This window comes from Streptomyces sp. NPDC041784 (assembly GCF_055591025.1).
In genome coordinates this window covers 114,411-227,210 of sequence record NZ_JBVJAB010000015.1, presented here as the reverse complement: position 1 = coordinate 227,210, position 112,800 = coordinate 114,411, and the positions used below count along the sequence as shown (strand labels likewise).

Annotated in this window: 106 protein-coding genes, 5 tRNA genes and 1 pseudogene (2 of these 112 running past the window's edge); 78 read left to right on the top strand and 34 right to left on the bottom strand. The window is 71.0% G+C overall.

Annotation, left to right across the window (positions count from 1 at the left end; all coding sequences use genetic code 11):
* From ACZ6D7_RS30040 to cimA, 6 genes are all read left to right on the top strand, one after another.
* Positions 1-599, top strand: partial view of a branched-chain amino acid aminotransferase gene (locus tag ACZ6D7_RS30040; RefSeq protein WP_469497349.1) — the 3' portion only. 490 nt of this gene lie to the left of the window's left edge; 599 of the gene's 1,089 nt are visible here — the last part of the coding sequence; its start codon lies off the left edge, out of view; it ends in the stop codon at positions 597-599.
* 204 nt (positions 600-803) lie between these two features.
* Complete coding sequence (ureA, locus tag ACZ6D7_RS30035) at positions 804-1,484, top strand: urease subunit gamma (protein WP_469497347.1); 681 nt, start codon at positions 804-806, stop codon at positions 1,482-1,484.
* On the top strand, positions 1,481-3,154 hold the full coding sequence (locus ACZ6D7_RS30030) for an urease subunit alpha (RefSeq protein WP_469497346.1): 1,674 nt from the start codon (positions 1,481-1,483) through the stop codon (positions 3,152-3,154). Before ureA ends, ACZ6D7_RS30030 begins: the two co-directional genes overlap by 4 nt.
* A gap of 26 nt (positions 3,155-3,180) precedes the next feature.
* Positions 3,181-4,218 (top strand): agmatine deiminase family protein, encoded by a 1,038-nt coding sequence (locus tag ACZ6D7_RS30025; protein WP_469497344.1) that lies wholly within the window; start codon positions 3,181-3,183, stop codon positions 4,216-4,218.
* A 12-nt stretch (positions 4,219-4,230) separates the two neighbouring features.
* A complete protein-coding gene (locus tag ACZ6D7_RS30020; protein ID WP_469497342.1) occupies positions 4,231-4,827 on the top strand; it encodes a TetR/AcrR family transcriptional regulator in 597 nt (198 codons plus the stop codon).
* Positions 4,828-5,110: 283 nt separating this feature from the next.
* Positions 5,111-6,724, top strand: a complete 1,614-nt coding sequence (cimA, locus tag ACZ6D7_RS30015) for a citramalate synthase (protein ID WP_469497338.1) — start codon at positions 5,111-5,113, stop codon at positions 6,722-6,724.
* Positions 6,725-6,734: 10 nt separating this feature from the next.
* On the opposite strand, the gene ACZ6D7_RS30010 is transcribed toward cimA, so the two are convergent.
* The gene (locus ACZ6D7_RS30010) at positions 6,735-7,337 is read right to left on the bottom strand and encodes a GPP34 family phosphoprotein (protein WP_469497335.1); all 603 of its coding nucleotides are present in this window, start codon (positions 7,335-7,337) and stop codon (positions 6,735-6,737) included.
* 57 nt (positions 7,338-7,394) lie between these two features.
* Positions 7,395-9,272: a lectin gene (locus ACZ6D7_RS30005; protein WP_469497332.1), complete on the bottom strand. Its 1,878-nt coding sequence runs from the start codon at positions 9,270-9,272 to the stop codon at positions 7,395-7,397.
* 133 nt (positions 9,273-9,405) lie between these two features.
* Here ACZ6D7_RS30005 and ACZ6D7_RS30000 point away from each other — a divergent pair, with 133 nt between their 5' ends.
* A complete protein-coding gene (locus ACZ6D7_RS30000; protein ID WP_469497329.1) occupies positions 9,406-12,435 on the top strand; it encodes a glycoside hydrolase family 3 protein in 3,030 nt (1,009 codons plus the stop codon).
* 85 nt (positions 12,436-12,520) lie between these two features.
* Positions 12,521-13,879, top strand: coding sequence for a hypothetical protein (locus tag ACZ6D7_RS29995; RefSeq protein ID WP_469497327.1), 1,359 nt, complete (start codon positions 12,521-12,523; stop codon positions 13,877-13,879).
* A 108-nt stretch (positions 13,880-13,987) separates the two neighbouring features.
* Here the strand turns inward: ACZ6D7_RS29995 and ACZ6D7_RS29990 are convergent, their stop codons facing one another.
* Complete coding sequence (locus tag ACZ6D7_RS29990; protein ID WP_469497324.1) at positions 13,988-14,770, bottom strand: serine protease; 783 nt, start codon at positions 14,768-14,770, stop codon at positions 13,988-13,990.
* A gap of 207 nt (positions 14,771-14,977) precedes the next feature.
* The gene (locus tag ACZ6D7_RS29985; protein ID WP_469497321.1) at positions 14,978-15,226 is read right to left on the bottom strand and encodes a hypothetical protein; all 249 of its coding nucleotides are present in this window, start codon (positions 15,224-15,226) and stop codon (positions 14,978-14,980) included.
* Positions 15,227-15,430: 204 nt separating this feature from the next.
* On the opposite strand from ACZ6D7_RS29985, the gene ACZ6D7_RS29980 reads away from it, so the two are divergent.
* Positions 15,431-16,012, top strand: coding sequence for a YdeI/OmpD-associated family protein (locus ACZ6D7_RS29980; protein WP_469497318.1), 582 nt, complete (start codon positions 15,431-15,433; stop codon positions 16,010-16,012).
* A gap of 52 nt (positions 16,013-16,064) precedes the next feature.
* Here the strand turns inward: ACZ6D7_RS29980 and ACZ6D7_RS29975 are convergent, their stop codons facing one another.
* On the bottom strand, positions 16,065-16,703 hold the full coding sequence (locus tag ACZ6D7_RS29975) for a hypothetical protein (RefSeq protein WP_469497315.1): 639 nt from the start codon (positions 16,701-16,703) through the stop codon (positions 16,065-16,067).
* 102 nt (positions 16,704-16,805) lie between these two features.
* Entirely contained in the window at positions 16,806-17,411 is a 606-nt protein-coding gene (locus ACZ6D7_RS29970) for a YceI family protein (protein WP_469497312.1), read from the bottom strand.
* 389 nt (positions 17,412-17,800) lie between these two features.
* Between ACZ6D7_RS29970 and ACZ6D7_RS29965 the strand changes: the two genes are divergently transcribed.
* Positions 17,801-19,393 carry an acyl-CoA carboxylase subunit beta gene (locus ACZ6D7_RS29965; protein ID WP_469497308.1) on the top strand — a complete coding sequence of 531 codons (1,593 nt, stop codon included), beginning with the start codon at positions 17,801-17,803 and terminating at the stop codon, positions 19,391-19,393.
* A 57-nt stretch (positions 19,394-19,450) separates the two neighbouring features.
* A complete protein-coding gene (locus ACZ6D7_RS29960) occupies positions 19,451-19,645 on the top strand; it encodes an acyl-CoA carboxylase subunit epsilon (protein ID WP_469497305.1) in 195 nt (64 codons plus the stop codon).
* A gap of 166 nt (positions 19,646-19,811) precedes the next feature.
* Here ACZ6D7_RS29960 and ACZ6D7_RS29955 read toward each other — a convergent pair whose 3' ends face one another.
* The 8 genes from ACZ6D7_RS29955 to ACZ6D7_RS29920 all read right to left on the bottom strand — a co-directional run bounded on the left by ACZ6D7_RS29955 (position 19,812) and on the right by ACZ6D7_RS29920 (position 30,376).
* Complete coding sequence (locus ACZ6D7_RS29955; protein ID WP_071369867.1) at positions 19,812-20,393, bottom strand: GTP-binding protein; 582 nt, start codon at positions 20,391-20,393, stop codon at positions 19,812-19,814.
* The gene (locus ACZ6D7_RS29950; RefSeq protein ID WP_469497302.1) at positions 20,374-20,961 is read right to left on the bottom strand and encodes a DUF742 domain-containing protein; all 588 of its coding nucleotides are present in this window, start codon (positions 20,959-20,961) and stop codon (positions 20,374-20,376) included. The genes ACZ6D7_RS29955 and ACZ6D7_RS29950 overlap by 20 nt, the downstream gene beginning before the upstream one ends.
* A gap of 95 nt (positions 20,962-21,056) precedes the next feature.
* On the bottom strand, positions 21,057-21,470 hold the full coding sequence (locus ACZ6D7_RS29945; RefSeq protein ID WP_007384910.1) for a roadblock/LC7 domain-containing protein: 414 nt from the start codon (positions 21,468-21,470) through the stop codon (positions 21,057-21,059).
* A 10-nt stretch (positions 21,471-21,480) separates the two neighbouring features.
* Positions 21,481-24,759 (bottom strand): nitrate- and nitrite sensing domain-containing protein, encoded by a 3,279-nt coding sequence (locus ACZ6D7_RS29940; protein WP_469497297.1) that lies wholly within the window; start codon positions 24,757-24,759, stop codon positions 21,481-21,483.
* A gap of 376 nt (positions 24,760-25,135) precedes the next feature.
* Complete coding sequence (locus ACZ6D7_RS29935) at positions 25,136-25,711, bottom strand: GTP-binding protein (protein ID WP_054239771.1); 576 nt, start codon at positions 25,709-25,711, stop codon at positions 25,136-25,138.
* On the bottom strand, positions 25,692-26,090 hold the full coding sequence (locus ACZ6D7_RS29930) for a DUF742 domain-containing protein (protein ID WP_009190816.1): 399 nt from the start codon (positions 26,088-26,090) through the stop codon (positions 25,692-25,694). The genes ACZ6D7_RS29935 and ACZ6D7_RS29930 overlap by 20 nt, the downstream gene beginning before the upstream one ends.
* 113 nt (positions 26,091-26,203) lie before the next feature.
* On the bottom strand, positions 26,204-26,617 hold the full coding sequence (locus ACZ6D7_RS29925; RefSeq protein ID WP_003973453.1) for a roadblock/LC7 domain-containing protein: 414 nt from the start codon (positions 26,615-26,617) through the stop codon (positions 26,204-26,206).
* 9 nt (positions 26,618-26,626) lie between these two features.
* A complete protein-coding gene (locus ACZ6D7_RS29920) occupies positions 26,627-30,376 on the bottom strand; it encodes a nitrate- and nitrite sensing domain-containing protein (protein WP_469497292.1) in 3,750 nt (1,249 codons plus the stop codon).
* Between the two features lie 603 nt (positions 30,377-30,979).
* Between ACZ6D7_RS29920 and ACZ6D7_RS29915 the strand changes: the two genes are divergently transcribed.
* The 3 genes from ACZ6D7_RS29915 (at position 30,980) to gltX (ending at position 33,631) form a co-directional block, all read left to right on the top strand.
* A complete protein-coding gene (locus ACZ6D7_RS29915; protein ID WP_469497289.1) occupies positions 30,980-31,168 on the top strand; it encodes a hypothetical protein in 189 nt (62 codons plus the stop codon).
* Between the two features lie 200 nt (positions 31,169-31,368).
* A complete protein-coding gene (locus ACZ6D7_RS29910; RefSeq protein WP_469497286.1) occupies positions 31,369-32,154 on the top strand; it encodes a fumarylacetoacetate hydrolase family protein in 786 nt (261 codons plus the stop codon).
* A complete protein-coding gene (gltX, locus tag ACZ6D7_RS29905; RefSeq protein ID WP_469497283.1) occupies positions 32,147-33,631 on the top strand; it encodes a glutamate--tRNA ligase in 1,485 nt (494 codons plus the stop codon). The genes ACZ6D7_RS29910 and gltX overlap by 8 nt, the downstream gene beginning before the upstream one ends.
* A 60-nt stretch (positions 33,632-33,691) precedes the next feature.
* Here the strand turns inward: gltX and ACZ6D7_RS29900 are convergent, their stop codons facing one another.
* Positions 33,692-33,976 carry a hypothetical protein gene (locus ACZ6D7_RS29900; protein ID WP_469497280.1) on the bottom strand — a complete coding sequence of 95 codons (285 nt, stop codon included), beginning with the start codon at positions 33,974-33,976 and terminating at the stop codon, positions 33,692-33,694.
* Positions 33,977-34,013: 37 nt separating this feature from the next.
* Between ACZ6D7_RS29900 and ACZ6D7_RS29895 the strand changes: the two genes are divergently transcribed.
* From ACZ6D7_RS29895 to ACZ6D7_RS29870, 6 genes are all read left to right on the top strand, one after another.
* Positions 34,014-34,745, top strand: a complete 732-nt coding sequence (locus tag ACZ6D7_RS29895; RefSeq protein ID WP_469497277.1) for an HAD family hydrolase — start codon at positions 34,014-34,016, stop codon at positions 34,743-34,745.
* 91 nt (positions 34,746-34,836) lie between these two features.
* Positions 34,837-34,908 (top strand) — tRNA-Gln (locus ACZ6D7_RS29890).
* A gap of 39 nt (positions 34,909-34,947) precedes the next feature.
* Positions 34,948-35,020 (top strand) — tRNA-Glu (locus tag ACZ6D7_RS29885).
* Between the two features lie 29 nt (positions 35,021-35,049).
* Positions 35,050-35,122 (top strand) — tRNA-Glu (locus ACZ6D7_RS29880).
* A gap of 19 nt (positions 35,123-35,141) precedes the next feature.
* Positions 35,142-35,213: transfer RNA gene (locus ACZ6D7_RS29875), tRNA-Gln, on the top strand.
* 28 nt (positions 35,214-35,241) lie between these two features.
* Positions 35,242-35,314 (top strand) — tRNA-Glu (locus tag ACZ6D7_RS29870).
* Positions 35,315-35,384: 70 nt separating this feature from the next.
* Here ACZ6D7_RS29870 and ACZ6D7_RS29865 read toward each other — a convergent pair.
* Positions 35,385-36,029 carry a MerR family transcriptional regulator gene (locus ACZ6D7_RS29865; RefSeq protein ID WP_469497274.1) on the bottom strand — a complete coding sequence of 215 codons (645 nt, stop codon included), beginning with the start codon at positions 36,027-36,029 and terminating at the stop codon, positions 35,385-35,387.
* Between the two features lie 38 nt (positions 36,030-36,067).
* Between ACZ6D7_RS29865 and ACZ6D7_RS29860 the strand changes: the two genes are divergently transcribed.
* A complete protein-coding gene (locus ACZ6D7_RS29860) occupies positions 36,068-36,583 on the top strand; it encodes a DUF4188 domain-containing protein (RefSeq protein ID WP_469497271.1) in 516 nt (171 codons plus the stop codon).
* A 56-nt stretch (positions 36,584-36,639) separates the two neighbouring features.
* Here the strand turns inward: ACZ6D7_RS29860 and ndgR are convergent, their stop codons facing one another.
* On the bottom strand, positions 36,640-37,356 hold the full coding sequence (ndgR, locus tag ACZ6D7_RS29855; protein ID WP_010984119.1) for an IclR family transcriptional regulator NdgR: 717 nt from the start codon (positions 37,354-37,356) through the stop codon (positions 36,640-36,642).
* Between the two features lie 189 nt (positions 37,357-37,545).
* On the opposite strand from ndgR, the gene leuC reads away from it, so the two are divergent.
* The 4 genes from leuC (at position 37,546) to ACZ6D7_RS29835 (ending at position 40,857) form a co-directional block, all read left to right on the top strand.
* Positions 37,546-38,973 carry a 3-isopropylmalate dehydratase large subunit gene (gene leuC / locus ACZ6D7_RS29850; RefSeq protein ID WP_469497268.1) on the top strand — a complete coding sequence of 476 codons (1,428 nt, stop codon included), beginning with the start codon at positions 37,546-37,548 and terminating at the stop codon, positions 38,971-38,973.
* Between the two features lie 6 nt (positions 38,974-38,979).
* Positions 38,980-39,573, top strand: coding sequence for a 3-isopropylmalate dehydratase small subunit (gene leuD / locus ACZ6D7_RS29845; protein ID WP_469497265.1), 594 nt, complete (start codon positions 38,980-38,982; stop codon positions 39,571-39,573).
* Positions 39,574-39,835: 262 nt separating this feature from the next.
* Complete coding sequence (locus ACZ6D7_RS29840) at positions 39,836-40,066, top strand: SCO5555 family protein (protein WP_469497261.1); 231 nt, start codon at positions 39,836-39,838, stop codon at positions 40,064-40,066.
* Between the two features lie 137 nt (positions 40,067-40,203).
* Entirely contained in the window at positions 40,204-40,857 is a 654-nt protein-coding gene (locus tag ACZ6D7_RS29835; protein WP_469497258.1) for an HU family DNA-binding protein, read from the top strand.
* A 122-nt stretch (positions 40,858-40,979) separates the two neighbouring features.
* Here ACZ6D7_RS29835 and ACZ6D7_RS29830 read toward each other — a convergent pair whose 3' ends face one another.
* Both ACZ6D7_RS29830 and cofC read right to left on the bottom strand, forming a co-directional pair.
* On the bottom strand, positions 40,980-41,186 hold the full coding sequence (locus ACZ6D7_RS29830; protein WP_469497256.1) for a hypothetical protein: 207 nt from the start codon (positions 41,184-41,186) through the stop codon (positions 40,980-40,982).
* Positions 41,187-41,195: 9 nt separating this feature from the next.
* Positions 41,196-41,834 (bottom strand): 2-phospho-L-lactate guanylyltransferase, encoded by a 639-nt coding sequence (gene cofC, locus ACZ6D7_RS29825; protein WP_469497253.1) that lies wholly within the window; start codon positions 41,832-41,834, stop codon positions 41,196-41,198.
* Positions 41,835-41,990: 156 nt separating this feature from the next.
* On the opposite strand from cofC, the gene ACZ6D7_RS29820 reads away from it, so the two are divergent.
* The 3 genes from ACZ6D7_RS29820 (at position 41,991) to ACZ6D7_RS29810 (ending at position 45,052) form a co-directional block, all read left to right on the top strand.
* The gene (locus ACZ6D7_RS29820; protein ID WP_469497250.1) at positions 41,991-42,785 is read left to right on the top strand and encodes a lysophospholipid acyltransferase family protein; all 795 of its coding nucleotides are present in this window, start codon (positions 41,991-41,993) and stop codon (positions 42,783-42,785) included.
* Positions 42,782-43,792, top strand: a complete 1,011-nt coding sequence (locus ACZ6D7_RS29815; protein ID WP_469497247.1) for an NAD(P)H-dependent glycerol-3-phosphate dehydrogenase — start codon at positions 42,782-42,784, stop codon at positions 43,790-43,792. Before ACZ6D7_RS29820 ends, ACZ6D7_RS29815 begins: the two co-directional genes overlap by 4 nt.
* Before the next feature lie 102 nt (positions 43,793-43,894).
* Positions 43,895-45,052: a D-alanine--D-alanine ligase family protein gene (locus ACZ6D7_RS29810; RefSeq protein ID WP_469497244.1), complete on the top strand. Its 1,158-nt coding sequence runs from the start codon at positions 43,895-43,897 to the stop codon at positions 45,050-45,052.
* Between the two features lie 33 nt (positions 45,053-45,085).
* Here ACZ6D7_RS29810 and ACZ6D7_RS29805 read toward each other — a convergent pair whose 3' ends face one another.
* Both ACZ6D7_RS29805 and ACZ6D7_RS29800 read right to left on the bottom strand, forming a co-directional pair.
* Positions 45,086-45,568: a DUF3515 domain-containing protein gene (locus ACZ6D7_RS29805; protein ID WP_469497242.1), complete on the bottom strand. Its 483-nt coding sequence runs from the start codon at positions 45,566-45,568 to the stop codon at positions 45,086-45,088.
* Positions 45,569-45,588: 20 nt separating this feature from the next.
* Positions 45,589-45,822, bottom strand: coding sequence for an Lrp/AsnC family transcriptional regulator (locus ACZ6D7_RS29800; RefSeq protein WP_079659261.1), 234 nt, complete (start codon positions 45,820-45,822; stop codon positions 45,589-45,591).
* Positions 45,823-46,030: 208 nt separating this feature from the next.
* Here ACZ6D7_RS29800 and ACZ6D7_RS29795 point away from each other — a divergent pair, with 208 nt between their 5' ends.
* Both ACZ6D7_RS29795 and thiD read left to right on the top strand, forming a co-directional pair.
* Entirely contained in the window at positions 46,031-46,999 is a 969-nt protein-coding gene (locus ACZ6D7_RS29795; protein WP_469497239.1) for a thiamine-phosphate kinase, read from the top strand.
* A gap of 4 nt (positions 47,000-47,003) precedes the next feature.
* Positions 47,004-47,804 (top strand): bifunctional hydroxymethylpyrimidine kinase/phosphomethylpyrimidine kinase, encoded by an 801-nt coding sequence (gene thiD / locus ACZ6D7_RS29790; RefSeq protein WP_469497236.1) that lies wholly within the window; start codon positions 47,004-47,006, stop codon positions 47,802-47,804.
* 176 nt (positions 47,805-47,980) lie between these two features.
* Here thiD and rpmB read toward each other — a convergent pair whose 3' ends face one another.
* Positions 47,981-48,166 carry a 50S ribosomal protein L28 gene (gene rpmB / locus ACZ6D7_RS29785; RefSeq protein WP_004924906.1) on the bottom strand — a complete coding sequence of 62 codons (186 nt, stop codon included), beginning with the start codon at positions 48,164-48,166 and terminating at the stop codon, positions 47,981-47,983.
* A 260-nt stretch (positions 48,167-48,426) separates the two neighbouring features.
* Between rpmB and ACZ6D7_RS29780 the strand changes: the two genes are divergently transcribed.
* Complete coding sequence (locus tag ACZ6D7_RS29780) at positions 48,427-50,199, top strand: DAK2 domain-containing protein (RefSeq protein WP_469497233.1); 1,773 nt, start codon at positions 48,427-48,429, stop codon at positions 50,197-50,199.
* 59 nt (positions 50,200-50,258) lie between these two features.
* Here the strand turns inward: ACZ6D7_RS29780 and ACZ6D7_RS29775 are convergent, their stop codons facing one another.
* Positions 50,259-53,261: a tetratricopeptide repeat protein gene (locus tag ACZ6D7_RS29775; RefSeq protein ID WP_469497230.1), complete on the bottom strand. Its 3,003-nt coding sequence runs from the start codon at positions 53,259-53,261 to the stop codon at positions 50,259-50,261.
* A complete protein-coding gene (locus tag ACZ6D7_RS29770; RefSeq protein WP_469497226.1) occupies positions 53,261-55,102 on the bottom strand; it encodes an HSP90 family protein in 1,842 nt (613 codons plus the stop codon). Before ACZ6D7_RS29770 ends, ACZ6D7_RS29775 begins: the two co-directional genes overlap by 1 nt.
* A 167-nt stretch (positions 55,103-55,269) precedes the next feature.
* Here ACZ6D7_RS29770 and ACZ6D7_RS29765 point away from each other — a divergent pair, with 167 nt between their 5' ends.
* The 8 genes from ACZ6D7_RS29765 to mutM all read left to right on the top strand — a co-directional run bounded on the left by ACZ6D7_RS29765 (position 55,270) and on the right by mutM (position 63,659).
* The gene (locus ACZ6D7_RS29765; RefSeq protein WP_469497223.1) at positions 55,270-58,491 is read left to right on the top strand and encodes a helicase-related protein; all 3,222 of its coding nucleotides are present in this window, start codon (positions 55,270-55,272) and stop codon (positions 58,489-58,491) included.
* 144 nt (positions 58,492-58,635) lie between these two features.
* The gene (gene rsmD / locus ACZ6D7_RS29760; protein WP_469497220.1) at positions 58,636-59,220 is read left to right on the top strand and encodes a 16S rRNA (guanine(966)-N(2))-methyltransferase RsmD; all 585 of its coding nucleotides are present in this window, start codon (positions 58,636-58,638) and stop codon (positions 59,218-59,220) included.
* 26 nt (positions 59,221-59,246) lie between these two features.
* Positions 59,247-59,726 carry a pantetheine-phosphate adenylyltransferase gene (gene coaD / locus ACZ6D7_RS29755; protein WP_469497424.1) on the top strand — a complete coding sequence of 160 codons (480 nt, stop codon included), beginning with the start codon at positions 59,247-59,249 and terminating at the stop codon, positions 59,724-59,726.
* A 58-nt stretch (positions 59,727-59,784) separates the two neighbouring features.
* Entirely contained in the window at positions 59,785-60,864 is a 1,080-nt protein-coding gene (locus ACZ6D7_RS29750; RefSeq protein WP_469497218.1) for an ATP synthase F0 subunit B, read from the top strand.
* A 174-nt stretch (positions 60,865-61,038) separates the two neighbouring features.
* Complete coding sequence (locus ACZ6D7_RS29745; RefSeq protein ID WP_469497215.1) at positions 61,039-61,683, top strand: YceD family protein; 645 nt, start codon at positions 61,039-61,041, stop codon at positions 61,681-61,683.
* A gap of 2 nt (positions 61,684-61,685) precedes the next feature.
* Entirely contained in the window at positions 61,686-61,859 is a 174-nt protein-coding gene (gene rpmF, locus ACZ6D7_RS29740; protein ID WP_007493396.1) for a 50S ribosomal protein L32, read from the top strand.
* Positions 61,860-61,878: 19 nt separating this feature from the next.
* Positions 61,879-62,697, top strand: a complete 819-nt coding sequence (gene rnc, locus ACZ6D7_RS29735; protein ID WP_469497212.1) for a ribonuclease III — start codon at positions 61,879-61,881, stop codon at positions 62,695-62,697.
* A 101-nt stretch (positions 62,698-62,798) separates the two neighbouring features.
* Positions 62,799-63,659 (top strand): bifunctional DNA-formamidopyrimidine glycosylase/DNA-(apurinic or apyrimidinic site) lyase, encoded by an 861-nt coding sequence (gene mutM, locus ACZ6D7_RS29730; protein ID WP_469497209.1) that lies wholly within the window; start codon positions 62,799-62,801, stop codon positions 63,657-63,659.
* On the opposite strand, the gene ACZ6D7_RS29725 is transcribed toward mutM, so the two are convergent.
* Complete coding sequence (locus ACZ6D7_RS29725) at positions 63,632-64,039, bottom strand: winged helix-turn-helix transcriptional regulator (RefSeq protein WP_469497207.1); 408 nt, start codon at positions 64,037-64,039, stop codon at positions 63,632-63,634. The genes mutM and ACZ6D7_RS29725 overlap by 28 nt on opposite strands.
* A 105-nt stretch (positions 64,040-64,144) precedes the next feature.
* Here ACZ6D7_RS29725 and ACZ6D7_RS29720 point away from each other — a divergent pair, with 105 nt between their 5' ends.
* Positions 64,145-64,741, top strand: coding sequence for a flavodoxin family protein (locus ACZ6D7_RS29720; RefSeq protein WP_469497204.1), 597 nt, complete (start codon positions 64,145-64,147; stop codon positions 64,739-64,741).
* A 38-nt stretch (positions 64,742-64,779) separates the two neighbouring features.
* Here the strand turns inward: ACZ6D7_RS29720 and ACZ6D7_RS29715 are convergent, their stop codons facing one another.
* A complete protein-coding gene (locus ACZ6D7_RS29715) occupies positions 64,780-66,081 on the bottom strand; it encodes a CAP domain-containing protein (RefSeq protein WP_469497201.1) in 1,302 nt (433 codons plus the stop codon).
* A 206-nt stretch (positions 66,082-66,287) separates the two neighbouring features.
* Here ACZ6D7_RS29715 and ACZ6D7_RS29710 point away from each other — a divergent pair, with 206 nt between their 5' ends.
* The 4 genes from ACZ6D7_RS29710 to ACZ6D7_RS29695 all read left to right on the top strand — a co-directional run bounded on the left by ACZ6D7_RS29710 (position 66,288) and on the right by ACZ6D7_RS29695 (position 72,623).
* Positions 66,288-66,569, top strand: a complete 282-nt coding sequence (locus ACZ6D7_RS29710) for an acylphosphatase (RefSeq protein WP_469497198.1) — start codon at positions 66,288-66,290, stop codon at positions 66,567-66,569.
* A 378-nt stretch (positions 66,570-66,947) separates the two neighbouring features.
* Positions 66,948-67,151: a hypothetical protein gene (locus ACZ6D7_RS29705; protein ID WP_352341352.1), complete on the top strand. Its 204-nt coding sequence runs from the start codon at positions 66,948-66,950 to the stop codon at positions 67,149-67,151.
* 294 nt (positions 67,152-67,445) lie between these two features.
* Positions 67,446-71,000, top strand: a complete 3,555-nt coding sequence (gene smc, locus ACZ6D7_RS29700; protein WP_469497191.1) for a chromosome segregation protein SMC — start codon at positions 67,446-67,448, stop codon at positions 70,998-71,000.
* A 198-nt stretch (positions 71,001-71,198) separates the two neighbouring features.
* Complete coding sequence (locus ACZ6D7_RS29695) at positions 71,199-72,623, top strand: sugar porter family MFS transporter (RefSeq protein WP_469497188.1); 1,425 nt, start codon at positions 71,199-71,201, stop codon at positions 72,621-72,623.
* A 153-nt stretch (positions 72,624-72,776) separates the two neighbouring features.
* Here the strand turns inward: ACZ6D7_RS29695 and ACZ6D7_RS29690 are convergent, their stop codons facing one another.
* Positions 72,777-73,748 carry an LLM class flavin-dependent oxidoreductase gene (locus ACZ6D7_RS29690; RefSeq protein ID WP_469497185.1) on the bottom strand — a complete coding sequence of 324 codons (972 nt, stop codon included), beginning with the start codon at positions 73,746-73,748 and terminating at the stop codon, positions 72,777-72,779.
* A 125-nt stretch (positions 73,749-73,873) separates the two neighbouring features.
* Here ACZ6D7_RS29690 and ftsY point away from each other — a divergent pair, with 125 nt between their 5' ends.
* Positions 73,874-75,079, top strand: a complete 1,206-nt coding sequence (gene ftsY, locus ACZ6D7_RS29685; RefSeq protein ID WP_469497181.1) for a signal recognition particle-docking protein FtsY — start codon at positions 73,874-73,876, stop codon at positions 75,077-75,079.
* Between the two features lie 133 nt (positions 75,080-75,212).
* Here ftsY and ACZ6D7_RS29680 read toward each other — a convergent pair whose 3' ends face one another.
* Complete coding sequence (locus tag ACZ6D7_RS29680) at positions 75,213-75,869, bottom strand: bifunctional DNA primase/polymerase (protein ID WP_469497178.1); 657 nt, start codon at positions 75,867-75,869, stop codon at positions 75,213-75,215.
* Positions 75,870-76,316: 447 nt separating this feature from the next.
* Between ACZ6D7_RS29680 and nsdA the strand changes: the two genes are divergently transcribed.
* The 7 genes and pseudogenes from nsdA to ACZ6D7_RS29645 all read left to right on the top strand — a co-directional run.
* Entirely contained in the window at positions 76,317-77,801 is a 1,485-nt protein-coding gene (nsdA, locus tag ACZ6D7_RS29675; RefSeq protein WP_469497175.1) for a transcriptional repressor NsdA, read from the top strand.
* Positions 77,802-78,138: 337 nt separating this feature from the next.
* On the top strand, positions 78,139-79,479 hold the full coding sequence (locus ACZ6D7_RS29670; RefSeq protein ID WP_469497172.1) for an ammonium transporter: 1,341 nt from the start codon (positions 78,139-78,141) through the stop codon (positions 79,477-79,479).
* Positions 79,476-79,814 (top strand): P-II family nitrogen regulator, encoded by a 339-nt coding sequence (locus ACZ6D7_RS29665; protein ID WP_003997576.1) that lies wholly within the window; start codon positions 79,476-79,478, stop codon positions 79,812-79,814. Before ACZ6D7_RS29670 ends, ACZ6D7_RS29665 begins: the two co-directional genes overlap by 4 nt.
* A gap of 26 nt (positions 79,815-79,840) precedes the next feature.
* The gene (locus ACZ6D7_RS29660) at positions 79,841-82,297 is read left to right on the top strand and encodes a [protein-PII] uridylyltransferase (RefSeq protein ID WP_469497168.1); all 2,457 of its coding nucleotides are present in this window, start codon (positions 79,841-79,843) and stop codon (positions 82,295-82,297) included.
* Between the two features lie 182 nt (positions 82,298-82,479).
* Positions 82,480-84,030, top strand: coding sequence for a signal recognition particle protein (gene ffh, locus ACZ6D7_RS29655; protein WP_469497166.1), 1,551 nt, complete (start codon positions 82,480-82,482; stop codon positions 84,028-84,030).
* A gap of 91 nt (positions 84,031-84,121) precedes the next feature.
* Positions 84,122-86,056, top strand: coding sequence for an ATP-dependent zinc metalloprotease FtsH (gene ftsH / locus ACZ6D7_RS29650; protein ID WP_469497163.1), 1,935 nt, complete (start codon positions 84,122-84,124; stop codon positions 86,054-86,056).
* 18 nt (positions 86,057-86,074) lie between these two features.
* A pseudogene (locus ACZ6D7_RS29645) lies at positions 86,075-86,137 on the top strand (hypothetical protein); the annotation flags it as partial.
* A 46-nt stretch (positions 86,138-86,183) separates the two neighbouring features.
* Here ACZ6D7_RS29645 and ACZ6D7_RS29640 read toward each other — a convergent pair.
* Positions 86,184-87,041 carry an SAM-dependent methyltransferase gene (locus ACZ6D7_RS29640; RefSeq protein WP_469497160.1) on the bottom strand — a complete coding sequence of 286 codons (858 nt, stop codon included), beginning with the start codon at positions 87,039-87,041 and terminating at the stop codon, positions 86,184-86,186.
* 200 nt (positions 87,042-87,241) lie between these two features.
* Here ACZ6D7_RS29640 and proS point away from each other — a divergent pair, with 200 nt between their 5' ends.
* The 18 genes from proS (at position 87,242) to ACZ6D7_RS29550 (ending at position 102,132) form a co-directional block, all read left to right on the top strand.
* Positions 87,242-88,657 carry a proline--tRNA ligase gene (proS, locus tag ACZ6D7_RS29635; RefSeq protein ID WP_469497157.1) on the top strand — a complete coding sequence of 472 codons (1,416 nt, stop codon included), beginning with the start codon at positions 87,242-87,244 and terminating at the stop codon, positions 88,655-88,657.
* A gap of 260 nt (positions 88,658-88,917) precedes the next feature.
* Positions 88,918-89,517 (top strand): hypothetical protein, encoded by a 600-nt coding sequence (locus ACZ6D7_RS29630; protein WP_469497154.1) that lies wholly within the window; start codon positions 88,918-88,920, stop codon positions 89,515-89,517.
* A 392-nt stretch (positions 89,518-89,909) separates the two neighbouring features.
* Positions 89,910-90,329 (top strand): 30S ribosomal protein S16, encoded by a 420-nt coding sequence (rpsP, locus tag ACZ6D7_RS29625; protein ID WP_469497151.1) that lies wholly within the window; start codon positions 89,910-89,912, stop codon positions 90,327-90,329.
* A gap of 2 nt (positions 90,330-90,331) precedes the next feature.
* Entirely contained in the window at positions 90,332-90,571 is a 240-nt protein-coding gene (locus tag ACZ6D7_RS29620) for an RNA-binding protein (protein WP_031107040.1), read from the top strand.
* An 82-nt stretch (positions 90,572-90,653) separates the two neighbouring features.
* On the top strand, positions 90,654-91,208 hold the full coding sequence (gene rimM / locus ACZ6D7_RS29615; RefSeq protein WP_469497148.1) for a ribosome maturation factor RimM: 555 nt from the start codon (positions 90,654-90,656) through the stop codon (positions 91,206-91,208).
* Positions 91,208-92,041 carry a tRNA (guanosine(37)-N1)-methyltransferase TrmD gene (trmD, locus tag ACZ6D7_RS29610; RefSeq protein ID WP_469497146.1) on the top strand — a complete coding sequence of 278 codons (834 nt, stop codon included), beginning with the start codon at positions 91,208-91,210 and terminating at the stop codon, positions 92,039-92,041. Before rimM ends, trmD begins: the two co-directional genes overlap by 1 nt.
* A gap of 133 nt (positions 92,042-92,174) precedes the next feature.
* Positions 92,175-92,525, top strand: coding sequence for a 50S ribosomal protein L19 (gene rplS, locus ACZ6D7_RS29605; RefSeq protein ID WP_020128707.1), 351 nt, complete (start codon positions 92,175-92,177; stop codon positions 92,523-92,525).
* Between the two features lie 45 nt (positions 92,526-92,570).
* Positions 92,571-93,305 carry a signal peptidase I gene (gene lepB / locus ACZ6D7_RS29600; protein WP_469497143.1) on the top strand — a complete coding sequence of 245 codons (735 nt, stop codon included), beginning with the start codon at positions 92,571-92,573 and terminating at the stop codon, positions 93,303-93,305.
* A complete protein-coding gene (lepB, locus tag ACZ6D7_RS29595) occupies positions 93,298-94,392 on the top strand; it encodes a signal peptidase I (RefSeq protein WP_469497141.1) in 1,095 nt (364 codons plus the stop codon). Before lepB (ACZ6D7_RS29600) ends, lepB (ACZ6D7_RS29595) begins: the two co-directional genes overlap by 8 nt.
* Positions 94,283-95,260, top strand: coding sequence for a signal peptidase I (lepB, locus tag ACZ6D7_RS29590; RefSeq protein ID WP_469497137.1), 978 nt, complete (start codon positions 94,283-94,285; stop codon positions 95,258-95,260). The genes lepB (ACZ6D7_RS29595) and lepB (ACZ6D7_RS29590) overlap by 110 nt, the downstream gene beginning before the upstream one ends.
* 103 nt (positions 95,261-95,363) lie before the next feature.
* Entirely contained in the window at positions 95,364-96,146 is a 783-nt protein-coding gene (lepB, locus tag ACZ6D7_RS29585; RefSeq protein WP_469497132.1) for a signal peptidase I, read from the top strand.
* Entirely contained in the window at positions 96,136-96,660 is a 525-nt protein-coding gene (locus ACZ6D7_RS29580) for an NUDIX hydrolase (RefSeq protein ID WP_469497130.1), read from the top strand. The genes lepB (ACZ6D7_RS29585) and ACZ6D7_RS29580 overlap by 11 nt, the downstream gene beginning before the upstream one ends.
* Before the next feature lie 56 nt (positions 96,661-96,716).
* Complete coding sequence (locus ACZ6D7_RS29575; protein WP_005311352.1) at positions 96,717-97,025, top strand: DUF2469 domain-containing protein; 309 nt, start codon at positions 96,717-96,719, stop codon at positions 97,023-97,025.
* Positions 97,026-97,143: 118 nt separating this feature from the next.
* Positions 97,144-97,545, top strand: coding sequence for a YraN family protein (locus ACZ6D7_RS29570; protein WP_469497127.1), 402 nt, complete (start codon positions 97,144-97,146; stop codon positions 97,543-97,545).
* Between the two features lies 1 nt (position 97,546).
* Entirely contained in the window at positions 97,547-99,172 is a 1,626-nt protein-coding gene (locus ACZ6D7_RS29565; protein ID WP_469497125.1) for a YifB family Mg chelatase-like AAA ATPase, read from the top strand.
* Complete coding sequence (gene dprA / locus ACZ6D7_RS29560; RefSeq protein WP_469497123.1) at positions 99,169-100,332, top strand: DNA-processing protein DprA; 1,164 nt, start codon at positions 99,169-99,171, stop codon at positions 100,330-100,332. The genes ACZ6D7_RS29565 and dprA overlap by 4 nt, the downstream gene beginning before the upstream one ends.
* A 303-nt stretch (positions 100,333-100,635) precedes the next feature.
* Entirely contained in the window at positions 100,636-101,478 is an 843-nt protein-coding gene (gene whiG / locus ACZ6D7_RS29555) for an RNA polymerase sigma factor WhiG (protein WP_469497121.1), read from the top strand.
* A gap of 96 nt (positions 101,479-101,574) precedes the next feature.
* Positions 101,575-102,132 (top strand): TetR/AcrR family transcriptional regulator, encoded by a 558-nt coding sequence (locus tag ACZ6D7_RS29550; protein WP_469497421.1) that lies wholly within the window; start codon positions 101,575-101,577, stop codon positions 102,130-102,132.
* A gap of 45 nt (positions 102,133-102,177) precedes the next feature.
* Here ACZ6D7_RS29550 and ACZ6D7_RS29545 read toward each other — a convergent pair whose 3' ends face one another.
* Positions 102,178-102,774 (bottom strand): murein hydrolase activator EnvC family protein, encoded by a 597-nt coding sequence (locus ACZ6D7_RS29545; RefSeq protein ID WP_469497118.1) that lies wholly within the window; start codon positions 102,772-102,774, stop codon positions 102,178-102,180.
* A 281-nt stretch (positions 102,775-103,055) separates the two neighbouring features.
* Here ACZ6D7_RS29545 and rpsB point away from each other — a divergent pair, with 281 nt between their 5' ends.
* The 7 genes from rpsB (at position 103,056) to ACZ6D7_RS29510 (ending at position 108,665) form a co-directional block, all read left to right on the top strand.
* On the top strand, positions 103,056-103,982 hold the full coding sequence (rpsB, locus tag ACZ6D7_RS29540; protein WP_469497115.1) for a 30S ribosomal protein S2: 927 nt from the start codon (positions 103,056-103,058) through the stop codon (positions 103,980-103,982).
* 155 nt (positions 103,983-104,137) lie between these two features.
* On the top strand, positions 104,138-104,974 hold the full coding sequence (gene tsf, locus ACZ6D7_RS29535) for a translation elongation factor Ts (protein WP_469497112.1): 837 nt from the start codon (positions 104,138-104,140) through the stop codon (positions 104,972-104,974).
* A gap of 194 nt (positions 104,975-105,168) precedes the next feature.
* Entirely contained in the window at positions 105,169-105,927 is a 759-nt protein-coding gene (gene pyrH / locus ACZ6D7_RS29530; protein ID WP_469497109.1) for a UMP kinase, read from the top strand.
* 173 nt (positions 105,928-106,100) lie between these two features.
* Positions 106,101-106,658, top strand: coding sequence for a ribosome recycling factor (gene frr / locus ACZ6D7_RS29525; RefSeq protein ID WP_009190895.1), 558 nt, complete (start codon positions 106,101-106,103; stop codon positions 106,656-106,658).
* On the top strand, positions 106,658-107,863 hold the full coding sequence (locus tag ACZ6D7_RS29520; protein ID WP_469497104.1) for a phosphatidate cytidylyltransferase: 1,206 nt from the start codon (positions 106,658-106,660) through the stop codon (positions 107,861-107,863). Before frr ends, ACZ6D7_RS29520 begins: the two co-directional genes overlap by 1 nt.
* A 142-nt stretch (positions 107,864-108,005) precedes the next feature.
* Positions 108,006-108,455: an SRPBCC family protein gene (locus tag ACZ6D7_RS29515; RefSeq protein WP_469497101.1), complete on the top strand. Its 450-nt coding sequence runs from the start codon at positions 108,006-108,008 to the stop codon at positions 108,453-108,455.
* Between the two features lie 33 nt (positions 108,456-108,488).
* On the top strand, positions 108,489-108,665 hold the full coding sequence (locus ACZ6D7_RS29510; protein ID WP_469497098.1) for a hypothetical protein: 177 nt from the start codon (positions 108,489-108,491) through the stop codon (positions 108,663-108,665).
* Positions 108,666-108,991: 326 nt separating this feature from the next.
* Here ACZ6D7_RS29510 and ACZ6D7_RS29505 read toward each other — a convergent pair whose 3' ends face one another.
* Positions 108,992-109,303: a hypothetical protein gene (locus ACZ6D7_RS29505; RefSeq protein WP_469497095.1), complete on the bottom strand. Its 312-nt coding sequence runs from the start codon at positions 109,301-109,303 to the stop codon at positions 108,992-108,994.
* Between the two features lie 388 nt (positions 109,304-109,691).
* Here ACZ6D7_RS29505 and ACZ6D7_RS29500 point away from each other — a divergent pair, with 388 nt between their 5' ends.
* Positions 109,692-109,922, top strand: coding sequence for a hypothetical protein (locus tag ACZ6D7_RS29500; protein WP_469497093.1), 231 nt, complete (start codon positions 109,692-109,694; stop codon positions 109,920-109,922).
* Positions 109,923-110,029: 107 nt separating this feature from the next.
* Here the strand turns inward: ACZ6D7_RS29500 and ACZ6D7_RS29495 are convergent, their stop codons facing one another.
* The 3 genes from ACZ6D7_RS29495 to ACZ6D7_RS29485 all read right to left on the bottom strand — a co-directional run.
* The gene (locus ACZ6D7_RS29495) at positions 110,030-111,265 is read right to left on the bottom strand and encodes a tyrosine-type recombinase/integrase (protein WP_469497090.1); all 1,236 of its coding nucleotides are present in this window, start codon (positions 111,263-111,265) and stop codon (positions 110,030-110,032) included.
* A 75-nt stretch (positions 111,266-111,340) separates the two neighbouring features.
* Positions 111,341-111,586, bottom strand: coding sequence for a helix-turn-helix transcriptional regulator (locus tag ACZ6D7_RS29490; RefSeq protein WP_469497089.1), 246 nt, complete (start codon positions 111,584-111,586; stop codon positions 111,341-111,343).
* 53 nt (positions 111,587-111,639) lie between these two features.
* A protein-coding gene (locus tag ACZ6D7_RS29485; protein ID WP_469497086.1) for a DNA primase family protein crosses the window boundary here: on the bottom strand, positions 111,640-112,800 show its 3' portion. It continues 300 nt past the right edge of the window; 1,161 of the gene's 1,461 nt are visible here — the last part of the coding sequence; its start codon lies beyond the right edge, outside the window; it ends in the stop codon at positions 111,640-111,642.

Below are 112,800 nucleotides of genomic sequence, written 5' to 3'. Positions count from 1 at the left end.
TCCTGGTGATCGCCTCCCCGGCCGGCGCCTACTTCCCCGGCGGCGTCAAGCCCGTCTCCATCTGGGTCTCCGAGGACCACGTCCGCGCCGTCCCCGGCGGTATGGGCGACGCCAAGACCGGCGGCAACTACGCCGCCTCCCTCCTCGCCCAGGCCGAGGCCGCCCAGCAGGGCTGCGCCCAGGTCTGCTACCTCGACGCGGTCGAGCGCAGGTGGGTCGAGGAGCTGGGCGGCATGAACCTGTACTTCGTGTACGGCAACAAGATCATCACCCCGTCCCTCACCGGCTCCATCCTGGAGGGCGTCACCCGCGACAGCCTCCTCACGGTCGCCCGCGACCTCGGCTACGAGGCCGAGGAGGGCCGCGTCTCCGTCGACCAGTGGCAGCGCGACTCCGCCGACGGCACCCTGACCGAGGTCTTCGCCTGCGGCACCGCCGCCGTGATCACCCCGGTCGGCACGGTCAAGCGCACCGGCTCCGAGTGGCAGCAGTCGGGCGGCGAGCCCGGCGAGGTCACCCTCAAGCTGCGCCAGGCCCTGCTGGACATCCAGCGCGGCACGGCCGAGGACACGCACGGCTGGATGCACGAGCTGGGCTAGCCGTCCCCTCCTGGTCAGGGTCGTTCCCTCCCGATCAGGTCGCTCCCTCACGATCAGGGCCGTCCGGACACCGTGTCCGTGGCGGCCCTGTCCCGTTCCCGGGAGTCGTGCGGGATTGAGCGGCGCTCAAAAGTGAAGTCCGCGGGTCTTTCGCTTTCGCTGCCGACCTGCTTAGAGTGACGCTCTAAGCAAAAGGAGGGCACCGTGCGACTCACCCCCACCGAGCGCGACCGCCTGCTGCTCTTCGGAGCCGCCGAACTGGCCCGGGCCCGCCGGGCGAGGGGGCTGCGGCTGAACGTGCCGGAGGCCACCGCCCTCGTCGCCGACACCGTCTGCGAGGCCGCCCGCGACGGCGCCCGGCTCGCCCAGGCGATCGAGCGCGCCCGGTCGGTCCTCGGGCCGGACGACGTCCTGCCCGGCGTCGCGGACGTCGTGACCGAGGTCCACGTCGAGGCCGTCTTCGACGACGGCTCCCGGCTCGCGGTGATCTCCGACCCGATCGGCGGCGGCCTGGGCGAGCGGGCTCCCGGCGCGCTGCTGCCGGGGCCCGGGCACACCGAGCCCGAGCCCCTGCTGCGGCTGACCGTCACCAACACCGCCGCCGTGCCGGTCTCCGTCACCTCCCACTTCCACTTCTTCGAGGCCAACCCGCGCCTGGACTTCGTACGGGAAAGGGCCTACGGGATGCGGCTCGCCGTCCCCGCCGGGTCCTCCGTGCGCTTCGGGCCGGGGGAGAGCGCCGAGGTCGGGCTGGTGCCGATCGGCGGCGAGCGGATCGCGATCGGCTTCGCCGGGCTGGTCGACGGCCCGCTGGACGCGCCGGGCGCCAAGCGGGAGGCCCTTCGCCGGGCCGCCGCCTGCGGATATCTGGGAGCGGAGCGGTGAATCCGTACGAGTACGCCGCCACCCACGGCCCGCGCGCCGGAGACCGCATCCGGCTCGGCGACTCGGGGCTGACGATCCGCGTCGAGTCCGACTCCCAGCGCTACGGCGACGAGTTCCTCGCCGGGTTCGGCAAGACCGCCCGCGACGGACTGCACCTCAAGGCCGCCGCGGTCCGCGCGACCTGTGACGTCGTGATCAGCAACGTGGTCGTGATCGACGCGGTGCAAGGGATCCGGAAGGTCTCCATCGGCATCCGCGAGGGCCGGATCCACGCGATCGGACGGGCCGGGAACCCCGACACCCTCGACGGGGTCGACGTCGTCGTGGGCACCGGGACGTCCATCGTGTCCGGTGAGGGGCTGATCGCCACCGCCGGGGCCGTCGACACCCATGTCCACCTGCTGTCGCCGCGGATCATGGAGGCCTCGCTGGCCTCCGGGGTGACGACGATCATCGGGCAGGAGTTCGGGCCGGTGTGGGGCGTCGGCGTCAACTCGCCCTGGGCGCTGCGGCACGCGTTCAACGCCTTCGACGCCTGGCCGGTCAACATCGGCTTCCTGGGCCGGGGTTCGTCGTCCCACCCGGCGCCGCTCGTCGAGGCGCTCGCCGAGGGCGGCGCGTGCGGGTTCAAGGTGCACGAGGACATGGGCGCCCACACCCGGGCGCTGGACACGGCGCTGCGGGTCGCCGAGGAGCACGACGTCCAGGTGGCCCTGCACAGCGACGGGCTGAACGAATGCCTGTCCGTCGAGGACACCCTGCGGGTGCTGGAAGGGCGGACCGTCCACGCCTTCCACATCGAGGGCTGCGGCGGCGGACACGTGCCCAACGTCCTGAAGATGGCCGGTGTCCCGAATGTCATCGGTTCCTCCACCAACCCCACCCTGCCCTTCGGCCGGGACGCCGTCGCCGAGCACTACGGCATGATCGTCTCCGTCCACGGCCTGAAGACCGACCTGCCCGGCGACGCCGCCATGGCCCGCGACCGCATCCGGGCCGGCACCATGGGCGCCGAGGACGTGCTGCACGACCTGGGCGCGATCGGCATCACCTCGTCCGACGCGCAGGGCATGGGCCGGGCGGGCGAGACGGTCCGCCGTACGTTCGCCATGGCCGGGAAGATGAAGGCCGAGTTCGGCGCGCCGGACGACGGCCACGACAACGAGCGCGTCCTGCGCTACCTGGCCAAACTGACCATCAACCCGGCCATCGCCCACGGCCTTTCGCACGAGGTCGGGTCGATCGAGACCGGCAAGCTGGCCGACATCGTGCTGTGGCGGCCCGAGTACTTCGGCGCCAAGCCGCAGCTGGTCCTGAAGTCGGGCTTCCCGGCGTACGGCGTGGTCGGCGACCCCAACGCCGCCACGGACACCTGTGAACCGCTCGTCCTGGGCCCGCAGTTCGGGGCGTACGGCGCCACGCCCGCCGATCTCTCCGTGGCCTTCGTCGCCCGCGCCGCCCTCGACCAGGGAGACGACCGGATGCCGACCCGCCGCCGCCGGGTCGCCGTACGCGGCACCCGCGGGATCGGCCCGGCCGACCTGCGCCTCAATTCCCGTACCGGAGCGGTCGACGTCGACCAGCGCACGGGGCTGGTCACCCTCGACGGTGAACCGCTGCGCTCCGAGCCGGCCGAGTCCGTCTCCCTCAACCGCCTGTACTTCCTCTGAGACCCCTCTTTTCAAGGACATCGGACATGACCACACCCGCCGCCGACGGCTTCCGCATGCCCGCCGAGTGGACCCCGCACGAACGCACCTGGATGGCGTGGCCGGGCCCCAACCCCACCTTCGCCGACCGGGACGAGCTCATCACCGCCCGGATGGCTTGGGCTTCGGTGGCCCGTGCCGTCCTCCGCTTCGAGCCGGTGACGGTCGTGTGCGGCCGGGGTCAGTCGGCGGACGCGCAGGCGTTGCTCGGCCCGGGAGTCGACACCGTCGAACGCGACCTCGACGACGCCTGGATGCGCGACATCGGGCCCACCTTCCTGACGAACGGCCGCGAACTCGCCGCCGTCGACTGGACGTTCAACGGCTGGGGCGCCCAGCCCTGGGCCCGCTGGGAGCACGACGCGCGGATCGCCGGGTACGTCGCCGAGCTCGCGGGGGCACGGACGTACGCCTCGAAGCTGGTGAACGAGGGCGGCGCGGTCCATGTCGACGGCGAGGGCACGGTCCTGCTGACGGAGACGGTCCAGCTCGGCCCGGAACGCAACCCCGGCTGGACGCGCGAGGAGGTCGAGGCCGAGATCCACGCCATGCTCGGCACCCGTACGGCGATCTGGCTGCCGCGCGGCCTCACCGGCGACTATCCCCCGCACGGCTTCGGCACCCTGGGGCACGTCGACATCGTGGCCGCGTTCGCCCGCCCCGGGGTCGTCGTCGCGCATTCCCAGCCGGATCCGGCGCACCCCGACCACGAGGTGACGAAGGAGGTCATCGGGGCGCTGAAGGCCCGGACGGACGCGCGGGGCCGCCGCCTGGAGGTCGTCGAGGTCCCGGCGCCCACCGTCCTGGAGGCCGACGGGCACTGGGCCGACTACTCCTACATCAACCACTACCTGTGCAACGGCGCGGTCGTGCTCTGCGGCTTCGGCGACCCCCGGGACGAGATCGCGGCGGGCATCTTCCGCCGGCTGTTCCCCGAGCGGACGGTCACGCTGGTCGACGCCCGTACGATCTTCTCCGGCGGCGGTGGCATCCACTGCGTCACGCAACAGCAGCCGAGGATCTAGGAGCAGCAGCGGATGGCCGGTGCGCGCAAGACCGCCCCTCCCCGTGAGGACGTCCTCGCCGTCGCCATGGCCATGATCGCCGAGCGCGGTCTGGAGAAGCTGACGATGGCGGCGCTCGGCCGCGAGGTCGGCATGAGCAGCGGGCACCTCCTCTACTACTTCCACTCCAAGGACGAACTGCTGCTGCGGACCCTGGAGTGGAGCGAGGGCCGCCTCGGCGTCGAGCGCGCCCGGCTGCTCACCCGGCCCGCCCCCGTCGGCGAGCGGCTGGACGCGTACGTCGACCTGTACGTCCCGGCCGGCCACCGCGACCCGCACTGGACGCTCTGGCTGGAGGTCTGGAACCGCTCGCAGAACGCCGACGACGCGGCCCGCGACCGGCAGGCCGCCATCGAGGGCGCCTGGCACCGCGACCTGGTCGCCCTGCTCGCCGAGGGGGTGTCGCGCGGCGAGTTCCGTCCCGTCGACCCCGACCGCTTCGCCGCCCGGCTGCGCGCCCTGCTGGACGGTTTCTCCATCCATGTGGCGATCGGTCTGCGCGGCACCGACCGGGAGCAGGTGCTCGCCCACGTCCGTGAGTTCCTCGATACGGCGCTGCTCGCATTCTGAGACACCCCGTGGGCATCCGGGCGGCTTGTGCCAAACTGCCCCCGTGTTCTCGTTCGCCACGATTATTGGCAGCAGGCGCGCCGGTCCGCAGTGACCACCACGTACGACCAGGTACGGGTGGCCACCGTCGTCCTCGACCCGCGCGCAGACCTCTCGCACCCGCGAGAGGTTTTTCGCTTTTCTGGCCCACCCGCAGCCGGGAGCGAGCGCACGAGGGACCATGGGGACGGTGGAGCCGGTCATTCCGGTAAGACCGAAGATCCACAACAGGAGCCTTGAGACCATGACCGAGACGGCAACCAGCGAGCTCGACGACTCGTTCCACGTCTTCGACACCACCCTGCGCGACGGCGCCCAGCGGGAGGGCATCAACCTCACCGTCGCCGACAAGCTCGCGATCGCACGGCACCTGGACGACTTCGGCGTCGGCTTCATCGAGGGCGGCTGGCCCGGCGCCAACCCGCGCGACACCGAGTTCTTCGCCCGCGCCCAGCAGGAGATCGAGTTCAGGAACGCCCAGCTGGTCGCCTTCGGCGCCACCCGCCGGGCCGGCGCCAAGGCGTCCGAGGACCCGCAGGTCAAGGCGCTCCTGGACTCGGGCGCCCCGGTCATCACCCTCGTCGCCAAGTCCCACGACCGCCATGTGGAACTCGCCCTGCGCACCACGCTGGACGAGAACCTGGAGATGGTCCGGGACACGGTCTCCCACCTCCGTGCGCAGGGCCGCCGGGTCTTCGTCGACTGCGAGCACTTCTTCGACGGCTACCGCGCCAACCCCGAGTACGCCAAGGCCGTGGTCCGCGCCGCGTCCGAGGCCGGCGCGGACGTGGTGATCCTCTGCGACACCAACGGCGGCATGCTGCCCGCCCAGGTGCAGGCGGTCGTCTCCACGGTCCTCGCCGACACCGGCGCCCGGCTCGGCATCCACGCCCAGGACGACACCGGCTGCGCGGTGGCCAACACCCTGGCCGCGGTGGACGCGGGCGCGACCCACGTGCAATGCACCGCGAACGGCTACGGCGAGCGCGTCGGCAACGCCAACCTCTTCCCGGTCGTCGCGGCGCTGGAGCTGAAGTACGGCAAGAAGGTGCTGCCCGAGGGCCGGCTGCGCGAGATGACCCGTATCTCGCACGCGATCGCCGAGGTCGTCAACCTCACCCCCTCCACCCACCAGCCGTACGTCGGCGTCTCCGCCTTCGCCCACAAGGCCGGCCTGCACGCCTCCGCCATCAAGGTCGACCCGGACCTCTACCAGCACATCGACCCCGAGCAGGTCGGCAACACCATGCGCATGCTGGTCTCCGACATGGCGGGCCGCGCCTCGGTCGAGCTGAAGGGCAAGGAACTCGGCATCGACCTCGGCGGCGACCGCGAACTGGTCGGCCGGGTCGTCGACCGGGTCAAGGAACGCGAGCTGAGGGGCTACACGTTCGAGGCGGCCGACGCCAGCTTCGAACTCCTGCTGCGCACCGAGGTCCAGGGCGGCAAGCCGCTGCGCTACTTCGAGGTGGAGTCCTGGCGGGCCATCGTCGAGGACCGCCCCGACGGCACCCACGCCAACGAGGCCACCGTCAAACTCTGGGCCAAGGGCGAGCGCATCGTCGCCACGGCCGAGGGCAACGGCCCGGTCAACGCCCTCGACCGTGCCCTGCGCGTGGCCCTGGAGAAGATCTACCCCCAGCTGGCCAAGCTCGACCTGGTCGACTACAAGGTCCGCATCCTCGAGGGCGTCCACGGCACCCAGTCCACCACCCGCGTCCTGATCTCCACGACGGACGGGGCGGGGGAGTGGTCCACGGTGGGCGTCGCGGAGAACGTCATCGCCGCCTCCTGGCAGGCCCTGGAGGACGCGTACACGTACGGCCTGCTGCGGGCGGGTGTGACGCCGGCGGAGTGAGCACGGCGGATCAGGGAGCCCGCCAGACGTTGTCGAAGGCGGAGTCCTCGATCCGGCGGCGCTGCCGTACGGCCTCCAGTTCGGTCAGCGCGCCGCCCACGGCCGCCAGGACGGCCACCGTGTCGTCGGGGAGGCCCGAGGGCTCGGCCGCCCCTTCCTCGGGGATGCCCAGGGCGGCCGCGAGCCCGACGAGCACGGGCTCGCGGGAGGCCCAGTGGCCGGCCGCCTCCCGCCGGGCCGGCGACTCGGCCGGAGCGCCCCGCCTGCCGGAGCGCGCCGGCCAGGGGCGGCGGGGCCGGCCGGCCCGCTCCTCGGCCTCCAGCGCCGCGGCGTAGGTGGCGGCCAGACCGTCCCCCCGGCGCCACAGCCAGTCCTCCACGGACTCGTGCGGCGGCTGCCGGGCGAGGGCCGCCCCGGCCTCGTCCAGCAGCCGGTCGCCCATGGCCGGCACCGTGCCGGGCAGGACGCGGTCGTCGTCCAGCGTCACCGCGCCGGCGGCCAGCAGATCGGCCAGCTCGGCCCCCGCCAGGGCCAGCGACAGATCTCCCTGTTCCACGGGCCGGTCGGCCGGTACGTCCAGGGAGACGAACAACAGGTCCCGTGCAGTGGTCATGTCGGACTCCAGGTCGGTTTCCCCCATCGTCCACCAGGCACCGGCCCGAAGCACGTTCTACCGCAAGGTCCACTTCTGGTTCGCCGCGCCCGTGCACGACCAGATCTGGGCCCGTGCCCCGTTCGCCGACGAGTTGCCCGTCACGTCGAGGCACTTGTTCGCGGTCAGGTTCACCACGTCACCCGTCGAGGTGCTGTACGACCACTGCTGCGCGCCCGAGCCGTTGCACGTGTACAACTGCGTCTTCGCGCCGTCGGCGGTCGAACCCGACGTCACGTCCAGGCACTTGCCGAGCGCCCGCACCGACCCGTCGGGCCGCACGGTCCAGGTCTGGGCCGCCGTGCCGTTGCAGTCGTAGAGCTGGACCGCCGTCCCGTCGGCGCTCGAACCGCCCGCCACGTCGAGGCACTTGCCCGCGAGCCCGGTGAGGGAGCCCGACCGCTCGGCGTCGCCGGACTGGGTGCCGGACCAGGTGAAGGTCGCCGAGGTCTTGCCGGGCAGTGAGTAGGTGGCGTGCTGGGAACCCCAGTTGACGGTCACCGTCCGGGCCGTGGCCGCGTCGTTGTAGGCGATCAGCGCCTTCGAGCCGTCGGGGTTGCGCCAGGCCACGTTCGGCACGGTGGAGGAGGCGGTGGAGGCGATCCGCTGGGCGCCGGGGCGGACGAACTTCGTCAGATGGCCCATCGTGTAGTACTCGACCGTGTAGTCGACGGTCCCGCTCGCGCCGTCCCCGTTGTGCACGGTGATCAGCCCGCCGCACGTCCCACAGCCTCCGTTGTGCGGCCCCCGGTTCTGGTCGACGGCCAGCGACCACTTGGTCACCGACTTCGCCCAGTTGCGGGTGTAGTCCACGATGTTGAGCATGTCCTCGCGCTGCTGGTCGGCGATCCAGGTGCCGCCCGAGTGCTCGGTGCCGAAGGCGTCCAGCTGCGGGTACTGGTTGTGGACGGCGGTCTGCTCGGTGACGTCACCGCCGTAGCCGTGCCAGGCGATCCCGCCGAAGTTCGGATGGCTGCGGACCGCCGCGTCGTCCACCGTCCGGGCGGCGTACGCGTCGTACACGTCCCAGTTCCAGTCGTGTGCGAGGACCTTCGTGGACAGCCCCGCCGCCTGGAGCTTCGGCAGCAGCTCGCTCTTGGTGAAGTACGCCAGCCCGCTCGCGTTCCAGCTCATCGACGGGTAGCCCGAGCAGCAGGTCGGCTCGTTCTGCGCGGTCACGTACGCCACCGGGATCCCCTGGTCGCGGTACGCCTGGAGGTACTTCACGAAGTACGAGGCGTACGCCCCGTAGTACTCGGACTTCAGCCAGCCCCCGTTGAGCTGCCCGCTGTCCTTCATCCACGCCGGTGCCGTCCAGGGCGAGGCCATCACGGTCAGGGACGGGTTCAGCTGGAGCGCCTGCCGGGTCAGGGGCACGACGTCCGCGAGGTCGTGCGCGATCGAGAACCGGGACAGCGAGGCGTCCGTCTGCCCGGCCGGCAGGTCGTCGTAGGTGTACCCGAACCGCGCCAGGTCCGAGGCGCCCATCGGGTTGCGCAGGAAGGACAGCCCGATGCCCTCGGTCGGCGAGAACAGCTTGCGCATGGTCGCGTCCCGGGTGGCCTGCGTGAGCGCCTCGCTGCCGTTCATCAGCCAGGCCGCGGTGTCGGTGAAGGACGCCCCACCGCCGGTGAAGGTCTGGTAGCGGGTGTTCTCGTCGACGGTGATGTTCTCGCCGTCACCGCCGGCGCCCGCCTGGAAGGCGAACGGGGCCTGTTGCTGGAGGCCGCGGACCACGTGCCGGCCGCCGGCGTCGTCGGTGGTGGTCAGCCAGGCGGTGACCTGCTCGCCGGCGGCCTGTGCGGGGGGTGCGGCCGAGAGGAGACCGGCCGTGGAGAGCAGTCCGGCCAGCAGCAGCCGGACCGCGTGGGGGGTTCTCCGTATGGTGCGTCTCATGGTGCGTCGCCCTTCTTGACGGGACGTCTTGACGGGTCTGCGTGGCGCCAGTTAACTCACGGCATGATCTAAGTCATGAGTGAACCGCGCGAGCCCTGAGTGAACCAGAGACCCGAGAGCCGAGGGAAGGTCTATGCCAAGGGATCGGTCCGTACCGAGAACGGCCCTGCTCGTCTCCACCGCCCTGTTCGCCGCACTGCTGACGCCGGCCGCCTCCCGCGCCGCCGACGAGCCCGCCCCGACCCCCGTCGACCGTTTCGAGGGCGAGGTGCCCTTCGCCGCCCAGCCCGCCGAAGGCCTCTTCACCTGGGGCGGGGACGCCGACGATCCGCCCACCCTGCGGCTGGCCGAGCGGCCCGACGCCCCGGAGGGCGAGAAGGTCCTCGCCGGCACCTACGCCATCAGCGGCTGGGGCGGCTTCACCCACGACTACGCCGCGGCCGAACCCGCCCACGACTGGTCCGCCCACCGCGGGATCCGGTTCTGGTGGGACGGCCGGGGCGACGGCCGGAAGATCAACTTCGAGATCAAGGACGGCGGCGCCCACGGCGAGGCGTCCGAGCTGTGGACGACCTCCTTCACCGACGACTTCACCGGCTGGAAGCGGATCGAGATCCCCTTCTCCGACTTCGCCTACCGCACCGACTACCAGCCCGTCGGCGGCATCGACCAGGTCCTCGGGCTCACGCGGATGTGGGGGTACGCCGTCACGCTCCCCACCGGCGCGGGCGGCGAGTTCGCGATGGACGGCGTGGAGCTGTACGGCCGCGCGGACCAGGCGCTGCGCGCGTCCGTCACCACCGACGCCGCCGTGTACCCGGTCGCGGAGGGCGCCACCGCCGCCGTCCGTGTCACCCTCGCCACCACCGGCGCGGCCCCCGCCGACCAGCCGGTGACCGTGGCCTACGAGACCGCCGGCGGCTCCGCGTCCGCCGGCGCCGACTACACCCCCGTCTCCGGCACCGTCACCTTCCCGGCGGGCACCGCCTCCGGCACCTCCCGCACGATCGAGGTCCCGACCGTCAGGGACCGGACCGGCGAGGTCGCCGAGACGATCCCCCTGAAGCTGACCGTCACCGGCGCCAAGCCGCCCGCCGAGACCCCGCAGGTCGTCGTCGAGGCGCACGGACTGCCGTATCTGAACGCCGAGTTGCCCGTGCGCAAGCGGGTCCGCGACCTGGTCTCCCGGATGTCCCTGGAGGAGAAGGCCGGCCAGATGACCCAGGCCGAGCGCGGCGCGCTCACCGCGCCCGGTGACATCGCCGCCCACGACCTCGGCTCGCTCCTGTCCGGCGGCGGCTCGACGCCGACGCCCAACACCCCGGAAGCCTGGGCGAAGATGATCGACGCCTTCCAGCTCCGGACGCAGGCGACCCGCCTCCAGATCCCGCTGATCTACGGCGTCGACGCGGTCCACGGCCACAACAACCTGGTCGGCGCCACGGTCATGCCGCACAACATCGGCATCGGCGCGACCCGGGACCCGCGACTCGCCTACCGGACGGGCGCGGTGACCGCCGCCGAGGTCCGCGCCACCGGCGTCCCCTGGGACTTCGCGCCCTGCCTCTGCGTCACCCGCGACGAACGCTGGGGCCGCTCCTACGAGGCCTTCGGCGAGGACCCGGCGCTCGTGGAGTCCATGGAGACGGTGATCCAGGGCCTCCAGGGCGCCCGTGACGGCAGCGACCTGAAGGACGGCGACAAGGTCCTGGCCACCGCCAAGCACTTCGTCGGCGACGGCGGCACCACCTACGGCTCCTCCACCACCGGCACGTACACCATCGACCAGGGCGTCACCGAGGTCACCCGGCGGCAGCTGGAGGCCGTCCACCTGGCGCCGTACCAGGAGGCGGTCGACCGGGGCGTCGGCACGGTCATGCCGTCCTACTCCTCCCTCGACGTCGTGGGCGACGGCCGGGGCCCGGTGAAGATGCACGCCCGCGCCGACATGATCAACGGCGTCCTGAAGAACCGGATGGGCTTCGACGGCTTCGTGATCAGCGACTGGAACGCCATCGACCAGCTGCCGGGCGACTACGCCTCCCACGTCCGCACCGCCGTCAACGCCGGCGTGGACATGATGATGGTGCCCTACAGCTACAAGGAGTTCAGCTCGACCCTGATCTCCGAGGTGAAGGCCGGGGGCGTCAGCCGGCGGCGGCTGGACGACGCGGTCTCCCGCATCCTCACCCAGAAGTTCCGCCTCGGCCTCTTCGAGCAGCCGTACGCCGACACCGGCGGCGCCTCCCGCATCGGCTCCGCCGCCCACCGGGACGTCGCCCGTGAGGCGGCCGCCGCCTCGCAGGTGCTGCTGAAGAACGACGGCGCCCTGCTGCCGCTGAAGAAGTCCCAGAAGGTCTACGTGGCCGGTTCCAACGCCGACGACATCGGCAACCAGACCGGCGGCTGGACGGTCACCTGGCAGGGCGCGTCCGGCGACATCACCCCCGGCACCACGATCCTGGAGGGCCTACGGAAGGCGGGCGGCGCGGTCACCTGGTCCAAGGACGCCTCCGCGCCCCTGACCGGCCATGACGTCGGCGTGGTCGTGGTCGGCGAGACCCCGTACGCCGAGGGCGTCGGAGACGTCGGCAACGGTCACGACCTGGAGCTGAGCGCCGCCGACCGGGCGGCCGTGGACAGGGTGTGCGCGGCGATGAAGTGCGCGGTGCTGGTCGTCTCCGGACGTCCGCAGCTGATCGGCGACCGGCTCGGGGAGATCGACGCCCTGGTCGCGAGCTGGCTGCCGGGCACCGAGGGCGACGGCGTGGCCGACGTGCTCTACGGCCGGCGGGCCTTCACCGGGCAGCTTCCCGTCACCTGGCCCCGCTCCGAGGCCCAGCTGCCGATCAACGTCGGCGACACGGCCTACGACCCGCAGTACCCGTACGGCTGGGGTCTGACGACCCTGACCAAGGTGCCGCAGGGGGGCACGGCCACCCTGAAGGCGCTCCGTCTCGCGGCCGCGGCCGCCGAGCGCACCGGCTCCGGCACGGCCGGCCGCGCCCTGGTCACCAAGGCCCGGCTGATCGTCCAGCAGAAGGTCGGAGGCGGCCTCACGGCACGGGTCGCGAAACCGTTCGCCGACGCGGACCATCTGCTGCTCACCGGCCGGTACGGGGCGGCCGTGGAGAAGCTGACGGAGGCGTACCGGGCGGGCTGAGTCCGCGGCCGGGGACGGCGGACCGAGCCCGCCGTCCCCGGCCGGACTGGTGACCGATTTGAGTGATTTCGGGTAGTTTCTATATATGAAGGTCGTGTCATCGGCCCGGAGCACTCTCGCCCTGGTGGCCGCGGTAGCGCTCGCCGTCCTGGCCCTGCTGGTGGCGGGCGCCCCGCGCGCCGACGCGGCGACCAGCGTCTCGACGATCGCCCAGGCCCTGCGCGAGAGCCCGGTCTACGTCGACCCGGCCGCGTCCGACCAGCTCTCCCGGGCGGACGCGCAGGCCCTCCGGAACCAGATCGAGAACGCCGACAAACCCCTCTTCATCGCGGTCCTCCCGGCCGGCCACCCCACCGCGGACCTCTTCACCGACCTGCGCACCGCCACCGGCGTCACCGGCCTGTACGCGATCCGCCTGGGCGAGCGCTTCGACGCCCGCGCCGACGCCTCGGTCATGCCGCGCCAGGCCGTCCGCAACCTCGTCACCAGCGTCGAGGACGAGAGCGACGCCGCCACCCAGCTGGACGACTTCACCGACCGCGCCCTGGCGAACATGAACGGCTCGGCGCCCGCGAGCTGGGGCTCCTCCGGTGAGGGCGGCGGGGTGTCGACGGCCGCGCTGGTCACCGCGGGCGTGGTCCTGGTGGCCGGCGGCGCGGGCGCCTACACGGTGGTGCGGCGCAGGCGCCGGCGGCACGCGGAGGAGCAGCGCGCCGCCCTCGAACGGCTGCGGGTGGTCGTCGACGAGGACATCACCGCCTTCGGCGAGGAACTCGACCGGCTGGACTTCCACCCCGCCGAGCCCGGCGCCGACGACGCCATGCGCGGCGACTACGAGCGCGCCCTGGACGCCTACGACCGGGCCAAGTCGGGGATGGCGGCGGCGAACCGGCCGGAGGACGTCCGTCCGGTCACCGAGGCGCTGGAGGACGGCCGCTTCTCCCTGGCCCAGCTGGCCGCCCGCCGTGAGCGCCGCGCCCTTCCCGAACGCCGTCCGCCCTGCTTCTTCGACCCGCGCCACGGCCCCTCCGTCCGCGACGCCGCCTGGACACCACCCGGCGGATCCCCGCGCGACGTCCCGGTCTGCGCGGCGGACGCCACCCGGCTGGCCGACGGCCGCGACCCGGTGATCCGCGAGGTCGACAGCGACTACGGCCGCCGCCCGTACTGGGAGGCGGGCCCGGCCTACGGCCCCTGGGCCGGCGGCTACTTCGGCGGCGGCCTCCTGCCCGGCCTGCTCATCGGCACCATGCTCGGCGGCATGATGGCCTCCCCGTCCTACGCGGCCGACTACGGCAGTGGCTACGGCGACTTCGGCGGCTACGAGGGCGGCGACGTCTCCGGCGCCGACTTCGACCAGGGCGACTTCGGCGGCTTCGGCGACGGCGGGGGCTTCGGGGGCGGGGACTTCGGTGGGGGCGGGGACTTCGGCGGGGGCTTCTAGAGCTCGGGTGTGCGGGCCCCGCACACCGGAACGGGCCCGGCGCGGTGCGGCGCCGGACCCGTGGATCCCGTACGGCCGAGAGGGCCTACGGCGTGCTGGTGGGGGGTGTCAGAGCGAGGCCGCCGCGGAGGCGATCGCCGAGGCGAAGGTGGACACCTCGGAGTAGACGCCCGGGGCGTTGGGCCGGGCGCAGCCGATGCCCCAGCTCACGATGCCGACCTGGATCCAGGCGTTGGCGGAGTCCCGGCGGAACATCGGGCCGCCCGAGTCGCCCTGGCAGGTGTCGACGCCGCCGGCCGCGTAGCCGGCGCAGATCTCGTCGCTCGCGACGAGCCCGCTGTAGCCGCTGTACGTGCGACAGGTCGCGTCACTGACGAACGGCACGGTGGCCTTCAGCAGGTAGCGCTGCTGGGCGCCGCCCTCGGTGGCCGAGCCCCATCCGGCGACGGTGAACGTGCCGGTGTTGTACTGCGTGGTGGTGGCGATCTTCAGCGTCGGCAGGTTGATGGGCTGCGCGAGCTTGATCAGCGCCCAGTCCTTGCCGTTGCCGTTGTAGCCGGGGGCCCGGTACACGTACGTGGAGCGGACCCGGACCCGGCCGCTGGTGGACTGCAGGTCGACGACGCCGGCGGTGGCGGTGATGCTGGTGTTCGCGCCGGTGCTGCCCACGCAGTGCGCGGCGGTGAGCACGATCTGCTGGGTGTAGAGCGCGCCGCCGCAGCCCATCGAAAGCCGGACCATGAACGGGAACTCGCCCTGCGTGGCGCGGGTTCCGCCGACGACGGGCGAGGGAGCGGCCTGCGCGGCCGAGACGGGCTGAAGGCTGGCGATGGCGAGCGCGGCGGCGCCGACCGCCGCGAGTCTCTTGAGCGCGGTGAGGAGCTTCTTCAAGGTGCTGCCTCCGTGTGGGGGGTGGAGCGCCTAATGACATGCGCATGTCAGACAACACGGCACGCAAAGCGAGAGGAGCCATGCTCTGGCATGGTCAGGTCAAATCTGTTGCTGGATTATGTGAACCCTGTGAGCCGGTGCACAAGGGGGCCGATTCGGCCACACCCCGCGCGGCGCCACCGCCCACCCGCGCCTACCCCTCGCCGCCTATGCCTGTGCCGACGCCTCGCCGAGCCGTACGAGCGGCCACCGCGAGGCCGCGTACCGCTCACCCGCGGCATGCCACCAGGCCGGCGGCGACGCGCCCGCGACGACGGCCGAGGCCTGCTCGGGATGCAGCCCGAGCAGCGCGAGTGCCCGCGCGTCGACGAACACGGAGAACGACCCCCACCAGTGCCCGTCCTCCCCGCGCCCGCACAGCAGGTCCCACCGCATCTCGTCCACGACGAACGGCATCCAGTCGATCCCCCGCTCCCGCAGTCAACCGTGCACGGCGGCCAGGGGAGTCGGCCGCCCCGGCAGGTTCCGGTACGAGGCGACGAGCACCCAGTCGACGGGTTCGGCGGGCGAGGCGTTCAAGGAAGCCGCTCCAGGGGATCCGGTGCCGAAAAGACGGTCACTAGGACGGTACCTGACCTATTCCGCTCCTACGGTGGTCCCATGACCCCGACGACCGATCCCGGCACGCCGCTCCCCTTCGCCTCCGCCGACGCCCTCGACGCCTGGCTCACCGAGCACCCGGCCCCGCACCCGGGCCTCTGGGTGAAGGTCGCCAAGAAGGACTCGGGGCTGGTCTCGGTCGGCGCGCGTGAGGTCAACGACACGGCCCTCTGCCACGGCTGGATCACCGGCCACCGCAAGGGGCTCGACGGCACCCACTACCTCCAGCGGATCACCCCGCGGCGGCCGGGCAGCCTCTGGTCGGCGGTGAACGTGCGGCGGGTCGAGGAGCTGACCGCCGAGGGACGGATGCGGCCGGCCGGTCTCGCCGAGGTGGCGGCCGCCCGGGCCGACGGGCGATGGGCGGCGGCGTACGCCTCGCAGAAGGAGGCGGCCGTACCCGAGGAGCTGGTGGCCGCGCTGGAGGCCCACCCGCGCGCCAAGGCGGTGTTCGACGCGCTGGGCCGGACGGATCGGTACCTCGTCATGCTCGGGCTGCTGAAGGCCCGGACCCCGCGCGGCAGGCGGGCCCGGGCGGCGGCCGCCGTGGTGAAGCTGGAGGCGGCCGCCGGGAACCCGTGAGCCGTGTTCGGTCGATCCGTGGTCGGTCGAGCTGTGGTCGGTAGAGCTGTGGTCAGTCCTGCGCCGCCGACTTGGCGAAGCCGAGCAGTTCCTCGAAGTCGATCGCGCCGGGATCGCCGTGGTCGTTCTCCGGGACGTGCATGTGCCCGCACACGCCCTTGAATGCGTTCCAGCTCGCATGGCTCATCCGCTGCCCGCCCCCGTTGTTCGCGGACTTGGGGTAGGCCGGCCACAGCTCCGGCCCGCGCAGCGGTACGTCGTGGTGGAGATGGGCCCACGCCAGGAACTGGGCGACACCGCGCAGCGCCCACTCGGGGGCCTTCGGCCAGTAGATGTGACCCTTGCCGGCCGTCTCCCACTTGGTGTGCGTCTTGGGGTCACAGGTGCCGACGAGTTCCACCTGGCAGACGTTGAGGGTGTTCGTCTCGACGCCGCCGCGCAGGTTGGCGAGCGCGCGCGAGGAGATGTCGATGTCGAAGTGCTGGAACCACTTCAGCTTCCGGGCGGCGAGGTCCGGCACGGCCGTGAGGTTCGGCGCGCTCGCGCCGCCCTGGTAGTCGGGCAGCGACCGCCCCTCCGTGGTGTGCAGGACGACGACGTTGACCTCCATCCGGTCACCGCCGAACTTCTCCTGGTGCCAATGGTCCCGGTTCGCCCCCGGGTAGTGCTGGGGCCCTGTCCTGGTGCTCATGTCAGCGACTGTGGCACAGATCACAACGAGGGGCCGGAAGTTGATCACTTCCGGCCCCTTCATGTCGTATGTATCGCGACTCTGCCCTGTATGGGCGTATCGTCACGCGTTCTTGATCGCCGAGATGTCGAAGTTCAGCTTGATCTTGTCCGAGACGAGAACGCCGCCCGTCTCCAGCGCCGCGTTCCAGGTCAGGCCCCACTCCGAGCGGAGGATCTCCGCCTTGCCCTCGAAGCCGACGCGCTCGTTGCCGAACGGGTCCTTGGCGGAACCGTTGAACTCGAGGTCGATGGTGAGCGGCCGGGTGACGCCGAGGATCGACAGGTCGCCGGTGATGCGGTAGTCGTCGCCGCCGAGGGCCTCCGCGCCGGTGGAGCGGAACGTCATCGTCGGGAACTCGTCGGTCTTGAAGAAGTCCGCGCTCTTGAGGTGGCCGTCGCGGTCCGCGGAGCCCGTGTCGATGCTCTCCATCGTGACGTCGAGGGTGGCCGTGGAGCGGGACGGGTCCGTGCCGTCCAGGTGCAGCGAGCCGGTGAAGTCGAGGAACTTGCCCTTGACGTTGGTGACCATGGCGTGACGCGCGACGAAGCCGAGGGTGGAGTGGGACGGGTCGATCGTGTAGTCGCCGGTCAGCGCGGCCAGCTCCGGGTTCACGGCGGCGGTGGCGGTGGCGGTCTCGGTGTCGCTCTTGCGGCTGAAGATACCCATGGTGTGCTCCTCGGGGGACGGGGCGGACGAGTGAAGGTCCAGAATGTTTAACACTCAACGACCTCCAACGATGACGACCCTAGACCTATTCCGTTCAACGTTCAACATTTATCCGAGGGTGTGTCGCGAGAGGGCCGGGACTCTGTCAGGTCCCGGGGCGACGGGGCTAGGCTCGCCCCCGTCACTCCGTCGGCCGATCCGCCGCCCGTCCGGATGTGAAGCGGATCTCACCCCCGCCCTTTGTCGGACCTCCACAACGGCCAGGCCCTCTGAGCAGTCGGAACGGCTGCATGCCGCCCCGGTTCTGTTCAGGGGTACCAGGAAAACGCGCCGGAGACTGTACGGAGTCGACGTCTCGCTTTCCTTGGTGCGCTTCGTAAGGTCGCTACATGACCGTTTTGGAAGAGACGACGGGCGAGCCGACCGAGCCCACGGACGCGCGAGGCCGCGTGGCCGAGCTGCACGAGATCCGTGCTCAGGCTCTGGCCGGTCCGAGCGAGAAGGCCACCCAGGCGCAGCACGCCAAGGGCAAGCTCACCGCCCGGGAGCGCATCGAGCTGCTCCTGGACCCGGGTTCCTTCCAGGAGGTCGAGCAGCTGCGCCGGCACCGCGCGACCGGCTTCGGCCTGGAGGCCAAGAAGCCGTTCACCGACGGTGTCATCACCGGCTGGGGCACGGTGGAGGGCCGCACGGTCTTCGTCTACGCCCACGACTTCCGGATCTTCGGCGGCGCGCTGGGCGAGGCCCACGCCACCAAGATCCACAAGATCATGGACATGGCCATCGCGGCCGGGGCCCCGCTGGTGTCGCTGAACGACGGCGCCGGTGCCCGGATCCAGGAGGGCGTCTCCGCCCTCGCCGGCTACGGCGGCATCTTCCAGCGCAACACCCGGGCGTCCGGTGTGATCCCGCAGATCTCCGTGATGCTCGGCCCGTGTGCGGGCGGCGCGGCCTACAGCCCCGCCCTCACCGACTTCGTCTTCATGGTCCGCGAGACCTCGCAGATGTTCATCACCGGCCCCGACGTCGTCAAGGCGGTCACCGGCGAGGAGATCACCCAGAACGGCCTCGGTGGCGCCGACGTGCACGCCGAGACCTCCGGCGTCTGCCACTTCGCGTACGACGACGAGGAGACCTGCATCGCGGAGGTGCGCTACCTCCTGTCGCTGCTCCCGCAGAACAACCGCGAGAACCCCCCGCGCGTCGAGTCGAGCGACCCGGCCGACCGCCGCGGCGACGTCCTGCTCGACCTGGTCCCGGCGGACGGCAACCGGCCGTACGACATGACCAAGGTCATCGAGGAGATCGTCGACGACGGCGAGTACGTGGAGGTCCACGAGCGCTGGGCGCGCAACATCATCTGCGCGCTCGCCCGCCTGGACGGCCGGGCCGTCGGCATCGTCGCCAACCAGCCCCAGTCGCTGGCCGGCGTGCTGGACATCGAGGCGTCGGAGAAGGCCGCGCGCTTCGTCCAGATGTGCGACGCCTTCAACATCCCGATCATCACCCTTTTGGACGTACCCGGCTTCCTGCCCGGCGTCGATCAGGAGCACGGTGGAATCATCCGCCACGGCGCGAAGCTCCTCTACGCCTACTGCAACGCGACCGTGCCCCGGATCTCACTGATCCTGCGGAAGGCCTACGGCGGTGCCTACATCGTCATGGACAGCCAGTCCATCGGCGCCGACCTCACCTACGCCTGGCCGACGAACGAGATCGCCGTGATGGGCGCCGAAGGTGCCGCCAACGTCATCTTCCGGCGTCAGATCGCAGAGGCGGAGGACCCCGAGGCCATGCGGGCCCGCATGGTCAAGGAGTACAAGTCCGAGCTGATGCACCCCTACTACGCGGCCGAGCGCGGCCTGGTCGACGACGTCATCGACCCTGCCGAGACCCGCGAGGTCCTCGTCCGCTCCCTGGCGATGCTCCAGTCCAAGCACGCCGACCTGCCGTCGCGCAAGCACGGCAATCCCCCGCAGTAACCCGGCGGATCCTTCGCGGTACCCCTGCGGAAACCTCATCCACGGAGACTGACACCCATGAACACTCCCGACATCCGCGTCGAGAAGGGCCACGCCGAGCCCGAGGAAGTCGCCGCCATCACGGCGATCCTCGTGGCGCGCGCGGCCGCCCGCACCTCCGAGCCGACCTCCGCCCACCGTGGGCGCGTCAAGGCGGGCTGGCGCCGCCTCGAGCGCGAGGGTGGCTTCCGCGCCCCCCACAGCTGGCGCTGAGCCTGTACGACGAAGAAGGGCCCCTCTGGGAAGAGGGGCCCTTCTTCGTGTCCCGAGGGACAAAGGACAAAGAGGCAAAGGGAGCGCGGGGAGCCGCGCGAGAGGCCACCGACTGCCCGCGGACGGCCTACGGCCGTTCGGGGCAGCTCGGTGGCCGCGGGTCCGGCTACCGCAGGCGCGCCATCAGGGCGTGCTCCACGAGGGTGATCAGCGCCGACTTCGCGTCCGCGCGGTGGCGGGCGTCCGTGGTGATGATCGGCGTGTCGGGGCCGATCTGGAGCGCCTCGCGGACCTCGTCCGGCTGGTAGGGCTGGTTGCCGTCGAAGCCGTTGAGGGCGATCACGAAGGGGAGACCGCTGTTCTCGAAGTAGTCGACGGCGGGGAAGCAGTCGGCGAGCCGGCGGGTGTCCACCAGCACGATCGCGCCGATGGCGCCGCGCACCAGGTCGTCCCACATGAACCAGAAGCGGTCCTGGCCGGGCGTACCGAAGAGGTACAGGATCAGGTCCTGGTCCAGGGTGATACGGCCGAAGTCCATGGCGACCGTGGTGGTGGTCTTGTCTCCGGTGTGGGTGAGGTCGTCGATGCCCGCTGACGCGGACGTCATCACAGCCTCGGTACGCAGCGGGTTGATCTCCGAGACGGCCCCGACGAACGTGGTCTTGCCCACGCCGAAGCCACCCGCCACCACGATCTTTGCTGAGGTGGTGGAGCGGGAAGGACCGCCGCTAGAGCTTGCGAAGTCCACTGAGCACCCTTTCGAGCAGTGTCACGTCTGGCTGGCCGCCGGCGTTCTCGTCGCCGCCGGGCTGATGGATGGCGACCAGTCCCGCCTCCGCCAAGTCGGCGACGAGGATCCTGGCCACGCCGAGAGGGATGGTCAGGAGGGCCGAGATCTCGGCCACCGACTTGATCTCACGGCACAGATTGCAGATCCGCTGATGCTCGGGCAGTTGGCCCTGCATCTGGTGCGGCTGCGCAGTGGTGTGCACCAGCGCCTCGATGGCGAGCTGGTAGCGCGGGCGGGTCCGTCCGCCGGTCATGGCGTACGGACGCACCAGGGGGTTGTTCGACGCCCCGGCAGGCGCCGGCTCGGGGGTGCGGCGCTGCGGCTGCACGGGCTGGATACGCGGAGCCGACGGCTGGTCGTACGGGGACGGCCCCGGGCCCTGCGGCCCCTGGGGCATGTACGGCCGCTGCTGGCTGGGAGCGGAGGGGAAGTTGTAACGGTTCGGGTTCTGGGAACCGTCGCCCTGGCCCTGGGCAGGGCCGTACGACCAGTTGCCCGAATTCGAACCGCCTGGGGGTGTTGCCACTTTCTCTCCTCCTCCGACTGTGCCTGGCACCCATCACGTGGAGCCGCGTCCCGAAACCCTACGGCCTCGGGACGCCAAAACGCACCGTCCGTCTGTTAGTTGAGAAGGCTCCCTTGGAGCTCCGCACGAAGATCGGGCGTCAGGACCGAGCCGGCTCGGTCCACCAGGAGGGCCATCTCGTACCCAATGAGGCCGATGTCCGCCTCCGGGTGTGCCAGTACCGCGAGCGAGGAACCGTCGGATACGGACATGATGAACAGGAATCCCCGCTCCATCTCCACAACCGTCTGGTTCACGGCCCCTCCCTCGAAGATCCGGGAGGCGCCTGCCGTCAGTGACGTCAGGCCGGAGGCGACGGCCGCGAGCTGGTCGGCGCGGTCGCGGGGGAAGCCTTCGGACATCGCCAGAAGGAGTCCGTCGGCGGAGACCACCACCGTGTGGGACACCCCCGGGGTGTTGTCCACGAAGTTGGTGATCAACCAGTTCAGGTTCTGTGCCGCCTGGCTCATCGGGCTCACACTAACGCTCCTGGTTGTAGGTGCTGTCAGGACCGAAGCCCTGGCCGTTCGTTTCACTGCTGCCTGCGTTGCGTCCGCGCTGGACACCCCGACGCAGGTTGCTCAACCTGCCTCGGACGTCCTCCGGGGCGCGGGAGACCTGGGGGCCTCCCTGAGGGGTGGTCTCGGCGGCACCCTCGACCAGGTTGGCCTTGGGTACCCGCCGCGGCAGACCGGAGGAGGTGACCCCGCCCGCCTTCGGCTTCCTCAGCGAGGAGGCCTGCTGCCAGCGCGCGTCGTTGGCCGACTGCCAGCCGCTGTCGCCGTTGCTCGCTTGCGAGGTGGGGGCCGGCGCGGTCTCGCGGTTCGCGGGCCGTGCGGCGCCGTTCGAACCGCTCGCCGCGGCGGACCCGCGGCGGGGCAGTCCGGCGTCGGTCAGCGCGTGGGCGGCGGAGGGAGCCGGTCCCGGACGGTCGAAGCCTACGCGGTCCTGCTCACTCGCGTCAGCGGCCTTCGTCGATTCCGCTTCCGGAGCGTACTGGTCCGGGTAGCCGTTCTGGAAACCGTTCTGCTGCGGCCAGTCGTCCTGGTAGGACTGCTCCTCGTACGACGGGTAGCCCTCGCCCGCGGCGGTGTGCGCCGGGGCGCGCTCCTCCTGGGCCGGCTCCGTATACGCGGGGTCCGGGTAGCCGCCGTTGGCCGCGAACGTGTCGTTCTGCGGGTGGCCGCCGTTCGGCGCGAAGTACTGGTCGTCGTACGCCGGGCGCTGCTGCTCCTCGTACGGAGCCTGCTGCTGCTCCTCGTACGCCGTACGGCCGTTGGACCCGTCGAACGCGGCGGGCGCCTCGGCGTAGCCGTTGCGGGCCGCCTCGTAGCCGTTCTGCGTGGGCTGTCCGGGCTCGAACGCCTGCTGCCCGCGGGGGGCGTCGAAGCCCTCGCCGTACGACGGGGTCTCGTGGCCCTGCTGCGGCTGGCCGCCCTGGGGGTCCAGGGACGCCCGGCGCTCCTCGCGCATCAGGGAGCGGCCGACCGGGTCCAGGTCGCGCAGGTCGTCCGGAACCTCGTACTGGCTGTCGTCGAAGCCCAGCTCGGCGGCGGTGCGCATCGGCAGGCCGTTGTTGAAGTCCTCGCCGGGGACCTGCTGCTCCGGGATGATCTGCGAGACGGTGAACTCGTCGCGGTCGGGCTGGTGCTCGCCGCCGCCACCGTGGGTGATGGCGTCCGGGAGCATGACCAGCGAGGTGGTGCCGGCCTGCTCGCCCGAGGGGCGCAGCTGGACGCGGATGCCGTGCCGGTCGGACAGCCGGCCGACCACGAAGAGGCCCATGCGCTGGGAGATCGCGGCGTCCACGGTCGGCGGGTTGGCCAGCTTGTGGTTGATGTCCGCGAAGTCCTCGGCGGTGAGGCCGATGCCCTTGTCGTGGATCTCGATCATGACCCGACCGTCGGGGAGACGGGTGGCGGTCACTCGAACCTTGGTCTGCGGGGAGGAGAACGTCGTGGCGTTCTCCAGCAGCTCGGCGAGCAGGTGCACGAGGTCGGTCACGGCGCGGCCGTGGATCTCGGCCTCCGGGACGCCCGACAGCTCGATGCGCTCGTACTGCTCCACCTCGGAGGAGGCGGCGCGCAGCACGTCGACCAGCGGGACCGGCTGGTCCCAGCGGCGGCCGGGCTCCTCGCCGGCGAGGACCAGGAGGTTCTCGCCGTTGCGGCGCATACGGGTCGCGAGGTGGTCCAGACGGAAGAGGTTCTCCAGCTGGTCCGGGTCGGCCTCGTTGTTCTCCAGGTCGGTGATCAGGGTCAGCTGGCCCTCGATCAGGGACTGGTTGCGGCGCGAGAGGTTGGTGAAGATCGCGTTGATGTTGCCCCGCAGCAGGGCCTGCTCGGCGGCCAGTCGGACCGCCTCGCGGTGGACCTGGTCGAAGGCGCGGGCGACCTCGCCGATCTCGTCCGTGGTGGTGATCGGGATCGGGGCCACCCGGGTGTCGACCCGGCCGGGGTCGGTGCGGGAGAGCTGGTCGACCAGCATCGGCAGGCGCTGCTCGGCGATGCCGAAGGCGGCGTTGCGCAGCTGGCGCATCGCGCGGGACATCTGACGGGCCACCGCACCGGCGAGGATGAACGCCAGCAGCAGGGCGACCACGACGGCGGCACCGGTGACGATCGCGGAGGTCTTGGCGTCGGAGGCGATGTCAGAGGCCTCCGTCACCGCCTTGTCGGCCATGTCCGACTCGATCTGGCGGTACGCGTCGTACTTCAGCGTGGTGACCGCCCACCAGTTCTCCTTGCTGATGCCGACCTGCTCCAGACCGGCCCGCTCGACGCCCGAGGTGCTCTTCATCGTGGAGATGGCGGCGACCATGACGCTCGGGTTGGACGGCGGCGGTACGTAGTCGTCGTCCTTCTGCTTCTGCTCGGCGGCGTAGGCGGTGGCCTGGGTCTTGATGTCGGTCTCGGCGTCGACCAGCTTCTGCGCGTCGGCCTCGGTGCCGCCGCCCTTGTACTCCTCGATGGCGATGCCCTCGAGGTAGGCGTACGAGGAGAGGGCGACCCGCTGCTTGGCGAAGTCGGTGTCCTTCGGACCGGGCGAGATCAGCAGGTGCATGCCGATCGAGCGCTCCAGCGACATCGCCGCCTTGGTCAGCGAGATCGCGTAGACCGTACGGCCGTAGGAGGTGATGTTTCCGGTGCCCAGGCCCAGCTCGTTGGAGAACTCCATGAGCGGGTGGGCGACCGCGGTGTAGCCCTCCTCGGTCTGCACACCGGGGAGCTTCGAGGTGTACGCGGCGGCGCGGATCGCCGAGAGCTTCTTCTCCGCCTCGCGGAACAGATCCAGACGGCGCTCCAGACCGGCCTTGGCCGGCATGTTCTGGGCGGCCTCGTCGAAGGCGGTGGCAGCGGCGTCGGTGTCCTTGCGGGCCGCGGCGACGGTGTCGTCTTCGGTCTTGCCCGCGAGGAGCGGCGCGGCGCTGACGTCGCGCTCCTTGTACAGCGCGTCGCCGTAGGCCAGGGCGGCCTGCACCACGCGGGCGGTGTTCTGCGCGTCCTCGGCCTCCTGCCAGGTGTCGATCGAGCTCTTCACCTGGAAGCCGCCCATGACAAGGCCGACCAGCACGGGTATGAGCAGGATCGCGTTCAGCCTGGTGGGCACCCGCCAGTTGCGGGGGGAGAGACGGCCACCGCTCTTGGCCGGTGCGGCCGTCGGCTCCGATCCCGGTACAGGGGCGGTCGCCGCTCCGCGCGGCGGCGGGGTGAAGTTGCCCCGGGCCGTAGGCTCGGGACTTTTCTTGCTTCGCCTCACTCGACCAACAACCTCTCGGCGGTCGGCACCTTCGTCGTGCCGCAGTGTCTCAGAGCCCGGTCAGCCATCGACCATGAGTACGTCATTGACTATTGGGCAGTTCAGGCATTCCAGCATGACGACCTGCGCTCTTCCAAACAGTGAGAAGTGCCGGTTCGCTGTGATGTAAGCCCTAGATAAAACGGTCAAAAAGAACGAGCCCCGCCAAAAGACGGGGCTTTCGTGCGCACAGCGAGACCAAGTGACCGCGACGCGTGGCGGTACCACCGGATTCCTCTGCCGAAACGTTATGAACACCGGAGCCGACCGTGTCAAAGGCCACAGTCGGCTCCGAGGTGTCTACGACAACTGCCGTACGGCACAGGCTGTTTGAAAGTTACCGCAACCGTGCCATCAACGCATGTTCCACCAGAGTGATCAGCGCACTCTTGGCGTCGGAGCGGTGCCGGGCGTCCGTGGTGATGATCGGGGTGTCCGGCCCGATCTGGAGCGCCTCGCGCACTTCTTCCGGCTGGTAGGGCTGCGAGCCGTCGAAGCCGTTGAGGGCCACGACGAACGGCAGACCGCTGTTCTCGAAGTAGTCGACGGCGGGGAAGCAGTCGGCGAGCCGGCGGGTGTCCACCAGCACGATCGCGCCGATGGCGCCGCGCACCAGGTCGTCCCACATGAACCAGAAGCGGTCCTGGCCCGGCGTACCGAACAGGTACAGGATCAGGTCCTGGTCCAGCGTGATACGGCCGAAGTCCATCGCCACCGTGGTGGTGGTCTTGTCCCCGGTGTGGGTGAGGTCGTCGATGCCCGCGCTCGCGGACGTCATCACGGCCTCCGTGCGCAGCGGGTTGATCTCGGAGACGGCGCCCACGAACGTGGTCTTGCCCACGCCGAAGCCACCCGCCACCACGATCTTCGCGGAGGTGGTCGCCCGGCCTCCGTCAGAGCTTGCGAAGTCCACTGAGCACCCTTTCGAGCAGCGTCACGTCAGGAGCGCCACCGTTGTTCTCGTCGCCGCCCGGCTGGTGAATGGCCACCAGGCCGGCCTCGGCGAGGTCCGCCACCAGGATCCGCGCCACACCGAGCGGCATGGCCAGCAGCGCCGAGACCTCGGCGACCGACTTCACCTCACGGCACAGATGACAGATGCGCTGGTGCTCCGGGAGCAGCCCCATGAGCGCTGCCGGGTCGGCCGTGGTGCTGATCAGCGCCTCGATGGCGAGCTGATAGCGCGGCCGGGTCCGGCCACCGGTCATCGCGTACGGACGCACCAGCGGCTGGTCGCCCTCATCCCCGTACGGCTCCGCGTACGGATCATGATGGGCGGTGGGCGGGGTCATGAATCCTCCGGGCGGGACAGCATTTCTCGGTCGGTCGTGCCGTCCGTCGAGGCCGGTGGGGGGTTTGTGTCGGCCGGACGGTGATTTCGTGAGGCGGGTGGTACTGGGGCGGGTCAGTGGAGCAGACTGCCCTGGAGCTCGGCGCGCAGGTCGGGCGTGAGCACCGCGCCGGCACGGTCGACAAGGAGCGCCATCTCGTAACCCACCAGACCGATGTCGCACTCGGGGTGCGCCAGCACGGCGAGAGACGAACCGTCCGAGACGGACATGAGGAAGAGGAATCCTCGTTCCATCTCGACCACGGTCTGGGCCACGTTGCCTCCCTCGAAGATCCGGGAGGCACCGGCCGTGAGTGAGGTGAGCCCGGACGCGACGGCCGCCAGTTGGTCGGCACGGTCGCGCGGGAAGCCCTCGGACATCGCGAGCAGAAGCCCGTCGGCGGACACGACGACGGTGTGGGACACCCCAGGGGTGTTGTCCACAAAGTTGGTGATCAACCAGTTCAGGTTCTGGGCCGCCTGGCTCATCTGGCTCAACTAACGCTCCTGCGGGTGAGTGGGGCTCGGGAAACTGCCGGTCTGCGGGCCGTTGCCGGCCTGTCGACCCTGTGCGATGCCCCGACGGAGATTGGTCAGCCGGCCACGTACGTCGTCAGGCGCACGCGAGACCTGCGGACCGGTTTGGTGCTGTTGCTGCTGAGCCGTGCCCGGGACGAGGTTCGCCCGGGGTACCCGGCGCGGCAGGCCTGAGGTGGTGACGCCGCCCGCGGCGGGCTGCCGGACGCGCTCGGCCTGCCGGACCAGCTCGTCGTTGGGTGACGTGCGCCAGGAGGCGCCGGTGGCCGCTGCGGGCCGCTGCGGAGCAGCCGGAGCCTGCGGCTGCTGGTGTTGCTGCGGAGCCTGCGGCGCCGGAGCCTGACCACCCGCCTGCGGACCGCCGTGGAACCAGTTGGTCTCCAGCGTGTCGTACAGCGGGGTGCGTCCGTCGCCCGGACCCGCGGCCGGCGGCAGTGCCTCCGGCTCGGGGCGCCCGGCGGGACGCGGCGGGACCGGCGGCTGCGGCAGACCGTAGCCACCCGACCCGTTGAGCTGCGGACGCTCGAACTGACCGGTGGAGGACGGGTCCTGGTGGCCGGGCAGCGCGTGCTGTCCGGTGGAGGAGCCGTCGTAGCCGGGCGCGGCGAACTGTCCGGTGGAGCCGTTGTCGTATGCCTGGGGAGCCGCGAACTGGTTCGGGTTCGCCTGGGCGTGGTGACCGTTCTGGCCGTTCTGGCCGTGCTGACCGTTCTGGCCGTTCGCGGAGCCGAAGACGTCGGAGCGGGTGAAGCCGTTGGAGGCATGCTGGCCGTTCGTGCCCGGACGCTGGAACTGGCCCGTGTTCTGCGGACCGGTCAGGTCGGGACGGGCGAAGTCGGCGGGACCGGCCGGACCCTGGCGCTCGTCGATCCGGGGGATCGCCGGCATCTCCGAGGTGGCACCGGGACCCTGGCGGTCGTCGATCCGCGGCATGCGCGAGGTCTGCTGGACGTCCGGCTCCTCGTGGCCGCGCGGGGCGTCCAGCGGGGTGCGCGGCACCGGCGGCTGGGCGTTCTCGTCGCCCCAGCTGGTCACGCGCGGCTGTGGGTTGCCGCCGGGCAGCTCGGCGCGCGGACCACCGCGCGGCGGCAGCTGCGGCTGACGGCCGCGGCCGCCCTGCTCGGGCTTGTTGCCGCGCTGCGGCGGACGCCCGCCGCCGAACATGTCCATGCCCTGCGCACCGGAACCGGCCGACTGGAGACCCTGCGTCGAGCCTTGGGCCTGGCCGCCGAACCCGGCGCCCGCGCCGGCCGGAGCCGGACGGCCCTGCTGCGGAGCGGCCGGCGGCTGCTGGCCGCGCGGCGGGTTGCCGCCGGGGCGGCCACCGCCGTCCCGGCCGGGCAGCGCGGCCCGGGGACCCTGACCGGCGGCGAGCCGGCCACCGTTGCCGGAACCGGCGCCCAGGGCACCGCCACCGGTCGGCGCACCGGCGCCGAGGGCACCGCCCTGCGCACCGTTCTGCGAACCGTTCTGGCGACGCGCGGCGGCCGCGCCCGCGGCGGCCTGCGCGGCGGCTGGACCGCCCGCACCGCCGCCCTGACCGGGCTTGGGCTGGGGCTTCTTGCCGCCCTGGGCGACGTCCACGGGCAGCATGACCAGCGCGGTCGTACCACCGGAGTCGGACGGGCGCAGCTGGATGCGGATGCCGTGGCGCTGCGACAGACGACCGACCACGAAGAGGCCCATGCGTCGGGAGACCGACACGTCCACGGTGGGCGGCGAGGCGAGCCGCTCGTTGATCGCGGCGAGGTCCTCGGGGGAGAGGCCGATACCGGTGTCGTGGATCTCGATCAGGACGCGGCCGTCGGGCAGCGCGTGACCGGTGACCTTGACCTTGGTCTGCGGCGAGGAGAACGACGTGGCGTTCTCCAGCAGCTCGGCGAGGAGGTGCACGAGGTCGTTGACGACCCGGCCGGCCACTTCGGTGGTCGGCACGGAGGCCAGCTCGATGCGCTCGTACTGCTCCACCTCGGACGCGGCGGCGCGGAGCACGTCGACCAGCGGGACCGGGCGGGTCCAGCGGCGGCCGGGCTCTTCACCCGCGAGGACGAGGAGGTTCTCACCGTTACGGCGCATACGGGTGGCGAGGTGGTCGAGCTTGAACAGCGAGGACAGCTGGTCCGGGTCGGCCTCGCGGGACTCCAGCTCGGAGATCAGCGACAGCTGGCGCTGGATCAGACCCTGGGAGCGGCGCGAGAGGTTGGTGAACATCGCGTTGACGTTGCCCCGCAGGAGGGCCTGCTCGGCGGCGAGGCGGACCGCCTCGCGGTGCACGTCGTCGAAGGCCGCGGCCACCTGGCCGATCTCGTCCTTGGAGTGCACACCGACCGACTCCACGGACGTGTCGACGTCCTGCGGGTCGGACTCGGAGAGCTGCTTGACCAGCTCGGGCAGGCGGTCCTGGGCGACCTTGGTGGCGGTCTCCTGGAGGCGGCGCAGCGAGCGGATCATGGACCGGGCGACGACGAACGCGCCGACCAGCGACACACCGAGCACGAGCAGGATGAGCGCACCGGAGATGATCGCTTCGCGCTCCGACTCGGCGCGCAGCTCACGCGCCTTCTGCTCCATGTCCTCGAGCAGCGTGTGCTCGATGTTGTTCATCTGCCGGATCTTGGTCGTGCTGTCGTCGACCCAGTCCTGGTAGGAGCGCTGGTCCAGCGAGGTCAGACCCGAGGAGGAGGTGAGCGCGCGGGTGGCGTAGGTGTCGGACTCCTCGATGACCGGGTTGCCCTGCTGGATGGGCTTCAGCAGTTCCTCGGCGCCGTCGTCGCCGTAGATGCTGCGGAAGCTCGCGAGCTCGGACGCCTCGTTCTCCAGCGCGGAGGCGCCGTACTGGCGGTCGTTCTCGGAGAGGTCGCCGTAGGTGTTGTTGTTCGCGGGCAGCGCCGAGGCGAGCACGGCGCGCTCGACGGAGGCCCACTCCTTGGCGGTGGAGAACGCGGCCAGCGCACGGGTGCGCTGGATCATCTCCGGGTTGGAGGTGGCCTGCGCCATGTCCTGCGAGAGGTCGAGCAGGTTGGTGATGAGGCGGTGGTAGGCGTCCACCGTCTGCATCGCGTTGCGCTTCTCCGCGTAGGCGTTGGAGCGGACCTTCTGGATGTTGGCCAGCTCGCTGAGCAGACCCACGAGGCTGTCGCGGACGCCCTGGAGGTTGCCGTCCGTGGAGGCGTCGTTGATCTCCTCGGAGGCGTCCTGGAAGGCGCTCAGCGCGCGGTCGGTCTTGACTCGGTAGCCCTTGACACCGAAGTCGGTCGCCTTCGCGCCGTGCGCCAGCGGGCCGGCCGAGCGGTCGCGCTCCTCCTGGAGGGCGACGGCGAGCTCGGTGGCCTGCTTGGTCATGTCCGTCAGCAGCTTCATGTTGTCGAGCTGCTGGATGTCGTCCATGGACTGGTTGATGCGCAGGGCGCCCAGCGAGGTGGCCGCGACCACCGGGAGCGTCAGCAGCGCCACCAGGCGGGTGGAGATGCGCCAGTTGCGCAGCGCCACACGCGAGCCGGGGCCGGGGGGGCCGGCCGAAGGCTTCACCGTCGGAGTCGGGGGGAGGCTCGGTGACACGGCCGCGCCGGGGCGCCCTGGGCGCTCACCGCCGTCGCCGGACGGGGCCGGGCCCGGGTTCTGGGCGTGCTGGGGCGAGGAACCGCGGTCGGTCCCGCCGTGCGGCTCCGGCTCCGCCGAAGCACTGCCATCCCTCTTGAATCGTCCCTGCACTAGCGTCGCAACCTCTGGACCAGGCGCCCTTCCGGGTGAACGGAAGGACGGTGTCGGCGTGTTGAGGGACGCCCTGAATTACGTCCCTCGGGTGGTCGTGAAATACCGGCGCCGGATCCCCCTATCTCGCCGCCACTAGGCGCGTGTGCGCCCCCTGTGCGCCGGCTCGATCCTGCGGCGGTCCGTGAGATTCCAGCACAGTGCCGGATCTCCAACAAGGTGTGTTGGCCGGGCTGTGACATGCGTGACAGCATGTGAGGGCCACGTTACGGGACGTAGAAAGTGATCCCGTATAAAGCAGGCATAAGGGTGCGAAGCGCCGAGAGGTGGCACGTGTCCCAGTCGCCATGATCAGGAGCGGAATGAGGGCTTCAGGGGGCGAATGTCCGTTTCATTACGGTCACCCCAGGGTCGGAATTGACCGCTTTGGCCGTTGATTCGTGAGCAAACTCACACGCTGATCATGAGACCTTCACGCGTTCCCGGGGAATCGCGTGCTTAGCCTGACGCTTTACAGAATTGGCAAATCCGACAAGCCGCGCCTGTGTGAGAGCCCTTCCCCGGTCCTCCCGGCGCCCGGACACGACAGGGTCACGTACAACAGTGAAGACGACGACGATGTTCCACAAGATCGCCAACCCGCGGCGCACCACGCTGGCGCACCTCAAGGACGCCGACGACCTGCGGCTCCCGGAGCAGCCGGAGCACTCCGTCGACCTGCCGGCCCAGACTGCCAACCCCAAGCGCACCATCCTCATGGAGGCCCCGGTCGCGGCGGCCCTCGCGGAGTAGATCTGCCGAGAAGATCCCCACGGATCCACCAAGGTTCCACGGGGTTCCACGAGATCTTCACGTGGAGATACGGGTGAAGGTCGCCGATTGCTCAAGGCGGCCGCCCACGGATGTCAAGGGCGTCCCCGGCCGGGGGCGCCCTTCCGCGTTAGCCTGGAGCGTCACACTCCAGCCAGCTCAGTCAAGGGGCCAACCAACCCGTGCGCATCGCCAGGTTCTCCATCGACGGGAACGTCGCCTTCGGCGCGGTCGAGGGCGACAAGCCGGACGAACTCGTCCTCGACATCATCAAGGGCATCCCCTTCGCGGAATTCCAGCTCTCCGGCACTAAGGTGCCGCTGAGCAAGGTCCGGCTGCTCCCGCCCGTGCTGCCCAGCAAGGTCGTGGCCTTCGGCCGCAACTACGCCGAGCACGCGAAGGAGCTGGGCAACGAGGTGCCGGACGCCCCGTTCGCCTTCTTCAAGCCGTCCACCTCCGTGATCGGCCCCGGCGACGAGATCCAGTACCCGCCCTTCTCGCAGGAACTGCACCACGAGGCGGAACTCGCCGTGGTCATCGGCCGGATGTGCCGCGAGGTCCCGCGCGAGCGCGTGGCGGACGTCGTCTTCGGCTTCACCTGCGCCAACGACGTCACCGCCCGCGACGTCCAGAAGCGCGAGAAGCAGTGGGCGCGGGCCAAGGGCTTCGACAGCTCCTGCCCGCTCGGCCCCTGGGTGGAGACGGACCTCGACCTCGCGACGGCGTCCGATCTCACGATCCAGCTCACGGTCAACGGCGAACAACGCCAGCTCGGCCGCACCAGCGACATGATCCACTCGATCGAGGATCTGATCGTCAACATCACCGAGGCCATGACGCTGCTCCCCGGCGACGTCATCCTCACGGGCACCCCGGCAGGGGTCGGCCCCCTGGCTGTCGGCGACGAGGTCGCCGTCACCATCGAAGGCATCGGCACTCTCACCAACAAGGTTGTCAAGCGTGGCTAGCGCATCCGCCCCAGCAGTCCGTGTCCGTTTCTGCCCCTCGCCCACCGGTAACCCGCACGTGGGCCTGGTCCGCACCGCCCTGTTCAACTGGGCGTTCGCCAAGCACCACCAGGGCACCCTGGTCTTCCGCATCGAGGACACCGACGCGGCCCGCGACTCCGAGGACTCGTACAACCAGCTGCTGGACGCGATGCGCTGGCTCGGCTTCGACTGGGACGAGGGCCCCGAGATCGGCGGCCCGCACGCGCCGTACCGCCAGTCGCAGCGGATGGACCTCTACAAGGACGTCGCCGCGAAGCTCCTGGACGCCGGCCACGCCTACCACTGCTACTGCTCCCAGGAGGAGCTGGACACCCGCCGCGAGGCCGCCCGCGCCGCCGGCAAGCCGTCCGGCTACGACGGCCACTGCCGCGACCTGACCGAGGCGCAGGTCGAGGAGTACCGGGCCCAGGGCCGCGCCCCGATCGTCCGCTTCCGCATGCCCGACGAGACGATCACCTTCACGGACCTGGTCCGCGGCGAGCTGACGTTCACCCCGGAGAACGTCCCGGACTACGGGATCGTCCGCGCCAACGGGGCGCCCCTCTACACCCTGGTCAACCCGGTCGACGACGCCCTGATGGAGATCACCCACGTCCTGCGCGGCGAGGACCTGCTGTCGTCGACGCCGCGGCAGATCGCGCTGTACAAGGCACTGATCGAACTGGGCATCGCCAAGGGGACCCCCGCCTTCGGTCACCTCCCGTACGTCATGGGCGAGGGCAACAAGAAGCTGTCCAAGCGCGACCCGGAGTCCTCCCTCAACCTCTACCGGGAGCGCGGCTTCCTCCCCGAGGGCCTGCTCAACTACCTCTCGCTGCTCGGCTGGTCGCTCTCCGCCGACCGGGACATCTTCACGACGGCCGAGATGGTCGCGGCCTTCGAGATCGGGGACGTCAACCCCAACCCGGCGCGCTTCGACCTGAAGAAGTGCGAGGCGATCAACGCCGACCACATCCGCATGCTGGACGTGAAGGACTTCACCGAGCGCTGCGCCCCCTGGCTGAAGGCCCCGGTCGCCCCCTGGGCGCCGGAGGACTTCGACGAGACGAAGTGGCAGGCGATCGCCCCGCACGCCCAGACCCGCCTCAAGGTCCTCTCGGAGATCACCGACAACGTCGACTTCCTCTTCCTCCCGGAGCCGGTCTCCGACGAGGCGTCGTGGACGAAGGCGATGAAGGAGGGCGCAGCCGACCTGCTCCGCACGGCCCGCGAGAAGCTGGAGTCCGCCGACTGGACCTCGGCGGAGTCCCTGAAGGAGGCCGTCCTGGCCGCCGGCGAGGCCCACGGCCTCAAGCTCGGCAAGGCCCAGGCCCCGGTCCGCGTGGCCGTCACCGGCCGCACCGTCGGCCTCCCCCTCTTCGAGTCCCTGGAGATCCTGGGCAAGGAGCGGACGCTGACGCGGATCGACGCGGCACTGGCGACATTGTCGGCCTAGCCCGCACACGCGTGAGGGGCGGCACCCGGACTCCGGGTGCCGCCCCTCACGCCGTCCGCCTCAGACGGCGTCGTCCTCGTCGATCAAGTAGTGGGTCTCGTCGAAGATCCAGACCACGACGACGACCATGATCGCACCCGCGACCACGTACTCCAGCATCACGCCAGGGGCCACATATGCCTTGCGCAGGTTTTCGTCCGGGCCCAGCGGTGCGGTCGAGGCCTTGCGGAACGGGTCACGAGCCAGTATCCGCACGGCCCTGTCCAGCTGAACCTGGCGCGAGCCGGGCAGGGTGTCATATGCCGCCCGTGCCTCAAGGGTGAACTGAACTCGGTACTCGCTCATGCCCTTCAGTGTGCCAGCCCGCGATACCGTCGGAGACATGAGCATTCGCGCCGTGGTCTGGGACGTGGACGACACCCTCTTCGACTACACGACCGCGGACCGCGAGGGCATGCGGTCGCATCTCACCGCCGAGGGGCTGCTGGGCGGGTACGGCACTCCGGAACAGGCCCTCGACCGCTGGCGGGAGGTCACCGACCAGCAGTGGGCGCGCTTCGCCGCCGGGGAGGTCTCCTTCGAGGAGCAGCGGCGGGACCGGGTGCGGGTCTTCCTGGGCGCGGAGATGACCGACGACGAGGCCGAGAACTGGTTCCGGCGCTACCTCGCGCACTACGAGGCGGCCTGGGCGCTGTTCCCGGACGTCCTGCCCGTGCTCGACGCCCTCGCCGCCAGCCACCGGCACGCGGTGCTCTCCAACTCCAGCCTGACCGTCCAGGACCACAAGCTGCGCGTCCTCGGGGTGCACGACCGCTTCGAGACCATCCTGTGCGCGGCGGAGCTGGGGGTGTCCAAGCCGGAGGCCGCCGCCTTCCTCGCGGCCTGCGACGCCCTGGAGCTGTTCCCGCACCAAGTGGCGTACGTCGGCGATCACCCGGAGATCGACGGCCGGGGCGCCGCCGACGCAGGCCTGCTCTCGGTGTGGATCGATCGCTACGGCGGTACGGCGACCGTCGAGGTGACGCCCGGGCGGCACCGGATCGCGACCCTCGCCGAACTGCCCGCGATCCTCGGCCCGGATACCCGTTTTGGAGCCCAGTCCACCTTCGGGTAATGTTCTTCCTGCGCCGCCGGGGAGCGGGCCGAAAGGCCGGAAACCGGGGGAGCGAACTAGAACAAGATCCCCTCCAGGGTTTGCGTTCCAGTGGCCTATGGTGTAATTGGCAGCACGACTGATTCTGGTTCAGTTAGTCTTGGTTCGAGTCCAGGTAGGCCAGCTCGCGGAGCTTATCCGCGCCGTGGAGAACATCCACAAAGCCCCCGTTGTGTAGCGGCCTAGCACGCTGCCCTCTCAAGGCAGTAGCGCCGGTTCGAATCCGGTCGGGGGTACTGATCTCGATCAACTCGGGATCGCTAGGGCCCCCGTTGTGTAGCGGCCTAGCACGCCGCCCTCTCAAGGCGGTAGCGCCGGTTCGAATCCGGTCGGGGGTACGACTGGTCTAAACCACATTGGTCTATGGTGTAATTGGCAGCACGACTGATTCTGGTTCAGTTAGTCTTGGTTCGAGTCCAGGTAGACCAGCTCGGGCCTGCGGAAACGCAGTGTCCACGCCCCCGTTGTGTAGCGGCCTAGCACGCCGCCCTCTCAAGGCGGTAGCGCCGGTTCGAATCCGGTCGGGGGTACACAGTCCGACAGGGCCTCCACTTCGGTGGGGGCCCTTCGGCATTCCCGGCCCCTTCGGGCTTTCCCCGCTCACTCGAAGCCGTACCGCCGGGCCGACTCCTCCTCCTGGGCCAGGCGGTGCAGGGACCGGAGCATCGGCTCGATCAGGATCGCGCCCAGTACGGCGGTCTCGATGCGTTCCGGCTCCGACTCCCGCGTCTCCACGAAGTCCAGGTCCAAGACGGCGGCCCGGTGCATCAACCGGGCGTAGGAGGCGAGGAGTTCGGCGTCCCAGTCGTAGCCGAGGCGGCGCAGCGCGGCCACCGCCACCACCAGGGAGCGGTAGGCGGGGGAGATGCTGGTCAGCAGGCGGGCGTTCGTCCAGCCCAGGGTCCGCAGCAGGTCGTCGGCCTCGGTCTGCGCGGCCCGGACGTGCTCGTCCTCCGCGTCCGGCTCCGGAACCTGTGGCAGTGCCCACAGGGCCGCGCCGAGGCGGATCGTACGGCCCAGGGAGTCGTCGTCGACGTGCCCGAGCACCTCGCGGACCGTCGCCACCGGAATCCGGCCCACCTGGATCATCGCCCGCACCAGCCGCAGCCGGCGCAGATGCTCCTCGTCGTACTCGGCGGTCGTCGCGTTGACCTGGCGTCCCGGCGGCAACAGGCCCTCGCGCAGGTAGTACTTGATCGTCGCCGTGGAGACCCCGCTGCGTTCGCTGAGTTCGGCCAGTCGCATCCCTTGCGGCCCTCCTTGGTTAGCGGCACTGTCCAAGCATGTCTGACACAGCGAGTCCTGCCACCGCGAGCCGTACCACCGCGGACGCCCACGGTGATGTCGTGGTGCTGCTGATCGGAATGCGCGTGAACCACTTCTGGGCCGTGCACCAGTGGCTGCCGGTCATGCTGGCGATGTTCCGCATGCTGGCCGAGCTGAAGAGGGATCCGGGCCGCGGGCCGCTCTCCCGCGTGCTGCTGACGGCCTCGCCGCGGACGTACTACGTCGTCCAGTACTGGGAGTCCAAGGAGAAGCTGTACGCGTACGCGGGAGCGCCCGACGCGTTCCACCACCGTGCCTGGGCGAGGATCAACCGTCTGGAGAAGGGCGGCAAGGTGCGCGGGCACGTGGGGATCTGGCACGAGGCGTACGTCGTACCGGAGGGGTCCTACGAGGCGATCTACGGGGACATGCCGGCGTTCGGCCTCGCGGCCGCGCACGGGCAGGTGCCGTTGGAGCGGCGGGGGCGGTACGCGAAGGACCGGTACGCGTACCGGTCGCGGGAGACGATCTGAGCCCGTGGGGTGAGGGGCCTGCCGCGGCGTTGAGGCGGGCCCTTCTCCCGTAGGGGTCAGCCCGTCCGGCGCAGGGCCTCCGACAGGCGGCCGGCGGCGTCGATGACCGCCTGGGCGTGCATCCGGCCCGGGTGGCGGGTCAGGCGCTCGATGGGGCCGGAGACGGACACGGCGGCCACCACACGGTTGGACGGGCCGCGGACGGGCGCGGAGACCGACGCGACGCCCGGCTCGCGCTCACCGATCGACTGGGCCCAGCCACGGCGTCGTACGCCCGACAGGGCGGTCGCGGTGAAGCGGGCGCCCTGGAGGCCGCGGTGCAGGCGCTCCGGCTCCTCCCAGGCCATCAGGATCTGCGCGGAGGAGCCGGCCTTCATCGTGAGCGTGGAGCCGACCGGGACCGTGTCCCGAAGGCCGGACAGGCGCTCCGCCGCGGCCACGCAGATCCGCATGTCGCCCTGGCGGCGGTAGAGCTGCGCGCTCTCGCCCGTCACGTCACGCAGGTGGGTCAGCACCGGGCCCGCGGTCGCGAGGAGGCGGTCCTCGCCGGCGGCCGCGGCCAGTTCGGCCAGCCGGGGGCCGAGAATGAAACGGCCCTGCATGTCACGTGCCACCATGCGGTGGTGCTCCAGGGCCACGGCCAGTCTGTGGGCCGTTGGTCGTGCGAGTCCGGTGGCCGCGACCAGACCCGCGAGGGTGGCCGGGCCGGACTCCAGGGCGCTCAGGACAAGGGCCGCCTTGTCCAGAACGCCCACGCCGCTACTGTTGTCCATGAAACGATATTCCCGTCTCACTCTGTGAAACGCAAGTTCATTTTTCCGTGAGACGCGCAACCCTTGGAGACATGGCGGCCCGGAGTGAAGCGGGCCTGGCGGCGGGTGCCCATGAACAGGGGCCTGGGGCGTCGCCTCCACAAGATCTCTAGTTGGGCCGGTGCGTCATTGCCGGCCGGAGGGAAAGCGATGGGTAGGACACTCGCGGAGAAGGTCTGGGACGACCACGTCGTCCGGCGCGCCGAGGGCGAGCCCGACCTTCTCTTCATCGATCTGCACCTCCTGCACGAGGTGACCAGCCCGCAGGCCTTCGACGGACTGCGCAAGAGCGGCCGCCCGGTGCGCCGTCTCGACCTCACCATCGCCACCGAGGACCACAACACCCCGACCCTCGACATCGACAAGCCCATCGCGGACCCGGTCTCGCGCGTCCAGCTGGAGACGCTGCGCAAGAACGCCGCCGAGTTCGGTGTCCGGCTGCACCCGCTGGGTGACGTCGAGCAGGGTGTCGTCCACGTCGTCGGCCCGCAGCTGGGTCTGACCCAGCCGGGCATGACCGTCGTCTGCGGCGACTCCCACACCTCCACGCACGGCGCCTTCGGCGGTCTGGCGTTCGGCATCGGCACCTCCCAGGTGGAGCACGTGCTGGCCACCCAGACGCTGCCGATGGCCCGCCCCAAGACCATGGCGATCACCGTTGACGGCGAGCTGCCCGACGGCGTCACCGCCAAGGACCTGATCCTCGCGATCATCGCGCGGATCGGCACCGGCGGCGGCCAGGGCTACGTCCTGGAGTACCGCGGCTCCGCCATCGAGAAGCTCTCGATGGAGGCCCGGATGACCATCTGCAACATGTCGATCGAGGCCGGCGCCCGCGCGGGCATGATCGCCCCCGACGAGACGACCTTCGCGTACCTCAAGGGCCGCCCGCACGCCCCGCAGGGCGAGGACTGGGACGCCGCCGTCGCGTACTGGAAGACGCTGAGGACGGACGAGGACGCCGAGTTCGACGCCGAGGTCGTCATCAAGGCCGAGGAGCTGTCGCCGTTCGTCACCTGGGGCACCAACCCCGGCCAGGGCGCGCCGCTTTCGAGCGCGGTCCCCGACCCCGCTTCGTACGAAGACGCTTCGGAGCGCCTCGCCGCCGAAAAGGCCCTGGAGTACATGGGGTTGGAGGCCGGACAGCCGCTGACGTCCATCAACGTGGACACCGTCTTCGTAGGTTCGTGCACCAACGGCCGCATCGAGGACCTGCGCGCCGCCGCCGAGCTGCTCAAGGGCCGCAAAGTCGCCGACGGCGTACGGATGCTGGTCGTCCCCGGCTCCGCGCGGGTCGGTCTCCAGGCCGTCTCCGAGGGTCTGGACGTCGTCTTCAAGGAGGCCGGCGCCGAATGGCGGCACGCGGGCTGCTCGATGTGTCTGGGCATGAACCCCGACCAGCTGGCACCGGGTGAGCGCTCAGCGTCCACCTCCAACCGCAACTTCGAGGGCCGGCAGGGCAAGGGCGGTCGTACGCATCTGGTGTCACCGCAGGTCGCGGCCGCCACGGCCGTCCTGGGCCACCTCGCGTCCCCCGCCGACCTGTCCGCCGACACCCCCGCGCCCGCTGGAGTCTGATCAGTCATGGAAGCATTCACCACGCACACCGGCCGGGCCGTCCCGCTGCGCCGCTCCAACGTCGACACCGACCAGATCATCCCTGCTCACTGGCTCAAGAAGGTCACGCGGGACGGGTTCGAGGACGGGCTGTTCGAGGCCTGGCGCAAGGACTCGGCCTTCATCCTCAACCAGCCCGAGCGACAGGGGGCCACCGTGCTGGTCGCCGGCCCCGACTTCGGCACCGGCTCCTCCCGTGAGCACGCCGTCTGGGCGCTGCAGAACTACGGCTTCAAGGCGGTCATCTCCTCCCGGTTCGCCGACATCTTCCGGGGCAACTCGCTGAAGAACGGCCTGCTCACCGTGGTTCTGGAGCAGAAGATCGTGGACGCGCTCCAGGAACTCACCGAGCGGGACCCGCAGGCCGAGATCACGGTCGACCTCCAGGACCGCGAGGTGCGCGCCGAGGGCATCACCGCCTCCTTCGAGCTGGACGAGAACTCCCGCTGGCGGCTGCTGAACGGGCTGGACGACATCTCCATCACCCTCCAGAACGAGGGCGACATCGCTGCCTACGAGGCCAAGCGCCCGTCGTACAAGCCGAGGACGCTCCAGGTCTGACCCAGCGCCCGGCTGGTCGACTTTCGGCCACCGCGAGACCCCCTCCGTACCCCCGATCGGTCCGATCGGGGGTACGGCTGTGTCTGGCCCCCTCCAGCCCCCGAAGTCTTCGCCGTTTCTCCCAACTTCCCACGTTAGGAGGGTGGTTGCCGGGGTACGCGCCCTGTGCGCAGGTGTCGTCCGAAGGCTCCTTGAGGGCCGTTCGGGGCGGCAGTTGCCCCCTGGGCGGGCGACAACTCGCCCCAGATGGCACAATCTGTGCATGGAACACGACGGCCAACTCGAGCTCTATACGGCGGTCGCGAACCAGCTCAAGGAAGCGCACACAAGAGTGCGCGCACTGCAAGTCCCGGAGGGCGTACGGATGGCGCTGACCCGGAAGCTGCTGGTCATTACGGCCGCGGCCAAGCACGATCTCGCCGACGCGACAAGGCGGCTGGAGCGGTTCATGGCGGACCTCGACGAGGGGCGTCTGCCCGAAGAGGAGCGTTGATCGCCTCCAAAGCAGCCGAGTTCGTTGCGGCACAAGGGTGATTAGCCCGTTTCGTGTTTGATTTGCGGTATATATCTGCCTAACGTGCGAAAAAGCTTGAACACTTTCGTTCTGGCGAGGTCTCCGAAGGGGAAGACGTGAACAAGGCGCAGCTCGTAGAAGCGATTGCCGACAAGCTGGGCGGCCGCCAGCAGGCCGCCGACGCTGTCGACGCGGTCCTGGACGCCATCGTCCGCGCGACCGTCGCAGGGGACCGGGTCTCGGTCACCGGCTTCGGTTCGTTCGAGAAGGTCGACCGGCCGGCCCGCTACGCTCGCAACCCCCAGACGGGCGAGCGGGTTCGGGTCAAGAAGACGTCCGTGCCGCGCTTCCGCGCAGGCCAGGGCTTCAAGGACCTGGTGAGCGGCTCGAAGAAGCTCCCGCGCGGTGGCGAGGTCGCCGTCAAGAAGGCCCCCAAGGGCAGCCTGACCGGCGGTGCCTCCGCCACGGTCAAGAAGGCCGCCGCGAAGAAGACCACCGCCGCCGCGAAGAAGACCACGGCCGCCGCCAAGAAGACCACCGCGGCGGCGAAGAAGACCACGGCCGCCGCGAAGAAGACCGCCGCGGCCGCGAAGAAGACCACCGCGAAGAAGGCCACGCCGGCCGCGAAGAAGGCCACCACCGCCACAACGGCCGCCGCGAAGAAGACGACGGCCAAGAAGGCCCCGGCGAAGAAGGCGACGGCCAAGAAGGCCCCCGCCAAGAAGTCGACCGCCCGCAAGACCACCGCCAAGAAGGCCACCTCCCGCTAGGCACACCGCCCACCGGGCACCAGGCGGGCAAGGGCACCCACGCGCCGGGCCGGACTCCCTCTCGGAGTCCGGCCCGCGGCGTGTCCAGGGGCTTGTGCGGGCGCTTCAGCAGCTGTGCGGCGTCACGAGAAGGTGTGCAGCGTCACGAGGACGACCCGCCGGGCGTCCCCTTCGCCCTCGGTCTCGATCCGCACCCGCTGGCCCGGCCGCAGCAGCCGCAGCCCGCCCGCGTCGAACGCCGGCCCGTCGAAGGGCACCGGCGTGCCGTCGTCCAGCAACACCTGTCCGCTGCGGCTCTCGGGGTCGTACGTGTACGCGGTGGCCTGCATGTCGGCAGCCTACTGCCCGATCCCCAGCAGCCGCGCGGCCGCAGCGGCCGTCCGGGGACCGACCCCCAGGGCGAGCGCCGCCCGCAGGTCGTCGCCGGTGTCCACGTCCTGCCGTACGGAATCCACGGCGGTGAGCCGGAGTTCCTCGGCGCCCGAGGCTCGGTGCCGGGACCGGGAATCCGTACCGAATGCGGGAAGCAATTCACGGCCCGGAGCCACGGCGAGAAGCGTGGTGCCGATTGCGGCCGCGTCCGGGAGAAAAGCGCGCGGGAATTCCGCGGCCGCGTCCAGGACCCGGGCCAATTCCGGCGGACGCAGGGCCGGCAGATCGGCGTTCAGCGCCGCGAGAGCGGAATCGGGGTGTGATCCGCGGACGACGGCCGCCGCGTGCGCCAGAGCGGCGTTCAGGCCCGCCCGGGGTTCGTCGGGGACGATGCGGGCACCCAGCGCGGCCAGGGTGTGCCCGGCCAACGTGTCGTCCGTGACGACCGCCACATCCCCTACGGCCGCGCAGGCCAGCGCCGCCGCCACGGTGTCCTCGGCGAAGGCGAGGGCGAGACCCGGGCGCAGGCCGTCACCGGCGGTGTCCGCGAGCCTGCTCTTGGCGAGCGCCAAGGGCTTCAGGGGTATGACCAAGGTCCACTGCACCGGCGTACCGTCCCTCTCTTCTCGCGGCCATTGTCACCCGGCCCATCCGCCGGTCGGGCGGGCGGGCGTACGGTGTTCTCGACAGACCGGCGGCTCGGAGCGACACTTGTGCGGCTCACAGGTTCCGGAGAGAAGTCCTAGAGGGAAGGTGTCCGCGTGCCCCGCCGCAGAATCGGCTTCTGGTACCGCTTCGCAGCGGTCCTGTGCAAACCCTGGCTGGTGGTTCTGATCAAGCGGGACTGGCGCGGAATGGAACACATTCCGGCCGACGGCGGTTTTATCACCGCGGTGAACCACAATTCGCACATCGACCCCTTCGCCTACGGGCACTTCCAGTACAACACCGGACGCGTGCCCCGATTCCTGGCGAAGAGCGGCCTTTTCAGGACGGGGTTCGTCGGCGCCGCGATGCGCGGCACCGGGCAGATCCCCGTCTACCGCGAGTCCACCGACGCGCTCAGCGCCTTCCGGGCCGCGATCGAGGCCGTGGAACGCGGCGAGTGCGTCGCGTTCTACCCCGAGGGCACCATCACCCGCGATCCGGACGGCTGGCCCATGACGGCCAAGACCGGCGCCGCGCGGGTCGCCCTGCAGACCCAGTGCCCGGTGATCCCGGTCGCCCAGTGGGGCGCCAACGAACTGCTGCCGCCCTACAGCACGAAGCCCCACTTCTTCCCGCGCAAGACGCACCGGGTGCTCGCGGGTCCGCCCGTGGACCTCTCGCGCTTCTACGGCCGGGAGATGACCGCGGAGGTCCTCAAGGAGGCCACCGAGGTCATCATGGCCGCCATCACCCGCCAGCTGGAGGACATCCGCGGCGCGAAGGCGCCCGAGACGCCCTACGACCCGCGTCGGGAGCGGATCGAGCAGCGGCGCCGGACCCAGGCGCAGACTCAGCCGCCGGGCCGGGACGAGGCGCAGAACAGTCACGAGGGGGAGAGCACCAAGTGAGCAAGCCCGTCAAGGCGGCCGTCTTCGGCACCGGATCCTGGGGGACCGCCTTCGGCATGGTCCTCGCCGACGCGGGCTGCGAGGTGACGCTCTGGGCGCGCCGCCCCGAGCTGGCCGACGCGGTCAACTCCACGCGGACCAACCCCGACTACCTGCCCGGCGTCGAACTCCCCGGGAACCTCCGGGCCACCGCCGACCCGGCCGAGGCCGCCCGGGGTGCCGACTTCACCGTCCTCGCCATCCCCTCGCAGACCCTGCGCGCCAATCTCGCCGAGTGGACCCCACTGCTCGCCCCGGGAACCGTCCTCGTCTCGCTGATGAAGGGCGTCGAACTCGGTACGACCATGCGGATGAGCGAGGTGATCGAGGACGTCGCCAAGGTGGGCCGGGACCGCGTCGCCGTGGTCACCGGACCCAACCTCGCGCGTGAGATCGCCTCCCGTATGCCGGCCGCCTCCGTGGTCGCCTGCACCGACGAGGCCGTCGCCCAGCGGCTCCAGACCGCCTGCCACACCCCGTACTTCCGCCCGTACACCAACACCGACGTGGTCGGCTGCGAGCTGGGCGGCGCGGTGAAGAACGTGATCGGCCTGGCCGTCGGCATCGCGGACGGCATGGGGCTCGGCGACAACGCCAAGGGCTCGCTCATCACGCGCGGCCTCGCCGAGACCACCCGCCTCGGCCTCGCGATGGGCGCCGACCCGCTCACCTTCTCCGGACTCGCGGGCCTGGGCGACCTGGTGGCGACCTGCTCCTCGCCGCTCTCCCGCAACCACACCTTCGGCACCAACCTCGGCAAGGGCATGACCCTCCAGGAGACCATCGCGGTCACCCGGCAGACCGCCGAGGGCGTCAAGTCCTGCGAGTCCGTGGCGGATCTGGCCCGCCGCCACGGTGTCGACATGCCGATCACCGAGACGGTCGTGGACATCGTCCACGAGGGCAAGCCGCCCGTGGTCGCACTCAAGGAGCTGATGTCGCGCAGCGCGAAGGCCGAGCGACGCTGAGCGACGCCGTGCGAGGCCGTACGGCCGCCGCGGGGACGCCACGCGGTGGCAACGGATCCGACGCTGTCTCGGGGCTCTACCACCGGGTACTCTCATGCCGATATGAGCACCGAGAACCTCCCCCAGAGCCCTGAGCAGCCGTCTCGCAAGCCGCGTGTGGCCGTCGTGTCCGGCGGCCGCAGCTCCGAACACGGGATCTCCGTGGTCACCGGCGGCGCCGTCCTGAAGGCCATCGACCGGACCAAGTACGAGGTCCTGCCGATCGGCATCACGCGGGACGGGCGTTGGGCGCTCATCGCCGACGAGCCGGACCGGATGGCGATCTCCGACCGCCGTACCCCCGACATCGAGGAGCTGGCCGAGTCGCCGGAGGGCGGTGTGGTGCTCCCCGTCGACCCCGCGAACCGCGAAGTCGTCTACAGCGAGCCGGGATCGGTGCCCAAGGCGCTCGGTGAGGTCGACGTCGTCTTCCCCGTCCTGCACGGCCCCTACGGCGAGGACGGCACCCTCCAGGGCCTTCTGGAGCTGTCCGGTGTGCCGTACGTCGGCTCGGGCGTGCTCGCCTCGGCCGTCGGCCAGGACAAGGAGTACATGAAGCGGGTGTTCACCTCGTTCGGGCTCAAGGTCGGCCCGTACGTGGTGATCCGGCCGCGCGAGTGGGAGCGGGACGAGTCCGCCGCCCGCAAGAAGATCGTCGACTTCGCGGGCGAGCACGGCTGGCCGCTGTTCGTGAAGCCCGCGCGCGCGGGTTCGTCGATCGGCATCACCAAGGTCGACGATCTCGCGGGCCTGGACGAGGCGATCGCCGAGGCCCAGCGCCACGACCCCAAGATCCTGGTCGAGGCGGCGCTGCGGGGCCGCGAGATCGAGTGCGGCGTCCTGGAGTTCGAGGACGGCCCGCGGGCCTCCGTCCCGGCCGAGATCCCGCCGCCGGACGCGCACGCATACTACGACTTCGAGGCGAAGTACATCGACTCGACCCCGGGCATCGTCCCGGCCCCGCTGACCCCCGAGGAGACGGCCGAGGTCCAGCGGCTCGCCGTGGACGCCTTCGAGGCGGCCTCCTGCGAGGGACTGGTCCGCGCGGACTTCTTCCTCACCGAGGACGGCGACTTCGTCATCAACGAGATCAACACCATGCCGGGCTTCACGCCGATCTCGATGTACCCGGCGATGTGGCAGGCCAGCGGGATCAGCTACGAGGAACTGGTGGACCGGCTCATCCAGGCGGCCCTGCGCAGGTCCACGGGACTTCGGTAGTCCTCGGCAGGCCTCGGGAGGCCTCGGCAGGCCTCAGTCGGCGATCCCTTCGGGGATCGCCTTCTCGACGGCGGGGGCCAGGTCGACGAGCGGGGCCAGCCCGTTGCCCGTACGGGCCTTGGGGATCGTCACCTCGACATACGCCGTGCGCAGCGTGCTGGTGAAGCGGAACGAACCGTTCTGCTGCTCCTCCAGCAGCCATCCCACCCCGTCCACCTCGACCCCGTCGGCGTTCGTATCGCTCATCTTCTCGGGCCGTTCGACCCCGCAGCGCAGTATGATCGCCGGGTCCCCCCAGCCCGCGGTCAGCGCGGAGGCGGGCTCGGGATCCCGGCGGCCCTGACCGTCCACCTTCGACGGCAGCGCCTCGTCCAGGTTCCGGCACGATTTCGCGACCTTCGCCGCGGGACTGGGAACCGGCGTCGCCGTGGTGTCGTCTGCCGATGAGCAGCCCGCGGCGGCGCACAGCAGTACGAGGGCGGGCAGACCACTGAGCCGGTGACGGAAAAGATTCACCGGCCAAGGGTAGACGGGGGCTACAGATGCACGACCGGGCAGGTAAGGGTACGGGTGATCCCGTCCACCTGCTGGACCTTGGCGACCACCATCCGGCCGAGGTCGTCCACCGTGTCGGCCTGGGCTCGCACGATCACGTCGTACGGTCCCGTCACGTCCTCGGCCTGGACCACGCCAGGGATCTTGCTGATCTCCTCGGCGACGGTCGACGCTTTGCCGACCTCCGTCTGGATCAGGATGTACGCCTGTACCACGGAACCTCCAGGGCGGCCACGAGGATCATGTGGGGAAAAGGAACGCCACGGTATCGCGTCGCCGCGCGTCGCGGGGAGACCCGCGGAGAGCATGGCACGCGCGTGCCGGGGTGCGGGCTCTACAGAGGTTGACGGTCACATCGACCGTATCGAGGACACTGGTCCTGCGCGACCGGGCACGGACAGGTACAGAAGGGGCGAAACGGCAATGAAGGGCACTGTTGGTGAGCTAGGGGAGTTCGGGCTCATCAGGGAGCTCACCTCCCGTCTCACCACCACCTCGGCGGTGCGCGTCGGCCCCGGCGACGACGCCGCGGTGGTCGCCGCGCCCGACCGCCGGGTCGTGGCCAGCACCGACATCCTGCTGGAGGGCCGGCACTTCCGCCGTGACTGGTCCACCGCCTACGACGTCGGCCGCAAGGCCGCCGCCCAGAACCTCGCCGACATCGCGGCCATGGGCGCGGTGCCGACCGCTCTGCTGCTCGGCCTCGTCGTGCCGGCCGAGCTGCCGGTCACCTGGCCGAGCGAGCTGATGGACGGCCTGCGCGACGAGTGCCAGGTCGCCGGGGCGTCCGTGGTCGGCGGGGACGTGGTCCGCGGCGACACGATCATGGTGTCGATCACCGCGCTCGGCGATCTGCGCAACCAGGAGCCCGTCACCCGGGCCGGCGCCCAGCCCGGCGACCTGGTCGCGGTGACCGGCTGGCTCGGCTGGTCCGCCGCCGGGTACGCGGTGCTCTCCCGCGGCTTCCGCTCGCCCCGCGCCTTCGTCGAGGCGCACCGCCGCCCCGAGCCGCCCTACCACGCCGGTCCGGCGGCCGCCGGGCTCGGCGCGACCGCGATGTGCGACGTCAGCGACGGGCTGATCGCCGACCTCGGGCACATCGCCGAGGCCAGCAAGGTCCGGATCGACATCCGCTCCGGCGCCATCGACATCCCCACCCAGATGAACGACATCGGGCAGGCCGTCGGCGTCGATCCCATCCAGTGGGTGCTGACCGGGGGCGAGGACCACGCGATCGTCGCGACCTTCCCGCCGGACGTGAAGCTGCCCGCCCGCTGGAAGGTGATCGGCGAGGTCCTCAACCCCTCCGCGCTGCCCCAGGTGACGGTCGACGGGGCGCCCTGGACCCGGCAGGGCGGCTGGGACCACTTCGGGGACATAGAGGGGGCGTAGCGCCGTGAAGCCCAGGGTGGTGACGGTGGCCGGCTCCGACTCCGGCGGCGGCGCGGGCATCCAGGCCGACCTGAAGACGATGCTCGCGCTCGGTACCCACGGGATGAGTGTCGTGACGGCGGTCACCGCGCAGAACTCCCTCGGGGTGCAGGGAGCCTGGACGCTGCCCGTGGAGGCGGTCCGGGCCCAGTACCGCAGTGTGGTGGACGACATCGGCGTCCAGGCCGTGAAGACGGGCATGCTCGCCTCCGCCGAACTCGTCGAGGCGGTCGCGGAATTGATCGCCGGGACGGACGCGCCGGCCGTCGTGGACCCGGTGGGCGTCTCCAAGCACGGCGACTCGCTGCTGGCGGCCTCGGCGCTCGACTCCGTGCGCGCCAGGCTGCTTCCGGTGGCGACCGTGGCCACGCCGAACCTCGACGAGGTCGCCCAGCTCACCGGCGTCCACGTCAGGACGGAGGACGACCTGCGGCGGGCCGCGGCGGCGGTCCTGGCGTACGGGCCGCGGTGGGCGCTGATCAAGGGCGGCCATCTCTCCGGCGACGCCGTGGACCTGCTCACGGACGGCACCGAGGAACACTGGCTGCGCGCGCCCCGTCACGACAACCGGCACACGCACGGCACGGGCTGCACCCTCGCGTCCGCGATCGCGGCACACCTCGCGAAGGGGGAGTCCGTACCGGAGGCGGTGACGGCGGCCAAGGCGTACGTCACCGGAGCGATCGCGGCCGGCTTCGCGCTGGGAGGCGGGATCGGGCCGGTGGATCACGGGTGGGAGCTGAGGCGGGGGACGGCCGGCATCTGATGCCGGTCGTCGCCGTGTGCCCCGCCGTACGGCGGGCTGCGTGAGGTGCGCTGCGTACGGCGGGCTTCGTGCGGCGGGCTTCGTGCGGCGCGCTTTCGGGCACGGCAAAAAGCCGGCCCACCTAGGTGGACCGGCTAAATGCGGCGAACCTGCATGGCCGCGCGCTTAGCTGTGCGTCAGCGCGAGACCTTGCCGGCCTTGATGCACGAGGTGCAAGCGTTCACGCGCTTCGGCGTCCCGCCGACCACGGTACGCACACGCTGGATGTTGGGGTTCCAGCGACGGGGCGTACGGCGGTGCGAGTGCGAGATGTTGTTGCCGAAGCCCGGCCCCTTGCCGCAGACGTCGCAGTTGGCAGCCACGGGTCACTCCAAAGACTTCAGATGCACTTACGGTTGATCCCGGCATGCCGGGATCAGGATCAGGGATCTGAGTGGCGGTGCCAGGGGAAAAAGCCCGATCTGCATCGGGCAACCGGAGCAGCATACAACGACTGCGCCAGTAGAACGAAACTACCATGCCTGCTCAGGGACCTGCTCCCGGCCCCGGTCCTCACCTGTGTCCCGTCGGCACGGGCCCGGGGTCTACGCTGCGTCCAGTCCAGCAGCTCAGGGAGGCGCAGGTGGCGCACGTGCCGCAGACATTCTTCGATGCTCTCGCGGTGCGCACCTGGTGCGGCCTCGCGCTCACTGCGCTGGGCCGCGCGCGTGAGGAGATCGACGCGATCAACGTGTACCCCGTCGCGGACGGGGACACCGGCACCAACCTCTACCTGACCGTCGAGTCCGCGGCGACCGCCGTCGAGGCGGTGTTCGCGGGGTACGAGGCGGGGGCCTCCACGGGTGGTCCTTCCAGCAGCGGTCCTTTCAGCGGTGACCCTTCCGCCGGCGGTCCTTCCCTCGCCGACGCCGCGCGCGCGATGGCGCACGGCGCGCTCATAGGGGCGCGCGGGAACTCGGGCACGATCCTCGCCCAACTGCTGCGCGGCATGGCCCAGGTGCTGTCCGCCGAGGGCGAGGCGGCTCACACGGACGGGGACGGGCTGCGGCTGGCGCTGCGGCAGGCGTCCGACTCCGCCCGCCAGGCGGTCGCCCACCCCGTCGAGGGCACGGTCCTGTCCGTCGCCTCGGGCGCCGCGGACGCGGCCGACGGGGCCGAGGGCGACTGCGCGGCGGTCGCCCGGGCCGCCTACCAGGGTGCCTGCGCGGCGCTCGCCGTGACCCCGGCCCAGCTGGCCGTCCTGGAGCGGGCCGGAGTGGTCGACGCGGGCGGCCGGGGACTGGTCGCGGTCCTCGCGGCGCTGGTGGAGACGTTCACCGGGGAGGCGCCGACGCTCCCCGCCGCCACGGCGACCTGGTCACTTGCGCGCTCGCGCGCGCACGCGCGCGAGGCCGCCCGGTCCGAGGCACACGCGCGCGTGCCGGCCGACCCGGCGGAGAGCTGCGCCGACGGGCCGGACGGCGAGGACGGCGGCCCCGCCTTCGAGGTGATCTACCTCCTGGAGGCCGAGGACGCGGCCGTCGCCCGCCTGCGCCGCCGCCTGGACGCCCTCGGCGACTCGCTGGTCGTCGTCGGCGGCGACGGCCTGTGGAACGTCCATGTGCACGTGGACGACGCGGGCGCCGCCGTGGAGGCGGGCGTGGAGGCGGGGCGGCCGTACCGGATCCGCATCACGCACTTCGGCGTCGGCGACGCGCACACGCGCGGGGGCGAGCGTCCGCCCCGCGAGCGCGCCCAGCGGGCGGTCGTCGCCGTCGTGCCCGGCGAGGGCCTGGCCGGGCTCTACGGCGAGGCCGGCGCGACCACCGTCCTCGCGCGCCCCGGGGAGCCGCCCGCCAGCGGCGAGCTGGTCGAGGCCGTACGGCGCGCCCACGCGCGGGAGGTCGTGTTGCTGCCCAACGACGCCGACCTGCGGCACACGGCGGCCGCGGCCGCCGAACAGGCCCGCACCGAGGGCATCCGGGTGGCCCTGATCCCGACCCGTTCCGCGGTCCAGGGGATCGCCGCACTCGCCGTGCACGAGCCGGACCGCCGCTTCGACGAGGACGTCGTCTCGATGACCTCGGCGGCCGGTGCGACCCGGTACGCCGAGGTCGTCGTCGCCGAACGCCAGTCGTGGACCATGGCCGGCATCTGCCAGGCCGGCGACATCCTCGGGCTCGTCGACGGGGACGTGGCCGTCATCGGCGCCGACGTCACCGCGACCGCCGAGACCGTCCTGAACCGCATGCTCTCGGCGGGCGGCGAGCTGGTCACCCTGGTGCTCGGCGACGAGGCCCCCGAGGGGATCGCCGAGCACCTGGAGGCACGCGTACGGGAGGCGTACCTCGCCGTCGACACGGTGGTGTACCGGGGCGGCCGGCAGGGCGCGCTGCTGCTCATCGGCGTCGAGTAGCCGCCCGCCCGCCTGTCTGCCGGCCGGCTGTCTGCCGACTTGCAGGGGGAGCGGGTCGCTCAGTCCGCCGTCTGTTCCGCCACGACCTGCAAGAGCTGCTCCGCCTCCGCGCGCCGCGCCCGGCCCGGCTCGTCGTCCTCACCGTCGGCGGCGGCCTTCGCCTCGGCCTCGGTCTCCGGGTAGGCCCGCAGCACCGCACGCGCGCGTGCCGCCGCGTCCGTCGGCCGGCCCAGGTCGCTCTCCAGCCAGCCCGCCGCCAGCTCGGCACCGGTACGGGCGTGCAGGCCGTCCGCACCGAGCGCGACGAACACCGCGACCGCCTCCGCCACCTGCGACAACGCCTCCTCCAGGGTGGCCCGGATCGAATCGTCGTCGGCGTCCTCGGCCGCCGAACGGGCGAGCAGGTCCCCGAACTGGCGGTAGGTGTGACCCAGCTCGGAGACCAGCCGCAGCCGCGCCTCCTCGTCGCCCGTCGCGCCGAGCGCGTCCGCGCACTCCGCCACGGCGCTCGTCATCAGCTCGCGCGCGCTGTCCGTGCCGTCGTCGGTGCGCAGCGCGAGCCAGGCACGGGCCCGCAGCGAGCGGACCAGGCCGTGGACGTTGCCCAGGACCCGCCACAGCTCGCCCGCGCGCGCGTACGCCTGGTCCGCGTCGGCGTGCAGCCCGGCCTGCCCGAGGGACTCGGCGGCCAGGTGCGCGAGGGTCGCGTGGTCGTGCTGCTCGGGCCAGTGCCGGGCGATCTCCGCGGCCTGCAGACGTCGCTCGGCCGCGTCCCGGTGCTCCCCGAGTTCGCCCAGGCAGTCGCCCAGCCACCACATCGTCTGGACGACCGTCCCGTCGCCGTGCGTCTCGGCGCTCAGGTCGGCCAGCGCCGACTCCAGCACCTCCGCCGCCTCCGCCCAGCGGCCCTGGCGGACCAGGTACCCGCCGAGCTGGTGGCGGGCCCACGCGCCGAACGCCGGGCCCTCACCCGCCTCGTCGGCCCAGTGCGCCGCCTCCAGGGCGTGCTCCGCGGCCTCGTCCGCCTGCCCCCGGCCCCCGACGACCTCGGCCAGCTGAAGGTGCAGCTGGGCCCGCCCGACCGGCTCCAGATACGGCCCGCCGTGCTCCAAGGCCGCCCGCAGCGCCCGCTCCGCCTCCACCATGTCGCCCAGATGGTGCGCGAGACCGGCCAGCCGGGCCTCGTACTCCACGGCGAACCACGGCAGCCCCGCCTCGGTGAACTCCGCCGCCGCCCGCGCGAACAGCTCCGCGCCCGCCTCCGCGTCCCCCGCGCGTGCCGCCAGCTCCGCGAGCATCGCGTGCCCCTCGGCGACCCGCGCCGCCAGCCGTACGTCGTCGCCGGTCCGGCCGTCGACGAGCGCCAGCACCTCCCGTACGGCGCACTCCGCGTCCGTCAGGACCGGCTCCGCCACCGGCCCCTCGGCCGCGTGGACGCTCCGCATCAGGATCCGCGCCCGGGCCATCAGCACGCCCGCCGCCTGCCGCACCTCCGTGCCGCCCTCGGCGTACAGCGCGAGGACCTCGTCGTACGGGCCGGTGACCGCCGCGAGCGCGCCCGCGACGTCGTCCTCGGCGAGCGCGTGGACGTACGCCGCACGCGCGCGTGCCGCCAGGGCCTCCCCGGGGTCGCCCGCCTCGGCGTACAGCTCCGCCGCCTGCGCGAACGTTTCCGCGCCCTCCGGGCCGAGCGCGATCGCCGCGTGGTCGGCGATCTCCGCACGGTCACGGGCGTCCAGCACGACGCCCTCGGTGCCCTCGGCGGCCCGAGCCACCGCCGCCCACGCCTCCACGGCGTTCGGCCGGAGCGTGTCCGACAGCCGCCGGGCCTCGGCGAGCAGCCCGTCCAGACCGGCCGGGCCGTCCGGGCTGTCCGTGCCGGACTTCTCCGGCTCCCGGGCCTCCGCCGGGACCTGGGGCGGCGCGCTCGCCGCGGCCGGGGCCGGACGAACCGCCCGCACCCCCAGCGGCAGCCGCTCCACCAGCGGACGCTGCCCCATACGCGCGCGTGCCCGCTCACCGACGTGATCGGTGCCGTTGCGCTCGTCGAACCGCGCGGCCAGCGCGAGGGCCTCCTCGCGCGCGTGGGCGGCGAGTTCGGCCGCCGTCCACTCCCGCCCGGCCGGCCCCGGCACCCGCTGGCCCTCCAGGCCCAGCTCCGCCAGCCGCTCCATGAGCAGCACCACCACGCTCAGGAACTCCAGCCTGCTGCGCGGATGCCCGTCGTCGGTGAAGTACGCCGGCCGCTCCGCCAGCAGCTCCAGCCCCCGCGCAGCGTTGCCGGTCAGCGCGCAGAACTCCACGTGGTCGGCGTACGCGCCCCGCATGCTCTCCATCGGCCGCACCAGCCGGAAGCCCCGCAGATGGTTGGCGCGCGCCTCGTCCGCGCGGCCCAGCCGCAGCAGTGGCACCAGGGACGACGCCAGCACGGTGTGCGGCTCGTGCGCGCACGTGTACGCGCCCTCCAGGACCGGCGCCCACAGCTCCAGCGCCTCCGCGTCGCGGCCGCACTCCGCCCGCCACCAGCCCTGCCCGTGCAGCTCGCACGCGTGACAGTCGGCCATCGCGTCCCGGTCCGCGGCCAGCCAGGCGTCGAACGCCCGCTCGGCCCGCGCCGCGTCCCCGACGTGCGTGGCCACGCTGAACTCGGCGCTGCGCACCGCCCGCTCCGAATGCCCGGCCAGCCGGTAGCGGTGCTCCATCTCGCCGAGCCACTTCTCCACCGAGGCCAGCGGCACGTGCGGCTGGTCCAGCATGCCGGCCGACATCCACTTGAAGACCCAGTGCAGCGAATGCGTCTCGTACTCGTCGAAGTCCCCGGGCCGCTCGTCCCACATGCGCAGCAGCCGCGCGAACGGGACGAACATCTTGTCCTTCTCGGAGCTGTAGTTGTAGACCTTCAGCTGGTGCCCGAGCGCCTCGATCACGGCGAGCGGGATGTTCAGCCGCTCGGCCGCCACCAGCAGCTGCTCCGCGCGCGCGTTGCGCGCCGGGCCCTCCGGCCGCTCGCCGTTCTCCGCCATCGCCCGGCGGAGGGCGTCGAAGTCCGTGATCTCACTCATCAGTGGTCGTCCTCCCCGTGTGCGGCCTCCCCGTGCGTGGCCCACTCCAGCAGCCCGATGAACGCCCGGTTCAGCAGCGCCGAGTCCGCCGGACGCAGCGGCCGCTGCGCCATCAGCAGCGCCTGCCCGTACAGCGACTCGGTGGCCGTGCCGATCAGCTCGGGTGTCCCGAGCGAACTGATCCGCCGGATCAGCGGGTTGAGATGGTTCAGCACCAGACGCGCGCGCGGGGCGCTGCCGCGCAGCGAGCCCAGGATGCCCGCCCACAGGTCGTCGGCCTGCGCCTCGGCCTCCGCCCGCGCCTGCTCGTGCCGCGCCGCCCGGTCGTCCAGGTGCAGCGCCGGCACCGACAGCGGATGGAAGGCCCGCAGGACGACGTCACAGCCCAGGGGGTCCAGTTTCGCCCGCGCGACCGCCAGGAAGCCCGCCAGCGCCAGCTCCTCGGCCGGGTCCACGGCGTCCAGATGCGCCGTCACGGTGTCCGCGTCCAGCTCGGCGACCACCGTCCCCGGCCGCACCGACGGCAGCGCCTCCACCAGCTCGCTGTCGTACGTGTAACCGCCGTTGATCACCCCGACGCCCTGCGCGGACGCGATCGGCGCGACCTGCCGGTACTCCTCCACCGTCCGCGTGAAGTGCACCACCGGGTGGCGCTGCGCGAACTCCTCCAGCGACAGCCGCCCGTCGGTCGTCTCGAACGGCAGCCACGGCAGCATCGTCCGCAGCATCTCCGTGTCGTGCCGCGCCAGCGACTTCACACCCAGGTGGTGCACCGCCAGGAAGGCCGCGAGCCGCTCCGGATCACCGGCCGCCAGACCCGTCAGCCACGCCCGGATCCGCTCGCCCAGCGCCTCCCGTACGGCGGCCAGCGTCTCGTCCTCGTACAGCGACTCGCGCGAGGCCGTGGGCCGCAGACTGTCGGTGTCGAGCACACAGCGCACGAAGAACGCCCAGTCGGGCAGCAGCTGTTCGGCCCGCTCGGTCAGCAGCATGCCCTTGAGGTGCACCCGGTGCGTGGCCCGCTGCGCCGGGCTGACCGCCGCCGGCAGCACGTACGCCACCCCGCGGATGCCCGCCGCCCGGACGTCCAGCTCGATCGTGTCCAGCGGCGTGAACCCGAACATCTGGTGACAGTGCCGGGCCAGCGCCACCCGCCGGTTGGCGGGGGAGGCGTACGGCCGGTCCCAGGGCGCCGGCAGATCCGTGACCGCCTCGTCGCCCACCCGGACGTCGTACGGCAGCAGCGAACCGAAGTCCCGTGCCAGCTGGAGCACCCGCGCCTCGGCGAGCCACTCCGCGGCCCCGGCCCGCGCCACCAGGTGCACGGTGGTGCCCGGCTCGGGACGCTCGTCGTGCGGCAGCGTCCGCACGGTGTACGAACCGTCGTCGCGGGCCGTCCACTCCACGGGCGGCGCGTCCGGCGTACGGGAGCTGCGGCTGACCACCCGGATCCGCTCGGCGACCACGAAACAGGCCAGCAGTCCGATGCCGAACTGCCCGAGGAAGTCGGACCGGGCCTCCCGCAGGTCGTCCGCCCGCTTGGAACTGCGCCCGATGGTCGCCAGCAGGGTGTGCACATCGGTCTCGGTGAGCCCGACGCCGGAGTCCTCCACCCGCAGCGACCCGTCCGCGGCGAACAGCCGCACCCGCGCCGGGGCGTCGGGCTCCTCGGCCCGGCGCGCCGTGATCGCGTCCACGGCGTTCTGGAGCAGCTCGCGCAGGTAGACCTTGGGACTGGAGTAGAGGTGATGGGACAGCAGGTCCACGAGACCACGCAGGTCGACCTGGAAGGTATGAGGGGACGGAGATGCCTGGGATGACTGTGAGGTCTGGGAGTCCATCGCTACGGCGCCGCGGGTTGGGGTCGGGCACGGCGCGGGGTCGGGCGGTCCCGGTGGGGCGGTGACCGCGGATGATGGCCGGAGGCGGGCCATCCTAGAGCCCGAACGAGCCGTCTGACCAGGGGTTTCAGGACACGTATACGGCAATGTCAGTGGCGTGGTGTGCAATGGATCTCGTGCCCGCACTCGAAGAACCGCTGAAAAAGGTGCTTGGCCCACCGACCGCGAAGGTGATGGCCGAGCACCTCGGCCTGCACACCGTCGGTGATCTGCTGCACCACTATCCCCGCAGGTACGAGGAGCGCGGACAGCTCACGCACCTGGCCGACCTCCCCATGGACGAACACGTCACGGTGGTCGCCATGGTCGCCGACGCCCGGCTGCACTCCTTCGCCTCGGCCAAGGCCCCGCGCGGCAAGGGCCAGCGGCTGGAAGTCACCATCACCGACGGCAGCGGCCGGCTCCAGCTGGTCTTCTTCGGCAGCGGCGTCCACAAGCCCCACAAGGAACTGCTGCCGGGCACGCGCGCGATGTTCGCCGGCAAGGTCTCCGTCTTCAACCGCCGCCTCCAACTGGCACATCCGGCGTACGAGTTGCTGCGCGGCGACGCGGAGGAGACGGTCGAGACCTGGGCGGGCGCCCTGATCCCGATCTACCCCGCCACCGCCAAACTGGAGTCCTGGAAGATCGGCAAGGCGATCCAGACCGTCCTGCCCAGCGCCCAGGAAGCCGTCGACCCCCTTCCGGACACCCTCCGGGGCGGCCGCGGCCTGGTCTCGCTCCCCGAGGCCCTCCTCAAGATCCACCGGCCCCACACCAAGGCCGACATCGCCGACGCCCGCACCCGCCTCAAGTGGGACGAGGCCTTCGTCCTCCAGGTGGCCCTCGCCCGCCGCCGGCACGCCGACGCCCAGCTCCCGGCCGTCCCCCGCAGACCCTCCCCCGAGGGCCTCCTCTCCGCCTTCGACGACCGCCTCCCCTTCACCCTCACGCAGGGCCAGCAGAAGGTCTCCAAGGAGATCTTCGACGACCTGGCGACGGACCACCCGATGCACCGGCTGCTTCAAGGAGAGGTCGGCTCCGGCAAGGCCCAACCCCTGGACTCGCTCGTGCTCACCCCCACCGGATTCCGTCGCATGGGGGACATGGCGGTGGGAGACGAAGTCGTCGTTCCGGACGGAGAGGTCGCGGTGGTCGACGGCGTGTACCCGCAAGGAGAGCGCGAGGTATGGCGCCTGGTTCTTTCCGACGGAAGTTCGGTGGAGTGCGACGACGAACACCTCTGGATCGTCGGTACGAGCTGTGGATGGCACCGCGGCCAGGCTCCCAAGGTCATCACGACCCGGGAGATCCGGCTGGACATGTTCAAAGCCAACGGGTCATCGAAGTGGTATCTCCCGGCGGCGACGCCGGTAGACCTGGGAGGCGACTCAGGGCTTCCGCTCGACCCCTATCTGCTCGGTCTGCTTCTGGGCGACGGCTCGTTCCGGCACAACCTGAGGCTGTCCACCGTCGACGCCGAGATCCGTGACGCTGTGGCGTCGGCCGTGGCGCCTGATTGCCGCCTTGTTCCGGTGACGGGCTCCCGCTGTGACTACACGATCCAGCTCACCCGCCGGTCGGGTGGCGTACGCAATCCGATCATCCAGATCCTCCGTGATCTGGAGCTCTGGGGCCTGACCTCGCACGACAAGTTCATTCCCGCAGAATTCAAGAACACCTCGATCAAGAACCGCCTCGCTCTGCTGCAGGGGCTCCTTGACACGGGTGGCACCATCCAGGCGGACGGCATGAGCACCTCACTCTGTTCCGCCTCACGCAGCCTCGCCGACGACGTGGCCTGGCTGGTGCGCTCGCTGGGAGGCCGCGCGCGGGTTCTGCCCGAACGAGCCGCTCACAACGTCCAGATCTCACTTCCTGACGAATACGCGCCGTTCCGGCTGTCCCGCAAAGCCATCCGTGTGCGCCCCCGGCCGAAGTACGACACCTTCCGCCGCGGGATCCGCGCGATCGAACCCGTCGGGCGTAAGCCGGTGCAGTGCATCAGCGTCGCCCACCCGAGCCATGCCTACATCACCGACAACTTCACGGTGACCCACAACACCATGGTGGCCCTGCGCGCCATGCTCGCCGTCGTGGACGCGGGCGGGCAGGCCGCCATGCTGGCGCCGACCGAGGTGCTCGCGCAGCAGCACCACCGGTCCGTCGTGGAGATGATGGGGGAGCTGGCCGAGGGCGGGATGCTGGGCGGGGCCGAGCAGGCGACGAAGGTCGTGCTGCTGACCGGGTCCATGGGGGTGGCGGCGCGGCGGCAGGCCCTGCTCGATCTCGTCACCGGGGAGGCAGGGATCGTGATCGGCACGCACGCGCTGATCGAGGACAAGGTGCAGTTCCACGACCTGGGCCTGGTCGTGGTCGACGAACAGCACCGCTTCGGCGTCGAGCAGCGCGACGCCCTGCGAGGCAAGGGCAAGCAGCCCCCGCACCTGCTCGTCATGACCGCCACGCCCATCCCGCGCACGGTCGCCATGACCGTCTTCGGCGACCTGGAGACCTCGGTCCTCGACCAGCTCCCGGCCGGCCGCTCACCCATCGCCAGCCATGTCGTCCCGGCCGCCGACAAGCCCCACTTCCTGGCCCGCGCCTGGGAGCGGGTCCGCGAGGAGGTGGCGAAGGGCCATCAGGCGTACGTCGTCTGCCCCCGCATCGGAGACGAGGAGGACGACCCCAAGAAGGCCGCCAAGAAGAAGTCCCCCGAGGACGAGGCGGAGAAGCGCCCGCCGCTCGCCGTCCTCGACGTGGCCGACCAGCTGGCGAAGGGCCCGCTGCGGGGGCTCACGGTCGAAGTGCTCCACGGCCGAATGCCCCCCGACGACAAGGACGCCGTCATGCGGCGCTTCGCCGCCGGGGACACCGACGTCCTGGTCGCCACGACCGTCATCGAGGTCGGCGTCAACGTCCCGAACGCCACCGCGATGGTGATCATGGACGCCGACCGCTTCGGCGTCTCCCAGCTCCACCAGCTGCGGGGCCGGGTGGGGCGTGGGGCGGCCGCCGGCCTGTGCCTCCTGGTCAGCGAGATGCCCGAGGCCAGCGCGGCCCGCCAGCGGCTGAACTCGGTCGCCGCCACCCTGGACGGCTTCGAACTCTCCCGCATCGACCTCGAACAGCGCCGCGAGGGCGACGTCCTCGGCCAGGCCCAGTCCGGCGCCCGCACCTCGCTGCGCGTGCTGGCCGTCATCGAGGACGAGGAGGTCATCGCGGAGGCCCGGGAGGAGGCGGTCGCGGTGGTCGCCGCGGACCCCGAGCTGACGGCCTACCCGGGCCTGAGAACGGCCCTCGACGCCCTCCTGGACGAGGAGAGGGAGCAGTACCTGGAGAAGGGCTGAACGGCACCCGCCCTCCCGGGCGCACCCGGCCCCGGCGGACCTCGGCCGACACCGCACGCCCGGCCGCGGCGGACGCACGGCTAACGCCGCGCGGGCGCGATCAGCCACACTTGACCCGAAGCTCCCCACGACCAAGGACCCAAGATGACCCGCGTGATCGCCGGCGCGGCCGGCGGACGTCGCCTGGCCGTCCCGCCAGGGACCGGCACCCGACCCACCTCCGACCGCGCACGCGAGGGTCTCTTCTCCACCTGGCAGTCCCTGCTCGGCGGCCCCCTCGGCGGCGAACGCGTCCTCGACCTCTACGCGGGATCCGGCGCCGTCGGCCTGGAGGCCCTCTCCCGGGGGGCGGGCCACACCCTCCTCGTCGAGGCCGACGCCCGCGCGGCCCGCACCATCCGGGAGAACGTGAGAAACCTCGCCCTCCCCGGCGCCGAGGTCCGGGCGGGCAAGGCCCAGCAGATCATCCAGACGCCGCCCACGGCGCCGTACGATCTCGTCTTCCTCGATCCGCCCTACGCCGTCTCCGACGACGATCTTCGCGAGATTCTGCTCACACTCCGCTCGGGGGGCTGGCTCGCGGCGGAAGCGCTCGTCACCGTGGAGCGCAGCACCAGAGGCGGAGAGTTCCACTGGCCGGACGGCTTCGCAGCGCTCCGGGCCCGTCGCTACGGCGAGGGAACGTTTTGGTACGGTCGCGCCGCCTCTACGTGCGAAGACGCACGATGACCGGACCGGAGAGCGAGGGATCTCAAGTGCGCCGCGCCGTCTGTCCCGGGTCGTTCGACCCGATCACCAACGGACATCTCGACATCATTTCCCGCGCCTCCCGTCTGTACGACGAGGTCTATGTCGCGGTCATGATCAACAAGTCCAAGAAGGGCCTGTTCGAGATCGACGAACGGATCGACCTGATCAGCCAGGTCACCGCCGAGTACGGCAACGTACGGGTGGAGGCCTTCCACGGCCTTCTCGTCGACTTCTGCAAGCAGCGCGACATCCCGGCCATCGTGAAGGGCCTGCGCGCGGTCAGCGACTTCGACTACGAGCTGCAGATGGCCCAGATGAACAACGGCCTCTCCGGTGTCGAGACGCTCTTCGTCCCCACCAACCCCACCTACAGCTTCCTCTCCTCCTCGCTGGTCAAGGAGGTCGCGACCTGGGGCGGCGACGTTTCCCACCTGGTCCCCCCGGTGGTTCTCGACGCCCTCAACACTCGCCTGCGCCAGGACTGATGGGGCTACAGTCGTCCCGTCCGTCTCCAACACAGCTGTAGAGAGTGGCGAGCAACCGGTGGACGTGCAGAAGAAGCTCGACGAGATCGTCACGGCGGTCTCCAGTGCCCGGTCGATGCCCATGTCGGCCTCGTGCGTGGTCAACCGCGCCGACCTGCTCGCCCTGCTCGAAGAGGTGCGCGCGGCCCTGCCCGACTCACTCGCCGAGGCCCGGGAGCTGATCGGCGGCCGGGAGCAGATGGTGGAGCAGGCCCGCCAGGAGGCCGAGCGGATCATCTCCGGCGCGCACGCCGAGCGCGGCTCCCTGATCTCCGACACCGAGATCGCCCGCCGCTCGCAGGCCGAGGCGGACCGCATCCTCGCCGAGGCCCGCAAGGAGGCCGAGGAGATCCGCGCGGAGGCCGACGACTACGTCGACTCCAAGCTCGCCAACTTCGAGGTCGTCCTCACCAAGACCATCGGCTCCGTCGGCCGCGGCCGCGAGAAGCTCCTCGGCACCGGCCCGGGCCTGGACGACCAGGGCTACGAGGACGAGGACGCCCCCGAGCGCAGCCACGACCCCGAGACCCTGCGCCGCGACGCCGACGCCTACGTGGACGTCAAGCTGGGCGCCTTCGAGGCGGTCCTCGGCAAGACCCTGGAGGCGGTGGGCAAGGGCCGGCAGAAGCTGCACGGCCGGATCGCCACCGACGACCTCGGCGCCCTCGCCGACGACGACACGACCTTCCAGCACTCCTCGGACGCCGACTACCTCGCCGACCTGGCCGCCCTCGCCGAGCAGGACACCCGGGCCGGACAGCCCGCCCCGAGCCCGTACGAACAGCAGCAGCCGCAGGAGGCGTACGCCTTCCAGCAGCCCGATCCGTACTCCGGCGGCTACGGCCGGCAGCAGGACTACGGTCAGCAGCCGGACCCGTACGGCTACCAGCAGGCCGACCCCTATGCGTACCAGGGCTACGACACCCAGCAGGCCGCCTACGACCCGCAGCAGGCCCATCAGCCCCATCAGCTCCATGAGGCCCATCAGGTCCAGCAGCAACCGCAGGCGGGGTACGCCCTCGACGAGACCAGTCTCTTCGACACCAGCATGATCAGTGCCGAGCAGCTGCGGGCCTACGAGCAGGAACGCGGACTGTAGAAGCGGGGGGCGACCCCGGAGCGCGGGCCCCGGATTGGGCTGTGGGCGCAAGCTCCAGTATCCTGGCTCTTCGGTCGCGTGTGCGTTCGTCGTTTTTCGTATACGCCCGCGATCTCCGCTGCCCGGAACACCGAAGGGCATCGGCCCTCAGAGCTTGGAAGATCGAAAGCAGGAATGGCTCCTAACGCCCGCCTAGACCACCGCAACCCCCTCGTGTTCGACACGCACGAGCTGGGTCGGCGTCCTGGCGCGCTCCAGCGCCTGACCCGCACGATCGACGCGCCCCGGGATCTCGGGATCCAGGGGGTCGTCGGAGTGCCGGAAGGCGCCCCGGTGGAGCTCGAACTCCGACTCGAGTCGGTCATGGAAGGTGTGCTCGTCACAGGCACCGCCCGTGCACAGGCCGAGGGGGAGTGCGTAAGGTGTCTGGAGCCGCTCGAGCTTGCTCTCGAAGCGGACTTCCAGGAGATGTTCTCGTACCCTGACGCCGACGACCGGGGCCGCCCCAAGGCGGAACCGGCCGACGACGCCGAGGAAGACGAGGACAGGCTCTTCATCGAGGACGGCCTGTTCGACCTCGAAGCCGTGCTGCGCGATGCGGTGGTGCTCGCACTGCCCATGCAGCCGGTGTGCCAGGACGACTGCCCCGGCCTGTGCTCCGAGTGCGGAGCCCGGCTGGCGGACGACCCGGACCACCACCACGACGCCTCCGACATCCGTTGGGCGGCATTGCAGGGACTCGCCGGTTCACTCGAAGACGGCGAGAAGGACGAGATGAGCGGCGCCGAAGCGGGCGTCGACGAGAAGCAGGAGAAGTAGCCGTGGCTGTTCCGAAGCGGAAGATGTCGCGCAGCAACACGCGCCACCGCCGGTCGCAGTGGAAGGCTGCGGTCCCCACCCTGGTTGCGTGCGAGCGCTGCCACGAGCCCAAGCTGCAGCACATCGCGTGCCCGTCTTGCGGCACCTACAACAAGCGCCAGGTCCTCGAGGTCTGAGCGGCTGGTGAGAGGCTCCATGTCTGACGCCAAGGCGGAATCTGCCGCCAAGAAAAAGGCGGACAACGCAGCCTCGTCCCACACGCTTCTGGAAGGGCGGCTCGGCTACCAGCTCGAGTCCGCCCTTCTGGTGCGTGCGCTGACCCACCGCTCCTACGCATACGAGAACGGCGGTCTGCCGACGAACGAGCGGCTGGAGTTCCTCGGGGACTCCGTGCTCGGCCTCGTCGTCACGGACACGCTGTACCGCACCCACCCCGACCTGCCCGAAGGCCAGCTGGCCAAGTTGCGGGCCGCGGTGGTCAACTCGCGTGCGCTGGCGGAGGTCGGTCGTGGCCTCGACCTGGGCTCCTTCATCCGGCTCGGCCGGGGTGAAGAGGGCACGGGCGGCCGGGACAAGGCGTCCATTCTCGCCGACACCCTCGAAGCGGTGATCGGCGCGGTCTATCTCGACCAGGGCCTCGACGCGGCCTCCGAACTGGTGCACCGCCTGTTCGACCCGCTGATCGAGAAGTCCTCGAACCTCGGAGCCGGCCTGGACTGGAAGACCAGTCTCCAGGAGCTGACCGCGACCGAAGGACTCGGCGTGCCCGAGTACCTGGTCACGGAGACCGGCCCCGACCACGAGAAGACCTTCACTGCTGCCGCCCGCGTCGGAGGCGTCTCGTACGGCACCGGCACCGGCCGCAGCAAGAAGGAGGCGGAGCAGCAGGCCGCCGAGTCCGCGTGGCGGTCCATCCGGGCCGAGGCGGACGAGCGTGCCAAGGCGGCGAAGGCGGCCAAGGCCGCCGCGGCCGCCGACGCCGCTGTGGACCCCGAGTCCGCCGCCTCCGCCTGACGAACAACAGCAGGAACAACAGCACGACCAGCAGGACGAAGAACGGTACGAGACGAACGCCCGCCCCCACTGGGAGGCGGGCGTTCCGTACGGGGGATCCCATGCCCGAGTTGCCCGAGGTCGAGGTCGTCCGGCGCGGCCTGGAGCGGTGGGTCGCCCATCGCACGGTCGCCGACGCCGAGGTGCTGCACCCGCGTGCCGTACGCCGTCATCTCGCCGGTGCCGAAGACTTCGCGCACCGCCTCAAGGGCCATCGCGTCGGCATCCCCAGCCGCCGGGGCAAGTACCTGTGGCTGCCGCTGGAGGACTCCGGCCAGGCGGTCCTGGCCCACCTCGGGATGAGCGGCCAGCTCCTGGTCCAGCCGCACGCGGCACCGGACGAGAAGCACCTGCGTATCCGCGTGCGGTTCGCCGACGACGTGGACACCGAGCTGCGCTTCGTCGACCAGCGCACCTTCGGCGGGCTGTCACTCCACGACACGACCGACGACGGCCTGCCCGACGTCATCGGGCACATCGCCCGCGACCCGCTGGACCCGCTCTTCGACGACGAGGCGTTCCACCAGGCGCTGCGCCGCAAGCGCACCACCATCAAGCGGGCCCTGCTCGACCAGTCGCTGATCAGCGGCGTCGGCAACATCTACGCGGACGAGGCGCTGTGGCGCTCCCGCCTCCACTACGAACGCCCGACCGGCACCTTCACCCGCCCGCGCTCCCTCGAACTGCTGGGGCACGTCCGGGACGTGATGAACGCGGCCCTCGCCGTCGGCGGCACCAGCTTCGACAGCCTGTACGTCAACGTCAACGGCGAGTCGGGCTACTTCGACCGGTCCCTGGACGCGTACGGCCGTGAGGGCCTGCCCTGCAAGCGGTGCGGTACGCCGATGCGCCGCCGCCCCTGGATGAACCGCTCCAGCTACTTCTGCCCGAAGTGTCAGAGGGCGCCGCGCGTTCCGTCGTAGCGCTCGCGGGCGGCCAGGACGTCGTCCATCCGCCCCTCCACGCAGTGGATGAGGGACAGCAGCCGCTCGGCGACCTCGCGGCCCAGCGGGGTCAGCTGGTAATCGACGCGGGGCGGGTTGGTCGGCTGGGCGTCGCGGTGCACCAGTCCGTCGCGCTCCAGCGCATGCAGTGTCTGGGAGAGCATCTTCTCGCTCACGCCGTCGACCCGGCGGCGCAGCTCGTTGAAGCGCAGGGAACCCTCGTACAACGCTCCGAGCGTGAGCCCGCCCCAGCGGCCCGTGACGTGCTCCAGCGTGCCGCGCGAGGGGCAGGCCTTGGCGAACACGTTGTACGGGAGGTCCTGGTCCTGGCCCTCCGTGCGCTCCTGGGTGCTGGTCATATGCCCAGCCTACGCGAAGCAAGCGCTAACCAACAGGTTGCACTAACCGTAAGTTAGTGCTTTCCTGTGGTTACTGTTTCTGAGCTGCCCCTTCGAGGAGTTCATATGTCCGCGTCACTTCAGCCCGTTGTTTCCATCGCCTACCATTCCGGCTACGGCCACACCGTCGTGCTCGCCGAGGCCGTGCGTGCCGGTGCCGTCGACGCCGGGGCCGAGGTGCACCTGATCAAGGTCGACGAGATCACCGAGGAGCAGTGGGCGGTGCTCGACGGCTCGGACGCGATCGTGTTCGGTTCGCCGACCTACATGGGCACGGCGTCCGGCGCCTTCCACGCCTTCGCCGAGGCGACTTCCGCGCGCTGGGCCACCCAGGCGTGGAAGGACAAGCTCGCGGCGGGCTTCACCAACTCCGGCTCCAAGAGCGGCGACAAGCTGCACACGCTCCAGTTCTTCCAGATCCTGGCCGCGCAGCTCGGCATGAACTGGGTCAACCTGGGTCTGCTGCCGGGCTGGAACAGCAGCACCGCTTCCGAGGCCGACCTCAACCGGCTCGGCGTGTTCCTGGGCGCGGCCGCGCAGACCAATGTCGACGAGGGCGTGGAGGCCGTCCACAAGGCCGACACGGCGACGGCGGAGCACCTGGGCCGACGGGTCGCCGAGACGGCGAGGATCTTCCTGGCCGGCCGGGCCCAGGCTGCATGATCGTTTCTGCGGAATCTCCGCGAAGCCCCTGGTGAGGCCTAGTAGCCGAAGTCCTGGGTCCACCAGGGCCCGCCGGCCCCGATGTGGACACCGACACCCAGCGTCTTGAAGTCGCAGTTCAGGATGTTCGCCTTGTGACCGGGGCTGTTCATCCAGGCCTCCATGACGGCGGCCGCGTCGGCCTGGCCCCGGGCTATGTTCTCGCCGCCGAGCCCGGACACGCCGGCCTTCTCGGCGCGGTCCCACGGGGTCAGCCCGTCCGGGTCGGTGTGGTCGAAGAAGCCCCGGGAGGCCATGTCGTCGCTGAACTCCTCGGCCAGCTCCGCCAGCGAGCTGTTCGCGGAGAGGGCGCTGCACCCGACCTTGGCCCGCTCCTCGTTGACCAGCTTGAGGACCGCGGCCGCGGCCTGCGCCTCGGCGGAGACCGTCACCGGGGACTCCGACTTCCCGGGCGCCTCGGACTTCTCCGGGGCCTTCGGGGCACCGGCCGCGGAGGGCGGGGTCTTCTCCGGCTTCTTGGTGGGCGTGGCCTTGGCGTCCTTGCCGTCCTTGCCGGTCGCCTTCTCGCTCTCACTCTCGCTCTCGCTCGGCGACGCCTTCGACGCCGACGGGGAGGTCGAGGCGGACGGCGAGGTGGAGCGGCCCGCGTCCCGGCTGGTCGACGTGCCGTCGCGGCCGGCGTCGGCGGAGCCCGAGGCGCCGCCGAACTCGGAGGCCGAGTTGTTCGGGGTGTCGGCAGCCTGCACGTTGTCGCCTGCACCGCTGCCGCCCCCGAGGCGGTAGCTGTCCAGGCCGGGCACCACACCGGTGGCCACCGCGACCGTGCCGAGCGCGACGGCCGCGGACACACCGAGCAGGCCCGTCTTGACCGGCGTCACGGTCTGCTTCTTGCGACGGCGCCGGCCCGTACCGCCTCTGCCGGAGCCCGGCCGCACGGGGCCGCCGTCGGGCGCGAAGCCGTCGTACGCGAAGCCGTCGGATGCGAAGCCCTCGGTCCCGAACATGGTGGTGTCGGCGAAGGTGTACTCGGTGTACCCGTCTCCGTCCCCGGCTCCGGCGCCGGAGCCGGCGTAGGTGTACGCCTCGTTCGTCGCGTACACCGAGTCCGTCGCGTACGCCGTGTCCGTCGCGTCCGTCGCGAAGAGGTACTCCTGGCTCCGCGCGACGGAGTCGGCGTAGGCCTCCGGGTTCAGGTACGGCGCGATGCCGAGCGTGTCCGGTCCGCCCGGGTACGAGTCCCGAGGGTCGCGGCTCCCCGTGTACGAGCCGTTCGTCTGTGCGACCCCCGTGGCGCGGCCCGTGGCGGCGCGGCCGGCGGCGGAGCGTCGGTGGCGTCCCATGTCCTTGCCTTCCTCGTCCAATGCGGCATTCCCACCGGCCGGCCGGGTTGGCATGGGTTGGGGCGGTTGACCCCTTATGCGCCCTCTGGTCGACCTGACTCACCCGATCGAGTGAGTTTCATATGAGAATCATTGGGTGGGGACGGTACCGCATGGCGCTGGGGGCGGAAGTGCCCCGAGGGACATTGCCCGGTTAGGTTGCACCCATGAGCGAGGATGTACGGCTGGTCGCCTGGGTACGCGGACAGGTCCAGGGTGTGGGTTTCCGCTGGTTCACCCGGGCCAAGGCGCTGGAGATCGGCGGCCTGAGTGGTTTTGCTCTCAATCTGGCCGATGGCCGGGTCCAGGTGGTGGCGGAGGGTGCCCGGGAGGGCTGTGAGGGCCTGCTCCACTGGCTCACGGGTGACGACACGCCCGGGCGCGTGGACGGAGTCACAGAGATATGGGACACACCGCGGGGCGGCTACGACGGCTTCGCGATCCGCTGACGTTCGCGTGCGACGCGACCCCGTCGAAGCGGAGGGACATGCCACCGGCACTTGCCCACAGCGGAAAGGAGCAGGTGGTTGCCAAGAATCGCTTGCGATGGCATGCTCCGCACGCAAGGATGATCGCCACGCCCCACGGGTCCCGAGGGCGCCGCAGCGCCGCCGTTTCGGCCGCGCGGTACCGGGTTGCCCGCCAATACGGGGCGTGATCGTGTTGACCGTCAAACTTTTTGGTGAGACGCTGAAAGCCCCGCGCACCTTAGCTGTTTGGCATGGATGAACGGCAGTACGAACAAGATCCTGCCAGGCACCGCGGGTGCGAATCCCTCACGACCCACACCGCTTCGGTCGGTCACTCAGTGTGGAGGACCATCCATCATGGCAAAGGCGCTTCTCGGTTACGTCGGCGGCTCCGACCCGCGACTCCTCGCCGAGATGCGACGGCTCCAGCAGCGCGTCCAGGACCTCGAATCCGAGCTGGTACGGATCCAGGCCGAGAACGACGCGCTCACGGCTGCCGCTTCTCACGACAGGTTCATGGAGAGCATCGACGCACACCAGGCGGAGCCTGCGCTCACCTGATCGCTGCACCGCTCCACAACAGCACACGCAGTGGTTGGGCGACACATATCAACCGCGTCGGACCGCTAAGTTGTCAGAAGTTGCAAGGGACGCTTCGGCGTCCCTTCTCTCTTTCCGTCGTCTTTCTTTCCGTCGTCTTTCCACCTGCGGTTTTGCTTCCCGTCGTCTTTCTTTCCCCCGCCCGCCCTCTCAGTCTCTTTAACGTGTGGTGTGCCCTGCGCGTTCATGGGTGAAACCGCGAGGTCGCTCGGCGTTCATCGTGTGGGAGTTCCCCGGAAGGTAGAGTCCAGCGCCGTGCACCTCAAGGCCCTGACCCTCCGAGGGTTCAAGTCGTTCGCGTCGGCGACCACACTCCGGTTCGAGCCGGGGATCACGTGTGTCGTCGGGCCCAACGGCTCGGGCAAGTCCAATGTCGTGGACGCGCTCAGCTGGGTCATGGGCGAGCAGGGCGCCAAGTCGCTGCGCGGCGGCAAGATGGAGGACGTCATCTTCGCCGGCACCACCGGCCGCCCGCCGCTGGGCCGCGCCGAGGTGTCCCTCACCATCGACAACTCCGACGGCGCCCTGCCCATCGAGTACGCCGAGGTCACCATCACGCGGATCATGTTCCGCAACGGGGGCAGCGAGTACCAGATCAACGGCGACACCTGCCGGCTCCTCGACATCCAGGACCTCCTCTCCGACTCCGGCATCGGCCGCGAGATGCACGTCATCGTCGGCCAGGGCCAGCTCGACTCCGTCCTGCACGCCGATCCGATGGGCCGGCGCGCCTTCATCGAGGAGGCCGCGGGTGTGCTCAAGCACCGCAAGCGCAAGGAGAAGGCGCTGCGGAAACTGGACGCGATGCAGGCCAACCTCGCGCGCGTGCAGGACCTGACGGACGAGCTGCGGCGCCAGCTCAAGCCGCTGGGCCGCCAGGCGGCGGTGGCCAGAAGAGCCGCCGTCATCCAGGCCGACCTGCGCGACGCCCGCCTCCGGCTCCTCGCCGACGATCTCGTACGGCTCCGGGAGGCGCTCACGGCCGAGGTGGCCGACGAGGCCGCGCTCAAGGAACGCAAGGAAGCCGCCGAGCAGGAGCTGAGGAAGGCCCTCCAGCGCGAGGCGCTGCTGGAGGACGAGGTGCGCCGGCTCGCACCGCGCCTCCAGCGCGCCCAGCAGACCTGGTACGAGCTGTCCCAGCTCGCCGAGCGCGTCCGCGGCACGATCTCCCTCGCCGACGCCCGGGTGAAGAGCGCCACCTCCGCGCCCCCCGAGGAGCGGCGCGGCCGCGACCCCGAGGACATGGAGCGCGAGGCCGCCCGGGTCCGCGAGCAGGAGGCCGAGCTGGAGGCCGCCCTGGAAGCGGCCCAGCACGCCCTCGACGACACCGTCTCCCACCGCGCCGACCTGGAGCGTGAACTCGCCGTCGAGGAACGGCGGCTGAAGGACGTCGCCCGCGCCATCGCCGACCGCCGCGAGGGCCTGGCCCGGCTGAACGGCCAGGTCAACGCGGCCCGCTCGCGCGCCGCCTCCGCCCAGGCCGAGATCGACCGGCTGGCCGCCGCCCGGGACGAGGCCCAGGAACGGGCCGTCGCCGCGCAGGAGGAGTACGAGGCCCTGAAGGCGGAGGTCGACGGCCTCGACGCGGGTGACGCGGAGCTGGCCGAGCGGCACGAGGATGCGAAGCGGCAGCTCGGGGAGGCGGAGGCCGCCCTGTCCGCCGCCCGCGAGGCGACCACCGCTGCCGAACGCCGACGCGCCGCGACCCAGGCCCGCCACGAGGCCCTGGCCCTCGGCCTGCGCCGCAAGGACGGCACCGGCGCGCTGCTCGCCGCGCGGGACCGGCTGGGCGGACTGCTCGGTCCGGCGGCGCGACTGCTGACGGTCACTCCTGGACACGAGGTCCCGCTGGCCGCCGCCTTCGGCGCGGCGGCCGACGCGATCGCCGTCACCACCCCCGCGTCGGCCGCCGAGGCCATCCGCCTGCTGCGCAAGCAGGACGCGGGGCGCGCGGCGCTGCTGCTGAGTGGCGCCCCCGACGCGGCGGAGCAGGAGCCGTGGCCGGACGGGCCGCCGTACGCCGCCGATCTCGTCCGCGGGCCCGCCGAGTTGATGGGTGCCGTACGGCGGCTGCTGCGGGGGATCGTCGTCGTCGGCACCCTGGAGGACGCCGAGGAACTCGTCGACGCACGGCCCGATCTCACCGCCGTCACCGCCGAGGGCGACCTGCTCGGCGCGCACTTCGCGCACGGTGGATCGGCCGGGGCGCCCAGCCTGCTCGAAGTGCAGGCGTCCGTCGACGAGGCCGCCGCCGAGCTGGAGGAACTGGCCGTGCGGTGCGAGGAGCTGACGGGGGCGCAGCACGCGGCCGGTGAGCGCCGCGGCGAGTGTGCCGCGCTGGTCGAGGAACTGGGGGAGCGGCGGCGGGCCGCCGACCGGGAGAAGTCGGCCGTCGCCCAGCAGCTCGGACGGCTCGCCGGGCAGGCGCGCGGTGCCGCAGGTGAGGCCGAGCGGTCCACCGCCGCCGCGGCACGGGCGCAGGACGCGCTCGACAAGGCCGTCGAGGAGGCCGAGGTGCTGGCCGAACGGCTGGCCGTCGCCGAGGAGATGCCGGTCGAGGAGGAGCCCGACACCTCGGTACGGGACCGGCTCGCCGCCGACGGGGCCAACGCGCGCCAGACCGAGATGGAGGCCCGGCTCCAGGTCCGTACCCACGAGGAGCGGGTGAAGGGGCTCGCCGGGCGGGCCGACTCGCTGGACCGGGCCGCGCGGGCGGAACGCGAGGCACGCGCGCGTGCCGAGCAGCGGCGGGCGCGGCTGCGCCACGAGGCGGCTGTCGCCGAGGCCGTCGCCTCCGGTGCCCGGCAGTTGCTCGCCCATGTCGAGGTGTCCCTCGGCCGGGCCGACGAGGAACGCGTCGCCGCCGAGGCCGCCAAGGCCCGCCGCGAGCAGGAACTGGCCGCCGCCCGCACCGCCGGGCGCGATCTCAAGGCCGAGCTGGACAAGCTGACGGACTCGGTCCACCGGGGTGAGGTCCTCGGAGCCGAGAAGCGGCTGCGGATCGAGCAGTTGGAGACGAAGGCGCTGGAGGAGATGGGCGTGGAGCCCGCCGGGCTCGTCTCCGAGTACGGCCCCCATCAGCTCGTACCCCCCTCGCCGCCCGCCGAGGGCGAGGTGCTGCCGGAGGATCCCGAGCATCCGCGCAACCAGCCCGTGCCCTTCGTGCGCGCCGAGCAGGAGAAGCGGCTGAAGGCCGCCGAGCGGGCCTACCAGCAGCTCGGCAAGGTCAACCCCCTCGCGCTGGAGGAGTTCGCCGCGCTGGAGGAACGCCACAAGTTCCTCAGTGAGCAGCTGGAGGACCTGAAGAAGACCCGTGCCGACCTGCTCCAAGTCGTGAAGGAGGTCGACGAGCGCGTCGAGCAGGTCTTCACCGAGGCGTTCCGGGACACGGCACGGGAGTTCGAGGGTGTGTTCAGCCGGCTGTTCCCGGGTGGGGAGGGGCGGCTGATCCTGACCGACCCCGACAACATGCTCACCACGGGGGTGGACGTGGAGGCCCGGCCGCCGGGCAAGAAGGTCAAGCGGCTCAGCCTGCTCTCCGGCGGCGAGCGCTCACTGACCGCCGTGGCCATGCTGGTGTCGATCTTCAAGGCCCGGCCCAGTCCGTTCTACGTCATGGACGAGGTCGAGGCGGCCCTCGACGACACCAACCTCCAGCGACTGATCCGGATCATGCAGGAGCTCCAGGAGGCCTCGCAGCTGATCGTGATCACGCACCAGAAGCGGACCATGGAGGTCGCCGACGCGCTGTACGGCGTGTCCATGCAGGGCGACGGGGTGTCCAAGGTGATCAGCCAGCGGCTGCGCTGACCCGCGCCGACGGCGAGAGCTGATCCGCTCTGACTTCAAGAAGTGAATACATGTGAGGTTGCTGTGTCTGTGATCTCACAATTCCCCCTGTTTGATTTCGAGTCTTGAAGGCATACTCTCGTCGACGTTGGATTTGCCTTCAGGTAGCACGTATCTGGAGGCCCCCCACGTCGGCAGCGCTGCCGGCGGCCCGAGGAGTTGAACGTGACCAGCACAGCGCAGACAGCCAAGTCGGGAGCCCGGACGGCTCCTCCCGAGCACCTCGGGCATGTCATCTTCATCGCGGCGGCGGCCGCGATGGGCGGATTCCTCTTCGGCTACGACAGCTCCGTGATCAACGGCGCCGTCGAGGCCATCCGGGACCGCTACGACATCGGCTCCGCGGCCCTGGCGCAGGTCATCGCCATCGCCCTGATCGGCTGTGCGATCGGCGCCGCCACCGCCGGCCGGATCGCCGACCGCATCGGCCGTATCCGGGTCATGCAGATCGCCGCCGTGCTGTTCACGGTCAGTGCCGTCGGATCGGCGCTCCCCTTCTCGCTCTGGGACTTCGCCCTCTGGCGCGTCGTCGGCGGCTTCGCCATCGGCATGGCCTCGGTCATCGGCCCCGCCTACATCGCCGAGGTCGCCCCGCCCGCCTACCGCGGCCGGCTCGGCTCCTTCCAGCAGGCCGCGATCGTCATCGGCATCGCCGTCTCGCAGCTGGTGAACTGGGGGCTCCTCAACGCCGCCGACGGCGACCAGCGAGGTCAGCTCATGGGCCTGGAGGCCTGGCAGGTCATGCTCGGCGTGATGGTGGTCCCGGCCGTCCTCTACGGTCTGCTCTCCTTCGCGATCCCCGAGTCCCCGCGCTTCCTGATCTCCGTCGGCAAGCGTGAGCGGGCCCGCGAGATCCTCGCCGAGGTCGAGGGCGAGAGCCACGACCTGGACGCCCGCGTCGCCGAGATCGAGCACGCCATGAACAGCGAGCACAAGTCCACTTTCAAGGACCTGCTCGGCGGCGGCTTCTTCTTCAAGCCGATCGTCTGGATCGGTATCGGCCTGTCGGTCTTCCAGCAGTTCGTCGGCATCAACGTCGCGTTCTACTACTCCTCGACGCTGTGGCAGTCGGTCGGCGTCGACCCGGCGGAGTCCTTCTTCTACTCGTTCACGACGTCGATCATCAACATCGTCGGCACCGTGATCGCGATGATCTTCGTGGACCGGGTCGGCCGCCGTCCGCTCGCCATCATCGGCTCGGTCGGCATGGTGGTCGGCCTCGCGCTGGAGGCCTGGGCGTTCTCCTTCGACCTGGTCGACGGCAAGCTCCCGGCCACCCAGGGCTGGATCGCCCTGGTCGCCGCCCATGTGTTCGTCCTCTTCTTCGCCCTCTCGTGGGGTGTGGTCGTCTGGGTCATGCTCGGCGAGATGTTCCCCAACCGGATCCGTGCCGCCGCCCTGGGCGTCGCCGCCTCCGCGCAGTGGATCGCCAACTGGGCCATCACCGCGAGCTTCCCGTCGCTGGCCGACTGGAACCTCTCGGTCACCTACGTGATCTACGCGGCCTTCGCCGCGCTCTCCGTCCCGTTCGTCCTGAAGTACGTCAAGGAGACGAAGGGCAAGTCCTTGGAGGAGATGGGCTGACCAGCCCTTTCCCCCCGCACTCGGGGAGAAGGGCCAAGTCCCCGCTGCCCCTCTCCTCGTACCCCACCGCCGCCCCCGGCCCGGTCACAGCCCGGACCGGGGGCGGCGGTCTCCTCGCTCCCGGTCCGGGCTGCGACCGGCCGTCCGCCCGGCTCAGCCGCCCAATGCCGGAAGCACCCGCTCCGCGAACAGCCGCAGGCTGCGCCACCCCTCCTCCACCGGCATCCCGCCCGCCAGCGGATGCAGGACGAGGTTGTCGAGCCCCTGCGCCACGCACGCGTCCGGCGTGAGGATCCGGTAGACGCCCTCCCCGCGCAGCTCGTCCACGGTCGTCGCCGCCGACCGCACCGCCGAGCGGATCTCCCCGGACTGCCAGGAGGCGTACGTCCGGGCCTCGTGCAGGAAATGGCGCCCGTACACGGCCCACGCCCGGTCCGGATCCTCGGCCACGTGCAGCAGCGGGGTCTCGGCCGCCGGCATCATCGTCCAGCCCTCCGTCCCGTACTCCACCAGTCGCTCCTTGTAGTACGCCTCCAGCTCCGGCAGATGCGCGCTGGGGAAGAACGGCAGACCGAGCCGCGCGGCCCGGCGGGCGGCGGCCCTCGACGAGCCCCCGACCAGCAGCAGGGGGTGCGGGTCGGAGGACGGGCGCGGGGTGACCCGTACCGTACGGCCCCGGTACGTGAACTCCTCGCCCGTCCACGCCTTCAGCACGGTCTCCAGCAGCTCGTCCTGGAGCCGGCCGCGCCGCTTCCAGTCCACGCCGGCCCGCTCGTACTCCTCGGGCCGGTAGCCGATCCCGGCGACCGTGACCAGCCGGCCGCCGCTCAGCAGATCCAGTACGGCGATGTCCTCGGCCAGCCGCAGCGGGTCGTGCAGCGGGCCGATCACCGCCGAGACGGTGACCGCGAGGCGCCGGGTCGCGCCCAGCACCGCGCCCGCGAAGGCGAACGGCGACGGCAGCCAGTTGTTCTCGACCCCGTGGTGCTCCTCGGTCTGCACGGTCGTGATCCCGTGCTCGTCGGCGTACGCGGCCATCTCCAGGGCGGCCCGGTAGCGGACACCCAGCTCGGCGGGGGAGGCGCCGGGGGCGACGAGGTTGAAACGGACGACGGTGACGGGCATGGGGACCCCCTTCGGCGGATGTGGAGGGACCGTAGCTGACGAGCCGTCAGGTAACCAGGGGTGCGGAGACACCCGCCCCGGGGAGCCGGGCCCCCGGCCGGGGAGAGATGGATACTGGACGCGTTATGGAAACCGTCATCCTTGCTGTAGTCATCGCCGTGGTCGTGCTCGCGGTGCTCGGCGGGCTCGTCGTCGGCAGCCGGCGCAAGAAGCCGCTGCCCCCGCCGCCCCCCGCAGCCCCCGACATCACGGCACCTCCGGCCGAGCCGCACGTCGGCGACGAGGCCGAGACGCCGCGCGACGAACCGCGCCGCACGATCGAGGAGGTGGATCTTCCCGACGGCGGCTCGACCGGAGTCGCGGTCGAGGAACCCCCTGTTGTCGAGGCCCCGGAGATCGAGATCCCGGAGCCCACCGCGGGGCGTCTCGTACGCCTGCGCGCCCGTCTCTCCCGCTCCCAGAACGCCCTCGGCAAGGGCCTGCTCACGCTGCTCTCGCGCGAGCACCTCGACGACGACACCTGGGAGGAGATCGAGGACACCCTCCTGACCGCCGACGTCGGCGTCATGCCCACCCAGGAACTGGTCGAACGTCTGCGCGAGCGCGTCAGGGTGCTCGGTACCCGCACCCCCGTGGAGCTGCGAGCCCTGCTGCGCGACGAGCTGCTCAACCTGGTCGGCACCGAGGTCGACCGCACGGTGAAGACCGAGCCCGAGGACCGCAAGCCGGGCATCGTGATGGTCGTCGGCGTCAACGGCACCGGCAAGACCACCACCACCGGCAAGCTCGCGCGCGTGCTCGTGGCCGACGGCCGGACCGTCGTCCTCGGCGCCGCCGACACCTTCCGGGCCGCCGCCGCCGACCAGCTCCAGACCTGGGGCGAACGGGTCGGCGCCCACACCGTGCGCGGCCCGGAGGCCGGTGACCCCGCCTCCGTCGCCTTCGACGCGGTGAAGGAGGGCAAGGAGATGGGGGTCGACGTGGTCCTCATCGACACCGCCGGCCGACTCCACACCAAGACCGGACTCATGGACGAGCTGGGCAAGGTCAAGCGGGTCGTCGAGAAGCACGCCCCGCTCGACGAGGTGCTGCTGGTCCTGGACGCGACCACCGGGCAGAACGGCCTGGTCCAGGCCCGTGTCTTCGCCGAGGTCGTCGACATCACCGGCATCGTGCTGACCAAGCTCGACGGCACGGCCAAGGGCGGCATCGTGGTCGCCGTCCAGCGCGAGCTGGGCGTCCCGGTCAAGCTCGTCGGGCTCGGCGAGGGCGCGGACGACCTGGCGCCGTTCGAGCCGGAGGCGTTCGTTGACGCCCTCATCGGGGAGTGACCTCCCGGACTTACCAGGGAGTGATCTCCCGGACCCGTCAAGGAGTGATCTCCAGGATCCCTCGGACAACGCGAGAAGCGCCCGCCCCCGGTGCAGTGGGAGCGGGCGCTTCGCTGTGTGCGGCCGGGGCCCCCTACGCCCGTGACCGGTGCGCCACGTACGCCAGCGTGCCCAGCAGCAGCCGGGCCTGAGGGGGCCGGGTCGCCGAGTCCAGGGCGGGCGGGCGCAGCCAGCGGACCGGGCCGAGGCCGCCGCGGTCGGAGGGTGGCGCCGTGACGTACGTACCGGGGCCGAGGCCGCGCAGATCGAGGGAGGCCGGGTCGTCCCAGCCCATGCGGTAGAGGAGGTCGGGCAGCTCGGCGGCGGCGCCGGGGGCGACGAAGAACTGGGTGCGGCCCTCGGGGGTGGCGGTGACCGGGCCGAGGGGCAGGCCCATGCGCTCCAGCCGGACCAGGGCGCGGCGCCCGGCGGGATCCGCCACCTCGATCACGTCGAACGCCTGCCCGACCGGCAGCATCACCGCGGCGCCCGGGTACTCCCCCCAGGCCCGGGTGACGTCGTCGAGCGTGGCGCCGGCCGGCACCTGCGGGGCGAAGATCAGGGGATGCGCGCCGGGCTCGCGACAGCTGGGGCGGCCGCACGAGCAGACACCCGCCGCGGCCCGGGCACCCGGCACCACGTCCCAGCCCCACAGCCCCGTGAACTCGGCGACGGCGGTGCACTCGGACGAGCGACCGCGCCTGCGCGCGCCGGAGCGGATCTCGCGAATGCCGCCGATCGTGAAGCCCATGCCCCCTCCAACGGGTCCGACGCGCTTCTGGTTACGTAACGGACGCATGTAGTAACTCTGCGTGTTCCCGCTTCCCTTCGGCCGTAGTGTGCAGGCGGCGTCCGGAAGCGTCCCGGGTGGTGTGGTCGGCCGTGTGCGCCCCCGAGTGCTTCGCTCCGCTCGCTCTCGGCCGTCCATCGTCAAGTGAATCGCCTGCGGGCCATCGCGAGTTCATTCGAAGGGGTGGCGAATGGTGGCGTTTCCGGGATCGCCATGGCTGGAGCCGTGATCGTAGGATTACTTTGAGTGTGCGGGTCCTGGGGGCACATGCACGTGTGGGTATGCCGGAGGCAAGTCGGCTTTCCGTTCGATGGGTGACAAGTACCGGACGACAGGCCGTATTTACCGGCATTCTGATAAGGCTTGGCGCACTCAGTGACAAGTGGTCTCAGGGATGGGGGCGTTCCAGTGAGCGGCAACGGCGGTAGCGGGAACAACGCTGCGAGCGCGGACAGGCGCCCGAACGAGCTGCTCACGTCGTGGTTCGTGCGCAGCGGCTGGTCGAAGGGCGAACTCGCCCGTCAGGTCAACCGCCGGGCGCGCCAGTTGGGCGCCAACCACATCTCCACGGACACCTCGCGCGTGCGCCGCTGGCTGGACGGCGAGAACCCCCGCGAGCCCATCCCCAGGATCCTGTCGGAGCTGTTCTCCGAGCGGTTCGGCTGTGTCGTCTCCGTCGAGGACCTCGGGCTGCGCGCCGCGCGCCAGATGCCCTCGGCGACCGGTGTCGACCTGCCCTGGACGGGTCCGCAGACAGTGGCCCTGCTCAGCGAGTTCTCGCGCAGCGACCTGATGCTGGCGCGGCGCGGCTTCCTCGGGACCTCGCTGGCCCTGTCCGCGGGCCCGTCCCTCATCGAGCCCATGCAGCGCTGGCTGGTGCCCTCGCCGCCCGCTCCGCCGGAGGAGCCGGAGTCCGTCCCCACCAGCCGGGCCCGCGGCCGGCTCTCCCGGCCCGAGCTGGACCTGCTGGAGTCCACCACGGTGATGTTCCGCCAGTGGGACGCCCAGTGTGGTGGCGGCCTGCGCCGCAAGGCGGTCGTCGGCCAGCTGCACGAGGTGACGGACCTCCTCCAGGAGCCCCAGCCCGAGGCGACCTCGCGCAGGCTCTTCAAGGTCGCCGCCGAACTGGCCGAGCTGGCCGGCTGGATGAGCTACGACGTCGGGCTCCAGCCGACCGCGCAGAAGTACTTCGTCCTCGCGCTGCACGCCGCGAAGGAGGCCGGTGACCGGCCGCTCGGCTCGTACATCCTCTCCAGCATGAGCCGCCAGATGATCCACCTCGGGCGGCCCGAGGACGCGCTGGAGCTGATCCACCTCGCGCAGTACGGCAGCCGGGACTGCGCGAGCCCGCGCACCCAGTCGATGCTGTATGCGATGGAGGCCCGCGCCTACGCCAACATGGGGCAGCCGGGGCGCTGCAAACGGGCGGTGCGGATGGCCGAGGACACCTTCGCCGACGCGGTGGAGTGGGACGAGCCGGACCCCGACTGGATCCGCTTCTTCTCCGAGGCCGAGCTGTACGGCGAGAACAGCCACTCCTTCCGCGATCTCGCCTATGTGGCGGGCCGCAGTCCCACCTACGCCTCGCTGGCCGAGCCCCTCATGCACAAGGCCGTGCAGCTGTTCGAGGGCGACCGCGACCACCAGCGGTCGTACGTGCTGAACCTGATCGGGATGGCCACGGTCCATCTGCTGCAGCGCGAGCCGGGGCGGAGCGCCACGCTGGCCGCGCAGGCCATGAAGGAGGCGAAGAAGGTCCGCTCCGAGCGCGTCAACACTCGTATTCGAAAGACGGTCGACACCGCCGTCCGCGAGTTCGGTGGGCTGCCCGAGGTCGAGGACCTCACCGAGCGGCTCGCCATGGAGCTGCCGGAGACGGCCGAGGCCGTCTGAGGCCCCGCCCCACCGAGGAAAACCCTAGAACCCCGGCCGCGGCCGGCCCTCCCGAACTGCCCGACTCGGCTCCCCCATGCCAGGTCATCGGAAGGCCGCCCGCGGCCGGTTTCCTTCCCTCTCGGAAGGTTGCGCCACGATAACGATCCGATCGGCGGACATCAGGCAGTTCATCGACGCGTAACGCACCAGGCACCTTCGTCACGGCGGCGAAACAACGAGGGGCTTCCGCCGAAACCGCGCTGCGTCAATCTCATGGCGCATAACCGGCCCACCCCCTCACAAACCCGCTCTGGCTATGCCCGCACGGGGCCGCACCTACGACGAGGAGACGCCGATGGCAGCAGCCATCACGCTTGCGGCGGACGCACCCACGCTGTCGTCCGCCAACACAGGCTTCATGCTCATCTGTTCCGCCCTGGTGATGCTCATGACACCGGGCCTGGCCTTCTTCTACGGAGGCATGGTCCGCGTCAAGAGCACTCTCAACATGCTGATGATGAGTTTCATCAGCTTGGGCATCGTCACGATCCTGTGGGTGCTGTACGGGTTCTCCCTCGCGTTCGGTACCGACTCCGGCAGCCTCATCGGCTGGAACTCCGACTGGGTGGGCCTGAGCAACATCGGCCTCACGGAGCTGTGGGACGGTTACACCGTCCCGATCTTCGTGTTCCTGGTCTTCCAGCTGATGTTCGCGATCATCACGCCCGCCCTGATAAGCGGTGCGCTGGCCGACCGCGTCAAGTTCTCCGCCTGGGCGCTGTTCATCGCCCTGTGGGCCACGGTCGTCTACTTCCCGGTCGCGCACTGGGTCTGGGGCACCGGCGGCTGGGCCTTCGAGCTGGGTGTCATCGACTTCGCCGGCGGTACGGCGGTCCACATCAACGCCGGTGCCGCGGCCCTCGGTGTGATCCTGGTCATCGGCAAGCGCATCGGCTTCAAGAAGGACCCGATGCGCCCGCACAGCCTCCCGCTGGTCATGCTCGGCGCCGGTCTGCTGTGGTTCGGCTGGTTCGGCTTCAACGCCGGATCGTGGCTCGGCAACGACGACGGCGTCGGCGCGCTGATGTTCGTCAACACGCAGGTCGCCACCGCCGCCGCCATGCTCGCCTGGCTCGTCTACGAGAAGATCCGCCACGGCGCGTTCACCACGCTGGGCGCCGCCTCCGGCGCGGTCGCCGGTCTGGTCGCCATCACCCCGTCCGGTGGTGCCGTCTCCCCGCTCGGCGCGATCGCCGTCGGCGTCATCGCCGGTGTCCTGTGCGCCATGGCCGTCGGTCTGAAGTACAAGTTCGGCTACGACGACTCGCTCGACGTCGTCGGCGTCCACCTGGTCGGCGGTGTCGTCGGCTCCCTGCTGATCGGCCTCTTCGCCAGCGGCAAGGGCCAGTCCACCGTCGAGGGCCTCTTCTACGGCGGCGGCATGACCCAGTTCTGGAAGCAGTGCGCCGGTGTCTTCGCGGTCCTCGGCTACTCGCTGGTGGTCTCCGCGATCCTCGCCTTCCTCCTCGACAAGACGATCGGGATGCGCGTCCCCGAGGACGACGAGGTGGCCGGCATCGACCAGGCCGAGCACGCCGAGACCGCATACGACTTCAGCGGCGCCGGTGGCGGCGCCGCCCGGACCGCGGTCCCGGCCGGAGTCGCGGGCGCCGAGAGCAAGAAGGTGGACGCATGAAGCTCATCACCGCCGTCGTGAAGCCCCACCGGCTCGACGAGATCAAGGAGGCCCTGCAGGCCTTCGGCGTCCACGGTCTGACGGTCACCGAGGCCAGCGGTTACGGTCGTCAGCGGGGACACACCGAGGTCTACCGCGGCGCCGAGTACACGGTCGACCTGGTCCCCAAGATCCGCATCGAGGTGCTGGCCGAGGACGACGACGCCGAGCAGTTGATCGACGTCATCGTCAAGGCGGCCAGAACCGGCAAGATCGGTGACGGCAAGGTCTGGTCCCTCCCGGTCGAGACAGCCGTACGGGTCCGCACGGGCGAGCGCGGCCCGGACGCGCTCTGACCGCAGAACAGAACAGGAGTCGCTGGGTGACGAGTACGGACGTGCGCAAGGATGCAGAGGACTCGGGACCCAGCGGCTACGCGGCGGCCCGGCTGCGCCTCCTCACCGAGGAGGCGCGGTCCGGGCCGCCGCGCCGTGCCGCCCTCTCCGAGCTGACCGACGAATGGCTGACGGGCCTCTTCACCGCCGGCGCGGAGGAGCTGCGGGGCGTCTCCCTCGTGGCCGTCGGCGGCTACGGCCGGGGCGAGCTGTCCCCGCGCAGCGACCTCGACCTGCTGCTCCTGCACGACGGCAGTGACAACAAGGCCGTCGCCGCCCTCGCCGACCGCCTCTGGTACCCCGTCTGGGACCTGGGCCTGGCCCTGGACCACTCGGTGCGCACCCCGGCGGAGGCCCGCAAGACCGCCGGGGAGGACCTGAAGGTCCAGCTCGGACTGCTGGACGCCCGCCACCTCGCCGGCGACCTCGGCCTGACCACCGCGCTGCGCACCTCCGTCCTCGCCGACTGGCGCAACCAGGCGCCCAAGCGCCTCCCCGAACTCCAGGAGCTGTGCACGGAGCGCGCCGAGCGTCAGGGCGAACTCCAGTACCTGCTGGAACCGGACCTCAAGGAGGCCCGCGGCGGCCTCCGCGACGCGACCGCCCTGCGCGCCGTCGCCGCCTCCTGGCTGGCCGACGCCCCGCGCGAGGGCCTCGACGACGCCCGCCGCCGCCTCCTCGACGTCCGCGACGCCCTGCACCTCGCCACCGGGCGCGCCACCGACCGGCTCGCCCTCCAGGAACAGGACCAGGTCGCCGCCGAGCTGGGCCTGCTCGACGCCGACACCCTGCTGCGGCAGGTGTACGAGGCGGCGCGCGTCATCTCGTACGCGAGCGATGTCACCTGGCGCGAAGTGGGGCGCGTGCTGCGGTCGCGCGCCGTGCGGCCCCGGCTGCGCGCCATGCTCGGGGGCGGCAAGCCCGTCACCGAGCGCTCCCCGCTGGCCGAAGGGGTCGTGGAGCAGGACGGCGAGGTCGTGCTCGCCCGTGCCGCCCGCCCCGAACGCGACCCGGTGCTGCCGCTGCGCGCCGCGGCCGCCGCCGCCCAGGCCGGCCTCCCGCTCTCCCTGCACGCCGTACGGCGCCTCGCCGCCACCGTGCGCCCACTGCCCGCCCCCTGGCCCGCCGAGGCCCGTGAACAGCTGGTCACGCTGCTCGGCTCCGGCCGGCCCACCGTCGAGGTCTGGGAGGCCCTGGAGGCCGAGGGCCTGGTCACCCGTCTGCTGCCCGACTGGGAGCGGGTGCGCTGCCGGCCGCAGCGCAACGCCGTGCACATCTGGACCGTCGACCGGCACCTGATCGAGACCGCCGTCCGCGCCTCCGAGTTCACCCGCCGGGTCAGCCGCCCCGACCTCCTGCTGGTCTCCGCGCTGCTGCACGACATCGGCAAGGGCTGGCCGGGCGACCACTCGGTGGCCGGCGAGATCATCGCCAAGGACGTCGCCGCCCGCATCGGCTTCGACCGCGCGGACGTGGCCGTCCTCTCCACCCTCGTACGGCACCACCTGCTGCTCGTCGAGACGGCCACCCGGCGCGACCTGGAGGACCCGGCCACGGTCCGCTCGGTCGCCGAGGCGGTCGGCACCCAGAGCACCCTGGAACTGCTGCACGCGCTCACCGAGGCGGACGCGCTGGCCACCGGGCCCGCCGCCTGGTCCTCCTGGCGGGGTTCGCTCGTGGCGGACCTGGTCAAGCGGGTCGCGGCGGTCCTCGCCGGGGACGAACCCGACGAGCCCGCCGCCGCGGCACCCACCGCCGAGCAGGAACGGCTCGCCATCGAGGCGGTCGCCACCGGCAGCCCGGTCCTGGCGCTGCGCGCGCAGACCGAGCCGCCCGCCGATCCCGCGGGGGAGCAGCCGTCCGCCGACCCCGAACCGCTCGGTGTGGAGCTGCTCATCGCCGTACCCGACCAGGAGGGCGTGCTGCCCGCGGTGGCCGGCGTGCTCGCCGTGCACCGGCTGACCGTCCGCACCGCCGAGCTGCGCGCCCTGGACCTGCCGGACGGCGTCGAGGGCTCGGTGCTGCTGCTGAACTGGCGGGTCGCCGCCGAGTACGGCTCGCTGCCCCAGGCCGCCCGGCTGCGCGCCGACCTCGTCCGCGCGCTGGACGGCACCCTGGACATCGCCGGCCGGCTCGCCGAGCGGGACGCGGCCTATCCCCGGCGGCGCGGCGTGATCGCACCGGCCGCGCGCGTGACGGTCGCCCCGGCGGCCTCCCGGCACGCCACGGTCATCGAGGTCCGCGCCCAGGACGCACCGGGCCTGCTCTTCCGGATCGGCGCCGCGCTGGACGACGCGGGGGTGCGGGTGCGCAGCATGCACGTCTCGACGCTGGGCGCCAACGCCGTCGACGCGTTCTACGTCACCGGCGCGGAGGGCCTGCCCCTGCCGGCCGACGAGGCGGCGACCGTGTCCCGCAAGCTGGAGGAGACCCTGCGGGGGTGACCTCGCGGTCGTTCTGTGCCGCTCCGACGATGTCTCTCGCCGGCCCGAGGTGACCCTGCGCGGCTGAGCGACCGCGTGGGGTGGGACCGGGTCATTGTGGACCGACCGTGACCCGCTCCTGTCCACCCGGGATACTCTGGAAGACGCTCGTACCGCCCCCGACCCCGAGGACCGACGCCGCCGTGTTCGATACTCTCTCCGATCGCCTCTCAGCGACCTTCAAGAACCTGCGCGGCAAGGGACGGCTATCCGAGGCGGACATCGACGCCACCGCGCGCGAGATCCGCATCGCCCTCCTCGAGGCCGACGTGGCCCTGCCGGTCGTCCGGACGTTCATCAAGAACGTCAAGGAGCGTGCCCTCGGCTCCGAGGTCTCCAAGGCGCTGAACCCCGCCCAGCAGGTCCTGAAGATCGTCAACGACGAACTGGTCACGATCCTCGGCGGCGAGACCCGCCGGCTGCGGTTCGCCAAGCAGCCGCCCACCGTGATCATGCTCGCCGGTCTCCAGGGTGCTGGTAAGACCACCCTCGCGGGCAAGCTCGGCCGCTGGCTGAAGGAGCAGGGCCACTCGCCGCTGCTCGTCGCCTGCGACCTCCAGCGCCCCAACGCCGTCAACCAGCTCAGCGTGGTCGCCGAGCGCGCCGGCGTGGCCGTCTACGCCCCGCAGCCGGGCAACGGCGTCGGTGACCCGGTCCAGGTCGCCAAGGACTCCATCGAGTTCGCCAAGACCCGGGTCCACGACATCGTGATCGTCGACACCGCCGGCCGCCTCGGCATCGACCAGGAGCTGATGCAGCAGGCCGCGGACATCCGCGACGCCGTCTCGCCCGACGAGATCCTCTTCGTCGTCGACGCGATGATCGGTCAGGACGCCGTCAACACCGCCGAGTCCTTCCGCGACGGCGTGGGCTTCGACGGCGTGGTGCTCTCCAAGCTCGACGGTGACGCCCGCGGTGGTGCGGCCCTGTCGATCCGGCAGATCACCGGCAAGCCGATCATGTTCGCCTCGAACGGCGAGAAGCTCGACGACTTCGACGCCTTCCACCCGGACCGGATGGCTTCCCGCATCCTCGACATGGGTGACCTGCTCACCCTGATCGAGCAGGCGGAGAAGACGTTCAGCCAGGAAGAGGCCGAGAAGATGGCCTCCAAGCTGGCGTCCAAGAAGGGCCAGGACTTCACCCTGGACGACTTCCTGGCCCAGATGGAGCAGGTCAGGAAGATGGGCAGCATCAGCAAGCTGCTCGGCATGCTGCCCGGTATGGGGCAGATCAAGGACCAGATCAACAACCTCGACGAGCGTGACGTCGACCGCACCGCCGCGATCATCAAGTCGATGACCCCGGCCGAGCGCCAGGACCCGACGATCATCAACGGCTCCCGCCGCGCCCGTATCGCCAAGGGTTCCGGCGTCGAGGTCAGCGCCGTGAAGGGCCTGGTCGAGCGGTTCTTCGAGGCCCGCAAGATGATGTCCCGCATGGCCCAGGGCGGCGGCATGCCCGGCATGCCGGGGATCCCGGGCATGGGCGGCGGCCCCGGCCGGCAGAAGAAGCAGCCGAAGCAGGCCAAGGGCAAGCAGCGCTCGGGCAACCCGATGAAGCGCAAGCAGCAGGAGCTGGAGGAGGCCCAGCGACGCGAGGCCCAGGCCCAGGGCGGCAACGCCTTCGGGCTGCCGCAGCAGGGCGGCCAGGACTTCGAGCTGCCGGACGAGTTCAAGAAGTTCATGGGCTGACGGCCCGCGTACGTCCCTGAGGGCGCTCTCCCCGCGCGGGAGGGCGCCCTCAGCGCATGCCGAGGTCCGGTGTGTGCCGTAACGTCCAAATATGAGCAATGCCGCGCCACCCCGCAGGGCACCGGACCAGCCGTGGCGCACGGAAGGCACCCCCGAGGAGCCGCCGCGGCGGCCCGGCGGCCGGAGAATGCGCGGCCGGTGGTGGGGCCTCGCCGTCACCGCGGTGATCGTCTTTCTGCTGGTCTACATCGGGCTGAACTACCTCGACCAGGGCAATGAGCCGACGATCTCGTACACCGAGTTCAGCCGGCAGGTCGACGAGGGCAACGTCGAGAAGATCTACTCCAAGGGCGACGCGATCCAGGGCCAGCTCAAGGAGGCCCGGGACGATCCCGAGGGCGACGGCGACTACACCAAGTTCAAGACACAGCGTCCGGCCTTCGCGGACGACGATCTCTGGCAGAGCCTGGACCGCCGCGACGTCACGGTGACCGCGCAGCCGGTCGTGCAGCAGCGCGGTCTGCTGTCCAACCTGCTGCTCTCGCTGGTGCCGATCGTGTTCCTGGTCGCGGTGTGGATCTTCTTCGCGCGGCGGATGGGCGGGGGCATGGGCGGCGCGGGCGGGATGCTCGGCCGCAAGGCGCCGCCCAAACCGGTCGAGCTGCTGCCCGGCACCCAGCGCACCACCTTCGCCGACGTGGCCGGCATCGACGAGGTCAAGGGCGAGCTGGACGACGTCGTCGACTTCCTGGAGCATCCGGACGTCTACCGCAGGATGGGCGCCAAGATGCCGCGCGGGGTGCTGCTGGCCGGCTCGCCGGGCACCGGCAAGACCCTGCTGGCGCGGGCGGTCGCGGGCGAGGCGGGCGTGCCGTTCTTCTCCGCCTCCGCCTCCGAGTTCATCGAGATGATCGTCGGCGTCGGCGCCTCCCGGGTCCGCGAGCTGTTCGCCGAGGCGCGCAAGGTGGCGCCGTCGATCATCTTCATCGACGAGATCGACACCATCGGACGCGTCCGCGGCGCGGGCGCCTCGGTCAGCGGTCACGACGAGCGCGAGCAGACGCTGAACCAGATCCTCACCGAGATGGACGGCTTCTCCGGCTCGGAGGGCGTCATCGTCATAGCGGCCACGAACCGCGCCGACATCCTCGACCCGGCGCTCACCCGGCCCGGCCGCTTCGACCGGGTGGTCAACGTCTCCCCGCCGGACCGCGGCGGACGCGAGGCGATCCTGCGCATCCACACCCGCGAGATCCCGCTCGCCGCCGATGTGGACCTGACCCAGGTGGCCCGGACCACCCCGGGCATGACCGGTGCGGATCTGGCCAACCTCGCCAACGAGGCCGCACTGCTCGCCGTCAAGCGCAAGCAGAAGCAGGTGACCGCCTCCGATCTCTCGGAGGCCCTGGAGAAGGTGCAGCTCGGGGCCGAACGCACCCTCGTGATGCCCGAGGAGGACCGCCGGCGCACCGCCTACCACGAGAGCGGCCACGCCCTGCTCGGCATGCTCCAGCCCGGCGCCGACCCCGTCCGCAAGATCACCATCGTGCCGCGCGGCCGGGCGCTCGGCGTGACGCTGTCCACCCCGGAGGTGGAGCGGTACGCGCACTCCGAGGAGTACCTGCGCGGCCGCATCATCGGCGCCCTCGGCGGGATGGCCGCCGAGCACGTGGTCTACGGCGTCATCACGACGGGTGCGGAGAACGACCTCGAACAGGTCAGCAACATCGCGCGCGGGATGGTCGCGCGGTGGGGCATGAGCCCGCGGGTCGGCCGTCTCTCCGCCCTTCCGAGCGACGCCCAGCAGGCCTACGGCCTCGCCGCGGCGCCGGCCACCCTCGACGCCATCGACCACGAGATGCGCCGGATCGTCGACGAGTGCTACGAGGAGGCGTGCCTCAAACTCCGCGAGCACCAAGGGCAGCTGGAAGCCCTCGCCGAGGCGCTGCTGGAGAACGAGACGCTGGAGGAGGCGGACGCGTACCGCATCGCGGGGATCGCCCGGCTGTCCAAGGGGGAGGCCTAGCGTCGCGTCGGGAAGCCCGTGCTCAGCGGATCCGTGCTCACGGGGTCCGTGCTCACGGGGTCCGTGCTCACCGGGTCCGTGCTCACCGGGTCCGTGCTCACGGGGTCCGTGCTCACGGGGTCCGTGCTCACGGGGTCCGGGCGATCAGGTACCGGAACACGTTCGGCATCCACACCGTGCCGTCCGGGCGCCGGTACGCGTGGAGCGCTTCCGTCATCTCCTTCGCGACCTGCGCCTGGTCCGTCGCCGCGACCGCCGCGTCGAACAGGCCCGTGGAGAGCAGACCCTTGAGCGCGCTGTCCACGTTCGCGTACCCGAACGGGCAGGCCACCCGCCCCGATCCGTCCGGCCGCAGCCGGGCCCGCTGGGCGACGTCCTCCAGGTCGTCGCGGAGTGCCGGGCGCAGCCGGACCGTGCCGCGCTCCTGATCCGCCAGCCGGGCCGCGACCCGCAGCACCGACGAGGTGGCGCACCGCTCGGGCGGGCCCCAGCCGACGAGCACCACGGGCGCGCCGCGCCGGGCGAGTGGGGTCGCGGCCGTCAGCAGCCCGGCCAGTTCCTCCGCGTCGCCCGCCACGCGTCCGATCGGTTCGAAGGCGGTCACCAGGGTGTACGCGGACGGCTGCGCGCCGGGCCGGTCCGTGGGGAGCCGGTCGGTGAGCCGGATGTCCGCCCGCGCGTGTGCCCCCCAGGTCTCCCTCAGCAGCCGCTCGCGGGCGAGGGCCAGCCGCGCGGGGGAGGAGGACTCGACACCGGTGAGGGCCGCGCCTCTGGAGGCCGCCATCACCAGGGCGAGCCCGGAGCCGCAGCCGAGGGAGAGGAGCCGGGTGCCCGGCCCCACGTCCAGTCGCTCGTGGACCGCCTCGTAGAGCGGAACCAGCATCCGTTCCTGGATCTCGGACCAGTCACGCGCGCGTGCACCCAGATCCGCGCGGGGCACCGGCCCCGCGTGAGGCAGGTGCTGCCGCACGAGCACAGGTGTCATGAAAAAGCGCCCCAATCCGCAGAGAGTGTGCAGACGTACCCGATCGGGTGGCCCCCGTGCAGTGCCCTCGCACCGCCCCCGTATGCCAGGTAACTCCCCGTCTGCGGCCGCGTCCAGGGGTTGCGGAGCCCCGCTTGTGGACGGCATGTGCCTGTGGCGAGAATTCACATTCCGGCAACGTGGACCCGTACCATCTCGCCATGGCCAAGGCTCCCGTACTCACCCCGCGCGCGGAGGACTTCCCGCGCTGGTACCAGGATCTGATCAGCAAGGCCGAACTGGCCGACAACGGGCCGGTGCGCGGCACGATGGTGATCCGACCGTACGGCTACGGGCTGTGGGAGCGGATGCAGGCGGAGATGGACGCCCGCATCAAGGAGACGGGCACCCAGAACGCGTACTTCCCGCTGCTGATCCCGCAGTCGTACCTCACCCGTGAGGCCGAGCACGTGGAGGGCTTCGCGCCCGAGCTGGCCGTGGTCACGCACGGCGGCGGCAAGGAGCTGGAGGAGCCCGCCGTCGTCCGCCCCACCTCCGAGATGATCATCAACGACTACTTCTCGAAGTGGGTGCAGAGCTACCGCGACCTTCCCCTGCTCATCAACCAGTGGGCCAACGTGGTCCGGTGGGAACTGCGCCCCCGGCTGTTCCTGCGCACGTCCGAGTTCCTCTGGCAGGAGGGGCACACCGCGCACGCCACGTACGAGGACGCCCGCGACTTCGCCGCGCACATCCACCGCCGGGTCTACGAGGACTTCATGCTGAACGTCCTCGCGATGGATGTCGTCCCCGGCCGCAAGACCGTCAAGGAGCGGTTCGCCGGAGCCGTCAACACCCTCACCCTCGAAGGGATGATGGGCGACGGCAAGGCCCTCCAGATGGCCACCAGCCATGAGCTGGGCCAGAACTTCGCCAAGGCGTTCAACACCACGTACCTGTCCAAGGACGGCACACAGGAGCTGGTCTGGCAGACGTCCTGGGGCTCGACGACCCGCATGATCGGCGCCCTGGTGATGATGCACGGCGACGACGACGGTCTGCGGGTGCCGCCGAGGCTGGCGCAGATCCAGGCCGTGGTCCTCGCGATCAAGGGCGACGAGGCGGTTCTGGCCAAGGTCCGCGAGGTGGGCGACCGGCTGAAGGCGGCGGGGGTGCGCGTCCACGTCGACGACCGCACCGACGTGCCCTTCGGGCGGCGCGCGGTCGACTGGGAGCTGAAGGGCGTGCCCGTGCGCGTCGAGATCGGGCCCCGGGACCTGGAGAACGGTACGGCGATGCTGGCCCGCCGGATCCCGGGAGGCAAGGAGCCGGTGGCGATCGACACGCTCGTGGACCTGCTCCCGGGGATCCTCGAGGAGGACCAGGCGCTGCTGCTGCGCCAGTCCCGCGAGCGCCGGGTCTCCCGTACGACGGACGTGTCCACGGTCGAGGAGGCCGTCGAGGCGGCCGTGGCCGGCGGCTGGGCGCGCATCCCATGGGCGACCCTCGGCGAGGAGGGCGAGGCCGGGCTGGCCGAGCACTCGGTGACCGTACGGTGTCTGGTCGCCGAGGACGGGTCGGTGCCGGACGACGGGGACGCGCCCGGTAACGTCGCGATCGTCGCACGCGCTTACTGAGACGGGGCCCTCCGCCGGGAGAGCGACCGAAACACCTCTTGCGCCCCTGCCGAACATTCGTACCCCGGCGCGCGGACCTCGTCTACGCGCCGGGGCGTACGTCAGACTACGCACCAGCTTGGGGTGAGCTGTGAGCCTTCTCCGCAGATCAGCGCACCCGCCCTCGTCTCCACGCATCAGCGGCAACTGACGGGTACGTGCAAATTATTTGAGATGCCCCGGAATAGGAACACAGGGGCACCCCCGCTCGTTGTCATTACGTGAGCACGACACAGACACCACCTGTTCTCGCCGCAGAGCTGGCACAGGCGTGGGCCGACATTCAGCGGTACCACCCCGAGCTGCCGGACCTTGCCGCGCCAGAGTCCCTGATCGGGGAGTCGTCGTCCGCCTGCGGTCACGAGCTCTCCTTCGAGCGACTGCTCCATGAGGCAGTCCATGGCATCGCCGCCGCCCGTGGCGTCCGCGACACCTCCCGCGCCGGCCGCTACCACAACCGCAGATTCCTCGCGATCGCCGAGGAGCTGGGCCTGGACCACCCCGAGGAACCGCACCCGAGCAGCGGCTTCTCCCTGGTCACGCTCAACCCCGAGGCCAAACGCCGCTACCGCCCGACGATCGAGCGTCTCCAGCGGGCCCTCAAGGCCCACACGGCGGCCACCTCCGCCGACAGCACCGCCCGCACCTTCCGCGGCCCGGCCGCCCGCCACGGCTCCTCCGGCGGCGGCGTACGGGTCAAGGCCGTCTGCGACTGCGGTCGCAACGTCCGGGTGGTCCCTTCGGTCCTGGCCCAGGCCCCGATCGTCTGCGGCGGCTGCGGCAAACCGTTCCGCATCCCGGAGATCGCGGGCGTGGCGTAACCGCGGACGGTCCTGCACCGGCATCTCGTGGCTGTCGGTTCAGGTCGGCGACCTCGCGGGGTGCCGTGTCTCCGCCCCTCCCCGGGCGGTCGTGCCGCCGGGCGGCACCCGTCCCGACGACGGCCGGCACCCCGCGGCGCCGGGCTGCGCACCCGATGCACCCGATGTACGGTCATCCCGGCGCCGGGTGCCCCTCAGGCGTGCCCGAGCGCCCGTCCCGCCCCTCGGCTCGGGGGGACCCGCGGGATGTGGCACAATGGCTAGCTGTACTCGACAGTCGCATAGGACCCCTCTCTCCTCCGGCTGACGCGTCCATCGGGCACTCGGGTACCGCAACCCCACGCGGCCGTTTCGCGTGCCCAACCACGTCAAAACCAGGAGAGTCCACTCCCGTGGCAGTCAAGATCAAGCTGAAGCGTCTGGGCAAGATCCGTTCGCCTCACTACCGCATCGTCATCGCCGACTCCCGCACCCGCCGTGACGGCCGTGCGATCGAGGAGATCGGCAAGTACCACCCGACCTACAACCCGTCGGTCATCGAGGTGGACGCCGACCGTGTGGCGTACTGGCTGGGTGTCGGCGCGCAGCCGACCGAGCCCGTTCTCGCCATTCTGAAGAAGACCGGCGACTGGCAGAAGTTCAAGGGCGAGCCCGCCCCGGCTCCGCTGCTCGTCGCCGAGCCGAAGAAGGCGCGCCCGTCGTTCGAGGCCCTCGGTGGCGACGACTCGGGCAAGGGTGAGGCGATCACCCAGAAGAAGAAGGCTGAGAAGAAGGACGAGGCCGCGGCCGAGTCCGAGTCGACCGAGGCCTGAGCATGCTCGAGGAGGCTCTCGAGCACCTCGTGAAGGGCATCGTCGACAACCCCGACGATGTGCAGGTCGCCTCGCGCAACCTGCGCCGTGGGCAGGTGCTCGAGGTCCGGGTCCACCCGGACGATCTCGGTAAGGTGATCGGCCGCAACGGCCGCACCGCACGCGCTCTGCGGACCGTCGTGGGCGCCATCGGCGGCCGGGGCATCCGTGTCGACCTCGTCGACGTGGACCACGTCCGCTGACGCTTGTTGCAAACCGGCTCGGGCCGGGGAGGGCCTCTGGGCCGTCCCCGGCCCGCAGTCGTATGACAGGAGATCAAGGACAGTGCAGCTGGTAGTCGGACGGATCGGCCGTGCCCACGGCATCAAGGGCGAGGTCACCGTCGAGGTACGTACCGACGAGCCGGAGCTGAGGCTCGCGCCCGGCGCCGTACTCGCCACCGATCCCGCCACCGCGGGACCGCTCACCATCGAAGCCGGCCGCGTCCACAGCGGCCGCCTCCTCCTGCGCTTCGCGGGCGTCGCCGACCGCAACGGCGCCGAGGCCCTGCGCAACACCCTCCTGATCGCCGAGGTCGACCCGGAGGAGCTGCCCGAGGAGGAGGACGAGTACTACGACCACCAGCTCATCGACCTCGACGTGGTGACCGCGGACGGCGTCGAGGTGGGCCGGATCACCGAGATCTCGCACCTGCCCTCCCAGGACCTCTTCATCGTCGAGCGCCCGGACGGCACCGAGGTGATGATCCCGTTCGTCTCGGAGATCGTCGGCGAGATCGACCTGGCGGAGCAGAAGGCCGTCATCACCCCGCCGCCGGGGCTGATCGACGACCGCGCGGAGATCGTGTCCGCCCGGGACTCGGGTGAGGGCGAGTCCTGATGCGCCTCGACGTCGTCACGATCTTCCCCGAGTACCTCGACCCGCTGAACGTCTCCCTCGTCGGCAAGGCACGCGCGCGTGGGCAGCTGAACGTGCATGTGCACGACCTGCGGGAGTGGACCTACGACCGCCACAACACGGTCGACGACACGCCCTACGGCGGCGGGCCCGGCATGGTCATGAAGACCGAGCCCTGGGGCGACGCCCTGGACTCCGTCCTCGCCGACGGCTACGAGACCGGGGCGCGCGGGCCCGCGCTGATCGTCCCGACCCCCAGCGGCCGCCCCTTCACCCAGGAACTCGCCGTCGAGCTCTCCGAGCGCCCCTGGCTGATCTTCACCCCGGCCCGCTACGAGGGCATCGACCGGCGGGTCGTCGACGAGTACGCCACCCGGATCCCGGTCTACGAGGTCTCCATCGGCGACTACGTCCTCGCCGGCGGCGAGGCGGCCGTACTCGTCGTCACGGAGGCCGTGGCACGGCTGCTGCCCGGCGTGCTCGGGAACGCCGAATCCCACCGCGACGACTCCTTCGCGCCCGGCGCCATGGCGAGCCTCCTGGAGGGGCCCGTCTACACCAAGCCGCCCGAGTGGCGCGGCCGCGACATCCCCGAGGTGCTGCTCAGCGGCCACCACGGGAAGATCGCCCGCTGGCGCCGCGACGAGGCACTGCGTCGTACGACGGCCAACCGGCCCGACCTCATCGAGCGCTGCGACCCCAAGGCCTTCGACAAGAAGGACCGCGAGATGCTCTCCATACTGGGCTGGGCGCCCGACCCGGAGGGTGAGCCGTACGGTCGATTTTGGCGCAGGACCGACGGCGTGGAAGAATAGGCCGCTGTTGTGCGCCGTCCGGCGTGCGCCCCTGCCACAGGGGGACACGACGTCCGCCCCGACGAGCACGACAGACCCCCTGAAAACCTAGTTCCGCTGATGACCTGTGGCATTGGCGAAGAAAGCAGACGAAATGTCTCACCTGCTCGACTCCGTCGACGCCGCGTCGCTGCGCAGCGACGTCCCGGCCTTCCGCCCGGGTGACACCGTCAACGTCCACGTCCGCGTCATCGAGGGCAACCGCTCCCGTGTGCAGCAGTTCAAGGGCGTTGTGATCCGCCGCCAGGGCGCCGGTGTCCGCGAGACCTTCACGGTCCGCAAGGTCTCCTTCTCCGTCGGCGTCGAGCGCACCTTCCCGGTGCACACTCCGATCGTCGAGAAGATCGAGCTCGTCACCCGCGGTGACGTGCGTCGCGCCAAGCTGTACTACCTCCGTGAGCTGCGCGGCAAGGCCGCGAAGATCAAGGAGAAGCGCGACAACTGAGCGCACTCGGAGATCCACAGAGGGGCCGGATAGCATCTGGCCCCGATGGACACCGAAGCTCAGCAGACGACGGAGCGCGACCGCTCCTCCCGCCCTTCCGTTCCCGCGGCGGCCTCCCCGAACGAGGCCCCGCACACGGAGGGACCGGAGGGACGGTCGCGTTTCGCGTTGGTGGCGCGGATCACGCAGTGGCTCCCCGGCGGCAGGATCAGCCTCACTCTGCTCGTCTGCCTGCTGTTTTTGCTGGTCCTCAACACGTTCGTGGCGCAACCTTTCCAGATTCCCAGCGGATCCATGGAAAACGGATTGAGGATCGGTGACCGCGTTCTCGTAAATAAGTTGGCGTACCGTTTCGGTTCCGGGCCCCGGCGCGGCGACGTCGTCGTGTTCGACGGAACCGGGTACTTCGGGAACGCCGACTACATCAAACGCGTCGTGGGTGTAGGGGGAGACCACGTGGTCTGCTGCGACAAGGAGGGGAGGATCAGCGTGAACGGCCGGTCGGTCGACGAGTCCGCGTTCCTGTATCCGGGCGACAGCCCGTCCTCGGTGGACTTCGACGTGGTCGTGCCCGAGGGCACCCTGTTCGTCCTCGGTGACCATCGCAGCGCCTCCAGCGACTCCCGCGACCATCTGGGCTCCCCGGGCGGCGGCATGATCCCGGTCGACGACGTGATCGGCCGCGCCGACTGGATCGTCTGGCCCGCCGGGCACAGCGGCCGGCCGGCCCGCCCGAGCGCGTACGCGCACGTGCCCGGCGCGGAGGGCGCCCATGGGTAACCGCGGCAAGCCGCGCGGCGTCCCCAGCTCTCCCGCGGACCAGCTCCTGCCCACCGGCGCCCGGCGCGCCGCCGGCTCGTCCGGCGGCCGTTCGCGCGCGGACCGGCGCAAGCTCCAGCGCAAGGTCAAGCGCAAGCGGAGGCGCTCGGCGGTCCGGGAGATACCGCTGCTGGTCGGTGTCGCCGTGCTGATCGCCCTGGTCCTGAAGACCTTCCTCGTGCAGGCCTTCGTGATCCCGTCCGGCTCCATGGAGCAGACGATCCAGATCGGCGACCGGGTCCTGGTCGACAAGTTCACCCCGTGGTTCGGCTCCAAGCCGCAGCGCGGGGACGTCGTCGTCTTCAAGGACCCCGGCGGCTGGCTCGCGGACGAGCAGACCACCACGAAGAAGGACGACCCCGTGGTCGTCAAGCAGATCAAGGAAGGGCTCACCTTCATCGGTCTGCTGCCGTCCGACGACGAGAAGGACCTGATCAAACGGGTCGTCGGAGTGGGCGGCGACCGGGTCCAGTGCTGTGACACGCAAGGGCGGGTCACCGTCAACGGCGTTCCCCTGGAAGAGGGAACCTACCTGTACCCCGGGAACGCGCCCTCCGACTCCGCCTTCGACATCACCGTCCCGCAGGGCCGGCTGTGGGTGATGGGCGATCACCGGGCCAACTCCGCGGACTCCCGCGCCCACCAGGACACCGACTACGGCGGCACCGTCTCCGAGGACGAGGTCGTCGGACGCGCCATGGTCATCGCCTGGCCCCTGGGGCACTGGAACCGTCTCAAGGAACCGCAAACTTTCTCCTCGGTGACCGGCTCGACCGCCACGGCGACCGCGTCCGTCCAGCCGTCGCATAGGGTTGCCCCGGACGATCCGAACGGAACGATCCGACAACTCCCGAGCCCTGCGGAACTCCCGCTCGTTATGGGAGTGGTGGGCCTGCGCCGTACGTGGAGCAGGCGGCGGCACGGAGTGAGGAGTTGGCGTGGGGGATGTGGCGGTTGGCGCACGGTCGGGGCACGACGGCGAAGAGCACCGCGGACGTCCCGTGGCAGCCGACCCGGCCGCGGACGGCGCCGTGACCTCCGGGAGTGACCCGGCGGTGGGCGGCGACGGTCCGCCCTCGGACGAGCCCCCGCGGACCGGTGGCGAGGGATCGGGCGGTGCGGCCCCGAAGCCGAAGAAGCCGCGCTCCTTCTGGAAGGAGCTGCCGATCCTGATCGGTATCGCGCTGGTGCTCGCGCTGCTGATCAAGACGTTCCTGGTGCAGGCGTTCTCGATCCCGTCCGCGTCGATGGAGAACACCCTCAAGGAGGGTGACCGGGTCCTGGTCGACAAGCTGACGCCATGGTTCGGTTCCGAGCCCGAGCGCGGCGAGGTCGTCGTCTTCCACGACCCGGACAACTGGCTGGCCGGCGAGGCCGTCGCCGACCCGAACGCCCTCCAGACCTTCCTCAGCTGGATCGGCCTGATGCCGTCCGCCGAGGAGAAGGACCTGATCAAGCGGGTCGTCGGCGTCGGCGGCGACACCGTCACCTGCAAGGGCACCGGCCCGCTGACGGTCAACGGCAAGGCGCTCAACGAGCCGTACGTGTACCCGGGCAACACCCCGTGCAGCCAGGACGACCAGGGCGGCCAGTTCTCGGTGAAGGTCCCCAAGGGCTACATCTGGGTCATGGGCGACCACCGCCAGAACTCGCGGGACTCGCGCTACAACCAGGCGGACAAGCACCACGGGATGGTCCCCGTCGAGAAGGTCGTCGGCCGCGCCATCGTCAAGGCCTGGCCGATCAACCGCTGGGGCACCCTGCCGGTTCCGGACACCTTCGACCAGGAGGGCCTGAACAGCCAGTCGTCGGCCGCTTCGGCCCTGACGGTCGCCCCGCAGGGGCTCGCCGTCGCCGGGGTCGTCCCGGTGGTCCTGTGGCGCCGCGGGCGCCGGCAGCCGTCCCGGACGCGCTGACGACCTCGCCGCCCCGGGCCCGTAAACCCTTTCCCAAGCTTGTGGCCCAGGCCGGGAAGGAAGGGCTGACCCCGTTCGGTACCGCCGGGTAGGGTGCGGACCCATGGGTGGCGAGAGCACGATACGTACGGCCCCGCACAGCGGCGGTGGCACCAGCAGTGGCCCGGTGGGCAGCCGGACCGGACAGCGTCTGTCCGGACTGGCCGTCGCGCTGGGCCTCGTGCTGTTCCTGGGCGGATTCGTCTGGGCGGCCCTGGTCTACCGGCCGTACACCGTGCCCACCAGTTCCATGGCGCCGACGATCGGCGCAGGCGCGCGCGTGCTGGCCGAGCGGGTGGACGGCGACGAGGTGCGCCGCGGTGATGTCGTCGTGTTCAAGGACGAGGCCTGGGTGAGCGGCTCGGCCGTGGTCAAGCGGGTGGTCGCGGTCGGCGGTGACACGGTGGCCTGCTGCACGGAGGGCAAGCTGACGGTCAACGGCAAGGAGATCGACGAGCCGTATCTGCCCGAGGGCAGCCTCGCCGAGATCAAGGGCTTCCCGACCGTGACCGTTCCCGAGGGCCGGCTGTTCCTGCTCGGCGACGAGCGGCAGGGCTCGCTGGACTCCACCGCCCACCTCACGGACGCGGCCAGCGGCACGGTGGCGCGCAGCGCTGTCACGGCCCGGGTGGACGCCGTCGTCTGGCCGTGGGACGGCCTGCTCAAACGCCCCACCGGCTTCACGGAACTCGGGGCGCTCTCCGAGCCGGGCCCGCTGCGGACGATCCTCTGGCTGGTCGGCGTCGGCGCGGTGCTGGTCCTCGGCGGCGGCGCCTACGGCCCGATCGCCCAGCGGGCGGCCCGCCGCCGCGCCCGCACCCGGCCGGAGCCCGCCGGTGTCGGCTGAGGCCGCGGACGCGGGCGCCGACACCTACGAGGGCGGCCTGCGCAAGGTCGCCCGGGTGGTGCTGCTCGACCCGCAGGACCGCATCCTGCTGCTGCACGGCCATGAACCGGATGACCGGGCCGACGACTGGTGGTTCACGCCAGGCGGCGGTGTGGAGGGCGACGAGACCCGTGAACAGGCGGCCCTGCGCGAACTCGCCGAGGAGACCGGCATCACCGAGGTCGACCTGGGGCCGGTGCTGTGGCGGCGGACCTGCTCCTTCCCGTTCGCCGGCCGCCGCTGGGACCAGGACGAGTGGTACTACCTGGCCCGTACGACCGTGACGACGACGCAGGCCACAGCCCTGACGGAGCTGGAGCGGCGCAGCGTCGCCGGAGCGCGCTGGTGGACGTGTCAGGAACTGACCCGGTCGCATGAGACGGTGTATCCGACCAGACTCGCCGAGCTGCTGCGCAGGCTGCTCGACGACGGTCCCCCGGCCCGGCCCGTAACCCTTGACACGGAAATCGTCTAGGGGCTCACGGGACTGGCGCACAATGGGGGGATCGCACGGCTGAAGGGGAACATGCCATGAGCGCCGAGGACCTCGAGAAGTACGAGACCGAGATGGAGCTGAAGCTCTACCGGGAGTACCGCGATGTCGTCGGTCTGTTCAAATACGTGATCGAGACCGAGCGGCGTTTCTACCTGACCAACGACTACGAGATGCAGGTGCACTCGGTCCAGGGTGAGGTGTTCTTCGAGGTGTCGATGGCCGATGCCTGGGTGTGGGACATGTACCGGCCGGCCCGGTTCGTGAAGCAGGTGCGGGTGCTCACGTTCAAGGACGTGAACATCGAGGAGCTGAACAAGAGCGATCTGGAGCTGCCGGGCAGCTGAGTTCCCTGGTCGTGGGGCTCGTGGGGGCTCGTGAGGGCTCGCGTGGGCTCGTGTGGGTGACGGAGTTGTCCACAGCCTCTGACTTGTCCACCAAGATCCATTTCTTGGCGGCGGATGCGTGAGCGTGGGTGCCGGAGGTGGTGCCCACATGAACACGCATCAGGCACGCAACGCACTCGGCAGGTACGGAGAAGGGCTGGCCGCGCGGCGGCTGGCCGAGGCCGGCATGACGGTCCTGGAGCGCAATTGGCGCTGCGGCAGGACCGGGGAGATCGACATCGTCGCCCGCGACCGGGACGTGCTGGTCGTCTGTGAGGTCAAGACCCGCCGGAACGGCGGCTTCCAGCAGCCGGCGGCGGGGGTGACACCGGAGAAGGCCGAGCGGTTGCGCGGCCTCGCGCAGCGGTGGGTCCAGGAACACGGAGGAGCCCCGCCGGGCGGCGTCCGCATCGACCTGGTGGCCGTCCTGCTTCCCGACCGCGGCGCGCCCGTCGTGGAGCATGTGCGGGGGGTGGCCTGAGATGGGCTTCGCGCGTACGTGCTCGGTGGCGCTGGTGGGCGTCGAAGGCGTCGTGGTCGAGGTCCAGGCGGACCTGGAGCCCGGGGTGGCCGCGTTCACACTGGTGGGGCTGCCGGACAAGAGCCTGACGGAGAGCCGGGACCGGGTGCGGGCGGCGGTGGTGAACTCGGGCGGCGAATGGCCGCAGAAGAAGCTCACCGTCGGACTCAGCCCGGCGTCGGTGCCGAAGGCCGGCAGCGGCTTCGATCTCGCCGTCGCCTGTGCGGTGCTGGGTGCCGCGGAACGGATCGACCCGCGGGTGCTCGCCGACATCGTGATGATCGGCGAACTGGGACTGGACGGACGGGTACGGCCGGTCCGGGGCATCCTGCCCGCGGTGATCGCCGCGGCCGACGCGGGCTACGAGCAGGTGGTCGTGCCGGAATGCGCCGCCGCCGAGGCCTCGCTGGTCCCGGGCGTCTCCGTGCTCGGGGTGCGCAGCCTGCGGCAGCTGATCGCGCTCCTCGCGGACGAGCCCGTGCCCGAGGAGGAGCAGGACGACGCGGGCCGCCCCGACCCGCTCCTCGCCGGTCTGCGGATGCCCGGCACCGGCGCGGCCACCGGAATGCACAGCCTCGGCGCCGCCCAGCACGACCAGGGGCACGACCTGGCGGACGTGGTCGGGCAGCGCTCGGCGCGCACCGCGGTGGAAGTGGCGGCGGCGGGCGGACACCACCTCTTCCTGGAAGGGCCGCCCGGCGCGGGCAAGACCATGCTCGCGGAGCGGCTGCCGGCCGTTCTGCCCCGGCTGACCAGGCAGGAGTCGCTGGAGGTCACGGCGGTGCACTCGGTGGCCGGGCTGCTGCCACCGGGCAAGCCCCTGATCGACGTCGCCCCCTACTGCGCCCCGCACCACTCGGCGACCATGCAGTCGCTGGTCGGGGGCGGCCCGGGGGTCGCACGGCCCGGCGCGGTCTCGCTGGCTCATCGCGGTGTGCTGTTCCTGGACGAGACTCCCGAGTTCAGCGGCCAGACCCTCGACGCCCTGCGGCAGCCCCTGGAGGCGGGCCATGTGGTCATCGCGCGCAGCGCGGGCGTGGTGCGGTTCCCGGCGCGGTTCCTGATGGTGCTGGCGGCCAACCCCTGCCCGTGCGGTCGCTTCTCGCTGCGGGACAGTCTGTGCGAGTGCCCGCCGTCGGCGATCCGCCGCTACCAGGCCCGGCTCTCCGGACCCCTGCTCGACCGGGTCGACCTGCGGGTCGAGGTGGACCCGGTCAGCCGGACGGAACTCGCCCACCGCGGCCCGGGCGGAGAGTCCACCGCGACGGTCGCCGACCGGGTCCGGGCCGCCCGGGAACGCGCGGCGGCCCGGCTGGCGGACACCCCGTGGCGGACCAACAGCGAGGTGCCGGGACGGGAACTGCGCACCCGCTGGCATGCGGCGACCGGCGCGATGGACGACGCCGAGCGCAATCTGGAGCGGGGCGTGCTGACCGCACGGGGGCTCGACCGGGTGCTTCGGGTCGCCTGGACCGTCGCCGACCTCGTCGGCCACGACCGGCCCGACGCCTCCGATGTCGCCCTCGCCCTGCAACTGCGCACGGGGGTCCCGCGCGGTGTGCCGATGGCCCTCGGGGCCCTCGCATGAGCGGCTTTGGCGAGCCGGGTGACGACCGGCTCGCCCGGGTCTTCCTCTCCCGGGTCATCGAGCCCGGGGACGAGGTCGGCGGGCGGTGGGTGCGGGAGCGAGGGGCGGTCGAGGTGGCGCGACGGCTGCGGGAGGGCGCGGACATGCTGACCGGGGTGTCGGAGCGGCGGTGGGGCGGGCTGACCGCCCGGGCCGGGCGGGCCGAGCCCGAACGGGATCTCGCGGTCGCGGCGGAGGCCGGGGTGCGGTTCCTGTGCCCCGGGGACACCGAGTGGCCCGGCACGCTGGACGACCTCGGGGACGCCCGGCCGCTCGGACTGTGGGTGCGGGGCCGGCCCAGTCTGCGGATGTGGGCGCTGCGCTCCGTCGCCGTCGTCGGCGCCCGTGCCTGCACCGCGTACGGCGCCCATATGGCCGCCACGCTCGCGGCCGGCCTCGCCGAGCGGGGGTGGGTGGTCGTGTCCGGCGGTGCCTACGGGGTCGACGGCGCCGCCCACCGGGGGGCTCTCGGGGCCGGCGGCGCCACCGTCGCCGTCCTCGCCTGCGGGGTCGACCGGCCCTACCCGCGCGGCCACACCGAGTTGATCAACAGGATCGCGGAACAGGGGCTGGTGGTCGGGGAGTTGCCGCCCGGTGACCATCCCACGCAGAACCGGTTCATCCTGCGCAACCGGGTGATCGCCGCGCTCACCCGGGGCACGGTGGTCGTCGAGGCCGCCTACCGCAGCGGCTCGCTGGTCACCGCCCGGGCGGCCCAGCGGTTGGGCCGACACACCATGGGCGTGCCGGGGCCCGCCACCAGCGGGCTCTCCGCCGGGGTGCACGAGCTGCTGCGCCAGGAGGGGGCCGTGCTGGTCACCGACGCCGCGGAGGTCGTCGAACTCGTCGGGGACATGGGGGAGCTGGCCCCGGACCGGCGCGGGCCGGTGCTCCCGCGCGATCTGCTGGAGCCGGGCGCCCGGCGCGTCCTCGCCGCGCTCCCCGGCCGCCGGTCCGCGCGGGCCGAGGAGGTGGCCCGCGAGGCGGGGACCACTGCGGACGACGCGATCGCGAGACTGTACGAACTCAGGGCACTCGGATACGTCGAACGACTCGGCGACGGCTGGAAGTTGACACGCCAGGCGATGGTCTCCGTCCGAGGGGATGGACGCCTCCGTTGACCGAGGGTGTTCGGCCGTCCGGGGGAACGCCGAACCCCTTGCGGAATACCCCAGTTGACGCTCTCCCGGGAATCGCGGGGCGACCGCCGTGCCCCGGTGCGGCGTCCAGCGGAACGTATCTGCGCACAGGTCGGGCCACGTCCTTCGCGCACCGCGACACTCCAGTCACGCTACGCTCACGAGGATTCCGGTACAGAACGGCAGCAGCGCGACTTCCGACCAGCAGATCACCCAGGCACCCTCGACTCCTCCCGACTCACCCCGACTCCACGTACTTCACGGCAGAACGGCACAAGGCGACGTATGCCCCAGCACACCTCCGGGTCCGACCGGGCGGCGCTACCCCCAGCCGCCCGCGACGGTGGCAGCGTGCGGCCGCCCGCTCCCTCGACGCTCGACGAGCTGTGGCGGTCGTACAAGGCGACGGGGGACGAGCGGCTGCGGGAGCAGCTGATCCTGCACTACTCGCCGCTGGTGAAGTACGTGGCGGGGCGCGTCAGCGTCGGGCTGCCGCCCAATGTCGAGCAGGCCGACTTCGTCTCCTCCGGGGTCTTCGGGCTGATCGACGCGATCGAGAAGTTCGACATCGACCGGGAGATCAAGTTCGAGACGTACGCGATCACCAGGATCCGGGGCGCGATGATCGACGAGCTGCGCGCGCTGGACTGGATCCCGCGGTCGGTGCGGCAGAAGGCGCGCAACGTGGAGCGGGCGTACGCGACGCTGGAGGCGCGGCTGCGGCGGACGCCGTCGGAGTGCGAGGTGGCCGCCGAGATGGGTATCGCCGTCGACGAACTCCACGCCGTGTTCAGCCAGTTGTCGCTGGCCAACGTGGTGGCCCTGGAGGAGCTGCTGCACGTCGGCGGTGAGGGCGGCGACCGGCTGAGCCTGATGGACACGCTGGAGGACACGGCCGCCGACAACCCCGTGGAGGTGGCCGAGGACCGGGAGCTGCGGCGGTTCCTGGCCCGGGCGATCAACACACTGCCCGACCGGGAGAAGACCGTCGTCACGCTCTACTACTACGAGGGGCTGACCCTCGCCGAGATCGGGAACGTGCTGGGCGTCACGGAGAGCCGGGTCAGCCAGATCCACACCAAGTCCGTGCTCCAGCTGCGCGCGAAACTGGCCGGCTTCGGACGCTGACGTCCGGTGCCGGCGGGGTCGCTTCGACGTGAGTCCCTCCCGCTCGGGAGGCGGCGTCCGTAAAGTGGGGGCGTGCCAAGGATTCGAGCGGCCTCCGTGGCCGAGCACCGGTCGATGCAGCGTGCCGCCCTGCTGGACGCGGCACGCTCCCTGCTGTCCGAGGGCGGGACGGAGGCGCTGACCTTCCCCGCACTCGCCGAGCGGACGGGGCTCGCGCGTTCGTCCGTGTACGAGTACTTCCGGTCGCGGGCCGCCGTGGTCGAGGAGCTGTGCGAGGTCGACTTCCCCGTGTGGGCGGCGGAGATCGAGGCGGCGATGGCCGCGGCGGACGGGCCGGAGGCCAAGCTCGAGGCGTATGTGCGCCGGCAGCTGGGGCTGGTCGGGGACCGCCGGCACCGGGCCGTCGTGGCGATCTCGGCGAGCGAGCTGGACGCGGGGGCCCGGGAGAAGATCCGGGCGGCGCACGGCGGGCTCGTCGCGATGATCGTCGAGGTGCTGGGGGAGATGGGGCACGAGGAGCCCCGGATGGCGGCGATGCTGCTCCAAGGAGTGGTGGACGCGGCGGTGCGGCGGATCGAGCTGGGTGCCGCCGAGGAGCCCTCGGTGATCACCGAAGCCGCTGTGGCCATGGTCCTGCGGGGTGTGCGGGGCTGAGCCCCGTCCGCTCGGCATCGGCGGCTACGGACTGCCGGACACCCCCTACGCGGGGAGCGGCACGCCGAGTACCGGCAGGAGCCTCGACGGGCCCCCGCGCAGCAGCCACGGAGGGAGCAGCGTCAGGGGGTCCAGATAGGTCCCGCCCCTCCGTAGCCCCCAGTGCACGCACGGCACCGTGCAGTGCGAGCCCGTCGGCTCCACCGTGCCGAGCACCTGGCCCTCGGTCACCTCGGTGCCCTTCGTGACCGAGGGCCGTACCGGCTCGTAGGTCGTTCTGAGGTCCGTGCCGGTCAGCTCCACGGAGATCACCCCCCTCCCCGCCACCCGCCCCGCGTACGACACGCGGCCCGCCGCCACCGCGCGGACCGGTGCGCCGGGGAGCGCCGCCAGGTCCACGCCCCGGTGGCCTCGGGCGTACGCCGTCGGTGGGGGCTCCCAGGCGCGCACCACCGCCGGGCGCGCCCCCACCGGCCAGGTCCGGCCGATCGCCGGGACCCCGGGAGGCGGAGCCGGAGCTTTGGTCGCGGCCGGAGGCGCGGTGGCCGGCGCCGGCGGGGCCGGGTCCGCCCGGGCCGCCGACGCGAGCACCGTGAGCAACAGGAACAGCACCAGGCCGCCGAGACATCGCTTCGAGTCCATGGGGCAACCGTCCCGCGAAGGCTCTGATCATGGCCGGGAGCTGTGGACAACCCTCCGGTTGTGGAGAGCGGCGTCACCCGGTACCCCGCGGGTCCCGTACACTTCTTCTGGCGATCCGGGTCACCGGGTCGACTTCGCACGCCCCGGTATCGGGGGCCGGCCACGGTCGGTCTCCCGGTATCCGCGCCCCTCGGTCCTTTGTGGCTCGGCGCACCGCGGGCGTCAGGCGCGGGAGCCGTCCGGCATCCGCGGCACAACCGAGAAACTCAAGGAGAACGGCCATGGCCGTCGTCACGATGCGGGAGCTGCTGGAGAGCGGCGTCCACTTCGGTCACCAGACCCGTCGCTGGAACCCGAAGATGAAGCGCTTCATCTTCACCGAGCGCAACGGCATCTACATCATCGACCTGCTCCAGTCGCTGTCGTACATCGACCGCGCCTACGAGTTCGTCAAGGAGACCGTCGCCCACGGCGGCACGGTCATGTTCGTCGGCACGAAGAAGCAGGCGCAGGAGGCCATCGCCGAGCAGGCCACCCGCGTCGGCATGCCCTACGTCAACCAGCGCTGGCTGGGCGGCATGCTCACCAACTTCTCGACCGTCTACAAGCGCCTCCAGCGCCTGAAGGAACTCGAGCAGATCGACTTCGAGGACGTCGCCGCGTCCGGTCTGACCAAGAAGGAGCTTCTCGTGCTCTCGCGCGAGAAGGCCAAGCTGGAGAAGACCCTCGGTGGTATCCGCGAGATGTCCAAGGTCCCCAGCGCCGTCTGGATCGTGGACACCAAGAAGGAGCACATCGCGGTCGGCGAGGCCCGGAAGCTGAACATCCCGGTCGTCGCCATCCTCGACACCAACTGCGACCCCGACGAGGTCGACTACAAGATCCCGGGCAACGACGACGCGATCCGCTCCGTCACCCTGCTCACCCGCGTGATCGCCGACGCCGTCGCCGAGGGGCTCATCTCCCGCTCCGGCGTCGCCACCGGCGACAAGGGTGAGAAGGCCGCGGGCGAGCCGCTCGCCGAGTGGGAGCGCGACCTGCTCGAGGGTGAGAAGAAGGCCGACGAGGCTCCGGCTGCCGAGGCCCCGGCCGCCGAGGCCGTCGAGGCTCCGGCCGCTGAGGCTGCCGAGGCCCCCGCCGCCGAGGCTCCGGCCGCCGAGGCCACCGAGGCTGTCGAGGCTCCGGCCGCGGACGCCGAGCAGGCCTGACCGTCCCGTCAGCGTTGACGGCGGGGGCAGTGACATGAAGTCCGCCCCCGCCGTTCACCCGTAGGTCGGCACGAGTCGGAGATCTGCGTCTACACGTGGATCGCAGACCGTGCAGATCTCCGATCTTCCAGACTTCGAGAAAGACTTACAGACTCATGGCGAACTACACCGCCGCCGACGTCAAGAAGCTCCGCGAGCTCACCGGCGCCGGCATGATGGACTGCAAGAAGGCGCTGGACGAGGCCGAGGGCAACGTCGAGAAGGCCGTCGAGGCGCTCCGCATCAAGGGCCAGAAGGGCGTCGCCAAGCGCGAGGGCCGCTCTGCCGAGAACGGCGCCGTGGTCGCGATCATCGCCGACGACAACGCCTCCGGTGTCCTGGTCGAGCTGAAGTGCGAGACGGACTTCGTCGCCAAGGGCGAGAAGTTCCAGGCCGTGGCCAACGCCATCGCCGAGCACGTCGCCAAGACCGCTCCGGCCGACCTCGAGGCGCTGCTCGCCTCCGAGATCGAGGCCGGCAAGACCGTCCAGGCGTTCGTGGACGAGGCCAACGCCAACCTCGGCGAGAAGATCGTCCTGGACCGCTTCGCGCAGTTCGCCGACGGCTTCGTCTCCGCGTACCTGCACCGCACGATGCCCGACCTGCCGCCGCAGATCGGTGTCCTCGTCGAGCTGGACAAGCCGAACGCCGAGGTCGCCAAGGGCATCGCCCAGCACATCGCCGCCTTCGCGCCGAAGTACCTCGCCAAGGAGGACGTGCCGGCCGAGGTCGTCGAGTCCGAGCGCCGTATCGCCGAGGAGACCACCCGCGCCGAGGGCAAGCCCGAGGCCGCGATCGCCAAGATCGTCGAGGGTCGCCTCAACGGCTTCTTCAAGGACGCGACGCTGCTCGGTCAGCCCTACGCGCTCGACAACAAGAAGTCCGTCCAGAAGGTCCTGGACGAGGCCGGTGTCACCCTGAAGCGCTTCTCGCGCATCAAGGTCGGCATCTGAGTCCGTACCGCGACGGACGCCCGGCCCCGATAGGGTCGTAGGCAGTCGTCCCGGTACGCCGTCGCGCACGTGCGTGCGCGACGGACGACAGCAGATCTGACGAGGAGGCCATTGCCGAGCATGGGATGCGAACGACACCCCACCGGCAATGGCCTTCTTCGCATGTGCACCACGTGAAAGAGGCGGGAACTCCCATGACCACCAAGGCCCAGAAGAGCGACGACGGCAAAGTACGCGGCCGGTTTATGCTGAAGCTGTCCGGCGAGGCATTCTCCGGCGGCGGGGGCCTGGGAGTGGACCCCGACGTGGTGCACAAGATCGCCCGGGAGATCGCGGCCGTCGTCCGGGACGGCGCGCAGGTCGCCGTCGTCATCGGCGGCGGCAACTTCTTCCGCGGCGCCGAACTCCAGCAGCGCGGCATGGACCGGGCGCGCTCCGACTACATGGGCATGCTCGGCACGGTCATGAACTGCCTCGCCCTCCAGGACTTCCTGGAGAAGGAGGGCATCGACAGCCGGGTCCAGACCGCCATCACCATGGGCCAGGTCGCCGAGCCGTACATCCCGCTGCGCGCCGTGCGCCACCTGGAGAAGGGCCGCGTCGTGATCTTCGGCGCCGGTATGGGCATGCCGTACTTCTCCACCGACACCACCGCCGCCCAGCGCGCCCTGGAGATCGACGCCGAGGCCCTGCTGATGGGCAAGAACGGGGTGGACGGCGTCTACGACTCCGATCCCAAGACCAACCCCGAGGCCGTCAAGTTCGACGCCCTCGGCTACGGCGAGGTCATCACCCGTGACCTGAAGGTCGCCGACGCCACCGCCATCACGCTGTGCCGCGACAACAAGCTTCCGATTCTCGTCTTCGAGCTTCTGGCGGAGGGCAATATCGCTCGCGCCGTCAAGGGTGAGAAGATCGGCACGCTTGTGGGTGAGCAGGACAGCCGGGCCTGACCGGTTAAACCCCGGTCCGCACGACAACACCTGACCGGGGGACGGACCCTGGTCGGGGGATGGACAATGTCCTGCCGGTCGGGAACCGTGCAGGAAGAAGACGCGACGCAGCCGGCCGCCGCCACCGACAGGGAACCGCAGCCGGGCCTACTCAAGACACGCAGGAGCAAGTGGTGATCGAAGAGACCCTCCTCGAGGCCGAGGAGAAGATGGAGAAGGCCGTCGTGGTCGCCAAGGAGGACTTCGCCGCGATCCGCACCGGCCGTGCGCACCCGGCGATGTTCAACAAGATCGTGGCCGACTACTACGGCGCGCCGACGCCGATCAACCAGCTGGCTTCGTTCTCCGTGCCGGAGCCGCGCATGGCGGTCGTGACCCCGTTCGACAAGACGGCGCTGCGCAACATCGAGCAGGCCATCCGCGACTCCGACCTCGGCGTCAACCCGAGCAACGACGGCAACATCATCCGTGTGGTGTTCCCCGAGCTGACCGAGGAGCGCCGCCGCGAGTACATCAAGGTCGCCAAGGGCAAGGGCGAGGACGCCAAGGTGTCCATCCGCTCGGTGCGCCGCAAGGCCAAGGACGCGATCGACAAGCTCGTCAAGGACGGCGAGGTCGGCGAGGACGAGGGCCGTCGTGCGGAGAAGGAGCTCGACGACACCACGGCGAAGTACGTCGCCCAGGTGGACGAGCTCCTGAAGCACAAGGAGTCGGAACTCCTCGAGGTCTGATGAACGACTCTTCCTGGGGCTCTCCGCCACACACCGCGTCGCACCCCGGGGCACAGCCGGGGTACTGGGGGCCCGTCGACCACGGGCCTGTCCAGGGGGCTGCCCCGGCGGGTCCCGCGTACGATGCGCCTGAGGCGCAGCAGACTCGCCCCATGCCCATCGTCCCCGACGTACCCGCACACGGCGGAAACCAGGATGACGACCGGGGGGCCGCTCGGCTGGGCGGCCCCTTGTTCCGAGACGAGACGTTCCGCCCCGGCGCGCCCGACCAGGCGTTCCGCGACGGGACGTTCCGCCACGAGACCCCGTCGGCACAGCCCTCTGCGGCGGTGCCGCAGAATCCGGAGCCCATGCCCGACGCGCCACAGCCGACGCCCGCACCGCAGAAGAAGAGCGCGGGCCGAGACCTGGGCGCGGCCATAGGGGTCGGGGTCGGACTCGGCGCGGTGATCGTCGCCTCGCTGTTCGTCGTCAAGGCCGTGTTCGTCGGCGTGATAGCGGTCGCCGTCGTGGTCGGCCTGTGGGAGCTGACCAGCAGGCTTCAGGAGCGCAAGGGCATCAGGGCGCCGCTCGTGCCACTCGCGGTCGGCGGTGCGGCGATGGTCGTCGCCGGATACGTCCGGGGAACCGAGGGTGCCTGGGTCGCCATGGCCCTGACCGCGCTGGCGGTCCTGGTCTGGCGGATGACCGAACCGCCCGAGGGCTATCTGAAGGACGTGACGGCCGGAGTCTTCGCGGCCTTCTACGTCCCGTTCCTGGCCACCTTCGTCGCCCTGATGCTCACGGCCGACGACGGCGCGTTCCGCGTGATGACGTTCCTGCTGCTGACGGTCGTCAGCGACACGGGCGCGTACGCCGTCGGCTGGCGCTTCGGCAAGCACAAGCTCGCTCCGCGCATCAGCCCCGGCAAGACCCGCGAGGGCCTGCTGGGCGCGGTGTCGTTCGCGATGGTCGCGGGCGCGCTGTGCATGCAGTTCCTGATCGACGACGGCACCTGGTGGCAGGGGCTGCTGCTGGGCCTCGCGGTCGCGGCCAGCGCCACGCTGGGCGACCTCGGCGAGTCCATGATCAAGCGGGATCTGGGCATCAAGGACATGGGCACGCTGCTCCCGGGTCACGGCGGCATCATGGACCGCCTGGACTCGCTGCTGCCCACGGCTCCGGTCGTCTGGCTGCTGCTGGTGTTGTTCGTCGGGTCCGGCTGACCGGCGCCTACGCGGCTTCTGCGGGCCCCCGTCCTGATGTCAGGGACGGGGGCCCGCTGCCGTCGTGGCCCCGGCCGCGGCCCGGTGGGACCATGGCTCGTAGAGGCCTCACGGGGAATCGCCCTGAAAGGGGGCGGGCGCCATGTCCGACTTCCGCGAAACGATCGACGTCGACCGCAGCCCCGAGGATGTCTGGGCGTACGTCATGGATCCGGCCCGGCTGCCGGAGTGGCAGGCCAGTGCGGTCGCGGCCGAGCCGCTCGACGACGGGCCCGTCCACATCGGCTCCCGGCTGCGGGTCACCCGGCACGTCGGCAGCCGGGAGATCCCGATGACCATGGAGTACACCGAGTACGACCCTCCGCACGCCTGGGGCATGCAGGGCGTCGACGGACCCATCCGTGGCCATGTCCACGGCGAGATCGCCCCGCTCGACGACGGCCGCCGCTCCCGCGTGACCCTGGAGCTGGACTTCGAGGGCAAGGGCATCGGCAAGGTCCTGCTCCCCCTGATCGTCCGTCCCCAGGTCCGCAAGGAGCTGCCGCTCAACGAACGACTGCTGAAGGACCGACTGGAGCAGCGGACGACGTAGACCGGCTGGTGGGCGGGCCGATAGGGTCCGACCATGGGGCAGGCGCGCATGGGGGACGACGGCAGATACGAGGGCGACCTCCCGTGCCGCTACTGCGGCGCGCTGCTCAACCAGAACGGGCGCCGCAGGGCACGCCTGTACTGCGGCCCCTGGCACCGGACCAAGCAGTACGCCGCCGTTGTTGTCGCGATGGTCGCCGGGCTCTTCTGAGCGGGCCGCGCACACCGGCGACGTGCAGGCGGAGACCGGGCTGTCGGAGACCGGGCAGCGGGACGGGGGCTCGCGGATGGGGCTCGGAGACGGGGGTGGGCGTCGGCGGCCCGGGTCACCCGATTCGATCTGCGACACTGGTAGGGCTATGCCTAAGCCCGGAGAACAGTGTTCCTCAAGGGCGCGTGGAGCGGTGACCAGGCGTTTTGCAGCTCTTGGCGGCTATCTCGAAAGCTTTGGGCCGTCGTGGGGCCGTGAGTACAGGTCGAAGGCCCTCCTCCAGGAGTTCCACGAGAACTCCCGAAGAGGGCCTTCAAGGCGATGACTCAGATGCGGCGGCGGTGCCGCAGCATCCAGTAGCACACGGTCGGCAGCAGAGCTGCGAGAGCGAGCAATGCTGTCTGTACCTGCCATGGCATTCCGGCGTGGACGAACTCCAGCGACTTGGCCATCGCGCACGGGCCGATCCCGGTTCCACCGATGGCGCCAGCGAACTCTACGGTCTCCAGCATCCGACCCGCCTGCTTCCCCGGTACGGAAGCTACGACGGAAGGGCCGTCCAGAGCAGTCGTGATCTTAACGAAGGCCGCTGATGTCTGTTCTGGAACCGAGCCCTTGCCATCGTTGTGGGTACCCATATGGGCCCCTTCCCGGCCTGTTCTCTTCGTCTAAGCACCTTGCCTAGATCGGAACGGGCCTCAACCAGCGCCTGGTCATGGCTGCACCTCCCTCACTCTGTTCTCGTGGCTGCAGCGCGACTGTCACGCTCCGTCAGTGGAGCGGACGTTGACTGTCGCTAGGCGGGGGTCCTACCAGACCCCCGGGTAAGTAACCCTTTCAACGGTTTCTCTCCTTCCAATTCCCTGACGTCGGCCCCAAGTTGGGCTGGCGAGGTACACCCTAGCACGATGCAGGTGCGTTTTTGCACCAGACTGTGGCATCATGGATGCGTAGCGCCTCCCTCCCGGTGCGGTGAGGGTGCAGGAACTAAGATCAGAGAGAGTTCAGAGACAGAGAGGTACGCGTATGGCGTCGGCATCGGGCGAGCAGCCCGCAAGCGAGCGATTCTCAGTTACCTTCGTGCCCCCAGCGGTGCAGGCTGTCAGGGAGCTGATGGAGACGACGGGGCTTAACAAGGCTGATGTGATCAACCGGGCGGTTCAGATCTACGCCTTCCTTGAAGACCGTAAGAGGAAGGGAAGCGACCTACTCCTTCGAAGCCCTGACGGAGAGACCGAGCGTGTGCACATCGTGTAGCTGGCAGTTACTGCACCCTCAGGCACATTTGGGCTGCTGTTTGACGAATGGGCAACGACCCGTGACGGGTCGTTGCCCATTCGTCAAACAGCAGCCCGGCAAGGCAGTTAGATCTTGAGTGACGGAAGGGTGGCGTCGATGGCCCGCCGCGTGCGCTCGCTACTCGACGGCATTAGATGCGCGTACACCCGCAGCGTCAGTGCCGGGTCGGTGTGCCCCAGGTACTGGCTGACGGCCTTGATGTTCTCGCCGGCGTCCAGTAATACGGAGGCGTAGAAGTGCCTCAGAGCGTGCATACCGTGCTCGCGTGCCGACCCGTACTTGCCGTCGTCCCCGGCGACCGCGATGAGGCCAGCGACGGCGAGCGCGGGCTTCCACTCCTGGACGTTGAAGTTACTGCGCCACACGACCCCGCTCGCGGTGTTCGTGAACAGCAGGCGGGCTGACACCTTCGGGCCGTCAGGCTTCCGCCACGGCAGGGTGACCTCAACCGGCTTGCAGGCGTCCATGTGGGCGCGCAGGGCCACAGCCACCGACGACGGCAGCGGGACGTCTCGCTCCTTGTTGCACTTCGGCGGGGCGAACACAGCCTTGCCACGGATGAGCTTTACCTGTCGAACCACCCGTAGGATGCCGCCCTCCAAGTCGACTGCGTCCTCAGCGAGTCCCACGATCTCGCCCTGTCGGAGTCCACACCCTGCGCCCGTGTCCACCATGGCCCGGTATCGCTCCGGGAGCGCCGCGCGAACGGCCTGCACCTGGGTGGGCAGCCACGGCACGACGCGGCGCCGTTCGACCGTCGGCGGACGGACGGATCGCGCGGAGCACGGGTTGCGGAGCAAGAGGCCGTCGTCCACGGCCGCGCCGAGGACGGCTCGAACGTCGCCGTAGATGTTGCGCGCGTACGCGCCGCTGACGCCCGGGTTTGCCTCCAGTGCGCTCGTCAGTTCGCGGAGGTGCTCGGGGCGGAACGAGTCGAGCGGACGCGAGCCCAGCACCGGGAAAGCATGCAGGCGCAGCCGCTGTTCGGCCACGATCTGACTCGACAGGTCTGCGGTGTGGGCACCGAGCCACTTCTCGGCGTAGGTCTTGAAGGTGATGCGAGCCGCGCGCGGATCGATGTACTGGCCGCGCGACATGTCAGACGCCGTGTTGGTGAGCCACTTCTCGGCGAGCCGCTTCTGTCCGTCGGGAAAGCTCTTGGATTTCTCGGTGCCGTCGGGCCCGATGTATCGGGCCCGGTAGCGCATCCCCGTGCCATGGCGGTCGGTCTTCGCGCGGGTGGTCTTGCCGTTGTCGTCGGTCTGGGTCTTGAACCAGCGGTCTTGGATGTGGCCTGCCATCAGGCAGAAGTCCTCTCGACATGCGGCAGGGAGAGCAGCGTGGGCGGCTCTCCCTGCCGTGTGGTGTGCGTTCGGTCAGGCGGCGGTGTCTTCGGCGTGCTTGCGCTGGTCGACGTAGGCGCGGACGTCGGCGGGGTCGTAGCGCAGGTGTTTGCCGATGCGGAAGCCGGGCGGGCCGGTGCGCTTCTTGCGCCACTGGTAGACGGTCTCTACGGGGACGCCGAAGATCGTGGCGACGTCGTCGGGGTTGAGGTAGCGATCGGGGAGACCGTCGCGGAGGGCGGATCGGGGGCCGGTCTCGTTGAGGAGCGGGGGCGTCACTGCGTCCTCCCGTAGTTGGATTCACATTCCTGTGAGTCGCGACTCATCGGCACTCAGCGGCGCTCAGAGGGGTCTTGAGACGCGATGAGTCGCGACTCAGGCAAATGTGGTTCGGACACGTTCACCGTGATTCCGGTGTAGGTGACGACCTGCCGGCCGTAGGCGTCCCGGGGCCGGGAGCGGCTGAGCTGGGGGACGACGGACAGGAGGTTGCGGCCGAAGACCTGCTTGGTTCCGGGGCGTACGCCGTTGTCCTCGGCCCACTCGCGCCAGATGTTCCACAGGGTGTCCACGGGCACGCTGCACGTGGGTCCGGTGGCGCAGCGTTCGCGGATGAACGCGCTGGTGGGTGAGGCGGTGTCCTGCATGGTGGTGACGGCTTCGCGGCTGGATGCGGGTTCGGTGATCCGGCCGGTGCGCTGGAGCCGGGCGAGTCCGTCCAGGGCCCAGTTGAGGATGCCGGGCATCTCGGCGGCGAGGCGGTCGGTGAGGGTGGTGTCTTCCTTGCCAAGCCACGACACCCGCATGTTGAGCAGCACGAATCGTTTGGCGATGACGCCGGAGGAGTCGCCGAAGTGCGGCAGCTCGTTGGACAGCAGCATCAGCCGGGTGGGCAGTCTGCCAGTCCACTGCTGGCGGTATTTGCGGTCGACGTCGATGGTGTCCTCACCGGAGATCGTGAGCAGGCGTTCGACGACTTGGCTGTTGTCGTTGCCGGACAGGCGGGCGTCGGAGATGACCGCGAGCGGCTTGCCGACCAGGGTGGCCAGACCGAAGTTCGTGCCCAGACCAGCCAGGGTGGGCCCGGCAAGGTTCTCCTTGCCGACCAGCTCCTTCAGCACCCGCGCGATGGTGCCCTTGCCGGACCGGGACGGGCCGACGATGAGCAGGATCTTCTGCTGGTCGGTCCGGCCGGACAGGACGTAGCCGAACCACTCCTGGAGGGCTGCGATGGCGGCGGGGTCGTCGGGCCAGATCTGCGCCAGGAACCGTTCCCACGCCGGTGCGGTCGCGGCGGGGTCGTAGGCGAACGGGACGGACACGAGGTTGAAGAAGCCGGGACCGTGCGGCAGCAGGGCCCGGTCGCGGATGCGGAGCAGGCCGTTCTCGCACGCCACGATCGGACCGCCGTCCGGCCGGCCCTCGCCGGCGCCGTCGAGCCACGACGGGGCGTCGGTGTCGGTCGGGAGCAGGGTGATGGAGCCGAGGGCGTC

Excerpts from the sequence above, each read along its gene's own strand:
- ACZ6D7_RS29795 (WP_469497239.1), top strand. The coding sequence starts at position 46,031 with ATGAAGGGCACTGTTGGTGAGCTAGGGGAGTTCGGGCTCATCAGGGAG.
- trmD (WP_469497146.1), top strand. The coding sequence starts at position 91,208 with ATGCGCCTCGACGTCGTCACGATCTTCCCCGAGTACCTCGACCCGCTG.
- ACZ6D7_RS29830 (WP_469497256.1), bottom strand. The coding sequence starts at position 41,186 with ATGCAGGCCACCGCGTACACGTACGACCCCGAGAGCCGCAGCGGACAG.
- ACZ6D7_RS29720 (WP_469497204.1), top strand. The coding sequence starts at position 64,145 with ATGTCCGCGTCACTTCAGCCCGTTGTTTCCATCGCCTACCATTCCGGC.
- ACZ6D7_RS29925 (WP_003973453.1), bottom strand. The coding sequence starts at position 26,617 with ATGAGCCAGGCGGCCCAGAACCTGAACTGGTTGATCACCAACTTTGTG.
- ACZ6D7_RS29745 (WP_469497215.1), top strand. The coding sequence starts at position 61,039 with ATGGCTCCTAACGCCCGCCTAGACCACCGCAACCCCCTCGTGTTCGAC.
- rnc (WP_469497212.1), top strand. The coding sequence starts at position 61,879 with ATGTCTGACGCCAAGGCGGAATCTGCCGCCAAGAAAAAGGCGGACAAC.
- leuC (WP_469497268.1), top strand. The coding sequence starts at position 37,546 with ATGGGTAGGACACTCGCGGAGAAGGTCTGGGACGACCACGTCGTCCGG.
- ACZ6D7_RS29640 (WP_469497160.1), bottom strand. The coding sequence starts at position 87,041 with ATGACACCTGTGCTCGTGCGGCAGCACCTGCCTCACGCGGGGCCGGTG.
- ACZ6D7_RS29520 (WP_469497104.1), top strand. The coding sequence starts at position 106,658 with ATGAACGACTCTTCCTGGGGCTCTCCGCCACACACCGCGTCGCACCCC.
- ACZ6D7_RS29770 (WP_469497226.1), bottom strand. The coding sequence starts at position 55,102 with ATGGACTCCCAGACCTCACAGTCATCCCAGGCATCTCCGTCCCCTCAT.
- mutM (WP_469497209.1), top strand. The coding sequence starts at position 62,799 with ATGCCCGAGTTGCCCGAGGTCGAGGTCGTCCGGCGCGGCCTGGAGCGG.
- leuD (WP_469497265.1), top strand. The coding sequence starts at position 38,980 with ATGGAAGCATTCACCACGCACACCGGCCGGGCCGTCCCGCTGCGCCGC.
- ACZ6D7_RS29725 (WP_469497207.1), bottom strand. The coding sequence starts at position 64,039 with ATGACCAGCACCCAGGAGCGCACGGAGGGCCAGGACCAGGACCTCCCG.
- ACZ6D7_RS29810 (WP_469497244.1), top strand. The coding sequence starts at position 43,895 with ATGAGCACCGAGAACCTCCCCCAGAGCCCTGAGCAGCCGTCTCGCAAG.
- ACZ6D7_RS29500 (WP_469497093.1), top strand. The coding sequence starts at position 109,692 with ATGGCGTCGGCATCGGGCGAGCAGCCCGCAAGCGAGCGATTCTCAGTT.
- ACZ6D7_RS29515 (WP_469497101.1), top strand. The coding sequence starts at position 108,006 with ATGTCCGACTTCCGCGAAACGATCGACGTCGACCGCAGCCCCGAGGAT.
- rsmD (WP_469497220.1), top strand. The coding sequence starts at position 58,636 with ATGACCCGCGTGATCGCCGGCGCGGCCGGCGGACGTCGCCTGGCCGTC.
- ACZ6D7_RS29575 (WP_005311352.1), top strand. The coding sequence starts at position 96,717 with ATGAGCGCCGAGGACCTCGAGAAGTACGAGACCGAGATGGAGCTGAAG.
- rplS (WP_020128707.1), top strand. The coding sequence starts at position 92,175 with ATGTCTCACCTGCTCGACTCCGTCGACGCCGCGTCGCTGCGCAGCGAC.
- ACZ6D7_RS29985 (WP_469497321.1), bottom strand. The coding sequence starts at position 15,226 with ATGCCGTTCGTCGTGGACGAGATGCGGTGGGACCTGCTGTGCGGGCGC.
- ACZ6D7_RS29895 (WP_469497277.1), top strand. The coding sequence starts at position 34,014 with ATGAGCATTCGCGCCGTGGTCTGGGACGTGGACGACACCCTCTTCGAC.
- ACZ6D7_RS29665 (WP_003997576.1), top strand. The coding sequence starts at position 79,476 with ATGAAGCTCATCACCGCCGTCGTGAAGCCCCACCGGCTCGACGAGATC.
- rpsB (WP_469497115.1), top strand. The coding sequence starts at position 103,056 with ATGGCCGTCGTCACGATGCGGGAGCTGCTGGAGAGCGGCGTCCACTTC.
- ftsY (WP_469497181.1), top strand. The coding sequence starts at position 73,874 with ATGGAAACCGTCATCCTTGCTGTAGTCATCGCCGTGGTCGTGCTCGCG.
- ACZ6D7_RS29710 (WP_469497198.1), top strand. The coding sequence starts at position 66,288 with ATGAGCGAGGATGTACGGCTGGTCGCCTGGGTACGCGGACAGGTCCAG.
- ACZ6D7_RS29670 (WP_469497172.1), top strand. The coding sequence starts at position 78,139 with ATGGCAGCAGCCATCACGCTTGCGGCGGACGCACCCACGCTGTCGTCC.
- proS (WP_469497157.1), top strand. The coding sequence starts at position 87,242 with ATGGCCAAGGCTCCCGTACTCACCCCGCGCGCGGAGGACTTCCCGCGC.
- cimA (WP_469497338.1), top strand. The coding sequence starts at position 5,111 with ATGACCGAGACGGCAACCAGCGAGCTCGACGACTCGTTCCACGTCTTC.
- ACZ6D7_RS29860 (WP_469497271.1), top strand. The coding sequence starts at position 36,068 with ATGTCTGACACAGCGAGTCCTGCCACCGCGAGCCGTACCACCGCGGAC.
- ACZ6D7_RS29970 (WP_469497312.1), bottom strand. The coding sequence starts at position 17,411 with ATGGGTATCTTCAGCCGCAAGAGCGACACCGAGACCGCCACCGCCACC.
- lepB (WP_469497141.1), top strand. The coding sequence starts at position 93,298 with ATGGGTAACCGCGGCAAGCCGCGCGGCGTCCCCAGCTCTCCCGCGGAC.
- ACZ6D7_RS30010 (WP_469497335.1), bottom strand. The coding sequence starts at position 7,337 with ATGACCACTGCACGGGACCTGTTGTTCGTCTCCCTGGACGTACCGGCC.
- ACZ6D7_RS29960 (WP_469497305.1), top strand. The coding sequence starts at position 19,451 with ATGAACACTCCCGACATCCGCGTCGAGAAGGGCCACGCCGAGCCCGAG.
- ACZ6D7_RS29715 (WP_469497201.1), bottom strand. The coding sequence starts at position 66,081 with ATGGGACGCCACCGACGCTCCGCCGCCGGCCGCGCCGCCACGGGCCGC.
- ACZ6D7_RS29705 (WP_352341352.1), top strand. The coding sequence starts at position 66,948 with ATGGCAAAGGCGCTTCTCGGTTACGTCGGCGGCTCCGACCCGCGACTC.
- ACZ6D7_RS29900 (WP_469497280.1), bottom strand. The coding sequence starts at position 33,976 with ATGAGCGAGTACCGAGTTCAGTTCACCCTTGAGGCACGGGCGGCATAT.
- ACZ6D7_RS29680 (WP_469497178.1), bottom strand. The coding sequence starts at position 75,869 with ATGGGCTTCACGATCGGCGGCATTCGCGAGATCCGCTCCGGCGCGCGC.
- ACZ6D7_RS29975 (WP_469497315.1), bottom strand. The coding sequence starts at position 16,703 with ATGAGCACCAGGACAGGGCCCCAGCACTACCCGGGGGCGAACCGGGAC.
- whiG (WP_469497121.1), top strand. The coding sequence starts at position 100,636 with ATGCCCCAGCACACCTCCGGGTCCGACCGGGCGGCGCTACCCCCAGCC.
- ACZ6D7_RS29545 (WP_469497118.1), bottom strand. The coding sequence starts at position 102,774 with ATGGACTCGAAGCGATGTCTCGGCGGCCTGGTGCTGTTCCTGTTGCTC.
- ACZ6D7_RS29930 (WP_009190816.1), bottom strand. The coding sequence starts at position 26,090 with ATGACCCCGCCCACCGCCCATCATGATCCGTACGCGGAGCCGTACGGG.
- ACZ6D7_RS29775 (WP_469497230.1), bottom strand. The coding sequence starts at position 53,261 with ATGAGTGAGATCACGGACTTCGACGCCCTCCGCCGGGCGATGGCGGAG.
- dprA (WP_469497123.1), top strand. The coding sequence starts at position 99,169 with ATGAGCGGCTTTGGCGAGCCGGGTGACGACCGGCTCGCCCGGGTCTTC.
- ACZ6D7_RS29840 (WP_469497261.1), top strand. The coding sequence starts at position 39,836 with ATGGAACACGACGGCCAACTCGAGCTCTATACGGCGGTCGCGAACCAG.
- ndgR (WP_010984119.1), bottom strand. The coding sequence starts at position 37,356 with ATGGACAACAGTAGCGGCGTGGGCGTTCTGGACAAGGCGGCCCTTGTC.
- ACZ6D7_RS29510 (WP_469497098.1), top strand. The coding sequence starts at position 108,489 with ATGGGGCAGGCGCGCATGGGGGACGACGGCAGATACGAGGGCGACCTC.
- ftsH (WP_469497163.1), top strand. The coding sequence starts at position 84,122 with ATGAGCAATGCCGCGCCACCCCGCAGGGCACCGGACCAGCCGTGGCGC.
- ACZ6D7_RS29620 (WP_031107040.1), top strand. The coding sequence starts at position 90,332 with ATGCTCGAGGAGGCTCTCGAGCACCTCGTGAAGGGCATCGTCGACAAC.
- tsf (WP_469497112.1), top strand. The coding sequence starts at position 104,138 with ATGGCGAACTACACCGCCGCCGACGTCAAGAAGCTCCGCGAGCTCACC.
- ACZ6D7_RS29690 (WP_469497185.1), bottom strand. The coding sequence starts at position 73,748 with ATGCCCGTCACCGTCGTCCGTTTCAACCTCGTCGCCCCCGGCGCCTCC.
- lepB (WP_469497143.1), top strand. The coding sequence starts at position 92,571 with ATGGACACCGAAGCTCAGCAGACGACGGAGCGCGACCGCTCCTCCCGC.
- ACZ6D7_RS29965 (WP_469497308.1), top strand. The coding sequence starts at position 17,801 with ATGACCGTTTTGGAAGAGACGACGGGCGAGCCGACCGAGCCCACGGAC.
- ACZ6D7_RS30005 (WP_469497332.1), bottom strand. The coding sequence starts at position 9,272 with ATGAGACGCACCATACGGAGAACCCCCCACGCGGTCCGGCTGCTGCTG.
- ACZ6D7_RS29505 (WP_469497095.1), bottom strand. The coding sequence starts at position 109,303 with ATGGGTACCCACAACGATGGCAAGGGCTCGGTTCCAGAACAGACATCA.
- lepB (WP_469497132.1), top strand. The coding sequence starts at position 95,364 with ATGGGTGGCGAGAGCACGATACGTACGGCCCCGCACAGCGGCGGTGGC.
- pyrH (WP_469497109.1), top strand. The coding sequence starts at position 105,169 with ATGACCACCAAGGCCCAGAAGAGCGACGACGGCAAAGTACGCGGCCGG.
- ACZ6D7_RS30000 (WP_469497329.1), top strand. The coding sequence starts at position 9,406 with ATGCCAAGGGATCGGTCCGTACCGAGAACGGCCCTGCTCGTCTCCACC.
- ACZ6D7_RS30025 (WP_469497344.1), top strand. The coding sequence starts at position 3,181 with ATGACCACACCCGCCGCCGACGGCTTCCGCATGCCCGCCGAGTGGACC.
- ACZ6D7_RS29765 (WP_469497223.1), top strand. The coding sequence starts at position 55,270 with ATGGATCTCGTGCCCGCACTCGAAGAACCGCTGAAAAAGGTGCTTGGC.
- ACZ6D7_RS29980 (WP_469497318.1), top strand. The coding sequence starts at position 15,431 with ATGACCCCGACGACCGATCCCGGCACGCCGCTCCCCTTCGCCTCCGCC.
- ACZ6D7_RS29865 (WP_469497274.1), bottom strand. The coding sequence starts at position 36,029 with ATGCGACTGGCCGAACTCAGCGAACGCAGCGGGGTCTCCACGGCGACG.
- ACZ6D7_RS30020 (WP_469497342.1), top strand. The coding sequence starts at position 4,231 with ATGGCCGGTGCGCGCAAGACCGCCCCTCCCCGTGAGGACGTCCTCGCC.
- ACZ6D7_RS29495 (WP_469497090.1), bottom strand. The coding sequence starts at position 111,265 with ATGGCAGGCCACATCCAAGACCGCTGGTTCAAGACCCAGACCGACGAC.
- ACZ6D7_RS29565 (WP_469497125.1), top strand. The coding sequence starts at position 97,547 with ATGGGCTTCGCGCGTACGTGCTCGGTGGCGCTGGTGGGCGTCGAAGGC.
- ACZ6D7_RS29945 (WP_007384910.1), bottom strand. The coding sequence starts at position 21,470 with ATGAGCCAGGCGGCACAGAACCTGAACTGGTTGATCACCAACTTCGTG.
- ACZ6D7_RS29995 (WP_469497327.1), top strand. The coding sequence starts at position 12,521 with ATGAAGGTCGTGTCATCGGCCCGGAGCACTCTCGCCCTGGTGGCCGCG.